This window comes from Streptomyces sp. NPDC006458 (genome assembly GCF_040612135.1).
In the GTDB taxonomy this organism is placed as follows: domain Bacteria; phylum Actinomycetota; class Actinomycetes; order Streptomycetales; family Streptomycetaceae; genus Streptomyces.
The window spans coordinates 1-113139 of sequence record NZ_JBEXPR010000016.1; the positions used below are offsets into that span (position 1 = coordinate 1).

A 113139-nucleotide genomic window follows, 5' to 3' on the forward strand; every position below is an offset into this window, starting at 1 on the left:
GTCTTCGGGGCCGGGCGGACATGCGCCCGGCCCCGAAGACACCCCCGCGGGCGTGCGGCGACGCCATCTCGAGCGTTCGTTGCGTATCACCCTACCGTGATGTACTTTAGCGCCTGCCCCTGCGCGACTGAGGGCGCCGGCGCAGTTAAGGATCCAACGATGCCGGCACCCCCTCGACCTCGACCGCCCCAGGCCCCCACCCGCGGGGCCACGACCATGGCCTGCGGGTTCACTGCCGGTCCGACAAGGAGTAACGGTGATTCCCGCCGACGCCGATGAACTCGTGACCTCACAGGACATCGCGGAGAAGTACAAGGCCAATGAAGGCAACGTGGCCTACTGGACCACGCTCCCGGGTTTCCCGGAGGGTTGGCCGTCCGGTCCTGGACGGACCCTTGTCCGCGACGCCGCGCTGGTGGACGAGTGGATGAAGAAGAACCTCCCGGTCCACTGGGCAAAGGGGCAGGACTCGGACAACCCGTTCGGTCTGCCTGCCGGCCGCCCGAAGGATCTGGTGACCCTGTCGGACATCTGCGCATGGGAGGGCAAGGCCCTGGGCCGGAAGGAACCGGTGCCGGAGGGGACCCTGCGGAGCTACATCTCCACGAAGAAGATGCCGGGCCCCGACCGGACGCCCGGTGATGGGAAGCGGCCGGAGGTGACGGAGCGGAAGTGGTTCCGCGAGACGGCGTACAAGTTCGTGAACCGTCCGCGGCGCATGCGCCGGCAGACGAAGACCGAGGAACCGGTGGCCACCGAGCAAACCCCTGCGGCCGACGGTTCACTTCCGAGCCGTTCGTCCACCGCGCGCACTGGGAACGTCGACGCCAAGGACATCGCGATCACGTACAGCGTCAGCGGACAGACGGCCCGGGGGTGGATCCGCGCTGAGGGGTTCCCTGCGGCCGGCGAGGACGGCTACAGCGCGGCCGAGGTGGACGAGTGGGTGCGCGAGAATCGCCGGCGGACCTGGGCCGCGGCCCAGCGCCGCGCGGAGCTGTCCGGCCACGCGTGGGCCGACGCGGATGCCAGATCCCAGAGGGACCTCGCCGAGCCGACACCGGCGGCGGAGCCGGCCGCCGAGGCGGAGGGCGAACAGGCGCAGCTCACTGCGGAGATGATTGGTCCGCGGTACGGCGTCTCCGAGTACACCGGTCTCCAGTGGGTCGAGGTCAAGGAGAAGCGGGAGGGCGACAAGGTCATTCGCCAGGCCTTCCCTGCACCGCGGCGTACGCAGCCGCGTACCTATGACCAGCACGAGGTCGACGCTTGGGTGGAGCAGCACCGACCGCATGTCTGGGCGGCTTTCAAGGGCACGGGGCCGGCGCTGGTCCACGATCTACCCGAAGGAGATCCGCGGGACCTGCTGGACATCTACGACTTCGCCGAGGTGCTGGGCATGACCACCCGTGGCGAGGCCCTCGCACGCGAGACCGTCCACGCCTATCACGCCCGCGGACAGGTCCCCCGCGCCGACAGGACCGCCGACGACGGCAAGAAGCCTCGGGTCTTCCAGGATCACTGGTATCGCGAGACGGTCTACAGGTTCATCCTCAGCCGCAGGGGGCCGGGCCGCTTCGGTCCCCGGGGCTAGGAGGCCTTCGTGGCTCTTTCTCGTCGACCGGCTGCCGGCTGTTGACCGGCTCGGTGGGCCAGCCCGCGAGGTGCAAGGCCGCTGGAAACGCGTAGGCCCGCCGGTCAGTCGACCGGCGGACTCTCGGCTTTCGGGTGCTGCTGGGGATTTGGTTGTGTCTCGGTGAGTTCTATCGGGTGGTCCCGGGTGCGTTGTTGGCGACGAGGGCGTCGCGTTCCTCATCGGTGACGATGACGAACGCGGTTGCCGGGGCCCGAGCGACCTGCGCCTCGTAGCCGACGCTGCGGAGGCGCCGCCTGAGCGATTGCGCCTCGTACGGTGTGAGGACGTACTTGCTCTCTGGCGGATCGGCGAGCGTCGTGATGCGGTAGATCCATTCGTGGTCTGCCTCACAGTGGGCATCGTCGTTCTGTTCGCTCGTGGTGACGACCTCAGGGTGACCGTCACCCGTCTCTGTCCCTGGTCGGGACGTTGTGCATGGGCATCACTGAGCGCGGCCTCCGGGTGGAGGCCGCGCTTCTGGCTTCAGCGGTGTGGCGCGCCGCCCGGGTCAGCTGCGCTTGCGGAAGAAGCGGCGGCGAGGACGGGGCTGCGGCCGGTGCGGCGGCTGCCCGGCCAGCTCGTAGACGGCGTCGTGGAGCTGCGGGTGCGCCAGGAGGGTCCAGTGCTTGCCCAGGGCCGCCCAGACTTCCGTCAGGGCGGTGCGGGGGTCCGTTCCCAGGAGCATGCTGTACGTCGCTGCCACGGCGGGGGTGCGCGAGCGGCCTGCGACGCAGTGGAGGAAGACCCGCTTGCCTTCCTTGCGGAGCCGGAGAATCTGGCGGGCCGCCTGGTCGAGGGCGTAGTGGAGGTTGGGGTTCTCGCCGTCCTTGTCGACCAGCCAGACGCGGACGTGTTCGACGTCGGTCTGGGAGAAGATCGGCCCCTGTCCGACGCGGCACAGGGAGACGACCGCGTCGACCGGCGGTGTGCCAGCGAACTCGGTCATGGGGAGGTTGCCGAGCAGGACTCCGGGGTCGGCGGGGTGCTGGGCGACGTAGCCCTTTCCGGCGTAGCCGGGGATCTTGACGTGCGGGGCCGAGGGCCAGCCGTCGCCGTCGTCCATGCCCTTGCGGGCGGTCAGGACGGCCAGGCGGACGAGATCGGGGCCAGACATCGTGGGCCAGCCGTTCACCGCCTGCTGCCAGTCGAGCGGGATCGCCGAGACGCCCCAGCGCGCTCCCAGGAGGGCACCCGCGATCGCGGCCACGGTGTCCGTGTCGTTCCCCGCCCGGACGGCCGCTTCGGTGGCGAGCTGGAAGTGCTGGGCGGGGAACGATCCACGCTCCGGCGCCAGCTCGGGAACGGGTGTGCCGGTGATGGCGGACCACGCGGCCTGGAGGGCGGTGACGACGTACCCGTTGCGGTCCCAGTGGTGCGGCGGGTTCGCCTCGGCCTCGTCCAGCCTCGCGTGCCAGATCTCCTGCCGGTCCTCGGGGAGCAGCGCGATGCCGTCACGGACGCCGTCGAAGGTGCCTTCCAGCACGGCGGTTCGGATGCCCGCGCACCACAGGATGCACGCCTCGACGCACTCGGGGTCGGAGTGTGTGAGGGAGCTGATCATGGTGGCGGCCCGGACCATCCCCTTGACGTCGTCCAGGTATGCGAGGGCGACGACGCCGGTCCGCATCAGCGAGCCGTTGCCCGCGCTGAACTGAGTGCGGGCGGTGTAGGCGTCGGCTTCCGCCAGCATGGCCTGCGCGGGTGTCCCTGTCTTGCGGGCCTTCGCAGCGCTGAGCACGCTGCGGGTCTGGTTCCCGATGTCGCTCGCGCCGCCGTCACGCCAACGGTGGAAGTTGCGGGCGATCTGGTCGAGCGCCGTGGTACTGGTCAGGTCGGCTCCGGTGGAGGCGACAGCGGCGATGCACACGTGCATCTGGGTGTCGTCGGAGTACTCGCCGGGCTTGTAGGGGCCAAGGCCCCCGCCGACCATCTTGGGACGCCCGTCGTCGGGAAGAGGACGCATACCGAACTCGTACGGCACGCCCAGGGCGTCACCGCACGCTGCGCCGAGGAGGACGCCGGCTGCGCGGTCGGTCGCGTGGACGTTGAGCGGGTGGACCGCCAGGGTCAGGGTGGCGGTCGTGGGGTCAACAAGCTGCGTGTTCACGGGTGTTCTCCCGAGGTCATGTACCGCGCGGGTGGTCTGAGGGGGGCGAGGGCGGGGAGCGCGGCGTCAACTCGCCTGGCGCTCAAACCCGCTGTCGCTACGTCAGAGTGACACGGCCGAACTACTTTCGTCAACATGACGATTAGCGTTGCATATTTTGCTAGCAGTGTGTAGTTTAGTTGCTGTCGGAGGCGCTCGACCGTCCTGGATGACGCGCCCCGCTTCCCTTCGTCGGCACCGCGCCCTGAATGTCAGCGGCCGTACGTCCGGCATCGAAGTGCACGCCCACTCACAGGAGTTCTTCCATGAACAAGGCCCAGCTCGTCGACGCGATCGCGGACAAGATGGGCGGCCGCCAGCAGGCCGCCGACGCTGTCGACCATGTGCTCGACGCCATCGTCCGCGCCGTCGTCGCCGGAGATCGCGTCTCCGTCACCGGATTCGGCTCGTTCGAGAGGGTCGACCGACCGGCCCGCTACGCCCGCAACCCCCAGACCGGCGAACGGGTGCGGGTCAAGAAGACCTCCGTCCCCCGCTTCCGGGCCGGGCAGGGCTTCAAGGACCTGGTCAGCGGTTCCAAGAAGCTCCCCAGGGGCGGCGAGGTCTCCGTCAAGAAGGCCCCCAAGGGAAGCCTCACCGGCGCCTCCACCGTGGTGAAGAAGGCGGCGGCCAAGAAGACTGGACCGGCGAAGAAGGCCGTCAAGGCCACCCCCAAGAAGTCGCTCGCCTGATCCGCCGTTGCCGGGCCCTTCCCCCCGGCGTTCCTGCTCGACGGCCGGGCGCTGGCGCGCCCGGCCGGACCGGAGAGACTTCTGATGAACTACCTCGTGATCGACGGCACTCGCGTCGTATCTGCCCATCGGACTCTGGCCTCTGCCCGTTCAGCGGAGGCGCAGGAAATCGGGCGCAGCACCGAGCCCGGTCCGCTGCTGGGCGGCGAACCGGCCTGGTGGACACGGCGGAACGGCGGTGTGGCGGAGCTCGGCATCCTTCGGACTGACGCGGCCGAGCTCGGCTTCCGCTTCGAGCTGCGCGCCTGCCAGGCTCCGGCCGGCTCCTGCCGCCACAGGCCATGCGCCACCTACGCCACGTGGGCGGTGAGCCGCTGGTACGGGCTCCTCAGCGAGCTCGCCGCGTTCGTGCCCCTGTCGTGGATCTGGGTCGGCAAGCGCAGCGACGACCCTCGCGGCGACGCCCCGCAGTTCCTCGCCGAGGGGCGGGTCCTCGTCGACCGCCTGACCGCAGAGATGCGGGAACCCCTGCGGGTCGTCGAGCTGCCGCTGGCGGACACGCGAACCCTGGACGAGCGGGCCCGGGCAGCTCACGCCCTTGTCGTGCGGTTCCTTGCGGAGCATTTCGGCCCCGCCTCCGAACCGGAGCCCGTCGCGGTCCGTCCGGTCCTCCACGGCCACGATCTGCATCTGCGGCTGGACCCGTCCGTCCCGGCGAACCTGCCCATCTGCGGTACCGCCTTGCCGGGCCGCGGCACTGACGCCACCGGCGCCGAGCCGGACGTACACGCCTGTGACCAGTGCTTCGGGCGCGCCCCCATCGTCCCGCCACCGATTCTCACCACCTCCGAGCACGAGGCGTGGACCACATACATCGACCAGCCCGGCTCGCGACCGGCGAATTGAGCAGGAGTCACCTCGTGTCCCGGGCATCAGCCGTCGTCCCTGGCGGCTCGTCCAAGCAGACGGCGCTTCGCCTGCTCCGGCGCAGGTCCTTCAGCGCCGGGTACCTGGCGCAGGTGATCGACCTTGCCGTACGTGAGGTGGTCCGCAGCCAGTTCGACGAGCCCGACGAGCGGGAAGCGGCCCTGGTCCATCAGCGGCTGACCCGCTACGCCGCGAACGGGCGGCCCGGCTCCGCCGAGCTTGCCCGCGCCATGCTGGACGTCAAGCACGCCCTGGACTTGGTGCGGAACGGGCACTACCGGGCCTCCGCCGTTCCCGAGAGCGGACTCGACACGGCCGTCTCCGCGGAGCAACTGCTCGAGCTGGTCGCCGAAGTCGGCCGGGATCGTGTGCTCGCGGCGCAGGGGGGAGCCCTGGTCGTCCTCGCGGAGGACGAGGGAGCTAGCACCGTCTACCGTCCGGTGTCCGCCGTACAGGCGAAGGCTCTGCGGCAGGCGGCACGCAGCGCGAAGGAGGAGGCGATCCGCCTTCATGAGGGTGCAGTTGAGGTGCTGAGCCCGCACGTGCGCATGGCTGACTGGAGCAAGGACGACGGGTACGGAGTCGCGGTCGACGTGGTGCGCGACGGAGTGTCGGTGCAGTGGTGGCCGGCCGCAGTGCCCGAGTCCCTGGCGCTGTGGGAGCAAGGAGGAATCCGGCAGCTCTGTGTGGCGCTGCTGTCGGCCCGGTTCACCGTGCCCGAAGGGGATGAGCGGACACCCCACGCCATGATGTTGCGTATTTAGACTCCCGTGTGTACTGTACTTGTATCTGGTTGATCGGCCGCCCTCTCCTCCCCCACAGCCCCTACGCCGCCCCTCGTCGGCGCCGTGAGGGCGGCCGCCAGGCCACTGCACCGCTGCGTGGCGAACCCCGCAGCCCTCCATCTCACCGCCCCGGGCCGCCGAAGCCCGCCTCGAACTGGGAGACCGTCATGGGCCCGAGCACCCCCCAACCGCGCCAGACACCGCCCCTCGACTCGCTCAGGGAACTGGCGCCCGGCGCCGAGCTCGTCAAGATCCGCGCCAACCCGCGCAACTGGAGCCAGGCCGTGCTCCTCGCCGCGTACACGTGGCCGCAGTACGAGGGCGACCGCCTGGTCCCCCTCGACCACGGCAGCTACCCGGACGACTCGCACAACACCGCTCTGACCATCGGCGAGTTCCTCAGCCGGTACCGGCAGCTCCCCGTCGTACGCCAACTCCAGGCCAGCGACGCCGCCTACACCTTCCTGGTCGAGCTCGCCCGCCCCTCCTGGGAGCTCTCCGGCGGTGATTCCCAGTGAGCGCCCCGGCGATCCCCGCGGCGTGCGCGCACCGTCCCACGCACGGCGGCCTGGTCGTCCCGTACGTCTCGTTCGAGCACAACGGTCTGCCGGTCTTCGGCGGGCTCGACCCGGGCAAACGCACCCGGGCCTTCGAGAACGGCCTGTGCCAGATCTGCGAACGGCCGCTGGAGCGGTGGTTCTACGTGCTGGTCCGCCCCCAGGACGTGGGCGTCGGGTACGCGCCGGAACCGGGACTCCACCCGCCCTGCTTGATGTATTCGGAGAAGGCGTGCCCGATGCTCAACGGCACCAGAGCCACCTACCGTTCGGGCGGCGTCATCTCCCGGCATCCGGCGGGCCGCCCGTGCGACGACCCGGCCTGTTCCTGCCCCGCGACGGCACCCACCGCGGAATCCCTGGTGCGCGCCGGGCGCAAGGCCGACGACTGGGACGCCTGGATGCTCTCAGCGGACCAGTACGAGCTGCACCGTGACGGACACGGCGCGGCCGTGGGCATCCGGCTCCCTTCCGACCCGAAGCGCATCCGCCGCGTGCGGGTCTCCCCCGAGCGCAAGCGCGCCCTCGCCCTGGTCGCGGCGCTCCTTGATCTGGGCGCCTAGCCCCTCCCCCTTCCACGCCTGGCGGGCCCACCCGTGCCCGCCAGGCTCTGCCACCGACGAGGATGACCGTGCTCGCTGAACGCTTCCGCCCCTCCGACATCGAGAGCCTGGTGCGCATCGCAGGCGCCCTGGCCCCCTCACCGGCCGCCGCCGAACTGCCCCCGCAGTACCGTGAACTCGCCCAGCGCGCTCACGCCGAGATCGTCGCCGAGGCCGCCGGCGGCCGGTCCCCGGCCGTCTCCGCCATCCTGGGGCCTCGCCCGGGCCAGCAGGTCTGGATGCTGCGCATCTGGACCCGACACGAGGACACCACGGCGCCCTACGCCACGGAAGGCGCTGCCCTCGCGGAGCTCGCCACGCACGTGCGCGCCAGCTGGGCCAACGTGGGCGGCCAGGGCGACGTGCCCGACGAGCCCCCGGCCGATGACGCCGAGGCGGTCGATCTCTACTACGGCCCTGACGGCGACGCAGTGCCCGATCAGGGCTTCGAGCTGTACTGCGAGGAGATCGGGCGGGCGCAGCGCTCGCGGATTGCTCCCCTGAACTTCGTCTTCCCCGACGCCATGACGGCCGAGGGTCTCAACCGCGCCGCGGTCTTCTACGCCGCCGATGACGACGGACCGTCGTGCATCGAGGTGGTCGGTGTGCTCGTCTTCGGTTACCTGGACGCCAATGACGGCGTCGTACGGGTCTCGGTCCACGTCGACAACGCCGACCCCGAGCATGTCGTCCGGCCGGACGGGACCGTGCCGCTGCGCGTCGTCGTCGAGGACACCGTCGTCTTCGACGACAGCAACCACGACGCCCCGCATCCCCCCGTACTGGAGCAACTCCTGGACGCTGCCGACCCGGAGCAGCGGGCCGTGATCTCCTCGGTCGCGGTCTCGGCGGGGCTGATGTGGAGCTGCCCGAGCTGCGAGTGGCCCAATCCCCGGGCGACGGAGCGGTGCGAGCGCCCCGGCTGCGGGCGCGAGGTCAAGGCGGCGACCGGTCCGCGGGCCGCAGCGCTCGACCCGGCACCGGTCCTCGCGCTGGAGGTCCCGCGATGAGCAGCAAGGCCTACCCGCCGGCGCCCAGGCACCTCCGTGCTGCGTGCGCCCACCCCTCGGGGCACCTCACGTCGCACGGCAGCCGTACGACGCTCCAGGTCTACCTGGACGACGGCCTGGTCTACCGCAACGACGCCGACGGCTACCGGCTGCCGCCGGAGTTGGCGCAAGCGCGGGGCGCCGGGCCGTACGTCATCACCGGTGCCGGGCGGCGGTCGATCCTGAACGACTCCCAGCTGGCGGCCATCGACTCCGCCGACGAGGACGGCGCGCTGCGGGACGTCAGCTGGCCCACCGCCGCCGCCCTCGCCCGCCTCGCCCTCGTCAAGTACCGAGATGCCGACGGCGCCCCGCAGCCCACCGACGGCGACGACGGCCGCGCCGGCCCGAAGCACCGGCCCTACCTCACCCCCGCGGGCCTCGACGCCGCACGCGCCGCGAAGCCCCAGCCCTGACTCCTTCCCTCCTCCGGCGGGTACGGCCCTCCCGGCCGCACCCGCCCCTCCCCCGCAGGTGCGTCCATGACTTCCCTCACCCTGTTCGAACCCGACCTCGACGAGGCCGGCCCCGTGACGTCGTCATCAGGCGGGCTGGCTCCGGCCGAGGTCGCCTCGACCGCGGCTCTGGAGTCCTTCCGCGCGACGAAGCACAAGTCGCTCAACTTCGGCCTCGGCGTCGACTCGACGGCGCTGACCCTGGCGATCATCAACGATCCGGCCGCCTTCGGGATCGCCAAGGACTTCTCCGACTTCTCGATCGTGACGGCGATGACCGGATTCGAGTTTCCCGACACGATCGCCGACGTCGAGAACCACGTCCTGCCGCTGCTGCGGGAAAAGGGCATTCGATACACGCAGGTCGCGCGGGCCGGACGGCCGGACTCGGCAGGCGTCGAAGTGCTCTCCGACACCACGAACCCCGGCAAGGTGTTCAGCCGGGGTCCGTGGACGCTCATGGACGAGATGGAGGAGAACGGCACCGTTCCCCAGTACGCCGGTGGGCATGCGTGCAGCCAGAAGCACAAGGCTTTCTCGATTGAACGCCTCCAGCTCCAGCGGTCGGGCGGGCAGACCGTCGGCAAGCTCTTCGGCTACAACGCGGACGAGTACAAGCGCGCGGCCAAGGCCAACAAGTTCCAGGCCCAGCGCAACAAGAAGGCCGGCTACGAGACCTTCGCTCTTGACTACCCCTTGCTCCGCCTTGGCTGGGGCCGCGAGGACGTGCAGGGCTATGTCAAGGACCGTCTTGGAATTGACATGGCCAAATCATATTGCCCGGTATGCCCGTTTTCCGGGGTCTGTTCGCCTCAGCCGGACCACCTGAAGCGTCTGCGGAAGTACCCCGGCCTCGCGGCGCGCGTGCTGCGCCTGGAGTACCTGGCGATGGCCCTGAACGACAACATGTCCCTCTACAAGGAGGACACCCTGTTCAGGCGGGTCACCGACGACCAGAACACCGAGGCGCTCGGCCAGTTCAACGCCCGGCTGGACGAGGAGACATGGGCGGTCTACCGGCTGCGACGCGCCTACACCCCCGGCCGCCGGCCCGAGTGCAAGACCGCTCACGGTGACCGTTGCACCAAGCCCGAGTGCCGCGACAGCAGCATCAAGGGCACCGTTTACCGGTCCGTGGAGACCGTTCGCACCGGCAGCCGCACCGAAGTGGGCGCCTTCCTGCACAACGCCGCCACGGCCCTCAACCGCCCGGTCGAGCACTTCACGAAGGCCCACGGTGTCGGCATCGACCGCGTCCACACCCGCGTCCGCCCGGACTCTAAGACCTACGGCACGGTCGAGGACTTCTACGTGACCGCCCCGGCCGGCGTCCAGGACAAGGCCCGCGACGGCTTCGCCGATGTCTGGGCTGCGATGACCGCCGGCCAGTGGGCCCCCAGCCCCCTGCGAGAAGAGATGACCACCCGCACCCTGTCCCCTGCCGCCTACGACAAGCTCACCGCCACGGTCGCGCGCGACACCGGCGACCGGCGCACGGCCGCCCTCTGGAGCCACGCCACGGCCCTCGCCCGGCACGCCCACGAGCACGGCCTGGCTCCGGCTGACGACCGCCCGCCGGGTCCGGACGGCCTGCTGAAGTCTCTGGAGAGTCTCGCCGCCTGCCACCCCGCCCTCGCCCCGCTCGCCGATCCAGCCGTCCTTCCGCTGTGGGAGCAGCCGCTCGGCTCCGCCGCCTGGACCACCATTGAGGAGTTCTGGGACCGGCACCCCGCCCTCGAAGACGAGCACCGCGTGGACGGCTACGTACTGGGCGACACCTACCAACTGCTGTCCGACGAAGCCCGCAAGGGGCGCGCCCTGTGCCAGACCCCGCCCTGGGTCGCCCGCCTCCTGCTGCGCCTGTCGCTGGAGCCGGCCATCGAAGAGTGGGGGCCAGCCGACGTCCGGATGATCGACCCCGCCTGCGGGACCGGGCACATCGCCGTCGCCGCGTTCCACATGGCCCGCGTACCGCCGATCCGCGGCCGCCGCTCCGCTCCGGTCGGGCACGGGCCGCGGGCCGTCGAGCGGGCTCTGGCAGCGGTGTCGGGCGTGGACCTCGACGCGTACGCCGCCGCGCTGACCGCCTACCGTCTCCTGGCGTGCTCAGCGTCCGTCCTCGGCGTGAGCCTGGACCGCGTCCCGGCGTCGCTGCCCGTCAACGTGGCCGCCGCCGACTCCCTGCTGGACCGCACCGAGCCCCTGCTCGCCGCCGGCGCCTACCACGCGTGCGTGGCCAACCCCCCGTACATCACCCCTAAGGACCCCGCCATCCGCGACCAGGTCCGCGCCGCATACCCGCAGGTGGCGGCCGGCAAGTACTCGCTGGCCCTGCCCTTCACCGCGCTCATGCTCGAGCACCTGGCCGTCCCGGGCGGCTTCGTGGCGCAGCTGACCGCGAACTCGTTCATGAAGCGAGAGTTCGGCAAGCGGTACATCACCGAGTTCCTCCCCCGCTTCGACGCACGCTGGATCATCGACACCTCCGGGGCCTACATCCCCGGCCACGGAACACCCACCTGCATCCTCGTCCACCGAGCCCGCCCGCCGGTCGGCGACACGGTAACGGTGATCCGGGGCAACCGCGGAGAGCCCCACGTTCCGCAGGACCCCGCGAGAGGGCTGGTCTGGAGAGCGATCGAGGACGCGGTCGACAGCCGGCTTGCCTGGGACCGGTTCCAAGCGGGTGCGAACCTCGCATGGCGCGGCGGAGGCCCCACAACGTAGATGTTGCGTATTCGCGATTCAGTGTGTATTGTCATTCTCGGATCGGGCCGACGCCCCGCCACACCAACCCACTTGACGAGCGCCGCTCCAGGCGTCGCGCCGTCTCAGCGCATCCGGGGGACTGATACAGATGAAGCGGAACAAGCCGCTCATAAAGCGCCGTAAGGCCGGGACGCAGTACCGGCGGCGGAGGCTGCATCCATGGGGAAAGCACGCCTCCTCGTACTGGGCGCTGGCCGTGCCCCAGGCGTTCACCGGGACCGGCCAGACCGTCCTCGACATGACCGGAGCGGTGCCCGCGGGCGCAGACGAGTCCAGGCCCGACAGCCCGCGCTACGGCTCCGTGCTGCGCTGGCGGCTCGACCGCGAGGGCCAGACCCAGTTCGTCTACGGCATCCAGGTATGGGGGCGGTACCGGGGCGAGAGCCCGTCGGCTTACGGCAAGCGCATCTCGGACGCCTTCCGCCGATCCCTCCCCACTTCGCCGGACGTCCACCACGTGTTCGTCGCGGAGCGGCCGGGTTGTGCACGCGGGACGCGGTGCCCGCTCACGCAGCACTGGTACACGGCCATCGAGGCCGACCTGTCGACCCACCAGCCGGATCGGTGCCCGATGGGCGTTCTGAATGACGGCCCGCCCTGGCGCTTGATCGGCCGGACAGTTCCCGATGGCCGCCACATCTACTGACGCCCGTCCGCGCAGCTCTCCCGGCCGCCCGACAGCCCTTCGGCTCCGGTCGGCCGGGCCCGTAAGCCCGGATCTCGTCCGTGCCCACCATGCCCGTGGACACCGCTTTCGGACCTTCCGACGGTTCCCTCCTCTCGCCACCCCGACGCATTGCGTCCCGCCTCAGGAGCCCCGCATGACCAAGACCACTACCGTCACCACGATCCTCGGACCCGTCCGCGTCCAGCGTCTGGAGTCCACCCACCCGGGCCTGGCCATGGTGCGGCGCCCGGCGGCCGCGAACGTGTACGCGGTCGAAGGCAACGGGGTTGCTGGCATGGTGGCCATCTCCCCCGCGTACGACGACCAGAACTGGGGCCACATCGACCTAGGGGCGGAGAAGGTCCGCGCCCTCCTTCCGACTCGGTTTGGCGTGACCTTCGGCCGATTCGGAAGCACCCGACCGCTCCCTAACGGAACACCGGTCAAGCACGAGCCGATTCTCACCATCGACGGGGTGGAGGTCCAGTCTCCCGGCCTGACCCTGGCACGTGGCGGTGACACCACCGACTTCCCCGTCAGCATCCGTGCAGGCGACTGGGCTTCGAAACCTGCCTCCGCGCTGGTCACCGTCAGAACACGCGAGGTCATTCGGGCGGCACTGACCGTCCACGAAGCCGACCCCGACTGCGTCTCCGGCGCCGACCGGGAATACGCCCGGTACCGGACCCCCGACCGGCGTACCTCCGCCCAGCGCGACCTACGGGCCGCCCTCCGACTCCGCAGTGAGATCCAAGCACGCATCACCCGCCTGGAGTCCTATCTCACCGCCACGGAGTCCCAACACACCCAGACACATTCGTAGGCAACCTGCCCTTCGCCTGAGAAATCCCGCAGGTCCGCACCCACTCGTCTGACTGCGCCGTTCCCGGCCGGCCTGGCCCGGCCGGGGAGTACACCACGGACGCAGGCACCAGCCGACATCCCGATTCGAATCTCGCTCACGCCCCAGCGTGACCAAGGTCGCCGTCGAGGGTCCCTCCGGCAACCCCTCCATTCCGCCAGGCGACGCACTGCGCCTCGAATCACCCCAGGAGCCCCAATGGGTACCACCCGCACTCGCTTGCCCGGCATCATCCTCCGCGACGCGGCGCCCACCGACGCGGACGCCGTCATGCGGCTCCTCGTCGACGTGAACCCCGACGATCCCGACGCGTTCGAGGACGTGCGGCCGAACCTGTCCCTGCCGCAGGAAGGGCCCCTCTCCCACTTCCGGGCCCTGATGGTCGTGGCCGAAAGCGATGAAGGCGAGACGGTCGGCGTCCTGATCGGAGGCGTTCCGCTGTGGCTCTTCGACCATCCCGGCATCGACGTGCCGCTGGCGCACCTTCTGGCGGAACGGACCGCGATCATCACCGCTGTTGCCGTGGATCCCGAGCAGCGCGGGCGAGGCATCGGGGCCGAACTCGTCCGGCATTCCGTACGCCGCTTCACGCGCGCCGGTTACGGACTGCTGACCCTCAACTGCTTCCCGGAGCTGGAAAGCTACTACCGAGGTCTCGGCTTCTCGATCATGAACGGCCTGAACGTGGCCCTCGGCCCCCTGAACGCGGTTGGACACCGATGGGGCGATACCCGGGTGGCCGCCCGGCTCCTGGACCGATACACGGCCTTCGTCGACGTCCCGGGCCTTACCTCCCCGGTCGTCTCGGGCGTCCTTCCCAACACCCGGATGGCCCGTGGCGCGTACTTCGACGGCGAGCAATTCCGCGTCTGACCTGATCACGCCCGGGTTGCCTGCCCTCCCCGGCCATGGAATTCACGCACGGATGCAGGTTTCAGCCGGCATCCAGAACCAAGGAGGAACTGATGCCGGTTGTCGACGGTAAGAGCCCGAGCCCCTGGGGCCGATGGGCGCTCCGATGGGGCGCGCCGAGCGCAGTCGTCGCCCTGGTCAGCGTGTGGGTACTGGAGCCCGCCAGCCTTGTCGGCGCGGTCATTGCGGCCGGGGTAGCACTGACAGCGCTCCTGCTCTTCGTCGGCACGATGCCCCGCCGGCAGCCGCCGGCCCAGCAGCGGGCGCGCAGGGGCGCCAGCGAGTAGAAGGCTCCAGCGAGGCGGCCGGTGCGCCGCATACCCGAGAACTCGGATGGTGGGTCCGGATACGTGATCGCCCGGGCCGCCTCCCGAAGATGGGCCCGGAGGCGTTCACGGATGATGTTGCGTATTCGCGTTTCGGTGTGTAGATTGATTGCATCGCTGGCGGGCCTCCAAGTCCACGCCGCACACAACCCCTTACTGCTCTGGAGTCCTCCCATGCTTGCTGTCGCCCACGAGGCAGAGGTAGACGCCGCCCTTCTCGCCTACCGGAGGGGCTGGGCCGACGTCTGGCTGACCCTGGTCGACGTCACCACCGACTTGATGCACCTGGCCAGTCACATGCGCGCCGACGTCGAACGCTGCCTCGACGGCGACGCGAAGGCGCGACTCGACGAACGGCCTCTGGCCGCCATGCCGAACCTCGACCCGTCCGTCGCGCCGATCCACAACACGGACGACTCGGCCGCCGCAGACCACCTCTTCGACGTGTACGTGCACGCCAGCGACGCCGCTGCCGCCCTCCGCGTGCACATGGCAGACGACCCCTACCCCACCTTCTCGAAGGCGCTGCACGTGCTGCTCAACGAACTGCGCGCGTACGCCCAGAACCTCGGCTTCGACTTCGACGAGGTCATGCGCGCGGCATCGCAGGCCCACCGGGTCGACCAGCGCAAGGCCAAGTAGCCCCGGAAGCCGCCCTGGCGGCACCGACACCCGCGGTGCCGCCACCGACGAACGAACCCGCCAGGAAGGACCTTCACCATGACCACGCCCCTGAACCCCGCCCCGGCTCGATCCGGCCGCGGCTCAATACGCATGCACCTCGACCGCGGCGAGCACCCCGCGACCCGCGTGGCGCTCCTGGACGCCGATCTCGACAACCCGTCCGCCGTCTGCGGAGGGTGCGCCAACAAGGTGCTCAAGCAGATCCCCGGCGGTCGAGAGCGTCTCAAGTGCGGCCTTCTGCCACGAGGAAGCCGCGGACTGCGCGGCCCCGATCTGCGCGACTCCACGCCCGCGTGCGTCAAGTACGCCGCCGGGTCCGGCGCACTGCCCAACACCTGAGCGCCGTGGCCTCCCCCGCCGTTCCCGCACCGATCCCCATATCCAGGGTCGGTGCAGGGGCCGGCGGGGACTGGGGCTCGATCGGGCTCCGTATCCCCGACACCATCCGTACCCCGCCCCGGAGACGTGATCATGCTGCCCGGCCTCGCCCAGCACATCGACTTCCAGCCCGCCCACAACGACTACACCCGCGGGTTCCTCGTGGTGAGCAAGGCCGACCGCACCACCGCCTATGGGTACGTGTGGGAACACGCCCTCCCGGACGGCACCACCACGTGGGTCGCCCAGCCGGTCACGGCCAACGACGCCTCACGCATCCCCGGGTTCCAGTCCCGGGAGTGGGCCGGGGAGTTCCTGTACGAGCGCGAGTGGCCCAAGTTCGTCCATCGCGGGAACGACAAGGCCGACGCCCTCCCGCAGCCGGGATGCGCCGAGCGCACGCCGTGCGGGACGTGCTCCCTGTGCGAGCCCGAGCTGGCCCGCCGCGGAGTCCTCTGAACGAGCCGGGTGAACGCCCCTACGGCATCCATCACCACAACGTGCAGGTCCGAGGGCCGCGGACGACGCCTTCCCGCTCGCGGCCCCGGCACCGGCTTCCTGTTCCTGACCACAACACCCCACCCACCCATGTCCTGGAACCCTCATGCCCGCTGATTCCACCGCCGCCCTCGTGACCGAGGCCGTTGGCCAGGTGCTCACCCACAGGGCTCGGAACTGCACCGACCCGAGTTGCGCCCGGCACGCCGGTACGACCGACTGTCCTCCGATCACCGTCAGCCGTAGCGCCGGCTCCGTCCTCGGCGAAGCCGTCGCCGAAGCCTGGCACGCGGCCGGCGGCAGCCGTCTCGACATCCCCGCAGGGGTCGTTGCGGCCCTCGCCCTGTGGCCCCAGAAGTCCCCCGGGGCGGCGGCCGCCGACACGATCGCCGCGTACATCGCCGCGCAGCCCCCGCGCGTCCTGGTCCGCGGCCTGGCCGATAGCGCCAACTACTACTACGGCCTCCGCCCCGACCTTTGGGCCACCGCCCGCCCGCTGTTCGACTGGACCAGGGAGGACCTGCACGACACCCACCTCGCGGGCGTGCGTGCTGTGGCCCTTGCCGCGCTGCGCCACGGAGTCCTCCGACACACGGGAGACACCGACCCCGCTGAGCGGTCCCGGATCGACCTGATGTCCTGGGTCATTACAGCCCTACGCCACCATCACTCCCGGCGCAGCCTCGGCGAGTACCACACCCCGCCCGACATCAGCGATCTGATCGCCGCGATGCTGGCCGAGGAAGGCGGCACAGGAAAGCGACCCCACCACCGCGGTGAGTGGGCGCTCGAGCCGGCCGCCGGAACCGGAGGGCTCTTCCGCTCCGCGGCGCAGGACCTGCGCCGCGACGGCGAGGACCCGGCGGAGCGCGGCTGGGTCATGCTCGAACTCGACCCTCTGGCCGCCGCTGGAGCCGCCGTCAACACCCTCGTCTGGGAACTGGGTCCCCGCGCGGTCGTCGGATGCGGAGACGTCCTCGCACAGCCCGACCTGGCCGAGGAAACCCTTGCCCGGCAGCGTGACATGGCGCGCCACCGCGACGACGTCATGAAACTGATCGGCTTCGCCATCGCCACTCGCACCACCGAGCAGCTGCTGGACGCCCTCACGACCAGCAGATAGCTGCTCCGCCCCGGCCCACGCCTCGTGGGCCGGGCCCGAAGGAGGAACCGTGGCACAAGCCCACGACCACAGCGACAGCCAGGCCGTAGCCCGGGCGCTGCGCGCCGTCATGCCGGCACCCAGCCGTACCAGCGTGTATGTGCTGACCTGCGGATGTCCCGACGCCGAGGGCCTGTTGTCCTGGTACATCGACACCGAGACCCGGTCCTACGAACTCGACCTCTGCCGCGCCGCGGCCGGTCCGAGCCAGGTTCGGCTGACCAGCCGGCCGCTCATCGGCGACGGCACCGTCTGGAGCGAGGACCTCCTCGTTCCAGACACCCCGGCCGACTGGGCGCACTCCCTCGCACGTCTCGTCGCCCGGCTCACCCTTTCCGACCGCAGCCCCCTCTCACTCGACTGAGCAAAGGACCATCGTGTCGAACCGCACTCCTCTGACCGGCTGCCTGCCTGCCTTCGGCCGGCACCGTGGCTACCCACCGCGCTACGGGTGGCTCCGCAAGGTCTACGACGCCCTGCGCCAGGACCCGACCGCCCTGCGGCGCCCCGACGCGACCGTCGTGCTCGGCGTCGGCAAGAGCATGGTCCCGTCCATGGCCTTCTGGTCCCAGGCCTTCGGCTTGGCCGCCCGCAACGGCCAGGACCTGGTGCCGACGAACCGCGCCCACTGGCTCCTGGACGAGGAGACCGGGGCCGACCCCTACCTCGAACTCGACGCCAGTCTCTGGCTGTTGCACTGGTGGCTGGTGAGCTCCGAGCCGTGCCACGTGCCCACCTGGCGGTATCTCTTCGGTCACTCCCCGCTCAGCCGGTCCAGCCGCTCCGAGCTGCAGGAGCGCCTGGCGGCCGCCGCCGACGCGGCCGGGCACAGGACCCCGGCCGCGTCGGTACTCGCCTCGGACGTCGCCTGCCTGGTGAGCATGTACGCGCCCGGCGACCCCACCGCCGCGAACATCGAAGACGAGCTCTCCAACCCGTTCCGTACCCTCCACCTGCTCGACCCCGAGCCGCCCGCCGACCGCACAGCCGACCGCAGCCACCTCGTGGCCCTGCGCCGCATGGCCGGCCGCCACTGCCCCGCGCCCGTCCAGGCGTACGCGAGCCTGGACTTCGCGGCCCGGACCGCCAGCCCCTCGGCCGGTTCCATCAGCCTGGCGCGGCTCGCCTCCGATCCCCTGGGGCCCGGCCGGCTGCTTCTCACCGGCACCGCTGACTTCCGCCGAGCCCTGAACCAAGTCGCCAACAGTCATGCGGATCTGGCCGTTGTGCAGTCCGGCGACGGCGAGGAGACGCTCGTCTACTCGTGCCCGCCCGTCCTTCTCGCCGAGGACGTTCTGGCCGGCGCCTACCCCTCCCTGCGGTCGGCCACCAGCCGTGCTGCCGAGGGAGGTTCCCCGTCGTCCCTGTCCTGACGGACTCCGGCTTCCCGCGGGCGCAGATCACCCCGACGAACACAAGGGATGTTGCGTATTCCTGTTTCCATGTGTACAGTGATGCCTGTTGGTGGTGCTCGCCTCCCGGCGGCTTGAGCGCCCCGCGCCTTCCCCTACCGACGAGCAGGAGACACGTATGCGCATCAAGACCGGTGGACAGCACCAGGGTTGGACCGTGGTCCACCAGGCGCGGCGCGCGTGGCGCGGCTCCTTCGAGGGCGTGTGGCTCGGCGTGGAGGAGTCCACGGGGCACTGGATGGTCGGCCGCCAGCACGACGGGCAGTCGATGGACGACGGCTTCGACGCGGACGGCAACTGGGCCACGTCCCGGCACTTCCGCGAGGGCAACGAGTACCTCAACATGCGCCGGGCTCTGGCCGCGTACGACGAGGAGGCTCAGAACGCGAGCGACGTCTGGAACGGAATGTGGGACCAGCGGGCCCACGAGGCCGTCGCCCGGCACCTCGCGCACCGCGTTCCCTTCCCCGCGCCGGTCCGGCTCTCGGCCGGATGGGTCGGGCGCGGCCTGACCGACTACCACCCCCCGCGCGGGTCGACGATCCCGCTCGACGGGCCGGAGGCCAAGTACGAGCTGATCCGCTACCTCCAGGGCCAGACCCGGTTCGACGAGATCGTGACGGAGGCGGGCTCGGTCTCCGAGGAGGAGGCGTACCAGTTGGCCAGCAACGCGACGGGGCCGGTCCGCTTCGTGTGCCGTGGCGTGACCTTCTACCTGAGCGAATGAGCCGGACGGCACGGGCGCGGGCCGCACCGCGCACCGCGTCCGTGCCGCCGGACCAGAAGTCGTCCAGCCAACCACCGACGTACACACCGAAGGCGAGGACACCGCCCCCGGGGGGGCGGTCGAGACCAGATGGACCACAAGAACCTCATCGGCCACGACGGCGCCGTCCACGAGGGCCTGCTCAACAGCCACACCGGCTTCATGATTGACGTGGCCTGCGACGCGGGCCGGTACTCGGTCGTCCACCACTACGAGAAGCTCGACCCGGCGCGCGTCACCGACGCTCCCCTGTCCTGTCCTGCGTGCGTCGTCGCGAACTCCCCCGCAACCGCACAGCTGCACCGCGGACGCATCGCCCACCGGTACGCCGAAGACGTCCTCGCCCTCGCCGACACCCGCGGATGCCCGCCCGCCCGAGACGACGAAGGGCTCCGACTGGCCTTTGTGGCACTGGCGACAGAGAACCCGCCGCCCCCGTCCCTGTACGCGCTGATCAGGGAGCACGTGACGGACATGCTGACTGATCGCGCCCTGGCCGTGCCGGAAGGGGTCCCGCAGGTCCTCGTGCCCTACAAGCGGTACACCGGCGGCACAGTCCAGGCCCCCGTCGGCCCTGGGGACCGCCTCATGCACTACAGCGCCGCGGGCGGCTACTTCCAGTACGTCTGGGTCGATGGGCTCGAAGAGTCTGCGGACGGAATCGTCGTCACGGTCCACGAGAAGGACCGGCATCCGGTCACGTACTCGGCGCGCGAGGTCAGCCAGTGGTACTCGAAGCTCGACCGGGCGGCACCGCTGCCGACGAGCGGTGGGTGAGCGAAGCTGAAGGATGCGGCCTGCCCTCAACCAGTCCTGGGCAGGCCGGGCAGGCACCGCCACCGCTGATCCCGCCCCCCACCCGCAGGTGTGCGCCGGGATAGAGCTTCTCCCTCGCAGCCAGGTCCCCACCGCGATGGCGTCGGCCAGTTCAGGTCTTCTCACCCCCGGCCCGCGCGGGGCTCCCCTCGTCCCCCAGCACCACCGCAGCGGATGCGCCCCATCACCGTCCGGCCGCCCAACTGAGCCTCTCTTGCCGCGATGCTGCGCCGCGCCGTCGTCTCGCCACCGCATCACCCGACTCCGGAAGCGCCCACACCATGACCACCGACCGTCCGCACGTCTCCTACCTGGCCCCTTCTGATTCTGCCCGCCCCCAGCCCGGCCGGGCCAACGACGAGGAAGCCGACCGCTCCGAGAACGCGGTCCTGACCGCCTACCTCTTCCACCTGACGGCCAAGGGACACCGTGTCCTGCGGCACCGCGTCGTCACGGATCCCGTCCTGGCGTCCACCGACCTCTTCGACGCGACTGCCGGAGAGGTGGTGATGGCCTGTCACCGATCGCACTACGGCGCGCTCATCGCCGCGTACGGAGTGATCAGCGACTGCGCGCGGCTCTTCTCCCCCGCCCGCCGCGCACTGCTGTTCACCGCCGAGCCGGGCCCGGTCGCCAAGGAGTTCCTGTCCCACCACAAGATCATCGCGATCTGGCCCGAGGGCGAGTCCTTCGTCCGCGCGGACCCGGCAGCCGAGACAGACGGGGCGTGAACCGCCAGAGCTTCGGGCCGCCGTCGACGAGAGCCGAGGAACGCGCCTGGCGCGCGGCCGGTCTCCTCGTCGACGTCGCGGGACGCGCACTGCCGGCCACGGGCCCGCCCTGCGGCTTCTGCGACGGCGAGGACATCGGCGACACCTGCCCGGCATCCCTGACCTGCCCCACATGCAAAGCCACTCCCAGACAAAGGTGCCGCCGGCCGAGCGGCCACACCGCCGAGCAGTGGCACCGCAGCCGTGTCCAAGCCGCCGACCTGGAAGACCAGCGCCGCGAGAAAGACGGCGACACCACCCTGCCCGCCCGCTGGGCCGACACCCCGCTGGCGCCGACCCCATCACGAGGAACACCATGACCACCGACCACACCCACAACAGCGCCACGGCCACGCCGCCCGGCGCCCCGGACCGGCCGCGTACGGCCGGAGCCTTCACACCCCGCATCACCCCCGCCCAGTGCCGCGCCCTCCTCGCCGGGGCCCGGGACCCGATCGGACTGCTGCCCAAGTCCGTCAACCTGCGGACCCTGGCGTCCCTCGCCGACGTCGGCTACGTCGGCCTGGATCAGAGCCGCGACGTCCTTCGTGGACAGAAGGCGACGCGGGACGCGCTGGACGTCTGGGGCGGTGCTCTGACCGAGGACGGCTGGCAGCGGGCCCGCGCCGAGGGCGCGGGCCGGTTCCGGATCGTCGTCGTCGGCTGCGGCAAGGCCAAGCAGGACCGCCGCGTGACCGCCGGCGCGATGTACGTCGGCACCTTTCACGGCTCCTGCCGGGAGACGGCCAAAGCCCTGCTCCAGAATGGCGGCCGCCAGTACATCCTTTCTGCCGCCCACGGGCTCCTGGACCTGTCCACGGAGATCGACCCGTACGACATCACCGTGGGCGACCCCGGCAGCGTCAGCGCGGACTTCGTGCAGGCGCAGGTCCGGGAACGCGGCATCGAGTCGGCGGAGGTGACGGTACTGGCCGGCAGCAAGTACGTGGCCCTCGCCCGGCAGTCCTGGCCGGGCCTTGAGGCGCCGCTCGCCGGAGCCGGTGGCATCGGGGAGATGAAGCAACGCCTCTCCCAGATCCGTCTCGCCGCGCGGGCCGAAACCGGGCAGGAGCGGTGAGCGCGCCGCTCGGGCCCGCTCCGACGCGGTGGGAAGCCATGGCTGCCGGCAGCGCCGAGGGCTGGGCTCAGCGGTGGAGCGGCGGTGTGCCGACGTGGGTTCATACGTCGCAGGGCGGCTTTGACCGGCGTCGCTACGAGGTGGTCGAGCTGGCGGAGGCACCCGCCCGGGAGTACATCCAGGCGAACCACTACCTGTCGGGGTGGCCGCCGGCGGTCCACCGGTTCGGGCTGGTGGACCTCGAGGCAGCAGGGGGCGACGACGGCCAGGTGGTCGACGGCCAACTGCTGGTGGGTGTCGTGGTCCTGGGTGTTCCGATGAGCCGCCGGGCTCTGACCAGGGTTTTCCCGTCGCTGGAGCCTTCTACGAATCGCCTGAGCATCGACCGACTCGTACCGTTCCCGGAGAGGCGCTCCAGTGAGGCGAGTCATCCACCCCTTATTGATGCACTGGCGCACCAGTGGGCACGCCCATCCCGAGTGCATGTCGAAGCTGCCCCGGTGACCAGTACATAGTGCGTCACGCTGGACGGCGGGCGGCGGGTGAGAGACCTGGCGATCCGCCCGCTCCCGTTCGGTTGTTGGGCATCGAGGAGGGCACCCACGACTCCCTCCTCGCAGCCGACGGCGAGTACGCCACCCTACGGCGAAAGCAGGCGCAGACCTACGCCGGCCAGCCCCAAGGGTGAACCCGCCTGCCGGCCGAGCCGCTTCATTCATCCGGCGAGAGCCCACCAGCCAGGGCTCTACGCTGATCACCGTGGCAGACATCAAGAACACCAAGGCGTTCAAGGCCCTCGCGACCCAGACGGAGGCCGAACTCCTCACCCGAGGACTGGACGTCGTCTCCGTCGCGGTAACCAACGTCCTCGCTCACAACGTGGCGATGGTGGCGGACCGGCTCGGGATCCAGCCCCGCTCAGCCCTGCGCTACATCGAGCCCTCCGCCGTGGCAGACCAGATCGCCAAGGCCAGCGCGGCAGACACCGACGGCGCCCACACCGTCCACGGCGTCCGGCCGGTCCGTGTCGACGACCGGACGGTCTTCATGCCGCGCTGGGGCTGCTCCCGCCCGCTCATGGCCTTGGCACAGGCCATCAAGTACGCCTCGAGCAACGGCGATTCCCGCACCGTGCAGCACGCAACGGACCTGATCTTCGAGATCGGCCTCGCCATCGGAGCCGACTCGGCGAGCGACAGCGCAGGCGTTCCGCTCGGACTGCTCGACGAAGCCGCCGACATCATCGAGCAGGTCGCGGGTCACATCGAGACCGATGGATGGAGCGTGTGTCCGTGCGGCGAGGAACACGGGCAGACCGAAGCCGACACCAGGGTCCCCGGGGTGATGCGCGGCGACGCCGAGCTCATCAGGAAGATCCGCGCCAAGGGCGACGCCTAGCGCGCCCACGTCAGAGCCTGGCGCTGTCGGGAACGGTCAGCGGCCGCCGTCGCGGGTGGCGATCATGTCGTTGAGGTTGCGGATCTGGCGCTGCTCGGCGTCCTCCACGAGCTCGCATCGCCAGTCGTAGTGGACCCGGTAGAGCGACTCGGTGGCCACCGGCACGGCGGAGCCGTCGAGGGGGACGGTGGCCAGGTGGACGCTCCCGCCGTACAGGGCCACGCAGGTCAGGACCGCACGCAGGTACTCGTGCCCGTGCTCCTCCAGGCCCACGGTGCCGTCCTTGTGGGCGTGCGCGACCTCGTGCAGCCCCACTGTGCGGGTCTCGTCGACGCCGGTGTAGGCCGGTGCCGGGTCGAAGACGTGGTGTGGGCACTGGCTCACGGAGGTGTCGCGGACGGCGACCGTGATGTTGATGTCGGTCCGTGAGCCCGCCGCCCCGGCGGTGTTGATGATGTCGAGGAGCCGGTCGCGGGTTGCCGCTGCCTGCGCGTCGATCGTGGTCCACAGCGGGCCGAGACGGTGGCTCTCCAGGTGGAGGTAGAGGCTGATCATCAGCTCCGCCTCGGCCTGGGTCATCGTGATCTCGGGCAGCAGGTCTTCCGGGTCGGCGGCCGGGCGCAGGGGGGAGGGCCGGAATGTCGGACTCGCCGTCTGCGTGCAGCTCAGCGGCAGGCCCTCGATGGAAGGCCGCACCGCGACCACGTCGGCAAGCTCAACCAGGCCGGTCGCCGGGTTCGCCCAGGTGCCGCGGAGCGCCGGCCGAGGCCGGTCGGTGTAGGTCTCCATGATGTGCATGCGGTACCAGGCCGGTGCGGCCTCGTCCCAAGACTTCCAAAGGATCTCGACGGTGGCGGGGTCCTCGGGACTGCAGTCGCCGAAGATCCACTGCACCTCCTCGAACGCGGCCGACGGGTCCTCGGGCGGAACCCACAGACCGAACTCGTTCCAGGCCCAGGGCGCGTCGCACTCCTCGCCACAGGACTGCGCCACCATCTGGAGATAGTTCCGACTCGTTTCTCGCAGGGCGACGGCGTCGTCGCCGGCTTCAGCGAGACGGGGCTGATCACTCACGGCAGCACTTCCCGGAGTCGAGGAGACGTGGCAGGCCAACGGGCCGCAGCCAGCCTACTGGCGTGCGGCAACCGTGCTGGCTGGGTTCTCGGAGTCTCCATCCGCACGCGGGAGGCATCTGTGTGCGCCAGGGCGCCCCCACCATCCGGCGCCTGCAGGGGCGGAGAGCGCTCAGCGGGCATCCCACCGAGGCGATGACAGCGGTACCAGCCTCACTGTCACCACGGTTCTGCGATACGACCACCCGGCTCGATCCCGAACCTGCTCAGTCGTTCACCCTCTTCGAAGCGCCCCCCACGCTTGAGCAGGTCTGCAGCCGCGATCAAAGACCTCCTATCGGCGGCCTCAGCTCCTCGCATATATGTAGTGAGAGCCGCTTCAATACGGCCCACCTCAACGAGCTCAGAGGCCGCTACGCGGAAAGCATCGGCAAACCCAGAATCCGCCAAGCCGCAGGCCCAACCGACGAGCCGATCGGCGCGTTCCGCCCAGTTTTGCCATTCGCGCTGATTAGCTACTAGCTCTTGTGCATGCCGATTGCCCGCCTCAGCTAGGCCATGCAACCAGGTCAAGGCTTCCTCGGCGCGGCGTTCCGCAGCCATGCGCCTTGCTGCTGTCCGAAGGCAGCCGAAGTTCCCGGCTTCTGCCGCGCGTTGGTAGAAACTTGTCGATTCATAGGTGCGGCCTGCGCAGTTCAAAGCTTCTGCGGTCTCTAGGAGGTCTTGACCATCCTCACGAGTATGCCTAACAGTTCGGCCAATCTGGATGATTCTCTCATTTGCTATCTGAAGAGCATCGACGTCGCCCGCTTTAACTGCCTTGTCATGAAGCATGTATGCTTCCTGTACTTGGCCACCCCACTTCATGTCATCCGCTGCTTGGCGCAGGCGCTGACTCTCGCCGGAGGTACTCACTCGCTCGTAGAAAGCGAGGGCCTCCGCGACACCCTCTCCACTTTCCTCGACTTTCCCTCTATAGAACTCGATCAGCTTCTCGTCGACTTGAGGTGCCTCTCTGAGCCTGTCCGCCGCCTCCGCGGCGTCGACGTTGCCGATCTTGGCCAATTCTTCCAGCCAGGTTATTGCTTCCTCCGTATGCCCTTCCCCTACGAGCCGGTGTTCCGCCATCGACATCGCGTAAATAGACAGATCTTTATCGCTGGACCTCTCGACTACTCGCTTATAGAAGGCCACAGCCTCCTCAATCCGGCCAACCCTGTCCAGCAAGTCCGCAGTGATTAGCATTGCTTCCGGATTGCCGACCGCTGTTGCACGGGCTGCCAGTTGGTAGGCATACCGATACAGGCCGCGCCTCTCAGCCTCGTGCGCGATTTGAGGTGTATCGCGGACCGCGGCATGGACTGTGAGTGCATCCCAAAGTTCAACCGGAACGCGAGCCGTGCGGCGGGCGGCCCGACCGTGTTCCTCTAGGTAGTCGGCGAGGCGGTAGTGCGGTTCCGTTGGAGTGGGGTGGCGAGGTCGGGGGCGGATACGGGTGATGGGTCCGCGGATGCCGTGGCAGGGCGAGGATGTATAGGTGAGGGCCTCATCCAGCCACTCCTCACCTAGGTTGTCCCACTCGGTGTCGGTGAGATAGCCGGACGCTGCTTCAGCAAGCAGCACGCGAGAGAGGGCGAGGCTGTGGCCGAGGCGGCGGGCGTCCATGGCGGCCTCGATCAGTGCCTTTGCCGCAGCGGGGGCGTTCTGATAGCGCTCCAGGAGGGCTGGGGCGCCGGCGAGGTACTGGGTGATACGGCCACCCTCTCCCCGGGCGAGGGCTTCAGCCAGTCTCGGGTCACTGAGAGCCTTGACCCGTAGCTCGTCGAGCGCGGTGCCTTCAAACGAATCGGCGACAGGAATGCCGGTACCCCTGAGCAGGGCGCGGGCCTGAGCATGGGGATCGTTTTGGCCCGGCGTGGGAGGCGTGGTGAGAGTGGCCCAATATTCAGGCCACACGGCGCCCAGGACGAGGACAGGTCCACGGTCTGGACTGCGCAACAACTCGCGAAAACCAGCGGCGACGCGGTCTCCGAGCTTGGACCCTGGGGTGAGAAGATAGTGCTGCGTTTCGTTGAGCCATACGACGGTGCAGGGTCCGATGGAGCCAAGCGCATCGACAACGGCGTCGGGGCGGTCCGGTTCGAGGGGGTGCCACAGTCGCCACTCGTCCGGCAAAGCCTGGACAGCTTCCCAGCAAGCGCGGGTCTTGCCTGTTGAGGATCCGCCGACAAGAACCGCGACTCTGCTTTGCCCGGCTGCCGCCTGTTCGACAACCCCGCGCAGCTGGACATCGTGTTCGCGCTCAATGTAAGCGGGGAGCGTCGGGAGATTCATTTCCATAACGGATTGTAATGGCTCGATTGCTGGGTGTACCTCCAGTGCGAACGGATCGGTCACCTCGGAGATCATCGGTCCCAACGGCTCTTGCGTTGGCTCCGAACCGCTCTTCGCAGAAGGCCGCCCACCGCGATCAGGGTGTGTCTCCTTCCAAGCTCGTTTACGCAGGTCCAGCCACCACTGCAGCGGCGGAACACGGTGTCCCTTCTGCTCCGCCTTGGCACGCAGGTACTCCAACAGGAAGCGAACAGGGAGTCCCTCGTTGGGTGTGCTCGTACCAGTGAGCCAATCGCCGATTGACGAGTTAGTCAGCCTCACCGGCGGTTTCTGCTGTTCGCCCTGGCGGATGAGCAACGCGTACGTCGGTTCCCCTGCCTGTTGGTAGAGCGTTTTCAGGTGCACGGCAAATGCGGTGGCGCTCATCTGCACTCCGCCCTGTTATATCCGGACCGGAGCTGAACCGGACTCCTTTCAAACATGGCTGACCAGCACGGATTCCTTCTATCAGCATGCGGGAGACCGCCGGAAACCGCACGGAGCGGTGTCTTCGGGACCACCACGCCCGGCGAGGAGGCGTGACGGTTCCGTAGGAGGCACTGAGATGACACACAAGAACCACTGGCCTGGCAGTGAACGCATGGCTATGGCACGCGCTGCTCTGGGTGGCATCCTGTCTGGCGTCGCTCGCGCTGTCGTGACCTGGTTGCTGGACCAGCTCATCCAGTAAAGGGTGTGACGTAGGGCGAGCGGCGGCGCCGGTCGGTGCCGCCGCTCGGCGGTGGCGGACACGAAATCTATGGGCGCGGCTGACGCCGGCTGGCGAGGTCTGGGACGCCCTCGCGTGCAGCCATCTGCTGTTCCAGGGCCGCGTGGGTCACCCGGCCATCCGGCGAGACGAGGATCGGCTGTCGCTCGCGCAGCCCGAGCGCCCGCTCGCGCTCCTCCAAGTCCTCCCAGTCGGGCACAGGCCGACTCCCTGCCGCATTGCCCCCGTCGCCCACCCAGAACAGACGCCATTCGTACGCCACTTGACTCCCTCAGCCGCAACACGACATGAGGCAACACAGCGCATGTCCACAGAACACCGCTATGCCCTGCCCGTTGGCCGTACTCGGGCCGAGCGGTCGAGGGCGGTCTTCGGCATGCCCGCACTCCCCTACCCGAAGGGGGTAGATGCCCGTCAACCCACCTAGGGTGTGTTGCGTATTCATGAATCAATGTGTAGTGTGGTTGTCGTGATCGAGCGACGTACCGCTCTCACGCACACCACCATCTTGGAACCTCACCCAGAGGAACGACCGTGGACACGTCCATCCCCGACCGCAAGGCTGCTCGCTTCACCGCAGCCGCGGAATCCGGCGTCAACATGAACCCCGCACGCGAGTGCACCCTCGCGGACCGCGCCGCATGGGCCCACGCGGCGCTGGAGGCCTACAACAGGCAGGCCCCCAAGGCCCTGTTGCCCGTTCCCAAGCTGGCCGAGCGCGTACGGCTCGGCGTCCTCGCGGCCGAGGCCATGGCCCAGATCGCCTTCAACATCCCCGACGACCGGGTCGTGGACGACCAGGAAAGCGCCGATCGCGTGATCGGAGATCTGGTCGCTCAGGTCTTCTGCCTGACGGACGGGCGGGTCACCGCCCATGAGCTCCACCAGGCCGCCGAGGGGCTGCGCAGCGAGGCGTACCCCGTGAAGCTCGATGTCCTGTGCGCCGTCGCCGCCGCCGGGGCCGAACGAGAGGCCGCCATGCTCGCGGCGCTCCTGGACGCGGCCGAGTCCTTCGGGTGCGACGTCCCCGGCATGGTCGACAGCGCTCGCAACTACTTCGAAGACCTCAAGGCAGAGGACGAGGAGGCCGAGGCGGCGCACGCCTGAGCCACCCCCGGGAGCGAGGAACTCGGCCCCGGCGGCCGCGCTCGCTCCCGGCTGGGTCGCCACGGAACACACCCGATGAAACTGATCATCCCCGCCTTCGACCAGCACTACCGCGTGTCCGCCACGGACTACAACTGGACCAACCCCGGAGAGATTCTCACCATCGGCACCGACGACGCCTTCGTCGGCCTCGACAGCCGCCGCTACACCACGCACGGCCGCGTCACCGCACTCGATGTCACCCGCGCCGACGTCAATGCCAAGATCATCAGCCTCCTCACCCAAGACGGCTTCTACGTGCCCGGACGTGAGCGGCAGAGCACCGAGACCCGCAGGCGCATGGGCGAAGTCTTCGGCCTGGCCCGCGGCTTCGAGGTCGGCACCGTCATCGGCCTTCACCGCGGCCGGCCCCGCCGCCACGACGCCCCCCGAACTGACCCGCTGGGCGCGGTCCATCCGCCAGCGCCCGCCGCCCCCAGGAAGGGCCCCATGGACACCATGCCCCCGAACACCCGTACTCAGCAGCACTGGTACCTCGCCACCCTCGGTCACGAGGCGCTGTTGCGGGAGCTCGCCCCGCTGGATCTCCCCGCCTCCGCCACCCACGATCCGCTCACCCTCGCCGGACGGTGCCTGATCGCCGACCCGATCGGCTACCCCGAAGCCCATCGAGCCGCAGAACGGGTCCTGGCCCCGCTGCGCACCGCCCAGACGTTCACCACCACCGTCCCGGACGAGGACAACGCCCTGGAGCACACCGGCGTCGTGCCGGTCCTTGAGGAGCGCCAGGCCGGAGCCGTCACCGGCTGGTACGCCGAACTCCTCCTCTTCGAGCACAGCTCGCTGCTCAACAAGGCCGCCTACCGCCTGTCCCGGATGCCCGGAGACCCGACCTGGATCATCGACAGCGACTTCCAGCGCAGCGGCCACCCCGGGATGCTGCGGCCCTTCGGCTCCCGGCGCCCGGGCAGCAAGCGGACACTCCTGCCGCCGTTCGTCGCCGAGCTCGACCGCCTCATCGCGCAGGGGCCGGAGAGCGCGGCGTGACCCTGTACGGCATCCCGCCCGCCGGACTGCGCCGCGCCATGGCGCCCGAAAGCGGGCGGGACCACGCCCACGCCATCGCAGACGCCGCGCACGCCTGGTGGACATCCAACCGCGGGGGCACCGGCGACCGGGCCATCGCGGTCGGCACCCTGGCCGCGCTCGCCCTCTGCGCGCCCTCACGACCGGACGGCCCCGACTACGGCCCGCTCCTGCTCCCCCTCGACGACGAACAGCTCGTCGACACCCTTCGAGCGGGATGGAACTCGTTCTGGACCTACGACCCGGACCTGACCGAGGCCGCCCGCCCGCTCCACGACTGGCTCTCCCAGCCCACCGACAGCGACGTCCGCGGCCTGGCCGACTACGCCCGGATCCTCGTGCGCGCAGGGCTGCTGGAGTACTGCTCCGACACCGCCCGCGCCGAGTCCGACGATGTCCTCGGCCTGCTCATCACCCGGATGCGCAGCTACAGCGAACGGCAGTCGACCGGCGAGTTCTTCACTCCGGCGGCGGCTGCCAACAACGTCGGCGACATCCTTCTCTCCACCGACCGCAGGCCCGGCGATCTGCTCCTCGAACCCGCGGCTGGGACCGGCACGATGACCCGGGCCGCCGCTGCCACGATGCGGTACTTCGGCGCCGACCCCGCCGAGTACCGCTGGTGGCTGAACGACCTCGACCCACTCAACGCCGCGTGCTGCGCCGTGAACGCGCAGCTCTGGAGGCTCGGCCAGCACGTGACCGTCTCCTGCGGCGACGCCCTGAAGCATCCCCGGCTTCTGGAGCAGGCCGTACAAGGGCGCGCCGAGCGGGCGAGCGCCGAGCAGAAGGCCCGGCCGGTGCTGTACCCCACCACGACCCGCCCGCCGTTCTGGCCGTGGCAGTTCGTTCCACCCTCCTGACCCGGCGCGGCCGCGGCCGGCCGCTGCTCACCTCCTCATCCCTGCACGAAACGGAGCCCTCTCATGGCCATCAACACCACACCGCCGCCCGCCATCGCCACCTTGGTCCCCGACTCCGAGGGACACGGGACGGTCCTGCGGATCGTCTACGCCCACCACCTGGACGGCGAGTCCCTGGCCCTCCAGCTCTTCCACCGGTACGTCCACCGCTTGCAGGCCGGCACCCAGCTCCCGGACGAGATCACCCGCGCCGAGGTGATGGCCCTCCTCGGCGAACAGGGCGCGGACTGTGCCGAGGGCTGGCACTCCTCTGCGAACGAGCCCACCGAGGAGGCCTCGGACGAGGCGTGGCAGTGGGTCCGCGCGCAGGTGAACCGCCTGTTCCCCGGCCTGTCCTGGAAGGTCGAGCCCGACCGGCGCGTGAACATCCCTGGTGTCGACGCCGACAAGGTCGCAGACATCGTGATCCGGGCACGCCCCCTGGCATCGGACGTGACCCGCCCCGCGACCATGTTCGATCCCACGCTCACCTACTACGCGGACGGAACGCACGTGGTCATGCGGGCCCGGGGGACGGAACGCTCCGGGCACACCTTCGGCATGGCGGAGGGCGCCGCCCCGTACGCCTTCCAGGCCGTGCGGTGGGATGACGGCGGCGCTGACCTCATCGCCCCGCACGTGCTGCATCGTGTCGAGAACCAGACCCAGGACGGCGCGGCTTAGGCGACCGCAGGGGCCGGCGTGCGGAGGGCCGCGCCGCCGCTCCTGGGCTTCTCCGGCGACCAGGTTCGCCGAAAGGGAAGACGCAACGGGGCAGGGTGGTCAGGTACTTGTGAGACCCGGCCCAGGAAATGAATGTTGCGTATCTCCATTCCAGTATGTATTGTGGTTGTCATGAGGGCGGGAAGCCGCCCGACACCAAGCCAATTCCGAAGGAGCCGCTTCGCGCGGCTCGCCCTGGCCGTGGCGCTCCCCTCGGCGGCCGGGGCCGCGAGGCCCGGACCGACACCCCCCGTCCAGTCCGGGCCTCGCCCCCTCGCCAAGGCCCCAAGGAGACGACGTGACCATACGGACGAACACGGCCTCAGCCCTGAACAGGGCTCCGGCGTATCGCCTCCAGCTTGTCTTCGATGCCGGGCCCACGATGTCAATGTGGAGGCCGCTGCTGCGGGAGCTGCGCCAGTCCCTCGCCCGGAGCGGCCCTTTCCAGAGTGTGACGGTGGCCGTTCTCAAGGCCGATGGCACGCTGCGAGGGCGACAAGGCGAGGACGACCGACTGGTGACCCTCGTGCTCAGCGACTGCTCCGGCCCTCAGTGGCACCCCGGCCCCGCCGGTGAACGCTGGTACAAGACTCTACGCAGCTGGGCGCGTGTGCGCCCGGTGGCGGTGGTTCAGCCGCTGCCGGAGCGCATGTGGCAGCGCACGGCGCTGCCCGGGACGCCCGGTAGCATCTACGCCCCGGCCGCCGGAGCCGCCAACTCCGAACTGCGCTTCACGGCGTACGACAGTGCGCCCGACACGGGGGCGGACAGCATCCCTGTGCCGGTTCTGGAACCCGCCTCTCCCTGGCTGGAGAACTGGTTCGCGCTCCTCGGCAGCGGCGGTACCAAGGTCCCGGCGGCGGTCGCCTTCATTCCGCCCGCACTTCCGGCCGAAGGGACCGCCTCTCTGGCGGGGCTCACTGCTGAGGAACTGGTCCTCCGCTTCCGCGCCACCGCTTCCCCCGAAGCGTTCCGTCTCGCGGGGTACTTGGCGGCAGGCGTCCCCCACTTGCCGGTGATGCAGTTGGTGCACCGCTCGATCGGGACGGCTCCGTGTCCGAGCCACCTGGCCGAGGTGATTCTGAGCGGCCTGCTCCGTGCCGTCCCCGGTCGCCCCGGTACTTACGCATTCCGAGAAGACGTTGCCTCCGTGCTGCTGCGCACAGTGCCGCGTTCCTCGCTCGCTCGCACGGTGGCTCTGCTGCGGCAAGCTGAGCCGTCGATGCGGCGCGCCCTGGTGAGCGCGGAGGCTTCGCGACTCGTCGGCTAGGGGCGCGGTCTCCGCATCCACACGTCGGCGTCACCGTTCGCCGCCCCCTTCTCCCCCCAGCACCGCCTGGGGCCGAACAATCCTCTGTTACCTCCTTCTCTTCACCCGCTGTGTTCGGGGCGCTGCGCGTGAATCGCCCGTCCCGACATCAAGCCAGCCGCTCATCTTCGGTGCCCCGCGTTGCCCTACGTGCCCTTGCATCCGGGCGCGCGGCCACTGTCAGACCCTTAAGAGAGGATCACCCTCATGACGACTCTTCCCGCCGCTCAGGCGCAGTCTGCCGTGTCCAACCGCATCGAGTACGAGGCCGCGCTCCAGCTCCTGCGCGAGGCCTCGCAGGCGTACTACGGTGACGGCGACAGCGTCCTGGACGACGCCTCGTACGATCAGCTCCGACGGTCGGTGCAGGCCTGGGAGGAGGAGAACCCCGCCGAGGTCTCCCCGGACTCCCCCACCGGGCTCGTCGCCGACGGTGCAGCGCCCGTCGGCGACGTTGCGCACACCACTCGCCTCCTGAGCCTGGACAACGTCTTCGACGCCGAGGGCCTGGTGGCATGGGGCGCCTCGGTCCAGCGCCGTCTGGGCCGCGCGCCGCAGGGCGGGTTCACCGTGGAGCCGAAGATCGACGGTGCTGCCGTGGCCGCTCGGTATCGCGACGGCCGTCTCGTGCAGATCATCACCCGCGGTGACGGCAGTCACGGCGAGGACATCAGCCACGTCATCGGACAGATCGACGGCCTCCCCGAGCGTCTGGCCGAGCCTGTCACCGTCGAGGTCCGCGGCGAGGTCGCCTTCACCCAGGAGCAGTTCGAGAAGGCGAACGAGGTCCGTGCCGCTCACAATGCGCAGGTCTTCGCCAACCCCCGCAACGGCACGGCCGGGACGCTGAGGGCGAAGGACCGGACGTACCGGCTCCAGATGACGTTCTGGGCCTACGGCGCGGTCGGCCTGGACGGCGTATCGTTCCTGCCCGCCGGAGCGACGCACGCCGAGACCCTGGCCGTCGTGACCGCAGCTGGTATCCAGACGACCGCGGACTCCCCGGCCGGGCTCCACGTCGTCGCCGACCTGGCCGCGGCACAGGAGCGGGTTGACGCGATCGCCGCCATGCGTGCGGACCTGCCCGTCGGAATCGACGGGGTGGTGATCAAGATGAACGACACGGGAGAGCAGACGGCGGCCGGGTTCGGCTCCCGCTTCCCTCATTGGGCCATCGCGGTCAAGCTCCCCGCGGTCGAACGACAGACCGTCCTGGAGGACGTCGTGTGGGAGGTCGGCCGCACCGGGGTCCTCGCGCCGACCGCGATCCTCGCCTCGGTGGAGATCGACGGCTCCAACGTCACCCGGGCCACCCTCCACAACCCCGCCGACATTCGCCGCCGCGACCTCCACATCGGCGACACCGTGACGGTCTACAAGGCCGGCGACATCATCCCCCGGGTGCAGGGGGCCGTGGTCCAGCTGCGTCCGGAGGGGGCACGGGAGGTGCCGCTTCCCGAGGTCTGCCCGAACTGTGGTGGCGAGATCAACAAGGCGCAGGAGCGGTGGCGGTGCGCGAAGGGCACCGCGTGCGCACTCCCGGCACTGATTGAGTACGCCGCGCAGCGCGAGATGCTCGACATCGACGGCCTCGGCAAGACCTACGTGGCGGCCCTGGTCGCGTCCGGCTACGTCACCGACGTCGCCGATCTGTTCACCTTGACCGCCGAGCAGCTCACCGAGGCTTCCAAGAGCGCCAAGCGGGCCGCCAAGCTCGCCGAGCAGATCGAGGCCGCCAAGGCGCTCCCTCTCAGCCGGGTCTTCTGCGCACTGGGCGTGCTCGGCACAGGGCGCAGCATGTCCCGCCGTATCGCCCGGCACTTCGGGACCATGGACGCCATCCGTCAGGCCGACGCTGCCGCTCTGCAGGGCGTCGAGGGCATCGGCCCCGAGAAGGCCCCGGTCATCGTCGAGCAGGTCGCCGCCCTGGCCCCGGTCATCGACAAACTGATCGCAGCGGGCGTCAACATGACCGAGCTCCAGGAGGCGTCGGCTGCGGAGAGTGCAGGTCCGCTGGCCGGCAAGGTCGTGGTGGTCACCGGGAAGATGAGCGGGCGGCTGGAGGCCTACGGGCGGTCCGAGATGAACGCCCTGATCGAGAAGGCCGGCGGCCGCGCGGGCAGCAGCGTCAGCGCGAAGACGTCCGTCCTCGTCGCCGCGCCGTCCACCGGGGGCAAGCCGAGCTCGAAGGCAGTCAAGGCGGCCGAGCTCGGCGTTACGGTCCTCGCCCCCGAGGACTTCGCTGAGCTGGTCGCCGACTACCTGGCCTGACGCAAGGGGACCGGGGCGGGCGTCGCACGGTAAGCGCGGCCCCGCCTCGCCACCTGCGCGGCCCAGCGCACCGAACGGCCGGGCCAGGACGTGTGCTCGCTGCCCGGGCACCGGCCAGGCTCGGCCCTCCACTCCGTTCTGTGTTGTGTATTTGTGCTTCAATGTGTACTGTCATGTCATCGCCTGGTGCTCGGCACCCGCGACCTCTCCCCAACTCCCCCGCGTCCAAGTAGGGATGACATGCACTCGAACATGCCCGACCTGTCGGACTCCGAGCTTCTGGCGATCGGGGCTCGGGCCACCAAGCGGACCCCGGTCAAGCCCAGCGATCTCCTCATCCTCAGCGAGCTCCAGCTGAGGCTCTACCGGGAGTTGCACGCCGCTGCCGGACGGCTGGTGCGGCCGCCGGTTCCGGCCAACCTCCCACCGGCCTCCGCGACCCGGGTACGGGGCGCCATCGACGAAGTCCTCGCCGAGGAAGAGGAGATGGCCGTCTTCCGGCAGATGTACGACCACTTGGCGAACGCGGCACTCAGTGACCAGCGGGTGGCGGATCAGTTGCTGGCGCTCTCCAGCGGCCAGCACGGCCCGGGCGGGGCGTTCCTCAAGCGCATGCTGCGGTTCGCTGCGGCCGACGCGTACCCGAACACGGTGCAGATGCTCGTCGTCGACTTCTTGAAGAGTGCGGATGCTCAGACGCTTCGCGCGGTTCTGGCCCAGCTCGCGGGCATGGAGTGGGTGCTCGATCCGGACGACAAGCACCAGCGGATGATCATTGACCCGCCGAACGTCGTCGTGGACGACGTCGACGCCGAGGATCGCCGGTTCCGCGAGCTAGGGATGCGCCCCGGTGAAGCCACCCCGGGCCGGAGTCTCGCACGCTCGGACAACGCGGCCTGGGAGACTCCCGACGAGCACCGCATCCGTACCTGGCGGCGCCGGTACGTGGAGGCTCACAGGCAGAGTCTCGACTGGGCTCGTGCGAAGGCGGAGGTGTACCGCCGGGAACGCGAGCGGCTGGCGCCCTACGGGCATCCGGACGGCCTGGAGGCGGCCGTGGTGACGCAGCTGCGGCAGGAAGCCGACCGGGCCTCCTCCGCCCGCCTCTTCCAGATCGACGACTCCCTCGGCCAGATGGCACTGCGCCGCGTGGTGCGGCGGGCGGAGAAGAGAACGACCCCGTTCGATCCCGCCCACCTCCCCGCCTCGCGTGGGATGCTGTTCCTCGACACCCCCCTCGCACTGCCCAACGGCCGACGCATCGTCGGCTACGTGTGGGGCCCGTGGTCGCCTCCGACGGAAGAGGGCTGGTTCCTTCTGCGGCCCGACCGGCACCTGGAGCCGGTGGAGCCTCCGCACGATGACGCCCCCTGGACGTGGGTCACTGCGCTGACGTGCGACGAGTCCCTACTGAAGCTGCCGTTCTCTCCGTACGAGACCCTCCTGGCGCGCCCGGGCGAGATCCTGGATCCCGAGACCCGTCTTCGCGACCCGGACAACCCTGAGCGGTACCGAAGCGGATCGGGCCGCCAGGGCGGGCAGGAGCTGATGCTCCGCCACGTGCGGGCGCTGTGGGAGCTGCTGACCCAGCACAAGAGGTCTACGGTGCGGGTCCTGGCCCATCAGGTCCACCAGCTGAAGCCCAGCAAGCGCGATGCCGACCGGCGGCGCGGCATCTCCGACTCCGGCCAGGTCGAGAACTGGTGGGTGGACCCGGACGCGGGCGAGCGCTTCCGGGAGCAGCAGCCGAGCCAGCCGCGCGAGGGCGGAACCGGCCGCACGCTGGCGGTCCGCTACTGGAGGGACGAGCACGAGCGCCAGCAGTGCCCGAACTCCCACCGGCACGCCGCCCTGGAGACCGAAAAGCCCGGTAGCTGCCCGCACTACGAAATCACCATCCCCGAGCACCCCGTAGGGCCCGCCGACGCTCCGTGGTCCGACCGGCTGCGCCGCGCTCGGCTCCGCCCCTCGGCGACGCCCCGGCGCGCCGCAAACACCTAGCAGTCCTCCTGTGGCCGGGCGGGCCCCGTCCCGCCCGGCCACAGGTTCCACGGCCCATGCACCAAGCCCGACATCCCGATCGTCTTCAGCCGAGGAGAGCCATGTCCGAAGACCTCCGTCCCCGCACCGTCCAGCACCGCCGTTGCCAGCCGCTGCACACCGTCTACGGGCTGGTGGCGCTGCTCGCCGGCTGCGGCCTCCTGCTGGAGCAGGCCGTCATGTGGCTGTACGTCGGCCCGCTCGGGACCCTTGTCGTCGAAACGCGCCGGCTCGCCCGGAGCCGGGCCTGCGCCGCCCTCCGCAGGCGGGACGAGCGCAAGACCGACCCGGCTCAAGCCCGCTGGGTGTGGAGCGCTGCCGCGGCCGGTCTGGACGCCACCCTGGTGGCGGGAGCCTTCGTTGTCTGCACCGTGCTGCTGCTCGGCCACGGTGACGAACTCGTCCCGCGCGGAAGGGCGGTGGACTACCTGGCCCTCGGCGCAGGGGCGGCGTTCGCCGGCGCGCATGCCCTCACTCACCGCATGTCAGCCCGAGACCCAAAGGCGCCGCAGTCCGAGGCGTAGCAAGTCCTCCTGTCGCACCGTGCCGGGCGATCGCCCGGCACGCCCTTCCCCTCAAGTCCTCGGAGAGACCGTCATGCTGCACTTCGACCCCGCCACTACGAGCGGCTCGGCCGTGGCGTCCCTGTTCCGCGTGTGGTGCTCCCTGCGCGATGCCGGTTGCGGGCACCGGCCGAACGCCGCGGAACTGGCCGGCGCCGTGGAGGAGATGTTCGCCGGCCTCGGCCTGGACCCGGCCGGCCCCCCTGCGCAGGTCGAGCCGACCGGCACGGGAGAGGTGTTCACGGTGTTCGGACTGCGTTACGACCGCGCCGACGCGCTACTGGTCGCTGGTGTCATTCCGGGCGAGCACGCCGCGGCCGCTGTCGAACTGGACGGCGACGAGCTCGACTTCTCCCGGTGGATCGACACCTTCCGCGCTGAGTCCGGGGATGCGGCCGCCATGGCCGCGCGAGCGCAGGTCGAAAGCGGGGACTGCTGAGACGCCCCACACTGCGTGTTGCGTATTCATGTTTCAATGTGTAATGTGATTGCACGTCGGGTCCGGTGGCACCGCCCCAGACCTCGACCACTTCCTTCCTTCCTCCAGCTCAGGAGACGACTGTGCCCACCCGTGTCGTGACCCGCACCCCGGACCGCCGCGTGCCCAACCAGCGCGGCCTCCAGACCCGTCAGAAGCTGATGGACGCGACGATCGAACTCCTCGCCACCCGGTCCTACCGCGACATCAAGGTGATGGACATCGCCCAGGCAGTGGGCACGTCGCCCGCGACGTTCTACCAGTACTTCCCCGACATCGAGGGCGTCGTCCTCGAAGCGTCCCGCCTCCTGGTCGAGGAGACGAACGCGGCGCTCGACGGCTTCAAGGACGGCTCCTGGTCCTCGGACGGACTGTCCGGCGCCACCCGGCTCGTCGACGCCGTACTCGACGGCTGGAGCGATCACCTCCCGGTCATGCGCGTGCTGACCGCCGTCGCAGCCGAGCGGGACCCCCGCTTCGTCAAGGCGTACTTCGCGGCCACCAGGCCCGTCGTCCGGGCCCTGACGGCGGCCGCCCAGACGACCACGCCCAACGGCGAGGGCAAGGAACTGGTCCACGCCCTCGTTTCCGGCCTGACCGCCGCCGCCGGACACGAGAACGCCGGAAGCGTCCAGGGGCTGACCAAGCGCCAGCGGCGCCGGGGACTCGCCCGCCTTGTCCACGCCGCTGTGACCACCGCCGCCGCCTAGAACCCACGCTCCACCACCAGCCCGGCCGCAACCCAGGGGGGAACACCTTGATCCAGCCAGCCTCTCTCGCCATCGGCTTCGGCCTCGGCGTCCTCAGCGTCCTGATCCGCGCCCTTGCTCTTCGCATCCGGCCGCGCCGCCCCCCACTCCCCCTCTCGGTCGCCTCGCCGAGCCCCGAACTCGCCACCGCCCTGTCTCTGGCCGTCGCCGAGCGGTACCCGAACCTCGGAGGGTTCGACTACGCCACCGTCAGCGTCTTCGAACGCGACTCACCAGAGAACACGGTGCACCTCTGCCCCGCGCGCGGCCCCCACCGGGGCGCCATACGCCTCGATCCCAGCGATCCAGGCAGCCCTGGCGGCAGGGCCGCCCGGCTGCTGGCCGAGATGAGCCTGCCTCATGTCGGCGTCCTGGTCATCCCGCTCGGCCCGCGCTGACCCGGCTCTCCCCGCCCCGGCTCGCTCCGGGGCGGCGTCCGAGCGGCCTCCATGGCTGCCGGCCACTGCAAGCCGTCCCTTCCCATCACCGATCCGCGACCCGTCAGCGAGGAACCGTGACCACCCCTCCCCGCCAGATGTTCAAGTACGGAGGCTGGCTGTTCGACACCGACCGGGCCATGCGCCTCCTGGAGGAGCACCCCCGGGCCGTCGAACAGACCTCCGTAGCCGACTGGTCGGCCGCCTACCACCTGAGCCTGCTCAGGCCGGACTACGACGGCCCGTCCTGGTGCCCGGTCTTCGGACCGGACCAGTCCCACTTCAGCGTCGAACACGCCATGCGCACCGACCTCGACGAGCCGGTGATCATCGCCACCCTGGAGTTCGACAGCGGCCCGGCTCGCCTGCTGATCGACGGAGTGCACCGCATGTACCGGGCGACGGTCGAAGGCCGCCCGACGCTCCCCGCCCACGTTCTGAGCATCGCCGAGACCGCGACGATCCGCGTGCACTGACGCCACCCTCTTCCACCCTCGGGAGTCCCCTTGACCTCCATCGGCACCGCCCGTCATTTCCAGCCCCACGGCACGCCCGGCCACGTATGCCGCGACCACAACCGGGCGGTCCTGGCCCCGGCCGTCGCCGTCGAGGCCCTCCGCCAGGGCCTGGGGCCCGACCTGACCGACGCCCAGCTCGACCGCTGCGCGGAGGTCGCCGAGCGCAACCCTCTGTCCGACACCTCCCGCGCAGCCGTCCGTACCGCTCTGGAGCCCGCGCTGTCCGTGCGCAACTCCCCGGCGACCGTGCACCACCGGCTGTTCACCCTCCCGCCCGGACACCCGCTGCGCATCCGCGTCGGCGACACCGAGTACTTCCTGGTCCCCATCCCCATCACCCTGTGACCTTCCGTCCGCCCCAGCGAGCGGGCGGCCGGAAACCAACACCCCTCACCAGCGCGTCCGGCCCCGGCCGGACGCGTTTTGGCATGATCCCCCTCGACCGAGATCCGGTACCTGACAAGGGGGAACCATGTCCGTGCGCCTGCGCCACGCCCTTCCGACCGTGCTCCTGGCCGGCGCGGTCCTGATCTCCGGCTGCGCCAACTCCGACAGCGACCCCAAGGCCGATGGCAAGCCGACGAACAGCGCCCCGGGGGCCCGGCCTTCGCCCTCCACGGTGCTGCCGGACGGCATCGTGAGGCCGGGAACCGCGCTGCCGGTCGGCGACGGGGCGTGGACGGTGACGCTGCAGGGCTTCGAGCGGCTGCCGGCCGAGGCCGTGCCCGGCGTGCCGGCCGGCTCAAGCGCGTACACGGCGCGGGTGACCGTGGCCAACCAGCGAGCGCAGGTCGCGACCGCGCCGCGAACAGCCGTCACCGCCCGCTACGGCACCCTCGGGCGCACGGCTGCCGAGGCCACCGACGCCAGCACAGCCTCCGCCGAGGACGAACCGCAGCAGGTGCGCCCCAACGGGTCCGTCGACAGGGACCTGAAGCTGGTGCTTCCCGACCAGGCCGAGGGCCTGCCGGTCACGGTGACCGTGGAAGCGACCGAGGAGGGGCTGGCTGAGCCGGAGCTGCTGTTCTTCGAAGGCGCCCTGCCGGGCGGTGCAGCCGCCTCCCCGGATCCGCAGGCACCGCAGGGCGCGCCGGCCGGGCAGTCGGTCACACCGCTGGGGCAGTGGAACGGCCACGTGCGCGTGGGCAAGGTGACGGTGAGCGGCGAGGGCGCCTCGCGCACCGGGAGCCTGGAGCTCAGCGTGGTCAACCGCTCCGGCGACCCGATGCCCGGCCTGGGCACCACCCTGCGGATCCTGACCGGCCAGGACCTGCACCTGGCCGCCACCGTCCGTCCGGTGTACGGGTACCGCGACGCCGCGATCGCCCCGTACCGCACTGCCACACAGACCGTTTCCTTCCGCGTCCCGGAGACGGCCGTCGGCGGCCCGGTGACGATCGAGGCAGTCGACGCGGGCGGCTCCAAGGTCACCTTCGAGGGCACGATCGGCTGAAGGAGCCGACAAAAGTTCGGGCGGAGTGTCACACCGGCGGCCTGTGCCACACCTGTAGCAGGTGAACGGTGCCTTCTCCGACCCGAACAGGACTCCCTTACATGGCCCCTCGCCTCCTGGCCGCCGGCCTCGTGCTCGCCGGCGCGCTCGCCGCCTCCGCCTGCGGCCCGCTCACCGCTCCCGGCTCCACCGCCCAAGCCGCACCAGCTCACGGCCCAGCCGCGGTCGGCGGCGGAACGGCGCTGGCCCAGCTGAACGACCTGACGGTCCGGGCGCAGATCCCCCTCACCGGCTACAGCCGCGACGCCTTCGGACCGGCATGGAGCGATGCGGGCACGGTCGAGATGTCGGGGAATTCCTGTCCGACGCGTCAGGACGTCCTGGCCCGCGACCTGGACGACGTCGTACGGGCCGGGGACGGCTGCACCGTCCTGTCCGGCGTTCTCCACGACCGGTACACGGGCCGGACGATCGACTTCAAGCGCGGCCCCCGCACGTCCATGGCCGTACAGATCGACCACATCGTCCCCTTGGCCTTGGGGTGGCGCTCGGGGGCCCGGGAGCTGACCGCCGAGCAGAGGCTCAACTACGCGAACGACCCCGAAAATCTGATTGCTACCAGTGGTTCGACGAACGCCGGCAAGGGCGCCAAGGACGCGGCAACGTGGATGCCCCCGCAGGCCGAGGCCCACTGCTGGTACGCGACCGCGCAGGTTCGCGTGAAGACCAAGTACCGCCTGTCGGTCACGCCGGCGGAGAAGGCGGCCCTGCGCACCGCGCTGGAATCCTGCCCGGCCGAGGCGGGCCGGCGATGAGGCCGGCCGCACAGCCGCTGCCCTTCGGCGCCGACCGGGACCGGTGGACCCACGCCGTCCGTGAAGCCGCCCGGCTCCATCACGCCGTGCGCGCCGAGCTGGCCGGCCGGCACTCAGCCCCGGCCGCTGAGCGGGCCGCCATGGAGGCGCTGCTGCTGGTACGGGAGCGGACCCGAAGTGGGTGGCTGCGCTGGGACATCTTCGGGCCCAACCCCGCGGGTGTGCTGCGCGAGGCGGGCGTCTTCGACCCGGAGCAGCACCGGCTGGGGCGCTGGGTGTGCCGGAGCGTGTGGGGACGTCGCCCTCCCCAGTACATCTGGACACTGGGAGGCCTCGAGCTTCCCCGTCCCCTCCCTGTCGGCCGGACCGCGCTGTTCACCGTGGCCGCCTTCGCCGCTCTGGGCCCGGCGACCTCCCTGCTGCCAGCGGCCACAGGTCTCCTCGCGGCCGGCTCGGTCGGCGTGGCCGCGGCCGCCGGACTGCCCGCGGCCGTCCGGCGCCTCACCCGGCGCCGCGTGCGCGTGGTCGGGACGAGCGAGGCGTACGCAGCGGTCTTCTTCCGGCTGCTGGCCGACGAGCAGCGGATGCGCATGCTCGCCGAGCGCAGCGGGCGCTATGAGCTGACGCGCGCGGCGGCGGTGCTGCCACGGATGGTGTGGGACACGGCCGGGCTGGTGCCGCTGGCGGCGGACGACGTGGAAGCCCGCGACCTTCTCCTCGGATACGCGCAGTCGCTCGCGCTCCTGGTCGACCAGGCCGTCGAGGTCTTGCGGCAGGAGGAAGCGGTGGAGTCGGCGATCCGCGATGACCGCGCGGCCGCCGTGCCGGTCAGGCCCGCGCTGCCCGAAGGGCTGCTGCCCCGGCATCTGTTGGACGAAGCACGGCTGGAACTGGAGGAGCTCGGAGAGGGACTGCGCCATGCCCGGGAAATCCTGGGCGGGGCTCACGACGACGGAACTCAGCGTGTACGGAGCGGAGAAAGCGATGACTGAGCACGAGCAGACCGGCCGGCCCGTCCCGTGGCGGGAGGCGAACCCGGAGGCCTACGCCGAACTGAAGCGCACCTGGGGGGTGATCGGGCACAGCAGCGTCCTGATGGTGCTCAGCCTGAGCCTGATAGGCACGTCGCTGACGCTGGGCTACCTGCATTGGCCGGGCTGGCTGGAGACCTCCGCGCGCCTGGGCACCAGCGGCGCGGCGGTCTGCTGCGGCGCGGTCGGCCTGTGGCGGCTGGTCCGTGCCCTGTTCCGGTCGGTGCGGGCGGTCATCCGCACGCGCCGGCGCGGCGCCGAAGGCAAGGCGCAGGGGGAGACCGTCGAGGAGACCGTCGAGGAGTCCGTACCCGAGGCCGCGACGGCGGCGGGGTCGTCCTGAACGGGAAGGGGGCGCCGTGTTCCGGTTCGAGAGCTTCGCGGTCGGGGTCCTCATCGGTGCCGTGGCCTGGTGCGTGCCGTACGTGCGTGGCCTGGGTCGGCGCGGGGTCACCAAGGGGCTCGTTCCCTGGCGTCGCAGACGGCCTCCCACTCGGCGAAGGTGAGGCACTGCTCGGCGGTGCGCGCGCGGCGGGCCCGGTCCGCCTCGGCGAGCGAGGCGAGAATTCGGTCGCGGATGACGAAGCCGGGTGGATCGGGCTCCGGCTCGACGGGCGGCGACGGGCTGGTGAGACGGGCTCGGACTACGTCCATGGCGGCCAGGAAGACCGCGTTGGGCGGGACCGCGCAAGGCAGGTCCTCGCCGCTGGGGTCGGCAGCGGGCTCCTCGTGGCCGTCGGTCTCGCTCCAGCGGGCCATGATCACGCTGGCTGGGGAGGCCGGCCGCCGGGGCACGCGCCAGACCGAAAGGTCGGCGGCGATGTCGGCTGCGGAGAGTCCGGTGGCGATCCAGGGCCGCAGGGCGAAGGCGAGGCGGCGCAGGCCCTCGCCCTGGGTCCAGGGCACCCGAGGGCGTACCCAGGCGGCGACGGAGACGGCGTGGGCGGCCTGGCCTGGGCTGGCCCGGTAGGGCTCGGGAACTTCGTGTCGGCGGCGGGGCCGCGGGCATGTGCCGCGGGCTGCGCTGGTGTTGTTCTTCTTCCCTCTCATCTCAGCTGTAGGACGTTGGTGGTTGCTCTTACAGGAAGGGGCGTCACGGCGGCGGGTCGGGCGGGCGCGACGGCGGGCGTCGGCGATGGCCATCTGGCGTCCGTGTTCGGTGAATCCGACGTGCCTGGCGTGGTAGCCGTGGCCGCTCACGCGGTGGCCGAGGGCGTCGTCCCAGGCGCGGGGGACGACGGCGGCGTAGATGGTGGCGGTGCCGGCCCATTCGCCGCTTCCGGCGGGACGGGTGTTGGTCCGGGTTCCGTGGACGGCCCAGACGAGGAGGCCGAGCTCGCGCAGGACGGCGATGTGCCGCTCCAGGGTGCGCCGGCTGATGCCGAGGCGCCTCCACATGGTGTCGCGGCAGTAGGCGACGTGCCCGTCGGCGTTCAGGCGGGCGGCGAGGTCACGGGCGACGCGCAGCGTCGTGTCGCCGGCCTTGGGGTGCAGACGCTGGGTGATGGCCCAGGTGGCGGCGCGCAGGAAGTCGCCGCGCCGGGTGCGTCGGGACGCGGTCGTGCCGATCTCCTGATCCGCGTGTTCACAGACAGGGATGAATCGGTTGTTCGTGGATATTCGGTTTTGTCCGCGCGAAGGGCGCGGCGGAGCGGCGGTGGCGTGGACCGGCGCGTGGGCATGCTGCATCATGGGCAGGGCACGCCCTCCTTCCGGGCATGCGCGAGCCCCTCTTCGGTGGGGCCGGGTTCTTCGGGAACCAAGTGATCCGCCCTGGCTGGGGCGGTGTTGCCCGGTCTGCGGACCGGGTTCTTCACCTGGCGGGCTGGACACTCGCCGGGTGGTGGCAGAGGTGCGGCGGGCGGGCCGAGGTGCTGGACACACCAAGGTCCTGCTGCCGCAGGGCAGCCCACGGGGGACTGCCCGCTGTCAGATCATGCGTTCATCGAACTCCAGGGTCGCGGGCGGTCGCTGAGGTCAGTGGCCCATGCCGGCGCCGCCGTCGACGGGCACCACGGCACCGGTGATGTAGGAGGCCTGCTCGGAGGCGAGGAAGGCGACGGTCGCGGCGATCTCCTCGGGCCGGGCGAGGCGGCCGAGGGGGATCTGAGTCTTGAGGTTCTCGAGCTGCTCCTCGCTCAGCGCCTCGCTCATGGACGTCTCGGTGAGGCCGGGGGCGACCACGTTGAAGGTGATGCCGCGGGAGCCGAGTTCGCGGGCCATGGAGCGGGCGAAGCCGACGAGGCCGGCCTTGGAGGCGGCGTAGTTGGCCTGACCGCTCTCGCCGCGCAGGGCGACGGCGGAGGAGATGTACACCACGCGGCCCTTCTTCGCGCGGAGCATGCCGCGCGAGGCGCGCTTGGTGACACGGAAGGCGCCGGTGAGGTTGGTATCGACGACGGAGGTGAAGTCGTCCTCGCTCATGCGCATCAGGAGCTGGTCCTTGGTGATGCCGGCGTTCGCGACGAGGACCTCGACGGGGCCGTGCTGCTCCTCGACCTCCTTGAACGCGGCGTCGACCTGGACGGTGTCGGTGATGTCGCAGCGGACGGCGAGCAGGCCCTCGGGGGGTTCGCCCGAGCGGTAGGTAACGGCGACGCGGTCGCCGGCCTCGGCGAGGTGACGGGCGATGGCGAGGCCAATGCCGCGGTTGCCGCCGGTGATCAGGACTGAACGGGACACGAGGTGGCGCCTTTCTCTGGTGCTTCGTGGGGGTTGGTAGTCAATCAGCCGGCCCGGCGCGCGCCGGAACGCGTCAGCTGTCCGCTCATCGCCGCGGCCGCGTCCATCACCGCGGTCACATACCGGGCGCGGGTAGCCGCCCGCCGCATGGGCGCGTCCTTGGCCAACAGGGCGACAGAACCGGCGACGGCCGATCCGTACCAGATGGGCGCGGCGATCATGGTGCGCCCCGGGAGCGGGGACGGCCCGATGGCGTGACCTTCCTCACGGACGTGCAAGATGTCGATCTTGTGGTCACTGACGGAGCCGAGGCAGGCGAGGATCGCCAGACCGGCGGCGTCCGCTTCCAGTGGCGCTGACTCGAGAGATCGCAGAGCGATCTGAGGTGATGCGAGGACTTCATCAGTGTGTGGACCGTATGCACGTTCTGCGCAGATTCTCATCGGAGTGCCGATCAGATGCGGTCGGTAAACAAATGCGAGCTGACCAGTTCGCGACTGTAGTGTGACGATCTCGGCCCTTACAGCAGGGGAGGGCGGGCCGGCCTGGACGGGCTGGGAAGGCATCGAAGAGGGGGGACCGTGCAGCGCGTCAGTCAGCGCGTAGCGAGCACGCGGCCCGCGCTGTTCGACGGCACCCTCCCGCATCAAGGCCTGCAGATACCGGTGAGCGGTCGGCGCGGGAAGCCCCGCGGACTCGGCGACCGAAGCCAGAGGATGTTCACCCGGCCCGAGACGGATCAGCGCGCTGAGCACCGCCATGGTGCGTGCCACGGCGCCGCCCGTGCGGTCAGGCGGGGTGACAACGGGATGCAGCAACGCGAACTCCCCCTCGCGGTTGTCGAGGACCTTCGCGTCTCCCACAACGCGGATTCGATCCAGTGCGCGATTCTTCCCGGCCAAGATCCCGCTCACCAGGCTCTGAATTTTCCGGTCCTCGAATTTCAGGAGCGAGCGCTTCCGGTATATCGCGGGGTCGGCACGAGGACGGCAACACGGGGAAGGGTGCAAAGTTGAATCAGAAGGAGGCGTTGCAGCAGCTGCTGCAATGGAAGCGCGGAGAGATAGACCCGGTCGAGCTCGGCTGGCCCAAGCGCACTGGCCGGGGCCGGCGCTCCCGCGGACTGTCCCAGGCGCAGGTTGCACAGGCGCTGTTCGTCACGGAGAAGACCTACGCCGAGTTCGAGCGGGGGAACACGCCCCAGCCGACCACCGAGTTCCTCGACAACGTGGCCAAGGTGCTCAACATGGAAGAGCGCGAGCGGACCGCGCTCTACGTCTACGCGATCGGCTACGAGCCGCCGTTCCCCATGGACCCGATGGCTGGGACGAACGTGGATCCGGCGTGGCAGGTGGCTGTCAACGGCGTGTCCGGGCAGCCCTGTTACATCAACGACGTCGCCTGGAACGTGCTCGCCGCCAACGACGACTTCAAGCTCATGTTCCCCCAGCCTGAGGGAAAGTCCCCCGAGCTGCCCGAACGCAACCTGATCCGGTGGATGCTGCTGCGCGAGGACGCGCGCGAGCACCACCTGGTCGACTGGGACACGCGCTGGGCGCCGCAGGTCGCAGCCCAGCTGCGCACGGCCGTCGCCGCGCACCCCGACAACGCGGACCTCCGGCAGCTCGACAAGGAGGTCAACGACGACCCGGTGGCGGGACCGATCTACCGCGACCACAGCCTCGCGTACATCCACCCCGACGGCGACGCCCGGCCGATGCGGCACGCCGGCTACGTGACCCCGCGCGGCACCGAGGACCACCGCACCCGGTGCTGCGACCGGCACGCGCCGTCCCAGCTGGGCACCGTCACCATGTGCGCCGCCCAGCCGTTCGGCAGCCCGGGCGCCCGGTTCTTCCTCCTGCCGTTCGTGCCCCACATGTGACGCCGCCGCGCGGCCGCTTCGGCGGAGAGATTTCCTCCGGGCGGCCGCGGCACGCACAATGCATGCCCATGGCAGCCACTGACCTGAAGCAGATCGCGCCCGGCGTCTTCGCCTGGCAGCCCGGCCACGAGGCAACCTGGGGCCTGGCCAACTGCGGTCTCGTCGTCTCCGGGGGCCAGGCCCTCGTCATCGACACGCCCTACACACCCGCCCTGACCGACGCCTTCCTCACCGCGGTCCGCTCAGCCGCGGGCCCGGACGTCCCGCTGGACCGGGTCGCCGTCACCCACGCCAATGGCGACCACACCTGGGGCCTTCAGCAGCTCCCCGGCGCCGACGTCTACGCCACCCACGCCGCCCTTGAGCACCAGTGCCTGGAGCCGAAACCAGAACAGCTGCAGGCCCTCATCCATGACACCGACCCCGGCCAGCCCCTCGGCTGGTACTTCCGGGAGCACTTCGGCAAGTTCGACTTCGCGGGCATTGAGGTTCTCCCACCGACCACGACGTTCACCGGACGCCACGACCTCGAAGTCGGCCAGATATCCGCGGAGCTGCACGAGGTCGGCCCGGCCCACACCGTCGGCGACCTCATCGTCCATCTGCCCGAGCAGCGCGTAGTCTTCGCCGGCGACATTGTCTTCGCGGGAGACCACCCCTCGCACTGGGCCGGCCCCCTGGAGCGCGTCACCGCCGCCTGCGTGCGGATCCTGGACCTCGACCCCGAGTGGATCGTCCCCGGCCACGGACCGCTCATGACCCCCGACGACCTGCGGGGCTACATCGCCTACCTCGACGACCTCGCGGACCAGGCGTATGTGATGCACGGCCAGGGCCGGACCGCCGTCGATGCCGCACGCATCCTGATCAAGGAGAACCGCTACGCCGGCCTCGGCCTCCCCGAGCGGCTCGCCATCACCCTCAGCACGGAATACCGCCACCTCGACCAGGACCCCGCCGCCCCGGACCTCCTGAAGCTGATGGACCACGCGGCACGCATCGCCTGGGACCGCTCCTCGGCCGGCCCGCTCGCACCCTGAACCCTTCACCCGGCAGCCGTGCACGGCGCGAATTCCGGCTGGTGAAACAGCGCGGCCCGCTCCGTTCCGATCATTGAAATATGAACCGCGAGCGCAGCCTGGGGGCTTGCCCCCGGGCTCGCCCAAGCGGTCAACTACCGACGTCGGCGCGCCGTGCACGCACGGGGGAGCGCCGCCCAGGCACCGAGGGCCCTCCCACGCCCGTTGACGTGCGCGGTCGAGCAGCACGCCGTTGCTGGACTCGATTCCGGATGCCGTCGCCGGCCCCCCGGCGGCGGCATCCGCTCGAAGCCGCCTCGCTCCAGGGAGAGTTCATGAGCCCCGCAGCCATTGTCTTGCCGGTCCCCGCCGCCGTCCCCGAGTTCCTCGTCCCTCGCATCGAGGCCCTCCGCCACACCCTCCGCGCCGGCCACCACGAAGAGGCCCTGGCGGCGGCCCAGGCCATCAGCGACGAGCTCGCCGAGAGTCACGGCCCCCTGCACAACTACACCCTCCACGCCCTCGAGCTCGTCGCCTTCTGCGCCCAGATCGCGGGGCACCCCGCCATGGCCACCGAGCTCTCGGTGTACACCGCCGCGGCCTGGCAGCGCCTGCTGGATGCCACACACCACCAGATCCGGCGGCAGGCCCACAACGGTGCGGCCTCCTGGCTCACCGTCACCAACGCGCCCGACGCCGTCCGGACCGGAACGGCCCTCCTGGCGCTGCTGCAGTCGGTCTACGGCAAGGACCACCCCTCCACCCCGTTCGTCGAACGTCGACTTAACGCCATTACCGGCACCGACCAGGAGACTGCCCGGAATGCCTTGCGGGCCTCGGGGCCGGCCCTGCTGATCAAGCCCTGAGGTCCTGGCCACAGCGTTTCAAAACCGCCCGCGCCAGAGGCATATACCGGAAGTGCTGCTACCGGAAAAAACGGAGCCTGGCTGCCTCTGATCTTTCTGGCCAGAATCAGGCTCGGACTGATCACGTTGTGGGAGACGCGGCGTCCGTGACCGCGAGGGGGAAATCGCGTTGCGACATCTACAAACTGGACTCGTGCCATCCGGGTCCGCATCACTGCTACGACCGGCCGACCTCCGGTCGGAAACCGGGTGGATGACCGAGTCGACCATCCAGGCTTCGGTGCGAAGCGGCCCTCTTCACACGCTGGCACCTCGTCAGTCGTGGCTCACCCGCGGCACGACGACCCTGCCGCGGCTGGGAGCCAAGCACTGGCCCCGGGCCGTGGCCGTAGGCTCGCCGGGTCCTGGCCTGGCGTGCACCTCCAGAGCCGACGAAGCGCGGTAGAGGACTCACCTCGCCGCGTTTTGTCCGCCCTGAGCGCGCGCCAGCGCCCGTACCCGACTCCTGAAGAGGATCTGCCGATGGCTTCGACCACCCACCACCGCACCCACGTCCTGCGACTCGCAGGTGCCGTCCTCACGTGCACCGTCGCAGCCGGCACTCTGGCCGGCTGCGGCTCCGACACACCCGAGAAGAAGACGGCTTCCTCGCCCTCCGCCACTGCCTCCTCGACGCCGTCCAACGATCCGGACCAGGCCGCGAAGGACAAGGTCCTCGCCTCGTACACGAACATGCGTGAGATCCAGATCAAGATGGCCTCGGACGGAGATCTGCACACCGAGGAACTGGCCAAGTACGCCAGGGGCGATGCCGCTACCGATCTCAAGAAGTCGGTCCTGCGCAACGAGTCGATGGGCATCAAGTTCACCGGCCGCCCTGAGATGAAGCCTCAGGTCACCGCCGTCGACACCAAGGGCAAGACCGCAACGGTCACCGACTGCTTCGACGCGACCAGCTGGAAGCCCGTCTACAAGGACTCCGGCAAGGAGCTCAAGCTCGCGGACCAGCGTTTGAAGTACCCCGTCACGTCCCAAGCCACGCTGGAGGGCGACACATGGTTCGTCACGAAGATCACAGCCGATCGCACGAAGGGCTGCTGATCCGTTCTGCCCGCGTGCTGGGCGTAATTGCGGTACTGACCGTACTGACCGCCCTGGTGCCGGCTGGCCTCGCCTACGCGGGCAAGGGCGCCGGCCCCTGCTCCGATGTCGACGTGTGCGTCGACGTCGGAACGCCCGGCAAGCCCGGTGGGGGCGGAGGTGGCGGCACCGGCGGAGGAGGCGGCGGGGGCGAAGGCGGCGGGGGCGGCAACGGGATGTGCAAGCTCACCGACGACACCGAGATCCCCTGCCTGCCCGGGTACAACCCGGCCGACCGCTGCTTCTACGAGCTCATGGATCCCCAGCCGCCGTCCGGCCCGGGTCACACGGACATGAACGGGGCAGACACTACGGGTCCCGGCGCCTTTTACCTGAGGGACTGCATCGTTAACGACGTCGGCGGCATCGTCTGGCTGACGGAGCCGCCTGCCGGTCTTCTCCCCGACCCCGAAGTGCTGGCGCGTCAGGCCCGGGACAAGATGACCCTGCTCGGTGCGAACATCGGCAGCTCGCCGGGTCCGGACGCCCCTGGTCTCGTCGGCATGCCCGTCTGGCTGTGGAACAACAAGAGCGACACCACCTGGGGTCCCAACAGCGCGACGGCCGCCGTCCCGGGACTGTCGGTGACGGCCACGGCCCGTGTCACCAAGATCACCTACTCCATGGGAGACGGCGGCTCGGTCACGTGCACGACCGCGGGCACGAAGTACTCCAAGGCCTACGGGGACAAGTCCTCGCCGGACTGCGGGTACCGCTACACCAAGGTCTCCGCCGGTCAGCCGGGCGGAAAGTTCACCGTCACCGCGACCAGCTCCTGGGAAGTCACCTGGCAGGCGTCGAACGGTGCAAGCGGGACGCTGCCCGACGAGATCCGTACGTCCAACACCACAGCGCGCGTCGGCGAGCTGCAGGTTGTCAACTAGCGCAAGGAAGACCATCACAATGCCGCGAACCAAGCAGCCGACGGCACCATCCGAGCCGGGCTCCGCACCTGTGCTGCTGCCGATCACCAACGACGCCCCGCGCCGCCGCCGGCGCCCGGTGGTCGTCGGCGCCGGCCTGGCGCTAGCCGCTGTGGGCGCCCTGGTGTCGGTGTGGCTGGTCGACGAAGCCGGTGACAAGGTCTCGGTCGTTGCCACCCGGCACCCCATTGCGGCGGGCGAGAGCATCAAGGCGTCGGATCTGGTGGCCACCGAGATATCCCACGGCAGCGAGCTGCGCTCCCTATCCGCTTCCCACGCCTCCGACATCATCGGCAAGCAGGCCGTATCCGACCTGCCGGCTGGCGTGCTGGTCACCGAGGACTCGGTGAGCGACGGATCCAGCGTGACCAAGGGCAAGTCGGTGGTGGGCATTCTCGCCAAGCCCGGCCAGTTGCCCATCCAGAAGCTGCGCACCGGTGATGCGGTCACCATCGTCCACACCCCGCAGGACGGCAGCGCCTCAGCCTCCTCCAGCAAGGCTGGTTCCACCCCGGACAGTCTTCCTGCCGTCGTGTCCCGCGTCGGCGCGCCCGACGCCAACGGCGCCGTGGTCGTCGACGTTGCCGCGCCCGAGGTGAACAGCACGTCGCTCGCCGCTTGGGCAGCGAGCGGCGACGTGGCCATCGTCCTGAAGGCGACGAGCTGATGGCGGTCATCGCACTGGTATCGGGAAAGTCCAGCGGCGTCACCTGCTCGGCGCTCGCGCTCGCCCTCTCGTCGCCGAAGCCCTCCCTGCTGGTCGAGGCCGACCCCGCCGGCGGCACGATCCGGGCCGGCTACCTGGGTGGAGAAGGCAGCGCAGCCACCGGACTGCACCGCCTGGCGGCCGCGGACCGTCAGGGCACCCTCGCACGGGAGTTCTCCCATCATTTCGTCAGCCTGGACCGCGACAACACCGGCCAGCGGATGCTCCTGCCCGGACTGACCGACCCCACGCAGGCCGCATCACTCAACCGCACCTGGGACCCCATCTCCCGGCTGCTCGGCGTGATGGACCAGACCGGCCACGACGTGATCATCGATGCGGGCCGCATCCTCACCGAGTCCGAGACCCGGCTGTCCACCACCCGCTACCCGACGCCGCTGCTGCACCGGGCCGACGCCGTCCTCATGGTGGTCCGCACCACGCAGGCCTCGATCGCGGCTGCCGCGCCCGCCATCCGGGTCCTGAGGGAGGAACTGGCGCACCACGGCACGGGCTCGGACGCGCTCGGGCTGCTGCTGATCGAAGAGGGGTCCTTCAACTCCAGCCAGGTGCAGCAGCACCTGAAGGCGCCGGTCGTCGGCATGCTCGCGTGGGATCCCGACAGCGCCGACGTCTTCACGCACGGGGCCTACAAGAAGATGCCGCGCACCCTTCTGCGGTCCGCGCGCACGGCCCACCAAACGATCAATGAGCTGGTGACCAGGCGGCGCGTGCAGCTGCGGCCGGCAGGAATGCAGGTGGTCACCGGGAGGGCATCATGACCGACACCAGGCCGGAGACCCCGGCCCCCGACTACACCGCCCTCTTCGCCCAGGCGCTCCAGGAGAGCCCCACGCAGGACGCGCCGCTTCTTCGACCCGTGCCCGCACAGGTTTCTCCGGCCGGCCTCCCTCAGGGAATCGTCCGGGTCCCCGACACCGCGGCGCCGACCGCGCTCCCGGTCGGTCACGAGGTTCTCGCCGAGCTGCGTTCACAGGCCAGCATGAAGATCGGCGAGGCCGCCGGTGCCGACGCCTCCATGACCGAGCAGGACCGCCGACAGCGCGGACAGTCGATCATCAGGCAGGTCGTCTCGGAATGGGCGACGAAGTACGCGGCCAGCGGCTCGGACCTGACGCCCCAGCAGGAGCGTGCCGTACGCGAGGCGGTCTTCGACGAGTTGTTCCGCGCCGGCCGTCTCCAGCCTCTCCTGGACGACCCGAACGTCGAGAACATCATCATCTACGGCGACAAGGTGCGCGTCGACTACGCCGACCGTCCGACACGCACCTGGGACCCGATCGCGAAGACCGACCGCGACCTGATCAACCTCATCAACCACCTGGCGCGCATGCAGGGGCAGGGCGAGCGGGCGTTGACGCCGGCCACGCCGAACCTGAACCTCCGGCTGGCCGACGGATCGCGTCTGGCGGCCTCGGCGTATGTCACGCCTCGGCCGAGCATCGTCATCCGGCGCCACCGCACCCGCGGTCAGGGCCTGAACGACCTGGTGCGCTGGGGCACGATCGACGCCTCGCTCGCGCACTTCCTGACCGCCGCGGTCAAGGGCCGCAAGAACATCATCGTGGTCGGCTCCCAGGGCGTGGGCAAAACGTCCCTGCTGCGCGCCATGGCCCGGGAGATCCCGAGCACCGAGCGCGTGGGCACGCTGGAGTCGGAGTACGAGCTCCATCTCCACGAGGACCCCGAGGGCCCTGAAGTCGTCGCCTACGAAGGACGCGAGTCCAACGGTGAGCGCGGCGCGGACGGCAAACTCCAGGGCGAGCTGACCCTGTCCGACCTCTTCCCGCAGCTCCTGCGCATGTCGCTGCGACGCGTGATCGTCGGCGAGGTCCGCTCCAAAGAGGTCGTGCCGATGCTGCACGCGATGAACGAAGGCGAGGGCGGGTCGATGGCCACCCTGCACGCCCGCAGCCCCCAGCTGTCGATCGAGCGCTTGGCCACCCTGTGCCTGGAAGCCGGAATCGGCATGACCGAGGCCCTGGCCTACCGGCTCATCGCCCAGGCCGTCGACTTCGTCGTCTACGTACGCCTGGTCGACGAAACCGAACTCGTCGACCGGGGCGGCAAGCCGGGGCGCAAGCACCGATTCGTCAGCCACGTCATGGAGATCACCGGCATCGGCGAGGGCGGTCGCCCCTCTCACCAGATGGTCTTCGCTCCCCGCGAGCAGGACGGGCGCCGCGAGCCGAGGGCCGTGCCCCACGGGAACATCTCCCAGAGCTGCCTGGAGGACCTCGTCCGGGCCGGACTGGACCGCACCGTCCTGCAGCGGCCGTGGGGCAGCTGGAGCGCGCCGCTGGAAACGGTGATGCCGCTGTGACGCTTACCCTCGGCTCCCTGCTCGCCGCGCTCGGCGGTCTCGCCGCCGTCGGCGGACTTGCCCTGGCGGTCGCCGGCGGCGTCGGCTGGGCACCCTCGACGACGGTGCGCCGCCGCAGCCGCCTGGAGCGCAAGATCCGGGCCGTCTTCGTCAAGGACGCGCGTACCCCCACCTCATGGTGGGCCCGGGGCCAGACCCGCCTGGTCGGATCTGCGGTGGCGGGCCTTGGCGTGTGGCTGTTCACCGGCTGGCTGATGGGCGGCCTGGTCACGGTCGCCGTCGTCATCGGCCTGCCCTGGCTGCTGAACACCTCCGGTTCCGGCAAGGCACAGATCGACAAGCTGGAGGCGATCGAGGAGTGGGTGCGGCGCATGTCGGATATCCACACCGTCGGCGTCAGCCTGGAGGCCACGATCCAGCGCAGCCTGGAGACCGTCCCGGGCGCCATCCGCGAGGAGGTCCGCCTCCTCGTCTCGCGGCAGCAGGCCGGATGGGTGCCCCAGGACGCCTACCGTGCGTTCGCCGACGAGCTGAACGACGCGATGGTCGACGAGGTCGCCGCTCTGCTGATCCTGCACGTCGAAGACCGAGGCAGCGGGCTGAGCAAGGCGCTGCGTGAACTTGCCGAGGCCCTTCAGCATGAAGTGCTCTCACGGCGCGAGGTCGAGGCCGACCGGCAAAAGCCCCGCACCAACGACCGCTGGGTGACCATCTTCTGCCTGGCGATCTTCGGAATCACCGCGTTCTCCGGCGCCTACGTCGAGCCCTACGACACCGTTGCCGGGCACCTCGTCCTGGCCTTCGTCGCCGTCGCCTTCGTCCTGGTCAAGATCTGGATGCGACGCATGGCGATCCTCGAACCCGCGCCCCGGTTCCTGTCGCCGGCCGACCGCTCCGGCGGCCAGATCGCCAAGGAGGCGCCGTGATCTTCTCCCCCTACGCCATCGTCGGCGGCGCCGTCACCGGCCTCGGCCTGGTCATCGCCGCCCGCGGCATCCTGCCCGGACGGCCAGACCTCGGCGACGTCCTGTCCCGCATGGACGCCACCCGGCTCGAGAACCTCGACCGCAACCGCGACAGCCAGCCCAACTCCCTCATGGAGAAGGCCGGCGCCCTCCTCCTCCGGACAGCTGGGGAAGGCACTCTTCGCCTGCCCCGCCAGCAGTTGGAGCTCGTGGGCCGGTCTCCCGCCGCGCACCTGGGGCGCAAGATCGCCCTCGCGCTGTACGGGCTGCTGCTGCCCGTCCTGGCGGTGGGGCTGGCCAACCTGGCCGGCTACCCCTTCCCCGTGGCGATTCCGGCGATGGCGGGCCTCGGCCTCGCGATCGTCTTCTGGCTCCTGCCGGACCTGCAGCTCAAGCAGCAGGCCGTGGAAGCCAAGGACGACTTCCGGTACGCCGTCAAGGCATACCTGCGCCTCGTCCAGCTCGAACGCGCCGCGGACGCCGCCCCCACCCAGGCCCTGAAACGGGCCGCGGAAGTGGGCGAGGGCTGGGTTTTCGCGAAGATCCGGGACACCATCACCCGCGCCGAGCTCGAAGGCATCAGCCCGTGGGAGGGCCTCAAGCGGCTCTCACTCGAACTCGACGTCCCCGAACTCGGCGCGCCGGCCGACATCATCGCGATCGCCGGTGAGGAGGGCGCGGCCGTCGGCGACACCCTCGGCGCGCAGGCCAAGTCGCTCTCCGGCGCCCTGGTCACCGCCGCGAAGGCACAGGCCAACATGGCCTCCGAAAAAATGGTGATGCCCGTCGCGATGCTCGTCCTGATCATGACCGTATACATCGGCTATCCCGCGATCGCGCGGATCATGGCCAGCTAACTCCCGTAAGAGACAAGGAAATCCACGATGGGCAACGACCCCAACTTCACCTTTCTGAAGGCCTTCTTCAGCGCCCGGATCGAGCGGCTGCGCAACGTCCGCGACGACCGAGGCGCGATCTCGATCGAGACGATGATGATCGTCGCGGGCCTCGTAGTCGTCGCCGCGATCGCCGCCGCTGTCATCCTCACCAAGGTCAACGAGAAGGCCAACGAGATCAAGTGATCCGACTTCGCCGGACTCTGCGCCGTTGGTCCCGCGCGCTCGTCGAGCGCGACGCGCGGGACCGCGGAGCCGTGTCCCTGGAGATGCTCATCGTCTTCCCTGTCGTGTTGTTGATCATCCTGATGGTCGTACACGTCGGCCTGTGGTGGCACGCGCGCAATGTGGCGATGTCCGCCGCACAGCTGGGAGTTGAGTCCGCCCGAGTACGAGGAGCGTCAGCAGGGACCGGCACCGCCGAGGCCCGGGAATTCCTCTCCAGGGCCGGGGGCAGCATCTCCGGCACGTCCGTAAGCGGGAGCAAGGGAGCGACGGTGACCATCCGTGTCACCGGCTACGTCGACACGATGATCCCCGGCCTGAAACTGAGGATCGACCAGCACGCCGACGCGGCCGCCGAGCGCATCACGGAGGCCCGGTGACCATCGCCGAAAGACTCCGCGACGACCGCGGCGCCCTGTCGCTGGAAGCGGTCATCCTCTTTCCCGTCCTCATCCTGGTTCTGCTGCTGGTCATCGCGTTCGGCCGGATCGGGTCCGCCGACAACGCCGTCGACACCGCGGCCCGCAACGCAGCGCGCGCAGCCTCGCTGGAACGTAACGGCGGTGCCGCGAGCTCCGCCGGATCGGAAATGGCGCGCAACGTGCTGAGCCAGCAGGGACTGCAGTGCACGTCCACCTCGATATCCGTCTCCACCGGCGGGTTCTCCGCGCCGATCGGTGAGCCCGCCTCGACCACCGCCACGGTGACCTGCGTGGTGCGACTCTCGGATATCGGATTGCCTGGACTGCCCGGATCCAAGACTCTGACCAGCAGCTTTACCTCGTCAATCGACTCCTACCGCCAGCGCGGCTGACAGGACCACCGCATGCCACCCGCCCGCTTCGCCCTCACCCACCGGATCCGTCGCGCCCTGCGCAACGACCGGGGAGCGATGAGCGTGTTCGCCCTCGTGACCATCGTGGCGCTCTTCGCCGTGGCCGCGCTCGTCTACGACGGCGCCGGCAGGCTGCGAGCGCTCACCCACGCCGAGGGCGTCGCGCACGAGGCCGCCCGAGCCGGCGGCCAGGCCGTCGATGCGGGCAAGGCGATCTCCGGCGAAGGCATCACCGTCGACCGCAACGCGGCCGTCGCCGCGGCACGGACCTACCTCAGCCACGCGGGGGTCAGCGGCACGGTGAGCGTGAGCGAGGACGGCGGGTCCCTGGAGGTGACCGTGACCGAGTCGTATCACGCCGTGTTCCTCGGCGGGGCCAGCGGGTCCGTCACCGGCCACGGCAGCGCCAACCTCGTCTACAAGGGGTGACGTTCATGAGAAACCGCAGTACCGCCGCCACCCTGGTCCGTGCGCTCTTCGCCCTGGTGGCTCTGGTCGCGCTCCTGGCGGGCGTGCCCGCCGTCCTGCTCGGCATCGGGGTCCTGCCCGACCACGTCCCCGCCTTCGACGAGATCACCGCCGCGCTCACCAGTCCCGACTCCGGCCAGCTGTTCCTGGGCGCCGTCACCCTCATCGGCTGGTACGGCTGGCTGAGCTTCGTGGTCTCGGTCGTCCTGGAGACGGGCGCCGCGCTGCGCAACGTCCGGGCGCCCCGGATCCGCATGCTGGGCGGATCCCAGCAGCTCGCCGGCGCGCTCGTCGGCGGCATCCTCGTCCTGCTGCCGGCCGGCACCGCGATGGCAACCCCCGCCAGCGCAGCCCCCGCCACCGTGGCCACGGCCAGCGTGGCCGCCGACGCCCACTCCGCGACGGCTACCGCGACCAAGGCCGCATCCTCTTCTTCCGCGTCCTGGGACGGCCCCGTTCACCACGTCCAGGAAGGCGACACCCTCTGGGACATCGCGGAGAAGCGCCTGGGCGCCGGAATCGAGTGGCACCGGATCGTCGACGCCAACGAAGGCGTACGCCAGTCGGACGGCTCCCTCGTCACCGCCGACACCACCGTCCTGCAGCCCGGCTGGACCCTGCGCCTGCCCGCCGACGCCTCCCCCGAGCCGACCGCCGACCAGGGCGGAGCCCGGGCACAGACCGCCGGCTCCAAGGCCGCCACGACCGAGACCCACACCGTGCGCGCGGGCGAGACGCTGACCGGCATCGCCCAGGACGAGCTCGGCGACGCCGACGACTATCCCCGGATCGTCGAAGCGAACAAGGGCGTGAAGCAGGACGACGGGCGCGCCCTCGGCGACCCCGACGAGATCTATCCCGGCTGGAAGCTGCAGATCCCCACCGCCGCCGGCAGCGACCGGAGCGACTCTAAGCCGGACGAGGCGCAGTCGCCGAGCGAGCAGCCCGCCGACCAGGACAAGGCCGAAGAGCGGCCCGGCGCCGAGCAGACGCAGCCGCCCGCCCAGGACAATCCGGGACAGGGCGCCGACAACAACGGGGAGAAGGGCGAGACGGCCCAGACCCCCGGCGGCCAGGGCGCGGACAAGGACAGGCAGGACGGCGGGCAGCCGACCGCCCGGCCGGACACCCCGACCGAGCAGCCGGCCGAGCAGAGCCCTGCGCCCGACCGCGAGGGGGAGCAGCACGGCACGCCCACCCAGGCGCCCGAGGCGCACGAGACCGCGGAGGCTGGCGACAGCGGCGACACGAGCATGCGGACGATCGCCGCGGCGGGGAGCATCCTGGCCGCGGCCGTCCTCGCGGTCGTCGCGACCCGACGCGCGCACCAGCAGCGCCGACGGCGCCCCAAGCGGCGCATCCCGATGCCCTCCGGTGCGACCGCCGACTTCGAGAAGCAGCTGCGCGTGGCGTCCGACATCACCGGCACCGCGCTTGCCGACCGCGCCCTGCGCACCCTGGCCGCCAACTGCCGCCAGGCCGGCCGGCCTCTGCCCGAGGTCGAGGCGATGCGCATCACCGCGCGCGGCATCGAGCTCCACCTGGCCGCCGTCACCCCGCCCGTCGCGCCGTTCACCGAGCATGAGGACAACCCGACGGTGTGGGTGTGCCCCGCTCGCGGCGCGGCGCTCCTCAACGAGGACGAGGCCGCCGACATCACGGTGCCCTACCCGGCCCTGGTGAGCCTCGGCGAGACCGAGGACGGCGATGCGGTCCTGGTCAACCTGGAGGCCATCGGTCTGCTGCGTCTGGCCGGCAGCCCGGCCGACGTCCGCGCGGTCATGCTCGCCCTCGCCGTCGAACTCGCCTCCTCCCAGCTGGCGCCCGACACGCAGGTCCTCCTCGCCGGCGCCGGCAGCGACCTGCACCACCTCTACCCCGACCAGATCGAGCACCACGCTGATCTCGGCCCGGCCACCAGCGACCTCCAGACGCACGACGCCTTCCAGCGCCAGGCCCTCGCCAACGGCGGCCACGACCACCTGCGGGCTGCCCGGCTGGTCGAGGACGGCGGCGACACCTGGATCCCCCGCATCCTCATCGCGACCGCCCCGCCCACAGGCTCGGCGGCCGCCGAGCTCGAGGACCTCCTCGCCTCCCGGCCCCGCACCTCGGTCGCGGTCGTGACCGCCGCAGGGGGCGAACTCGACCTGCCCGGCGCCTGGACCCTGCCCGCGCAGCCCGGCACCATCGTCGAACTGCCCGACCTGGACCTCGCGGTCAAGCTCCAGCACCTGGACGCCGACTCCTACGACCGGCTCGTCCAACTGATCGCCACCTCCAGCCGCACCGACGACGTCCCCCCGCCGGCGTGGACCGGGCACACCGGCCCGGCCGACACCAACGGCCCCCGCCCCACCTTCACCGTCGGCGAGGACTCCGCGCTCGCTCCGGAGACAACCGCCTTTCCTGCAGTGACCACCGCGGTCGCCACCCAGGGCAGCGGCCTGGCGACCGCTCTGCCGAGCTTCACTGACTTCTCCGCCGCCCGTACGCCCGACGACGACGCCCTGACCGGCAGCGGCGACGACTGGCAGGAGGAGGACGGCAGCGCCCTGTCCCCCGCAGTCGCGGGCTCCCCCGCCCTCGACGAGCCGGTCGACGACACCGACAGCAACTCCACGGGCGAGCCCACCGACTGGGAGACACCTGAACCTGCTGAGGAAGACGACCCCGAGGAGGCGTCCGCGCTGGGTGCCGAGGTACGGGACACCGCCGAGCCGGAGCAGGACTTCGAAAGGGTCCTCGACGAAGTGCTCGGCGAGCGGGATGACGACTCACCGCTTCAGCCCGACGACGAAGAGGCCGGCTCCGGTCTGTCCGCCGCCGCGCTCGGCGACGGCCCGGACGAGGAGGCGACGCAGGAAGCGGACTCGGCCCTGGCCGACAACACGGACGAGGACGAGTCCGGCCTGACGGCGGCCACGCTCGGCGAGACCACGGCAGCCGCGACAGCGACCGAAGCGCGGATCATCCCCCGTCCCAGCGCCGCGACCTCCACCGTGCTGGCCGCGCTGGCTACCCCGCCGGCCGAACCCGAAGACCCCCAGGTCCAGGTCCTCGGCCCGGTGACACTGGCCGGCGCGCAGGGCCGGGTGGGCAGCAACCGGCGCAACCACCTTCTGGAGATCGCCGCCTGGCTCGTGCTGCACCCGGGCCTGGGCCGCCAGGACCTCGACAACGCGATCTGGCCCGGGCTGCGCAAGACCTCCAGCACCCGCAACACCGCGATGTCGCGGCTACGTTCCTGGCTCGGCCCCAACCCGCACGTGCCCGCCGACGACCCCCGGGGCGCCTATCTTCCCGCGGTCACCGACGGCGTCTACCGGCTCGGACCCGCCGTCACCTCGGACTGGGACCGGTTCAAGGAGCTGTACCAGCAGGGCATGCACCACGACGGGCAAGACGCCGACGTCGCCCTCGCCCACGCCCTGGCCCTCGTGCGCGGACGCCCCTTCGCGGACATCGACCCCTCCAAGTACTCCTGGGCGGAGGCCGACATCCAGGAGATGATCAGCGCGATCGTCGACGTCGCCCACGAGCTCGCCGAACGCCGCCGCCAGGTCCGCGACTACCGGGCGGCAGCCCAGGCTGTCACCAAGGGCATGCTCGTGGACTCCCAGAGCGAGTTGCTCTACAGGGACCTCTTCACGATCTGCCACGAGATGGGCGACCGCGAGGGCCTGGAGCGCGCCGCCGCCCAGCTAGCCCGGATCAACGCCGAGGAGGGTGTCGACTCCTCGCCCGAGACCCGTGGCCTGCTGCGCACGCTCCTCAAGGGCGAGAGGAACAAGCCCACTTTGGGGTCCGCGGCCTCATGACCACGACCCACCCGAAATTCACCGACCTCCGGTGTCACACCGCAGCGCTCGATCACACCTGTAGAGAGCGAGGGGCCTCTTCGGCCGACCATCCGACGAAGGAGACCACGCACATGAGCCGCCGCCGGCAGCACGCCGCCGTCCCGCCCGCCGGGCCCGCAACCCAGGCGGCCCGCTCCAGGGAAGGGAGCTGCCGATGACCACCTTCCAGTGGTCGCTGTCCGCCGGCCTCGCCGTGGCAGGGATCGGTGCCGCGACGGCCGTTGCCCTGCTGCTGGGCAGCCGCCGCAGAGCCGCCGAGCAGAACGCCACAGCCGAGGAGCGTGCCGAGCTCGCCCTCCAGCGCCGCAACGCCTGGCAGCGCCGCCTCGCCGTGATCGCGCTCGGCATCGGCTGCCTGATGATGTTCGTCCTCGCGGGCATCGCCGCCTGGCTCAGCTTCGGGGCGCAGCGCGAATACGCCCACGCGCACAACGGCGGCGACTGGGACGCGGCGACCGGCTTCGCGCTGCTCCTGGACGCCGGCGCCCTCAGCCTCTCCCTCATCCGCTTCTTCGAAGCCCTGACGCTGCGGTCCAGCGCGATCACACGGATCCTGCTGCTCGCGTTCGTGTCCGCCTCGGCGGCGATGAACCTGCTCCACGCCCCCGGGGCGGGAGCCGGCAGTGCGTTCCTCGCGGTGGTCCCGCCGCTGGTGTACGCGATCCTGCTCGAGATGCTGCTCTACAAGATCGAGCAGGTCATCATGGGCCGGCAGAAGCGCCGCAAGGCCGATCAGGACCGCGGCTACAGCCTGCTGCTGTGGCTGCCCTGGCCGATCGGCGCGCCGGTCAAGATGTGGAAGGCGTGGCGGTCCGAGCTCCTGGCGACCGTCGACAACGTCCGCGTGATCGGCTCCCAGCGCCCCCATCCGACCGCCGCCGCAGCCGAGGTGACCCTGGAGCGGGCGGACTCGACCGCTCTCGTGGACACCGCCGCGGTCGGCGCGGCGCCGGTCAACGCGCTGCCGGCCAGCACCCCGCAGACCGCCGCCGGGAAGGCCGAAGAGGCCCCGGTGGCCGCGGTGACCCCACCCGGTGCCTCGGCATCCGCGCCGGCCATTCCACCGCTGGACGAAGAGGATGCGGCAGCCACGAAGGAGGCCCCGGTGCCGACTGCAGTGGTCGAGCCGCGCCCTGCGGCCGTTCCCGAGCCGGAGGCAGAGCCCGAGCCGAAAGCAGAGCAGGTCCCGGAACCTGAGGGAGAGCCTGCCGAGCCCGCCGCGACGGGCTCGCCCGCCGGTCAGCCCGCCGAGGAGGAGTTGCTGCCGAGTGGCGGCGAGGACGCCCCCGGCGACGAGGAGGAACCCGAGGGCGAGGAGCCCGATCCCGAGCACGACACCCCGCCGCACGACGAGGAAGACGAAGAGGCACGGGAGCGGCTGAGCATCGACATCGACCTTTCGGTGCTGCCGAAGAACCTCACCCAGCGGCAGCGGGCCGAGCGGATCTACGTCGCCCACCAGGCCGCCGGCGTTGCCCTGTCGCAGGCCGACCTGGGCAAGTGGGCCGGGTACAAGAACCCCAACTCCGGCGGCAACGAGTACCGCCGGCTGGAGAAGGAGCACGGCCCCATCGTCGTCCGCGAGGGTGCCACCCACGTCGACCTGAACTGGTCCCACCAGCCGGTAGCGGCCTGACCGCCCGGCTCCCCACCTCCCCGGCCGGTAGGACCGCGCCGGGGAGAATGCCGTGTCGGACCGTGCGGGTAGCCTCATGGGCGACACCACACCGGGTACAGAAGGGGGGCGGCCGGTGAGCAGCCGCTGGCACCGGGCGATCGCCGAGCTGAGCGCCCAGGGCGACGCGGCACGGGCCGCCGCCCAGCGTGTGCAGGATGTTCCCAGCGGGCAGCGCACGACCGCCGCCGCGATCTCCTACGTGGCCGAGACTGACTATCTGCGCAGCGCGAGCACGCTGCTGCGCGCGCACCTCAGCGACCGGCGTCCGCCCAGGCGGCTGCCGGTCGCCCGCGTCTGGCCGTGCCTGCGGGATGTGTGGAAGGACCAGGTGTTGGACCGGCTCGGCGGGGTGTGGCGGGCCGTCCCCCGGGACGCCGCCCTCGCACGGATGCGCAGCGCCCCGTCCGACCCTCTTCTCACCGCCGTCATCGACCAGGCCGAGGCACTGCAGGCCAGCCTTCGCGGCAAACGGCAGGTGAACCGGCTGTACGAGTCGTACATCCCTGACCGGACGGGCAGCCCGGCCGCCAGTCTGCTCGGCGCTGGGCGGACGGCGCCCACGCTGCCCGGGTTCCCCGGCCCCGGGCATCCCCTCAACCGTGCCTTTCCCTTCGGCGGGGCCACCGCTACGCGGATCCAGCCCGGCCGGGAGGCCGAGTTCAACCGGCTGAGCACCGACCGGTCAGCCGTGCACGCCAGGGCTCTCGCCTTCGGCGACGCGGTTCTCGCTCTCCTCGTCGAGCACCGGGCGGAAGGCGTATCGCCGGAGTCGGGACGACTGCGCGGTGCCGGCCGCTGGGTGGGACGCGAGCAGCAGCTGGTGCCGGACCGGGCGAAGTGGCCGGCCAAGCTCAACGGCTACCAGGGCGCGACACTGGCCGGGCTCGGCTGGCTGGTGCTCGCGTGCACCGGGCTCCCGCTCACCTTCGGGCAGCGAGCCGACCTGCTGTCCCACTACACGCTGCTGTTCCTGGCGGCCGGCCTCATCGCCTGCACCGGGACAGCCCTGATCTACCGGCACGGACCGAAGCTGATCGCCGCGCCCGGTCCCCGGGCCGCGGTCCCCGGGATCGCCGCGGCTGTGCTCGCCTTCACGGTGTGGCAGGGCCAAGGGCCCGTCGCCGACTACTACTTCGCCGGCCCGTACGACCGCTACGACCGCGAGTATGCGGACGGATGCCTCGCCGCCAGCCCCTACCGGCACGACGCCGTCCAGGCCATGGTCGACGACGGCGTGCTGACCGTCACCCCCGTCGAGGGAGGCACGACGCTGCGCCTGGGACCGGCCGAGGACGGCAGCACGCACCCGCTGCGCCCGCTCGACAGGGCGACCCGGACGGTGCTCGAAAAGTACGGGTGCTGACCCGGGCGATCGGGCACGGGATGTCCGAGCGTGGTGACAGACTGACGACGCGGCCGCGACCGGCCGCGTCGGGAGGGCATATCTGTGGAGACAGCAGACAGCATGGCGCGCGACCTGGTCTTGGCCGACTCGTTGGACCTCTTGCGCGAGATGGCGCTGGGCAGCAGGTCCGGCACGCCGGGAGAGGTCCCGCCCGTACGGGTGGAAGGCCTTGTTGCGGGAGGGTCGACGAAGACGTCGGCGGTCGTGTACATCGGCGAGGGGTCTCGTGAGGGGAGCTCCGCCGCCGAGGGCGGAAGCGCCCCGCACGCGGGGGTGCCGGGGGTGCGCGAGGTTCAGCCGTAGCCCTGGCCCAGTTCCAGGGCGGGGATGAGTATTTCGGCAGCCGGGCAGTTATGACACGCCTCCGCTCCCGGCCGCATCAGAGCATCCAGTGCTTCGAGTGTGCCAATCTCGCGTCCGCCTCCGGCCGCGGCCGGGCAGGCGGCGTCATGGACGACCGTGCCGCGGCGGCCGGCGGGCCGGACGATCCAGCCGGTCGGCTTGGGCGGAGGCAGGGTCCTCGGGTCTCGGTGGTTCGGGATGTTCGACAGGTCGACTCCGTCGATCGGCCGCAACTGCTGGTCGGTGACCCAGACCGAGTACTCGGCAGCTTCGACGCCGTCTCGCGTGGCCACCCATGAGGGCATGCCGATGCGGTAGCGCCACGGGTGTCCGTGGGCGCTTCTGAACCTCTCGTACAGGCGTACCTCCACGGTCTGCTCGTCGGGCAGGACGAGCAGAATCCGGGCAGGCGGCGGCTCCGGGCGCTCGTTCACCGGCTACGCCGCCCGAGTCTGCTCCAGCGCTCGGGCGTACCAGCGCAGGCCCTCCAGCTGGGCTCTGCCGCCGGCCCCCGCCCAGTAGGGGTGGAACAGGATTCGGGCGGACAGGTGCAGCAACTGGCGACGCTGGGTGGTAGAGGAGCCGCGGGGTGCGGACGCGAGCGCCCCGTAGGCGCGGTGGCAGGCGATCTGTGCCTGTACGAGATCGTCAGGGTAGGGGTACTGCTGCATAAAGCAATTGCATCACGTGTTCGAATTACTCGTCACGTGCGGCGCTCCGGACCTGGGCGCGGGTGATCGCGAGCGTCACAGGAGCACGCGTGGTGCCACCGAGCCCATGGGCGGACTGCCTGCGTTCGTCTCCCGGATTCGGGGAGGGGCGAGCCGCTAGGCTCGGACAATGAGCGATGACCGTCCTGTTCTCCTCCCGTCCAGCGTCGAGTGGAGCGAGGAGGCACGGTTGGTGGGTGAGGCCCTGCGGACTGTTCAGGCAGCCGCTTCGGCAGCTGGTGACGAGGAGCGATACCTTCTGCCGCCTCTGCTCTGGCAGATCGCTGCCGATCGGGTCGAGGACTGCCCCACGGTGGATCACGGTTATGAGAATTTCAGGATCATGGTGGTGCCGGAGTACGCCTTGCGCGCGGTGCGGGACTGCCACGGGGCCCTTGTACGTGCGCGCGACGGGGACGTCGAAGCTGCGCGGCTGGCCGACTTGCTCTCCCGCTACCTCCACGCCTGGGACACCGATCTGCACGGCCTCGTCGCATGTCTGGAGCGCGTGCTCGCCGTCCTGTGCCTCGGCATCGCCGCCGTCCGTACGCTCGCCACACACCTCGCCCTCAATCAAGGCGACGCCCCGGAGGCGGTCCACGCGGTGACCGAAGTCCTCACCGCGTGGCGCAAGGCCGGCGTCGCTCCCTGACGACGGCGTTGCTGTGCGGCGGCGAGCATTGCCGGGTGAGTCTTCGAATGGGGGATCGAGCTCGGTGCCATTGCTCATCGCCGTAGCCGCGTCGGCCGCGCGGATCAGGCGGGCGGCGCTCGCCGTCCAGGTCCTCGCCGAGTGCACCGCGCTGCTGGTATTCCTCAGCCACGCCTGCGGTCCGGCCAGGGCGGTGGCAGTTCGGCCAGCCGTTCGCCCGGCGCGCGGGCGGTGGGCGAGGGGCGTAGGAGTGGAGGGTGCACCTGTCTCCGCCCGTCGAGCCGATGCTGGCCCGCTCCGTCTCGGCGTTGCCCTCTGCGGGGGCCAGGTCCGCGCTGTTCGAGCAGAAGGCCGACGGGTTCCGTGCGCTGGTGTTCGCCGGTCCGGAGCCGTTCCTGCAGTCCAGGCGGGGCGCGGACCTGGGCACGGCGTTCCCGGAGCTCGTCGAGGCCGCAGCCGCGCTCGGCATCGAAGCGGTCCTCGACGCCGAGCTGGTCGTGTGGGGAGCTGACGGGCTCGACTTTCCCGCGCTGCAGGAACGGGCCCGGCGCCGTGGTGCCACGGCCAGGCGGGCGGCGCTGGAGCGGCCGGCCCACCTGATCGTCTTCGACCTGCTCGAGATGTCCGGCGCGGTCCTCCTGGATGAGCCGCTGCGGCGGCGCAGAGCCGCCCTGGAGGACCTCTTCGCCGGAGGCCGGCTGACGGCACCGTGGGCGCTGTGCCCGCAGACCTCCGACCGGGAGCTCGCCCTCGGCTGGCTGGACCCGGTCTGGGGGGCGGCCGGGATCGAGGGTGTGGTGATCAAGGATCCCGACTCCAGGTACCGGCCCGGAGAGCGCGGGTGGCTGAAGCTGCGGACCCGTATCACGGTGGAAGGGATCATCGGCGCGGTCACCGGCGCCGTGACCGCGCCCCGGAGCCTCCTGCTCGGCCGGCTCGACGCGGCGGGCCGGCTGCGCCTGGCCGCCCGTTCCACGCCGCTGTCCCGCACGGCGGCGATCGAGTTGGGTGCGGTCCTGCGCCCGGCGGGAGCCGAGCACCCCTGGTGGGGCCGGGAGTTCTCGATGGGATGGGGAACGAAGGAGCTGCTGGTCTTCCAGCCCGTGGTGCCCGAGCACGTAGCCGAAGTCGACGCCGATACAGCGCTTGACCTGGGTCGGCACCGGCACCCAGTGCGCTACCTGCGGCTGCGGGACGACATGGCTCCCGGCGACATCCGGGAGTGACTGCCGCTCGCCGAATCGCTCTCGTGCTGCGCCGTCGGGCCGGAGAGTGAGAGCCGGGTCACAGCCGTAGCGCCCAATCGTGGACGACGGCGCGCCTCTCCCCTAGTCATGATCAGAACTTCACCCGCGACCAGGAGGAGTTCCGCTGTGCCGGTCCTGCGCCAGATCACCACATGCACCGCTCCGTCGACCGTCGTCGTCGAGCGCCGCACCCGGGCACGGGACCGGCCGGTGGACTACCGGCTTGAGGTCTGCCATCGCCACCGGTGGCTGGCGAGCAACTGGACGGGGCGGCGCGGCACTGAGGGCGCGGGAGGCCGGTGTGGCACCGTCACTGACTACCGGCCGTTCGCCGCGATCGTGCAGTCCCATGCCGACCTGTGGCTCCGGGCGTTAACCACGAACGGCCCCGAGGACCACGACGGCGACCTCGCGGCCGCGCTCCGCGCGGGATTCGAATGGCTGACCACATACCGGGAACCAACCGGCGTGGCGATGGCACTGGAACACGCGGCCCGGGTCGCCGAGGCGACCGCGGCCGGCACCCTCAAGCCGGCAGAGGGCCAAGTGCAGGTCCTGGCCGCGCTCAGCCTGGCGGAGACGCTCGACGCCGGCTCACGGGGAGCATGAGCCGGCGGCGTACGACGGCACGTTCCATCAGCTCCCGCCGGGCCCCCGCCCGGGCCCGGTGCTCAGGGCGGCAGAAGCCCCGTGGAGGCGGGCCGGTGGGAGTCGTAACGGCGGGCCGTAGGGTCGAAGCCGACCGGCCCGTCACGGGGAGGCCGGGCTGTGCACGTAGGAGTCTCATTTGTCCGTCCTCAGTGCTGCCCTGATCGCCGCCGTCGGAGCGCTGGCCGGTGCTGCGGCACGCCCGGTGGTCTTCGCCCGCTCGGTCCCGGCACCCGCGTCCGCACGCAGTGACTGCCCGCACTGCGGCAGCGGCGTCCTCGGAAGCCGACTGCCGGTGCTGCCCGTCTCCGGGCGCTGCCCGGCGTGCGCACAGGCGATCGGGCCACACGCCTTCACGTCGGAGGCGGCAGCCGCCGTGGCGTTCGCCGTGATCGCGGCGGGCGGGGCGAGCGGCTGGTTCGCCGCCGCCCAGTACTGGGTCGCCGCGTGCGGTGTCGCACTCGCCCTGATCGATGTCGCCGTGCAACGTCTCCCCGACGTACTCACCCTCCCCGCCTGCGGCGGGACGCTCCTCTTGCTCACCGCGGCCCAACTGGCCGGCGAGCCCGGAAGCCTGGGCCGCGCGGCCGCCGCCGCTGCCGTGCTCACCGCCGGCTTCCTCCTCATCGCGTTCACCGGCGCCATGTGGCTGGGAGACGTCAAGCTCGCACCGGCCCTTGGAGCGCTCCTGGGCTGGAGCAGCTGGACGGCCCTGTTCTGGGGAGCAGCCGCGGGCTTCGTCGTCGGCGCGGTCTCGGAGGCGGCGCGGATGGCAGTCGGCCGTGCCCGTCGCACGCACGTCGCTTTCGGCCCCTACATGGTCATTGGGGCCCTCGCCGTTTCGGTCACCGCGGCCTGACCGCGCTGCGGATTCCCGGAAATACCACTTCCTGTAATTCCTCTTCCTGCACACCGCATTCCGGAACGGCTCATACCTGACCCCGCCCTTCCGGAATGCGGATTCACGGAACAAACCGAGCCTGGTCAACTCCACCGCGCAGAAAGAAGATCGAGTCCGGAACGAAGACGAACCTGTCACGTTCCTGATCTTCTTCGCCCGTCTTCACCGCCCGTAAGTACCGCGGTGAAGAAGCCTTGCGCACACAGGCGAGGGAATTCTGGCCGACGACACCAGGAAGAGCCGCACATGAACACCCTCACCCGTCGCGTCGCGACCGTGGCCACCACCGGCGCACTGCTCCTCGGCGGCGCCGTCGCCACCGCGTCCACCGCCAGCGCCGCGACCGTCGGCAGCGGAGCCTGCACCCACCAGATCAAGCTCAACACCGACGTGTACACGACGGTGAAGTTCCGCACCGGCCCGGGCACCGGCTACACCGCCACCGGCCAGCTCTCCAAGGGCACCGACGTGTACTGGCAGTGCAACAAGGGCGACAACGGCAAGCCCGGCGCCTGGGGCTACGTCACCGTGAAGTCCGGCGCCCACAAGGGCAAAAAGGGCTGGGTCGCCGCCCAGTACATCAACGTGCCCATGCAGCTGGACTGACCCCAACCCGGCCGGCAGAGACGACCTGACCCGAGCTCTCCCGGCCCCCTCTCACGCCTGAGCCGTCACCTCGTACAGGCTCAGGACGACGCAACGGCGGCCCGGCCCACTGTGACCCCGGGCCGCCGTCGGCGTACCCGCACCCGGAACCCGTCCGGTGTCACCGGCAGTGAAGGCTCCCTCCACCCGGGCCTGCCCGCCTTCGTCGACCGCCTGCGCACCCTCACCCGCCGCACGGTCGGCATCGGCGTCTCCACCCCCCAGCAAGCAGCACGCGTCTGCACCTACGCCGACGCCGTCATCGTCGGCTCCGCCTTCATCCGCGCCCTCGACTCCGCCCCCGGCCCCGCCGGTGCCCTCCAGGCCGCCCTCCTCGCCCAGCGCCTCACCCACGGGCTACTGAGTTCACGGCCCGCCCCGGCCTGACATCCGCGAGCTGACGGACCACCAGAGAGCGCCGACCGGGCATCCCTCCACGTACCGGCATGTTTCATCGAGCGTTTCGAAGCGCGATGGCGGGAAAGTTGTAGCTACCAGGCAGTAGGCCTCTAAGGTTCCGCCCAGCGCCAACTTGTTGACCCGCTCGTGGACGAGCACACACAGGAGCGGACCGCATGCTCACGATGCGCCCGGCCACACCGGACGACCAACCCGGCCTCGCCGCGATGATCCAGGCCCGCTCCGACTGGATGAAAGCCAACCAGCTCCCGACTTGGCACAGCTGGGGAAGACACGTCCACGAGCTGGCCGGCAACTGCACACGGCACCCCTGCGAGATGTGGGTCCTCACCGAACACGGCGACCGGATCCTGGGCTGCACCACGATCCTTCGGACACCCGCGCCCTGGACCTGGACCGCGGCCGAAGCCGCCGACACCGCCTACTACCTCAGCGGCACCGTCACCGACCCCGCCGAACGCCACCGCAAGCTCGGCACCCTCATCGCCGACTGGGCCGTCGACCTCGCGGCACGTGAGGGCATCAGCCGCGTACGGCGAGACTGCAGCTCCCCCGCTCTCGCCGAGTACTACCAGCAGCAGAACTTCCAGCTCATCCGAAAGGTGTCGTCCCCCGGAGGGCACACCTCATACGCCTTAGAACGCAAGGCAGAAGAAATCCCCGAGCTCGCCAGCTGGCTCGTCCCCCGGCATTACTCCTACGGGAATCTCTGGAAGGTGGAGGACGCCTCTCACAGGGAGTGCGAGATCGAATATGGCGGGAGCAGTGCAATACCTCTCACGATCGTTCCGCAGTGCGGCCGAAGTATCCCTTTCGATGTAGGGCGCTCCACTGCAACGAGGTAATTGGAATGAGAGCGGCCCGTCGCCCCCCGATTTTGACAGGGGAAGAAGGGCCGCTGTATCCGCTCACCGGAGTTGAAGGTCCGCTTCAGTGGTGCGCAGCAGCCGAACACCTGGGTGAGGCGGCGGTCTACTCGCCCTTCGGCCGCCCTGCGGCCAGCCCAGGGGCAAGCCGCGCACAGCGGGCTGCGTAGGCAGCGAGATGCTGGGCTTCAAATTCCGCGGCATCCCAGTCATCCACCCGTACATCGCCTCCACGCCATATGTACGCCCAACCCCACCCACCGTTGGAAAGCGGCAACTCTCGCAGCTCGTACCGAGCGTCCTCGAACGCGTCGAGGATGCGCCATTCCTCGTTGCTCAGGTCGGTCAGGACCAACCCGGAGGCAACGCCGGCGGACGTTTCAGCAACGAGGCCTGGGTAGACGCGACCTTCGAGCGCCGCAGCGCGGTAGCCCGGCGCGGACGCCGGAGACTGCTGCGGAACTCGGCCCAGCAGGGCCCGGAGGACGGCGTCGAACTGGAGCGTGCCGTAGCAGAACAGCACGTCGGGGCGTTGCGAGAGTCGGTCCCGGCGCCCAGTGGCTTCCGGGGCCGAGGTGGTTATGGCCTGCGTCATGTGCTTTCCGGTCTCAGTGGGAGGTCAGGTACATCGCGTCGTAGACGGGTGACTCTGGGGCGTGCTTGATCTGGCCCAGGATCGTGTACCCCCACCGAAGATAGGCACTGCGGGCGGGCTCATTGTCCTCGATGCACGTCAGGGCTGTGACGTTCTCCTCCCGGCCGGAGATGACCGTGTCGTGGATCTGGCGTCCGAGACCGCGATTCTGCTGAGCGGGCAGCACCATCAGCTCCCGCAGCCAGAAGATGCCGCCAGAGTCGGCGAGTTCCTGCAGCCGGGCCGGCCGCCGAGGGCCGAGGGACGTCCACCAGGGCTTGTCGTGGGGCAGGGTGGCACCGTGGACGTATCCGACGATCCGACCGTCCACCCGGGCTGTCACCGTCTCGAAGCCTTCGGTGTCGAAGGCAGCCTCGAGTCGACTCCGGAAGGAGTCGACGGAGAAGAAGGGGTCACCGACGTAGGGCGGCGTGTCGTACACCGTGGCGTAGACGTCGACCAGCTCGGTGAGTATCGCCTTCGCTGACTGCGCATCGTGCCGCTGGAACTCCGGGTCCACCGTCTGCACTCTCCTTTGCTTGCTCACGCGACGTGAGTACGGATCTGTTCGAGTAGGTCCCCCACGCCGCGGGCGCGTCGATGGGGAATCAAGCCGTCATGAACGATCGTCAACTGCGCGGTCGTCCGTGTGGAAGACATCCCGCTCTCCACGAGTCGGAGAGCCTGTGTCGCGGCGGCCAGACCGTGGTCGACGTCGCCGTTCTGCACGGCCGCGACCGAGAGCCGGCCGAGGCACATTCCGCGGTTCCTGGAGTGGGCGACATCCTGAAGCGCCTCAGACCGTGCGAGAAGCTCTTGGGCTCGGGCCACCTGGCCGAGGTCGAGCCGGCACATGCCCTCCAGACACGTCAGCTCGGCAAGGTTGAGGAAGTGCGCCCAGTCCGGGTCCAGCTCGTGGTCTCCGCACTCCCATTCCTGCCAGGCGCGCTTGATGGCGGCCTCGCAGTTGAAGACGTCCCCGACGCGTGCATGCCCCTGAGCCTCTCGGATAGCCAGCAGTGCGGTGACGCGGCTGGGTGCGTTCCAGAGTTCGGCGTGCCGCTGTCCGAGCTTGGCGAAGCGCACGGCTTCGCGTCCCTTGTTCAGGTCGACGGCTTGCCTGGCCATGTTGCTCAGGGTGCGGCTGGCCAACACGTCGTCGCTGGTGTAATTGGCCGCGTTGAGCGCCTCGGAGAAGTACTGGCGGGCCTGGGTCTGCAGCCCTGCGTCGTAGCAGAACCATCCGAGCGACGTAGTGAGCTTCCCCGCGAGTGCGTGCAGCCGCTGTCCCAGAGCGTCGTCGTAGATACCCCGATCGATCATGTGGTGTGTCCAGAGCAGATGAGCCCGGGTCGGTCGCCACAGTCGGTTCGCGCCGAACTGCTGGTCGATCGCATAGTTGTCGTCGGCGGCGCCGGACAGCAGTTCGACTTCCTCCGGCGAGATTCGCCACTCGCCGGTGCGGTTGGTGCCGGTGGTCGTCTCGGCCAGCCATGGGGGCGGCGCCTCATCGGTGAGAGGACTGGAGCCGGCCGCGACCAGGAAGGGACCGGGTGACGACTGGCTGATCAAGGGCACCGGCGTGAGAACCAGAGGACCGCCGTCCCCATCCGTTGGGGGCCGGAACCCCAGTTCCTCAACAGGGCACTTCCAATAGGCGGCCAGCACCGCCCGACTGTCAGGATGCGGCCAGGGAGGAGGGTCGGCGTTCTCCCACTTGGAGTACTGGCGGATCGTGAACGTAGGCGTCCTGCTCAGGCGCCCTTCTGCACGAAGGCGTCGGGCAAGGGCGGAGAGTTCCTGTACGACCTCCTCCTGCGTGCGGTTCGCACGGGTGCGTAACCGCTTGAGTTCACGCATGGCCACCTCCTCACCGTCTGGATGGCCTCACGGTAGCGACTTCAGCAGCCTCGTGTGAGGGTTCGTCAACTGAATGCCCTGGTCAGAGGGAAAGGGCTGGCGAAAGGGCGGCCAAAGGGCATGTAGGAGGCGGCCAGAGTTCCGGGTAAAAGACCTGTTCACCGTTCCGGCCCTTCGCTGCACTAGGTCACGTTGCAGACACCCTGTGTTTGATCGTGATGCTGGAGGGCTCATGGAGACCGGCGAGATGGTTGACGCCGAGAGCGCGGCTCTGTCCGTGTGGTTCTCCGCGGCTACGCCGTGCCCGGCTACGTCGGCCGGCCTGTGGCGGACGAACCCCCACCTCCCGCGACGACTTGAGTGCGGCGTCACCTTCGACATCGTGCTCGCGGACCGGCATCTGATCGAGGCGGCCTATCGGCTCCTTGCCCAGTACGAGCAGCCCCTCGGGCCCGCTGTGGAGTTCACCAGCCTTCGCTCCGGCGCCGTGCTGGTGCCGTGCGGCACCGGGGAGAGCTGGAGCAGCTTGATGGCGGCCTCACAGTGGCCGGGCAGGCTCCCCCGGCCCGCCTGCCTCGGCAAAGGCCACGCCATTCTCGTACCCGCGCCTGCCCCGCGATCGGAAACCGGGGTCGCACAGTGGCTCGTCCCACCCGATGACGAGCAGGTGATCGGCGGGGCACCGCTGTTGACGAGCCCTGCTCCTCTCGCCCGGTGCCTTGCCGAGGCTCTGGCCCTTCGCGCGCCCCTGGAGCGAACTCCTCTGCGCCGAGCCGTAACCGCGGTGAAGTCCGTTTTGCCATCCTCCAGGAGGCTGTGATGGCGACGGAATCCACGGACGGCCTCCGCGCGGCTCGATCCGGGCGAGTGGCTGGGGAGCAGGACGGCTCAGGGGCGCTCGTCTGCTCGCTTCCAGTAGTTCCGAAGCATGTCAGTGGGCCATTTCGGCTGGTGTACGGGTCCGCGGGGCAGCATCTCCTGGAAGACCGGCGCCAGGTCGATGACGGGAGTGCCGGCGTCTGCGTCCAGGTCCGTGACGTGCAGATCCCGTCCCTCGACTCGCAGCAGCTGCGGGTAGGAGATGCCGATTCGGGCCGGCCGCCTGTGGTTGCGGTGGACGAGGCCGCCGGTGGCCGGCCAGTCCGGATTTCCGCGGGGGCTGCGCGGTTCGAGCTCGATGTCGTTGTCCGACCCCAGGCTGAAGTGCCAGACCACTTCAAGGTGGCTGAACTCCTCGATGCCCTGAAGGGCACTCTCCGGGATGTTCGGCTTGAGACGGATGATCGACTCGACTCCGCCCTTGTAGTCGTCAAGACGGCCGGTCTGGCCGCCTACGACCGTGGCGATCACCGGCAGCTGGATGTGCTGGTCGAACACGCTTCACCTCTCCTGGGGCTTCTCCCCCGGCGCCGACAGATGGGCTCTCCGCGCCGGGTTTCCTTACCGTACGGGTCACTTGTCCGCGAGAACCGCTCGGGCTCGCGCGTCGAGGTCTGCGGCTGGCCCACCGCCTCGGCGGAGGACGGGGCTCAGCGCTCGGCGCATCTGCACCACAGTCTCTCGTGCCCGCCCGGACTGGACGCCGGTCATCGTGTCGAGCGCTTGGTGCCAGGTAGCGCAGGCCGCATCGAGTTGCCCCTGCCGGACCTGAACCTCACCGAGGTATCCCAAGGTCACGGAGTGGGTTCTCTTGAACTGCTTCCGACGGGTGCGGACACTGCGCTTGAACTCGCGCTCGGCGCCCTTCAGGTCGCCCAGATCCCGCAGCGCGGCCGCGGTTTCATGGGCGAGGCTTGCCTCTCCGAAGAACCACACCCGGGCGGGCTCATCGCCGCTTTCGGTGGCGCGGCCCAGGTCGGACTCCGCGCGGTTGAGTGCGACCGCGGCCCGCTTCTTGTCGCCCGCGGCGGCAAGCCCGCGAGCGTGGACGACACCCAGCAGGGCCTTCTCCCGCCAGCAGGCTTCGGTGTAGCGGCGGCTGGAGAGGGATCCTTCGGCCAGGCGTACGGCTTCCGCCGGCTGGTGCAGGTCCACAGCCTGGTGTGCCATGGCTCGCAGTACGTGCCCGGCGAGCGGCGCGTCGCCGGCCTCCTCGGCCAGCTGCGTTGCGAGGGTCAGCCACCGCAGCGCGATGGGGTGCTCCCCGGCGTCGAAACTCGTCCAGCCAGCGAGGTAGGCCAGTTCGGCGGCAGCCGACGTCATGTCCAGGCGCAGACTGTCGGACGGGAATCGTGCGGCCAGGAGCTCGGCGACGTCGGTGCGCAGGTAAGCGACCAGGGCGGCGCGTCCCACACCACGGCCGCCGCGCTGCTGGTCCCGCTGGGACAGGAAGGCGGTCATCTCGCGCACGCTTGCGACGTCCTCGGCCGTGACCGTGTGCTGCGACAGCGGCTTGCGGGTGCGGGCGCGATCGGCGGCCTCCTGCCACCATGTCTCGGAGGGCAGGGCCAGGCTGGCGACCGAGTAGGCCGACTGTGCCAGCACCTGGCGCCGAGCTATGTCCATGTCCGTGCTCCCGAGGGTCGCCAGCGTCGCGAGGGTGTCGACGCTCCACGTCGGCGCCTGCGGGTCGGCGGCGTCGTCCGGTGCCAGCCCGATGTCGGTCAGCGTGATGGTGCGACCGAGGCCGCGGCAGAGCGTCTCGGCCAAGATATGCGCTGCGCGGCCCTCCGGGATGGCGCCGCCGATCCAGCGGGCGATGCGGGACTGGTCGTAGCGCAGGAGTTCAGTTGCACCGTTCTCCGCGGCAACAGCCCGGAAGCGAGCGGCCAGTTGCCGCTGCGACACGCCCCATTCCTGGATGACGGCTTCCAGCCGGGTGTTGCGTGTGCGCCTCATGGGTGTGCGCCCCCGTCCCCGAAACGATCTTGCATCACGTGCATCGCTTTGCCGAGCCTGCCTGCATTCCCACCGGCCCTGGCACGCGGTTGTCTCGTGAAGACGATATTCCTCCAACACCCAGGCGGCGTACCGGAATCGGCCACGTCATGCCCACGAGCTCGGACGGTGACCGGAATTGGCCCCTGCGGGGCCGGGAAGGGCAGCTGATGAACGTGCAGTACCCGATGGGCGGCCTTCGTGGGGTGCGCACCATTTCGGTGGTGCGCGGCGGCCGGGAAGCGATCGCCCCTCCGTCCGAAAGTGACAGCACGCCGACCTGTAGGACCCGTGACTTCCAGATGGTGACCGAGATCCCTGCGCAGGCGGAGGCCGTCGCCGGAGCGCGTCATCAGCTCGGCACGCTGCTCCAGCGCTCCGGGCTGTCCGAATGCGCTGACACGGTCATGCTCGTCACCCAGGAGCTGATGGTGAACGCCATGGTCCACGGGTGCGGAAGCAAGCCGGCGCTCCGATTCTCCGTACGGGCTACGCATGGGCACGGATGTTTGCGGGTGGAGGTGGAGGACCCCTCGATCGAGCAGCCTCATCCGCGGCCGCCGTCCGCGGGTGAGGAGGGCGGCCGCGGGTTGCACCTGGTCGATTCCCTGGTCACGCGATGGGGAACGGACAGCTCCGCGCCGGGGCCGGGCAAGACGGTCTGGTTCGAGCTGGACCTGGCTGCCGAGGAGGCCGCGTCGTGAGTCCCCTCCGCCTCGGCCGTCGCCCGGCCTCCTCCCCCTCCGTCACTCCCCGGTCGGTGGTCGCCGCTGCGGAGGAGACGTTGTCGATGGTGCTGTCGGACGGCGCACCGACTCCCGAGACCGACCAGGACATCCACGACTTGATGCTGCGGCTACGGGGTCACCTCATGCAGCTGGGGGCGATGACGCCCGATCGGTCCTCTGCTGTGGCCGAGGTGATGAAAATGGCCCGGCAGCGTGAGGCCGAGGTGCCGGAGAACTGCGCCCGGGCCCTCATACCCCTGGCGAGGTTCGCGGTGGCCGTACGCACGGTGCTATGGACCCTTCGAGCCGAAGGGGCGTTGTGCGAGCACCCGGCCCCGTGCCCGCCAGCCAGCGCAGCCGATCACTTGGCAGCGAGCGTCTTGGTCGGGCACCCCGAAGCCGGGTGGAGTGTGCTGTGCAACGGGGTGATCCTTTTCGAGGACACGGGATACCTCCTGCCGGCGGGTGACATTGTCGGCCCGCGACGGCCTCTGCCGGGTGGGGCGGTGACGACATGACCGCCTGGCCCTCGCCTCCTGTCCGGCAACTGGGAGTACGGATTCTCCCCGCGACGGCCGCCTGCGACTACGAGTTCTGGGAAGCCAGACTCCTCAGCCCTCATCTCCTGCGTGACGCGGTGGCCGTGGCGCTGCACCGCCTTCCGCTACTGGCGGTCCCGGTCGGCGCGGACCGCCGCGGTGGCCACATGGACATGCTCGACCCGGGCTTCGCCCAAGCGCTCGCGCACGCTCTACAAGAACGTCCCGGATTCGAGCGGCCCGTCGCCTCTGGCCGACTCGTGCGATGGGGCGATCCGATGCCGGACAACCTCACCCCGGACGCCCACTACCGGTTCCAAGGCCTGCGTGAGCAGCCCCGGCGCCCGGCTTCCCTACGGCCCCCCGCCGGACACGGGGGGCACGACTTGGGTCTTCTTGCGCCCAAGCCGCCGCCCGGAAGACAGCCCACTCCTCCCCGGGCCGTCGTCCAGGCCGGCGCCGCGCCCGCCCCCTAACTCTCGCGGCGCCCCGTCCTGTTCTGGTGCCGCCCCGGCCCCCCGCTACGGCGCGGCACCAGAACACCCCTCACTCACTGGAGCCCCCTCATGACCTTAGGTAGTGCCTTTCCGTGGAACATCGCTCTCAGCGAGCGTCCGCCTGCTGTGGTTCCGTCGGATGCCGGCGTGGTGCGCGTGGGCTTGGCGCTCGGCCTGCGCGCGATCGACGCCCTGGTCGCTGACGGCTCGGATGTCGGGCCGGTGAAGTACTGCCTGCTCCACCACAGGCTCCTGGTGCCGGTGGAGCCCGACTCGGTCCACCGGTGGAGGGCCGCGCACTCCGACTGCGTCCCCGCACCCAGGTCCTGGGGCTGTGACGCCAGCGGCTACCGCGGCTGTTCGGGCCTCTGGGTGACCCGCCCCGGCACACCCCTGGTCGAGGCCACCGCAGCCGAGGCGCTGCACGTCGCACTCAGTCGGACCCGCGCCAGCTTGCGTGCACCCCTCAGCGCGCCCTACTCGCGTCACCGGCAGGTGTGCCGTGCCTAGACCTGTGTCGAGGAGTATGCGCTGGTGGGCCTGGCGTCCCAGCCGTGGTCAGCTGCGCATCCTCACCTTCACCCTTGCAATGATCACCGTCATCTGTGCCGCATCCCTGCCGAGGCAGTGATGACTCCCACGGGCCCCCGGACCGGGCGGCAGATCCGCGAGCTGCTCTGCTCCTGGACACCGGTGGAGGCCGACGGGCCCGTGGCCCCCGCCTCTTGGCGCCAATCCGCCCCCGCTACATGAGCGCTTCGACCACTCCCACGCCTACGCCATCCTCGCCTCGCCTGGAGACCGCACCCCATGACCACCCTGCCGCCACCCACCCTCAACCCGTCCGTTCGCCGTCCGCGCATCGAGGACTACGCCCTCATCGGAGACATGCAGACCGCTGCTCTGGTGTGCCGGGACGGCAGCGTCGACTGGCTGTGCCTGCCGCGCTTCGACTCGGCCGCCGTCTTCGCCGGCCTGCTCGGCACGGATGAGCACGGGTTCTGGCGGATAGGACCCACCGTCCCCGCGGGCGTGCCCGCCCCGCACGCGAACCGTCGCCGCTACCGTGGGCAGACGCTGATCGTCGAGTCCGAATGGGACACCGCGACCGGCACGGCCCGCGTGCTCGACCTGATGCCTCCGCGTCACAGGCACGGTCCGCAGCTGATCCGGATCGTCGAGGGCGTCTCCGGCACGGTGGAGATGACGTCGACGCTGACCCCGCGTGTCGGCTACGGCCGGCGCGTGCCGTGGATCTACGACACGGACGGGCGGACAGCCGCGGTGTCCGGACCCGACGCGCTCTGGCTCGACACCTCCGTGCCGGGGACGGAGAAGGACGGCGCGATCCACCACCGCTTCACCGTCACGGCCCGCGCGTGGGTGGCCTTCACTCTGAGCTGGCAGCCGTCCCACGCTCCCGCGCCCGAGGTCCCCGACGCCGAGGCGGCGCTCACACAGACCAACGCCTTCTGGGAGACGTGGGCGGAGCAGCTGGTCTACGACGGCCCGCACCATGAGCCGGTGATCCGTTCTCTGATCACGCTGAAGGCCCTCACCCACGCCCCCACCGGCGGAATCGTCGCCGCACCGACGACCTCCCTGCCAGAGGAGCTCGGCGGGGTGCGCAACTTTGACTACCGCTACGTGTGGCTGCGGGACGCGGCGGTCACCCTGTCCGCACTGCTGCGAACCGGATGCCGCGACGAGGCGGTCGCATGGCGGCAGTGGCTGCTGCGCACGCTCGGCGGCGATCCGGAGAACCTGCAGATCATGTACCGCCTCGACGGCCGCCGCGACATGCCCGAGCGGGAGCTGGACTGGCTGCCCGGATACGAGGACTCCAGCCCGGTCCGCATCGGCAACGAGGCTGTTGACCAGCTCCAGTTGGACGTGCCCGGTGAGGTCATCGAGACGCTGGCCCTGGCACACGAGCACGGCGTCGCACGGTGCCAGAACACCGAGGGCCTGATCATGAAGCTCGTCGACTACGTCCGCCGGCACTGGCGCAAGCCGGACGACGGAATCTGGGAGGTCCGCGGCGGCCGACGGCACTTCACCCACTCCAAGATCATGTGCTGGGTGGCCATCGACCGTGCGATCCGCCTCGCAGACCAGGGCGTGCTCGAAGCCGACCTCGAAGCCCTGGTGAGCCTGCGTGCGGAGATCCACGCCGAGGTGTGCGCGCGGGCCTACGACCCGCGGCGCAACACGTTCACCCAGTCGTACGGCTCACAGGAACTGGACGCCTCGCTCCTGCTCCTCCCGCACACCGGGTTCCTGCCGCCCGACGACCCGCGGGTGATCGGCACGGTCGACGCCGTGCGCAGGGAGCTGGCTCCCGACGGCGTCCTGGTCCACCGTTACCCCACGGACGGCCGGCACGTGGGCATGGACGGATTTCCGGGCGACGAGGGCGCGTTCCTCCTGTGCTCGTTCTGGCTGGTCGACGCGCTCGCCCTCACCGGCCGACTGGATGAGGCCGAAGCACTCTTCGAGCAGCTGCTGACGCTGCGCAGCGACCTGGGCCTGCTCGCCGAGGAGTACGACCCAGCCGCCCAGCGTCAGTTGGGGAACTTCCCGCAGGCGTACTCGATGCTCGGGCTCACCAACAGCGCTGTCCTGCTACACGAGTTACGCAAGGCGGCGGCCGCGCCGGTGATGGCCGCGTGAGCACACCGCAGACTGCCGCCGGTCCGGGCTCCCGGCGGTTTCGGTCCCGCCCGATCACCGGCCACGCGACGGGGCCGGAGCACCCCCTCTGCCTCACCGCGCGCCGCCCACAGCCGACCCCCACGTGTGAGGAGTCCCCATGCTCGATCCGCAGGTGACCACAGCCATACTCGGCGCCGGATTCGCCGCCACGTCGGCAGGTTTCTTCGCGCAGACCCGCGCCAAGCGTCGTCTGGCTGCGCGATGCGCTGGGCTGGAGAAGCAGCACGCTGCCAATGGCACGCACATTGCCACGCTGGAGACGGAGGTGCGGCACTTCGCCGAGGTGACGATGCCCGCTCTGGTCGACGTCCTGGCGCGCGGGCACCGGGGTGTGCCAGTCCCCGGACTCAGCCAGGAGCAGCTCGCCGGCACAGTCGTCGACCAGGCGCACCAGACCGTGAGACGACTGCTGAAGGAGGCTTTGGCCGTCACCCGCGAGCAGATCGGGCGCGCGGCCAGGTCCTCGGTGCGCGACATCATCGACGAGGCGCAGACCGGTCTGCACCGCTGCCAGATGCGTGTCGTCGAGGAGATGGAGCGCCACCCCGACGGCACGGCGTACCACCAGAGCCTGATGAACTTCGACCACCTGGTCACCCAGTCCCTGCACACGCTGCAGCGCATGCGGATCCTGACCGGATCGTGGCCGGGTCTGCAGCGCGCGGACTGCACGGTTCGCGAGATCGTGGAATCGGCCCGCGGGCGGATCAACGACTACCTGCGGGTCAGCTACACCTACGAGCCGCGCACTGGGGAGACCTGGCTGGAGGGGCGGATCGTCGAGCCGGTCACCGTCGCGCTCACGGAGCTGCTGTCCAATGCCACGGCGTTCTCCGACGGCAAGGTGTTCGTCGAGGTGCAGGCCTTCCAGACCGGGTACTGCATCGTCGTCGACGACGGCGGCCTGAACATGAACTCCTTCCAGCGCGAGGAGGCGGCCCGGCAGCTGGGGCAGCGCGAGGTTCTGGACGTCACCACCGTGCAGGACACCGGTCAGCTCGGATTCGCGGTCATCGGCCGTCTCGCCGGCGAGTACGGCTTCGCCGCGGACGTCACCAGCACCTCCCCGTACGGCGGCGTGCGGGCCGTGCTGCGTATTCCTCTTGAGTTGTTCGGGCACGGCCCGACCGACGAGGAGATCGAGGTCGAACGCCACGCGGCAACGTCCCTTGCCAGGCAGACGCCCCTCCCCGAGGGAGCTCCCGTGCCCGCCGGAGCGGCAGACGCAACTCCCGGCGAGCCGACGGCCCCTGGAGGTCTGCCGCAGCGGCGGCGGCGCGCGCCGATTTCTGCGGCGACGGCCCGTGACAGCGCGCCCGCGCCGGCGGACGACCCCGATGCGTTCTCCGCCGGCCTCGCCCACCTGGGGCGGACCATCCACGACACCGAGAACGACACCCCTGAAGGAGACCAGCCCCATGACTGAGCAGCAGCCGACCGCCGAAACCCACGACATGACCTGGGTGCTCAACCGCCTCGCCCAGGAGAAGGGCGTCGAACACGCAGTCCTGTTCAGCAGCGACGGCCTGGTGCTGGCGCACTCCGAGGGGCTGCACCGCGACGTTGCAGACCGGACAGCCGCCAGCTCCTCCAGCCTGTTCTCGCTGGGCCGCGGTGTCGGCGAGTTCGCACCGACGCCTGAGGACACGACCCCCCGCAAGATCATCATCGATCTTCCCGGGGCGTGCGTCCTGGTCTTCGCCGCCGGACACAACACGGTGCTCGCCGTCTCGGTCGGCGCGGAGATGACCGACGTCGAGGTGGCGGTCGCGTCCGCTGAGACCATCAAGGCCATCAAGGGCCTGGCCCCCGCGCTGTCCGCGCGCGCGAGGGCCCGGACCTCGTGACGCCCCGCGGCCGCCGGCGTGCCGGGATGGTGCGGCCCTACACCCCCACCGGGGGAAGGGCCGTGCCCACCCGCCGCACCCTGGACGTGGCCACGCTGTTGATCGCCGATCCGGCCAAGCCCCTGGCCGGGCTGGACGCTCACTCACACCGCCTGATGCAGCACTGTCTGCCCGGCGTGCTGTCGCTGGCCGAGGTGAGCGCCGACCTGCAGCTTCCGGCCGCCGTGACCAAGGTCCTGGTCGCCTCCCTCGTCGACAGCGGCCACCTCCTCAGCCGCAGCCCTGTCCCCGCCGCTCAGCAGGCCGACCGTCATCTGCTGGAGAGGATTCTCGATGGTCTTGAAAAGCTCTGAGGGCCACTACCTGGCGCCCGGGGTCGACCAGTCCGTGAAGGTCGTCGTGCTTGGACCGTTCGCCGTCGGCAAGACCACCCTCGTCGGCGCTGTGTCCGAGATACGGCCCGCCTCGACCGAGGAACGCATGACGAAGGCCGGGGAGGCGGTCGACACCCTGCGCGGCCTGTCGGACAAGACCACCACCACCGTCGCGCTCGACTTCGGCCGCCTCACCCTGACCGACGACATCGTGCTCTACCTGTTCGGCGGCCCCGGCCAGCCCCGGTTCAGCTTCATGGTCGACGAGCTGTTGCAGGGCGCGCTGGGCGGCGTGGTCCTGGTCGACACCGCGCGGATCACCGAGTCCTGGGACGCCATGGGGCGCATGGAAGAAGCCGGCCTGCCCTACGTGGTCGCCGTCAACACCTTCCACGACTCCCCCCGTTACGGCGAAGCCGAACTGCGCCGCTCCCTGGACCTCGCCCCCTCCACACCGCTGGTGGAGTGCGACGTCCGGCACAGGGAGTCGGCGAAGAAGCCGCTGATCGCGCTCATCTCCCACCTGTTGTCCCGCACCAGCCTGGAGCCCGCCTCATGACCACGCCGCCCCCGCTCTCTACCAGCGGCTGCCCCATGCTGCACGGCGCCGCGTTCGCCGCCCACCCGAACGCCGTCTACGAGCAGTTGCGCGCCCAGGGCCCGGCCGGATGGGCTGAGATCGCCCCGGGCGTGCACGCCCTGGTCGTCACCGGGCACCGGGCCGCCGTCACCCTCCTCAACGACACGAACACGTACTCCAAGGACTCGCGGCTGTGGGCCGCTCTGGCGGAGGGCCAGGTCCCCCAGGACAGTCCGGTGCTCGGCATGATGGCCTGGCGGCCCTCCGTCCTCTACACCGACGGTGACGAGCACGCCCGTTTGCGCTGGGCCATGGACGACTGCATCGCCCGGATCAGCCCCCATCGCCTCAGGGAGATCACCCGGCGTAGCGCACTGACGCTGATCGCCCGGATTATCGCCCGCGGCCGGGCCGACCTGATGGCCGATTTCGCCGACATGGTGCCCATGCTCGTCTTCGCCGACCTCCTGGGCTGCCCGCCCGAGAAGACCGACCAGATGGTGCGTGCCTGCCAGGACCTCATCAGCGCCGGCCCCGAGGCCGCCCAGGGCGCCGCGGACTTCGCTGGCCTACTGTTCGAACTCATCCAGCTGCGCCGGGCCCGGCCCGGCCAGGACCTCACCTCCTGGATGATCAACCACGCCCCGGCGCTCAGCGACGACGAGGCGCTCAACCAGCTGTTCTGCGTCACCGGCGCCGGCCTCATCCCCACGGCCGCCGCGACCGCCTGGACTTTGCACCTGCTGCTGCGGGACGACGAGTACGCCGGCAACCTCGCCGCCGGCACGCTCACCGTGCGCCGGGCCCTGAGCAAAGCGCTATGGGAGCGCGCCCCCATGGCGAACTTCTCCGTCCACTTCGCCCGCTACGACACCTACCTCCACGGCGCTCCCGTACCGGGCCGTGTCCCGGTCCTGATCTCCCACGCCGCCGCGAACACCGACCCCTCACTGCCGAGCGGCCGCAGCTACGACAGCCGGGCCCACCTCGCCTGGTCGGCCGGGCCGCACCGCTGCCCCGCGATCTCCCAAGCCACCACGATCGTGCAGACCGCCGTCGAAACGATCCTCGACCAGCTGTGGGACATGACGCTGACCGACGAGAGCGCCGAACCCCTCCTGCGGCACGGCCCCTTCCACCAGTGCCCGCAGACGATGCCCGTCACCTTCCGACCGAAGTCCCGCGACCGCATTCCCGCCACCGTTCTCGCAGGAGGAATCTCGTGACCAGCATCCCCGCCCCCGTCACCCTCGACAGCAGCGGCCGACGCCTGTTCGCCCAGACCGACGAGCTCCGGGCCGCGGGCCCGGCCGTCCAGGTACGCATGCCGGACGACGTCATCGCATGGGCGGTTACCCGCGGAGACGTCGCCAAGCAACTCCTCACCCACCCTCACGTCTCCAAAGACGCCCGGACGTCCTGGCCGTCCCACACCCCCGGCTCCATACCGTGGCTGTACGCCTGGGTCGACGTGGTCAGCATGTTCACCTCCGACGGCGACGACCACCAGCGCCTGCGCCGGCTGGTCAGCCGCGCGTTCACCCCCGGCCGCGTCGAAACAATGCGACCGATTCTCCAGAGCATCGTCACCGACCTCCTGGACGCCCTGCAGCGCCAAGACCACACCGCCCCTCTCGACCTGCGCGCCCACTTCTCCTACCGGGTACCTACCCGCCTCATCTGCGATCTGTTCGGCGTGCCCGCCGACCAGCGACCCGAGATGCTCCGCGTGATCGACTCCGTGCTCGCCACGGACGTCACCCCGGAAGAGGCCGAAGCCACCAAGCGCGACCTCGGCCAGGCCATGCAGGCCCTGATCGACACCAAGCGCAGCCACCCGGGGGAGGACATGACCAGCTTGCTGCTGGCCACCCACGAGGAGGACGGCGACCGGCTGAGCCACACCGAGCTCATCTCGACCCTCATCCTGATGATCGGCGCCGGCAGCGAAACCGCCGTCGCCCTCATCAACGCCTCCGTCCGCGAACTCCTCGCCCACCCCGACCAGCTCGCGACCGTGCTGGCCGACCCGGCGCGCTGGAGCGACGTCATCGACGAAGCCCTCCGCCTGCACCCCCCGATCATGTTCCTGCCCCTGCGCTACGCCACGGCGGACATCGACCTGGGCGACGGCGTCGTCATCCGGGCAGGCGAGGCGATCATCATCGGGTTCGGTGCCCACGGGCGCGACCCGGAGCTCCACCAGGACCCCGACGTCTTCCGCATCGACCGGGCGGACAAGCAGCACCTTGCCTTCGGCCACGGCATCCACTACTGCCTGGGCGCCCCGTTGGCCAAGCTCGAAGCCGAAGTCGCACTCCCGGCCCTGTTCGAGCGGTTCCCGCAGATCGCCCTGGCCTCCAAGAACGAGGACCTCGAGCCGCAGCGCTCTTTCATCGGCACCGACGTGACGGCGCTGCCCGTCGTGCTGCAGCCCACGCCGTAGAGACAGACGCTCTCGCGCCGAGGGAACGCCGCCTCCGCCCTCGGCGCGACCCGATCCGCGTCCCCGCACCCGCATCCCACCACCGTCGACCCAGGACTTCAGATGACCACCGCCCCAACCAGACCGCCGATCCTCACTCCGGAGCAGCGTCGCGTTGCCGCGCGACTCGTCTACGGCCTGCCGAACGTGGCGATCGCCCGCAAGGTCTCCCTGTCCGTGGACGGGGTGGCCAGCCACCTCAGCTCGGCGCGCAAGAGGCTGGGCTGCCCGGGATCCTCTCGCGCCGTCCTCGTCCACACCCTGCTCACCGCCCGGGAGGTCCCCCCACCGGCCGGCACCGGGGCGGTTCCGGCCTTCTCCAACCACGAAGTGACCGTCATACGAGCCGTCGCCGAGCACACCCTCAACGCGGACATCGGGAACGCCATCGGTGTGCCGGCCTACGACGTACGCGCCGAGATCGACGCGGTCTTGGCCAAGGGGAACGCCCGCAGCGCAGCCCACTTGGTGGGCCTGGCACACACGTGGGGCATTCTCGGTGGCGCCTCTGACTCTCAGCCCGCGACCGCTGCAACGGCAGAGCCCACCCGATGAGCAACAAGAGCAGCTTCATCGACGGCGACCGGCGACAGCCACCGGCGGACGGCAGGCCCACCGCGCCCGTATACGAGATGCTGCCGATCGACACCGACGCCGCTCGCGCCGAAGCGGCGGCCTTGGCGGAAGACCGCGCCCGCCTGCTCGCTGGTCAGGGCATCACTGTCTCCGCCGACCGCACCAGGGCCCTTCTCCGGGAGCCCGGTGTTTTGGGGCTGTACGAGGACGGCATCCTCGTCGGCACTCTCGTCCTGCACAAAGATCCGGATATGAGGCACTGGGGCGCCGACGGCCGCGATCCGGGACTTCTGGTCTCCCTCGACCCCTCGACAGTCGGGTCGAACCAGGTCGGACGGATGCTCACCCTGTGGCTCGCCGACCACGCGGCCAGCAACCGGCTGATGTGGGTCTGGTGCGAGGTGCCGTCCAATCCCGGGCCCGTCGACCAAGCGAGCCAGTGGCTGCTGGAGCACCTGCGCGACCTCGGGTGGGAGACCCGTTCACCGGCCGGCCTGAACTCGACCGGCGATCGCGTCATCCGTCTGCGGCTGCGTGCCGAGGCCAGGCCCGCGCTGTCCGCGGCGATCTCCGCTCCGCGGGCGCGCCCGCGGCGGTGAGGGCGCTATGAGGACGCTCCACCTCGTCTCACCCTCAGCCATGCACGCGGGTTCCGGGCGCCGACAGCCTGTCCGGCTCGTCGGCGCCGGTCACAAGAAGCACCGTCGGCCTCCTCGACCACGGGGATCCGAGATCTCCCTTGCGCTGTTGCGCTCCTGCTGTTCCGATCCGACAAGGACACATCCATGCGCCTCACGTCCTCCCCGTACGAGCCCTCGTCCCTCACCCTGCCGCCCTGGGTACCGCCGCCCGGTGGCCTGCGTACCTGGGGGTGCGGCGAGCACTTCGACGCCGTACGGCTCCCGGCAACCCTCGCACCCCCGCTGATCGCCGCACTGCGGGCCGCCGGCGGACACGGGCCGGTCCTCGCCGACCCCTACAGCGGCAGCTGGCACATCCTGCTCGACCCGAACACCGTCCGGTCCGGGCCGTGGGCCCGCCACGGGATACGCCTTCTGCGGCCCGGTACGCGCCTCACGATTCCCGCCGCCCATGTCACCGTCGGCACCGACCTGCACTGGCACACCCCGCCCGGCGCTGGCTACACCGACGCCGCGATGCTCGCCGAGGCCCTCACCGCTCCGCCCGGCGGCACCAGCAGCCCGCGCCGCAGCGTCCGGTGCCCCCAGGAGTAGCCGGTGACCAACAACGCCTCAAGTACGCCCGGTGCCCTTCCCGGGCCCGCGCCCGGCCCTCATCCCGCAGGACATTCCGTGCACCCCACCACACCTCCGTACCTGATCCGTCACCTGGACGGACGTGCCGAGTACGAAATGCTCGGCGCCCAGGTCATGGCCTGGCGCCGCGCGCGCAATCTGCCCGCCGAAAGCGCTCGGCCGATACTCGAGGCCCTGCGCGACGAGCGCGAGATGGCAGTCCTCGTCGACACCGACGACAACGCCCTTGTTGCGTGCCTCCAACTCGACCGGACCGCGCTGCCTACGCCGCCGTGGACGGACTCCGAGAACGCTCAGCCGACGCTGGTGTTGTCCTGTGCCGCTTCCGCCCCGGGTGTCGGCTACAGGCTCGGCTGGCTCCTGACCATCTGGGCCCGCCATTACGCCGCCCTCTGTGACTACTCCCGGGTGGCGTGCGCCGTCCCCCTTCGCCACGACCACGATTCCGCTGGCGAGCGCCTCGCCGGTCATCTGGTGGACGAGTGCGGGTGGAACCGTCTGCGATCGGCAAGTTCGCCCGGCGGAACGGCCGTCCTGCTGACGGCAGATGCGTGCCGCGCGGACGGTCTCGACGCCTTTATTGCGACGGGGATGCCCGTACTGCCCGCGGTGTCGGCGGAGAGGGAGGCCGTTTCGTGAGCACGATGACCCGACCGGGCGAGCCGGGAACCGCTCGGGCACTGCGACCCGCCGAGGCCGCGCGCCCCGGCGGGGGTGATGTCGTAAAGACCCGGTTCTCGCTGAGCGGCGACCTCTGGTTACGCATATCGCTGGAGCTGACGCGCCTTCTACTCACTGCCCGCGTCCCGCTCCCGGGCTTCCACGACACGGGACCATTCGCCACCTTCAGACCCCCCTCACGCCCGCAGGGTCCGTTCGCGCAGGCTCGGTGCGACCACTGGCATGGCGGCCTCCGACCGGCCGGAGGCACAACATGAGCGCCATGACGCTGCCGTCGTCCGCCGTCAACCAACGCCTGAGCAGGTTTCGACGGACCCAGCTCGAAGCGGCTCTTCGCGACGTCCAGGGGGAAAAGCGGTTCGGTCTCTACGTTCTCGTCAACCCCCAACAGGATCCGGCGCCCCGCTTTGCTGTCGTGCAGGCCCTGGCGACACGGCACGAGTGGACCGCAGCGATCCGCGCCGTCGATTTCACGGGGCCCACCGACCCGGCCACGCGCCCGCAACTGGCCCGACTGCTCGCCGCCCTTCGGCAGCGAGAGATCCACGGCATCGTCGCCGCCTCCCGAGTCGACATCAGCGACGACGACCAGGAGTACGAGGCAGTGCTCCACCAGATGCGGGCCCTCCATGCCGGGCTCGCCCTCGCCTGCCGGGAGACCGTCCTGTGACATCACCGAGAGAACCGCACGGAGCCGCCATGAGCGCGCAGAGTCCAGACCCTGGCCTGCACTCCAGCGACCTTGAACTTCCCTACATCAAGTCACGCCGGAAACTGACCGGTGAAGCGCGCGAGGACTTCGCGAAGAAGGTCGTGGCCGCCTACCGGACCCCGGGCCGCAAGGTCACGATCCGCGAGATCTGCGCGAAGACGAACCGGTCCTACGGCGCCATCCACTCCATCCTGAGCGAGGCCGAAGCCACGAAGCGCGGCCGTCGGTCGGCAGATGCCTCCAGGCCGGTGACACCGTGAGCGAGCCGCACCAGTCGAGCCCGAGTCACGCCGCGTTCGCTGCCGAGCTGCTGAGCCGCGCGGAAATCACCAGAGAGCAGTGGCGCACGCCCGGGCCGGAACGGGTCCGCCTGGCGCCGGATTCCCTCGCGGCCATCCATCGGATCCAGCAGGACAACGCCGTCGCGCTGCACCGGATCGTGGAGCGTCTTGGGCAGTGGCCGGGCCGCAGCACGGTGGGCCAGGACGCCTGCCAGGCGGCCGTGAGCATCGCGGTGCACTGCGACCACGATCCGGCTTTCCAGCAGAAGCTTCTGCGCCTGCTTCAGACGGCCGTAACAGCGGGTGAAGCAACCCGTGCTCAGCTTGCTCACCTGCACGACCGCTGCCTCGTCAACGCCAGGCAGCCCCAGCTGTACGGCACCCAGCACTGGTACCGCGCTGATGGGCAGCTTCAGCCGCACCCGATCGCCGACCTCGCACAGCTCGACACCCGCAGGGCCGGCGCCGGCCTGCCCCCCTACGCCGAGCAGGCCCGGCACCTTCGCGAGCGCCACGGGCCTCTCGGCTCCTTATCGATCGCCGCTACCGCGGAGCCCATCCCCTTGTCCGAGAGGCACGCGGCATGAACTCAACCACTATCACCGCAGTGAACTGGAACGTGGAGAAGGGCATCAACTGGGCGGAGGCTGCCGCCTGGGTGCAGCAGCAGGCCCCGGACATTCTCTTCCAGCAGGAGGTCCAGCCCGGGCAGCTCGAGGCTCAGGCCGAGCACCTGGGTATGGACGGGTACCTCGCCGTGCGCCGCCCGGGCAGCCGCAACGACAACGCGATCTTCCTCCGACGCGGGGGCCCGCTCGCCTTCGTGGAGGAGTACGAACAGAGCTGGGCGCCGTGGCACGCCCCCGCCAACATCGCGGTGAAGCTCCGCGACGACGACGGCACGCTCAGCCCCCGACAGATCAGCTGCGTCAGCGGGCACGCCTGCTACTGGTCCCCCGAGCACCGACTGACCGAGGCGAAGTGGTGCTCCACCCTCGCCAAGCCTGGCTGGCTCGCCGTCCACTTCTGGGACTGGAACAGCTACCGCGTCGGCGAGGGTGGCCCCTGGGAGGGCTACACGGATCACGCCTTCGTGGCGAACCGCACCTACTACGAGGGCGGACGCCGACACACCGACGACCGCCCGGACCGCGAGCTGCTCGCAGCCGGATACGTCGAAATGGCCCGCCACGCCGCGCGCCACCTCGACCAGCCCGATGCGCTGAACCCCTCCTCGGGCTACCGCAACCACCCCGGCCGGCCGTCGGGCCCCAGGTACTGCATCGACCGCGGATACCTCAGCGCGGAACTCGCCCCCGCCCTGACCCGCTTCACCGTCTGCGACACCCCAGACCTGCGCCGGCTGTCCGACCATCTGCCCCTACGAGCCGAGTTCGACGTCGCCGAACTGCGGGAGATCCTGCACCGGCCCGCCGCGACGTACCAGCCCCACGACAACCGGCGCCGTGTCCCTGAGCCCACTCCCGACGCACCGGCCTGACCGGCACCGCCGGCCTCCCTGTTCTACGACGGACCACAAGGAGAACCCTTGCCTACCCCTGCGGCACTCGGCGAGTACGGCGAGCCGGTCGTGCGAATCATCACCTTCAACCTGGAGAGGGACGGCGGAGAAGACCAGGAGAACGGGGAGCACCCGCGCAGGTGGCGGATGGCTCACGAGGAGCTCCTCGCGCCGAGGCGGCCCGACGTGATCCTCCGCCAGGAGGCGACCTACAGCCACCTCGACAAGCAGCGCCGTCTCCGCGCGGCAGAGAGCGTCCTGGGCATGAAGGGCTTCCTCAGCCCGAACGGATCGGGCCGCAACCCCACCGCTCTCTTCCTGCGCCCCGACACGTTCCCGTCGGCCCGGCGACTGGAGCAGCTGCGGTACTGGCGGACACCGCCCACCATCGTCGTCACCCAGTTTGCTGACGTACCCGACGTGGACCTGGTCATCGCCTCGTGGCACGCCGCGTTCAACTCGCCCCGCGGCCGAGAGCGTGAAGCCGAGGAACTCACCGCGCTCGCCGACAAGATGAAGAAGGGGACAGCTGTGGTCGGCGGAGGGGACTGCAACGAGTATCCCCTTCCCCACGGCGAGCAGGTCGCGCACATCGACTGGTCGAGCCGTGCCCTCACGGACCGGGTTCACGTACGGCACCGCACCAACGCCGGCCCCGGCGGGACCCGCGTGAGCTGTACGTACCTCGACGACACCCTGCTCGGATGCGGGCTCCACGATCCGGCCCGGTACGCCGCCCACGAGCTGGGCATGACCGGCGCGCTGGGCCCGACCGCCGGACATGCAGCCGAAGGGCAGGGCGGCGGACAACGCATCGACCGGATCTACCTCGACCCCTGGCTGGTGAAGGCGACCCTCGCCGTGAACGTCCTGGACACCACCGGGCTCTCGGATCACCACGCAGTCGAGGTCGTTCTGTCCCGCCGCAAGGTGGCCGAAGCCCTTCGGCGTGCGATCGCTCCTCTCCCTCCCAGCTCAGCCCTCGCCCACTCCGCAGCGGCGGGTGGCCCGTCCACTAGCAGCCCCGAAGGGACGACTCACGCATGAGCGCGGCAGCACTGACCCTGGTCAGCTGGAACTTCGAGAGCAACGGCAAGAACGACCCGGCCCGGCGGCAGGCCGGGGACGAGATGCTGAAGTCGCTCAACCCCGACCTCGTCTTCCGCCAGGAACTCTGGGACGCCGGCGACAACGGCCGGACAGTCTTCAACGCGCAGGCCCGTGCGCTCGGTATGCACGGCGAACTCGGCGCCGACTCCTGCACCGCCATGTTCATCAACCCGAAGCGGTTCTCCGTTGTCCGGGACTGGACGCAGAGCCGAGGGCCTCAATGGGTACTGCCGCCCACCGCTCTCACCCTTCGCTACGAGGAAGCCGGCCCCGACGCACTTCCCTTCGTGGCGGTCTCCTACCACCTCAACTACGCCAGCCCCACCCAGCGTCTGCTGGAAGCCGAGTGGCTGACCACCTGGGCCGACAAAGGGTGGACCACACCCGACGGCACCCGCGTCACCCTTCCCGCGATCTTCGCCGGGGACAACAACTCATACCCGGCCCCTGGAGCGCCCGGAGACCCGGCGCTGCCGGAACTGCAGGCGATCAAAAACGCTCCGCACCGCCTCCACCGCTCCTACCCCGGCCCGGACGGCGCCCGAGTGCCGGACATCCGCCCCGATGACGCACTGCGCACGGCGGGTCTCAAAGACGCGGCCCGTTACTGGGCGGCCGCCCCGAACGGTGACCCGATGGCGGTCTCCCGCACCGTGAACGCCTGCGACACGCACGGGCCCGACAGCCGGATCGACCGCGCGTACCTCACCCCCGAGCTACTCCCAGCTGTGACTGGATTCGAGGTGATCGAGGTCGACGAAGACCTGTCCGATCACCACATCCTGCGCCTCTTCCTCGACGGAGACCGACTCGCCGCCATCCTCGAACAGGCCGCCACCGGTGAGCCAGGGTGACCGCTCGCACACGGCGCGGCCGACAGCTACGACGCTGTCGGCCGACGCTGGCCCTGCCTTCCGAAGGAGGTGACTCGAGAGACCGGTCTTCCAAACGGTCCGGACGCCCCGCTTCCGCTCGCCGGACGCCTTCTCTATGCACGGGCAGTGGCAACGGCGACCGCGCACCCAGAGGCCGCCCGCATGCATGGGCTACCGCCGCCTGCCCGCGACTCCTGGAACGAATGAGAGGTGATGCGTGATGACGGGCTCGACGGCAAAGCACCACCGTCCCAACGAGGTGTTACGCAAGCACCTGGAGTACTTGGGCTGGTCTATCAGTGGCTTCGCCCGCCGGATCGGCGAGCGGTGCCAGGCGGTGGGTTTGCCCCACACCGTCAGCCCCAGCACCGTCTCCCGTTGGTGCAAGGGTGCCGTCCCGAGCGCGGAACTCGCGGCAGCGGCGTGCCACGTCCTGTCTGCGGCGCTCCACCGGCACGTGACGCCCGAGAGCTTGGGCTGGTTGTCGGACACCGCGGAGGTGGCCGCTCAGTCACTGGAGTACCGGGATGTCGCCCATGCCGTTCGCATGCTGGCGAGGCTGTGGGCGCTGGACGCCATGCGCCGACGCGACGTCGTCAAGAGTGCGTTCTCGGCGAGCGTGTTCGGACCTGCCTCGCGCGAGGCGCTCGTCATGCCTGCCGACGCCGACATCGGTGGGAGAGGAGGGCCTTACAAGGTCACTGCGGCCGACATCGACCTGATCGACGAGCACACGCGCATCTACGGGAGGTTGGACGCCCAGCACGGCGGGGGGAAATACCGTGGCGTCTTCGCTTCGCTGATGGACACCCACGCCACCCCGATGCTGAGCGGCACGTTCTCCGCGCGTACAGGCCGGCGGTTGTACGGCAGTGTGGTGGATGCGGTCCTCGCTATGGCCTCGATGGCTTACGACGACCAGCTCCCAGGCCTGGCACAGCGCTACGACCTTCAGGCGATGCGGCTGGCCCAGGCGATCGGAGACCGCGCCCGCATCACCCGGGTCCACATCCACCAAGTCCGACTGGCGGCGACGCAGGGCGGCCGGGCGGATGTGCTCGCTCACGCACGCAGTGCTGTGCTGGCGGCCGAGGGAACACCTCCCCTCGTCAGGGCCTACGCGTGCGTGACCGAAGCTCGAGCATGGGCGCTGAACGGAAAGCCGGACCAGGTCATGACAGCGGTGAAGCGGGCCCGCGCCTTCTTCACCCGCGCTCAGAGCAGCGCCGGCCCGGCCTGGCTTGAGTGGTTCGACCTCCGTGAGTTGGAGGGACAGGCGGCGTGGGCGTTCGCCGTGGCCGGGCTGGCCGAGCAGGGAGCACAGGCCCTGAAGGAGGCATCAGCCCTTCCTTCGGACCGAACGCGTGACACGGTAGAACTCCTGATCACCGAGGCCGAACTGGCGAGGCTGCGCGGCGACTCGGCCGAGCACGCGGCTGTGGCGAAGCGTGCCTCCCAGGCATCCCAGCACCTGATGAGCCGACGGCTCTCCGAACGCCTCGACCACCTCAACGCAGGCGAGCCGCTGCGCGGCTTCTGACCCTCGCGGCACGCGCCGGCCGGGGACACACCCGCGGGCCGGGGCCAGAGGCCGCCGTGTCGTGGCCCGAAGCCGTCCCGGAACACCGCCTACAACGGATGCTCATCAGCGTGTGGGGAAGAGGGCCTGGTAGATCGTGTGGGCCCTGAAGGAGCCACCGTGGTGCGGGGATGCCAGGGTGGCGTGGTGCTGTTGCCCGTCGGCGGTGTGCAGGTCAGCGCTGAGGTGATAGTCCGGATGAAGACCGTCATCGCAGAGGGTGGCCGCGAAGGTGAGCTCCAGGACGTCTCCGGGCGCGACCGGCACGGAGTCTTCGAAGAGCGGCAGGTAGATGGTGGCCCAGTTCGTCTTCATGTGCAGGGCGTCAAGGGGCTCTTCGTCCGGCAGACACCAGAGATTGAGCCAGGTGAGCACACCGTCCATGTGACCCGGCCGCATGATGGCGATGCGCGTTGTCGTGCGCTGCTCCGTCCGCAGATCGCCGTTGAAGTCGAGCACCTCGACGGGCACGCCCTGGGAGAGCAGCGCGCCGACGGATGGGTTCTCGACCCGGAGTCGCACATCGAAGGGCGTGCCGTGCCAGTCGAAGATGCTCCGCAGGTACGGGAGAGAGGCCTCGGCGAACGCCACGGGCTGCTCGGGGAGCAGGTCGGCCAGGCGGACCGCGGCGGCCAGGGTCACCGCCCGGTGGGGCACCACCAGTCCCCCAGGCTCCAGGTGGCGGTTGCGCGCGTCGGTCAGGACGGCTGCCGCGCCTTCGGCGCCGGCCAGGGAGCCGATGATCTCCGCAACGCAGACATCGGCTCTGGGCGCGAACTGAAGGTCGGTCGACTGGCCGAGCAAAAGCGTGATCCGGTCCTGCGGGTCGAAGGACGGCAGGTTTGCGGCCGCCTTGTGGAACGCGTCCTCGATGACCTCGATGGCCAGGGCGTGCCGGGCTCCCGCCCGCAGACCTTCACGCGCCCAGAGAAGGTCTTGTCCGGTCCCGATGTCCAGGATGCGCTTGTCCGGCGCCAGTTGGGACAGGGCCGCTCGGAAGCGCTCGTTGCGTTCGTCATCGGTGGTCATGGTCGTGTAGAGGAACGGGTCGTAGATGGGGTACTCCCCGACGCTCGGCCACAGGGCGGGGCGACCCTCTTGCTCGGGCTCCCTGTCCACGCACACGCGAAGGGAGTGCCCGCGTGTCTCGATCTCCTGGATGCCGCGCATATCTCGCCTTTCGCGATGGTCCTCGGGGTGGGTCGGCTGTTCAGCCTGTTCTGCGTGACCGCGGACGGGTGGACGCTTCAGACGCCAGCGCCGCCGAGCGGCCAGGTGATCTTGGTGGTGGTGTCGAACAACGGCCGTTCAAGGGAGGTTCCGGACGTGCAACGAGTGCCTACGTACAGCCAGCCCAGCAGCTGCTCCCCGTCGGCGACACCGAGGTACTTGCGGACCTGGGGTGCCTGGACGGCTTGACCGGTGCGCCAGATCGATGCCCAGCCGTGGCCGTGCAGGAGCAGGGAGAGTGTGGTGACCATGCCTGTTGTGGCGGCCAGCTGCTCCCACTCGGGGATCTTCGGGTGGTCGGGCACGGGGCTGTGCACGATCGACAGGAGCAGCGGGGCGCGCAGGGGCTTCTTGGCGGCGCGCCGGGCCTGCTCCGGCGAGGTGGCGGCTTCGCCGAGCACGTCGCCGAGTCGGGCGCGTTCGTCCCCGGTCACTGCGACCAGCCGCCAGGGCCGCAGTCGTCCGTGGTCGGGTGCGGTGGCTGCGGCCTGGACGAGGCGCTCCAGTTCCTCGCGGTCGGGTGCGGGCTCGGTCAGGCGGGGGGCGCTGCGCCGGCTGAGGACCGCCTCCAGAACCGGGTTTGGGGCCGGGGTCATCGGGTGACCTCCCGGGCGGGATCGCGCTCCGGATCGTCGTGTGGTGTCGGCGGGGTCATCCTCGGGTCGTTGCCGGCCACGCGCCTGAGTATCGGGGCGGTGGCCGCGGTGGTGATGACGGTCATGACCACCAGGAGAGTGAACAGCCGCTCGCTGATGACGCCGGTCTGGAGGCCGATGCCGAGAACGACGAGTTCGGTCAGCCCGCGGCAGTTCATGAGCGTGCCGACCGCGGCCGACCAGCGCCAGTCGGAGCCGGTGAGCCTGGCTGCGCCGGCCGCGCCGCCCCACTTTCCGATGACGGCGACCGCCAGGATCGCTGCTCCCCAGCCCCACTGTCCGGCCGGCAGCGTGGAGAAGTCGGTGTGCAGGCCGGTGTCGACGAAGAACAGCGGCAGTAGGAGCGGCAGGACGACGGCGCGGATGCGGGCGGCGCTGCGCTCGACGGCCGAGAGCCCGCGGGGGGCGGCGGTGCCGAACAGGAAGGCGCCGAAGGCAGGGTGCACGCCGATCTGGTCGGTGGTGTAGGCACTGAGGCACAGTCCGGCGAACAGCAGGACCAGGACGAGATCGTCGGAGGTACGGCCGGCTCGCTTCAGAAGAGCGCGCAACAGGGGCCGCAGGAAGATGAGGCCGGCTGCGAAGGCGGCGGTCAGGGCGAGGGTGGTCAGGGCCGACAGGGCGGTGCCGGAGGTGGACAGGGCGACGGCAGCGGTGAGCAGGCACCAGGCGAGGGCATCGTCGGTGGCGGCGCAGGCCAGGGCGAAGGTGCCCAGGGGCGTGTTCTCCAAGCCACGGTCGGCGAGGATCCGTGCGAGGACCGGGAAGGCGGTGATGCTCAGGGCTACGGCGACGAACAGGGTGAACGGCAGCCGGTCGACCCCGTTGGGCGCGAAGTGAGGGTAGAGGGCGGAGCCCAGCGCTGCGCCGAGGGCCATGGGGAGCAGGACACCGCTGAGGCTGACGGCCGCGACCGCCCCGCGGGTGGTGCCCAGGGAGCGGAGGTCGAGTTCCAGTCCGATCAGGAAGAGGAACGCCAGGAGGCCGAGGTTGCCCAGCGCGGAGGTGATGGGCAAGACCGAGGGCGGCAGGATGTGGTGCTGGATGCCGGGGGCGAGCCAGCCGAGCAGCGAGGGGCCGAGCATGATCCCAGCCAGGATTTCGCCGATGACCGGCGGCTGGCCGAGCAGCCGTACGGCCCGCCCGCCGGCCTGGCAGGCGAGGACCACGACTGGGACGGCGAGGAGCACGGGTAGCAGCGGGTCGGACACGTCAGCTCCAGGAGTCGGGCGAAGGACCGCACGGCGGCACGGCGACCGGGCGAGGAGGAGGTGGATCAGGCGCGGGTCAAGGGCAGGGTGGTGCAGCGCAGGGAGCCGGGGATCCGGGTGACCTCGGAGTAGTCGACCGTGAGGACCTCGAGTCCGCGCGCGGCGAGCTGTGCGGCGATGCGGTCGCTGCCAGCGGCGACGATCACGGTGCCCGGCGCGATCGCCAGGACGTTGGCCTGGACGGCCCGTGCCTCGTGGTCGGTGACGTCGATCAGGTCGAAGTGCTGCTCGAACCAGCGCAGTTCGGCGGGCGCGAAGACGTTGCGGTGGATGAGCGCGGTGCCGGGAGCGACGATCGTGAAGTGGTCGTCCAGGTGGACGATGCCGTCGACGGCGAAGTGGACCGGGCGGACCTCGCGGGAGACGCCGTGGCGGGCCAGCTCCCGCTGCAGCGCCCTCACGCCCGTGAGGGATGTCTCCTCGCCGAGGCCGACCAGGACAGTGCCGGTGTGCAGGATGACGTCACCGCCCTCGATGGTGCCCTCGTCCGGGTGGGCGATGTGCGGGGCGTCGGTCAGGAGCGGGGCGAGCGCGTCGGCCTCGGGGAGGCGGTGCGCGGAGTTCAGGCGCGCCAGGACGAGGACGTGGTCGATGACGAAGGCGATGTCGCGGGGGTAGTGCTGGACCGGACAGCCCGGCGTGGCGTCGAGGAGGGTCACCGTGATGCCGCGGCTGCGCAGCAGGTCGATCAGGGTGTCCTGCTGGGTGCGGACGGTGGCCGGGTTGTACGGCTTCCAGGAGCCGGTGGTCTTCTGGCGGGTCAGGACGGGATGGAGGTCGGGGCCGTCGAGGTCGGGGGTGACGTCGCCGGCGTAGCGCATGGCGACGTGGCGCAGGGTGCCGTACTCGCTGGTGGCGTGCGGGGTGAGCACGATGGGTTCTCCTGGGCGTGATGCGGGACGGGTCGGACGGCGAGCCGGACGCGGCGCAGACGGTCCCAGGAGGGCGCGGGGTCCGGGGGCCGGCAGGTCAGGGCTGCCGGCCCCCGGAGGTCTCGCGGGTGTCAGCCGACGGGGCTGTTCTGGGTGTCCGGGACTTGGGGCAGCCAGTGCACGGCGTCGTCGCGGAAGGACTGGTTGACGGGGACGAGGTCGGCTCCGCTGGTGTCGTCCAGGGCGGTGACGACGATGCCGAGTTCGGGGACGTCGCTGTCGATCGCCGCGAGGCGGCTGCCGCAGTTCGGGCAGAAGCCGCGCTGGGCCTCGCCCTCGAACGTCTCGAACCAGGTCGGCTCGACGCCGTTGATCCAGGTGACGTCCTCCGGAGCAAAGCCGGCCCACCACATCATCGGGCCGCCGCCGAGCTTCTTGCAGTGCCGGCAACTGCACGTGTGCGGGTAGACGGCCTTGCCCTTGGCGGTGAAGCGGATCCGTCCGCACAGGCATCCGCCGGAGCGCTCCTGGGCTTCGGCGACGATGTCGGGGGTGGCGTTCATCAGTTCATCTCCGAGGCGCGGTGGGCGAGTTGAGCCCACCAGTGTGTCATTCCCTCGGTGATCGTCAGCCAGCCGTCGAGGGCCTGGGGCAGGTCGATGTGGAAGAGTTCACTCTCCTTGATGAACCTGGCCAGGCCCTCGATGTGGGCGGCCTCGACGCTCATGCCGTCGACCTGGGCGGCCTCGTGCTCGTCGTCGAGGTGGAGTTCGTAGTAGTAGTGCAGGGCCTTGAGCTCGCTGCCGGTGCGCTGGATGGTCAGCTCGCCGTAGCGGTTGGTGATGTCGCGCAGGATCTCGGTCTCGGCGATCGCCACGGCTTCGGTCGCGTAGTAGGCGCCGGCGATGAAGCTGGGCATGTGCGAGCCGACCATCCACTGGTGGAGGTTGACCAGTGTCTCGGTCTCGGGGGCGGGTACGTGGCCGTTGACGAGGAGACCGAGGTCGGACAGGAGCGCGTTGGTGTAGAGGACGTAGTGCGCGGGCACCTTGCCGCGTTCGCCGCCCTCCTCCAGGTGGTTGCGGCGCAGTTCGTGCGCGAGTTCGGGGCAGAAGCCCTCCACGCTGGTGGCGGCCGCCTTGAGGAACTGGGCGTTGTAACGGGCGAACACCGAGAGCTCCTTGATGTACATCCGGGCCTGATCCTCGGTGAGGTCGGCGGCGCCGACCTTCTCGGCGATCCTGGCGTACGCCCAGTCGACCATCGGGGCCAGGTGCGCGGTGACCAGTGCGTTGCCGGAGGTGAACTTGCCCAGCAGGGTGCCGTTGACGGCGCTCTGCGTCTCGGGGTGCGCCTTGATGTAGGCCTGGATGAGGCTGTTGTCGGGGGTCATGCGTCGGAGTCCTTGGTGTCGGCGGGGCGGGGGGTCAGGCGCAGGCCACCGGTGGCTCCCAGGGCGCGGACGGCCGTGAGGAGTTCGGGGTTGTCGGGCAGGACGATGGTGTCGCCGGTGTTGAGGGCGGTGACGGTGTCCCGGTCCAGGGCCGCGGCGTCGAGGGCGACACCCGGCTGGTGGCCGCGCAGCAGGACCTGGTGCGTGTCGTCGTCGCCGTTGAGGGTGGTCACCTGGTAGGGGGAGATCAGCGTGATCTCGGCGCCCGGCGTCACCTGCTGGGAGTCGAAGGCGTCCGCGGCCTCCTGGCGGGCGAGGTCGCCCTCGACCAGTTCCCAGCCGCCGTTGCTGAGCAGCGTGGCCCACCGCTGGTCGGCGTGCTGGCGGGCCGCGCCGCGGACGCGGTCGGCGGCGAAGTGCAGGAGTTCGCGGCCGACGCTGGCCAGGCGGTCGGCGACGGCGCCGGGACCGGCGGCCGCGTCCGCCATCGCGGAGGGCTCGTTGAGCGGGTCGTCGGGCCCGTCACCGGCCAGCTCAGCGAGGACGTCCGGGATGATGCGGCTCTGCAGGAGCTGCGCGTACGGGTAGGTGTACAGCGGCATGGCCACCGAGACGGAGAAGGTGTCCTGGGTGCCGACGTGGAAGACCCGGCGGGGCAGGAACAGGGCGTCGCCCGGCTCCAGCAGGAAGTGCTCGGCCTCCTCCAGCAGCGCGCGGTAGTCACCGTAGGTGGGCTGTTTGCCGCCGGTGAGCTTCTCGTACTGCTCGGCGGGCCAGCAGTAGAAGTTCTTGGCGTTGGGGCCGAGGTGGACGAGGAAGGCGTCCTCGTAGCCCTCGTGGATCCCGAAGGCAGTGCCGGCGTAGTTCCCGGCGAACGCGACCTGTTCGGCGCCGCCCAGCGGCAGGCCCCACCCGTCGATGAGGGTCTTCAGGAAGGTGCCGAGGCCGGCGGCGAGGGCGGGACTGACGGTCTCCAGGTTGTTGATGACCAGGGAGAACCGCTCGGCACCGGCGCGGTCCTGCATCCACGGCACGAAGGCGTCCACGCCCCCGCTCCAGGACGGGGCGGTCAGCGCCTGGGGCAGGAGGTCATCGCGGCGGTCCTCGCCGACGTAGACGCGCGCGTGCGCCTTGATGTCGGTGCCGGCGGCGTGGGCCCGGCGGATGGCCTCGAACCCGGCCAGGACGTCGTCCGGGCCGGCTGCGGTGGCGGGGATGATGCCCTTGAACAGGAAGGGCGTGGTCCGTCCGGTGGTGTGGTCGGGGAAGGTGTCGGTCCAGAAGGCCTGGTCGGGCGGCCAGGGGTAGGCGGTGTCCATCAAGGATCTCCTGACGTCGGGACGGGCTGCCGTGATCGGGGCGGGAGAGCGAGGCGCAGTGGCGGGCGCCGAGGTCAGCCGAGGTAGTCGTCGGGGCCGCCGCGGCGGACGGTGTCGAGCGTGAAGCAGTGGAAGCCGCCGCCGAACAGGCGCCGGTGGCGGTGGCGGACCGGGACGACGGTGAATCCGCGGCCCTCCAGGACCTCGATCAGCTCCGGGTAAAGGGAGTTGACGACGACAGTGTTCTCGTCGATGGACAGGAGGTTGATGTCCATGTACCGGCTGCCAATGGGGATGACGAAGCCGAGGTCGCTGTAGTCCGGGAAGTTGCCGTCGTCGGTCTCGGGGGCATAGATCACGTCCCAGGACTGCATGGCCTTGGGCAGGTACTTCAGGTAGGCCGGGGAGCGCAGCAGCATCAGGCCGGGGCGCAGCGGGACCAGGACGCTGTCGATGTGGTTGTCGGCCATCGCGTCCAGGCGGTGGAAGCGCAGGTCGCGGACGTTGTCACGGAGCCAGCGCAGGGCGAGTTCGTGGTTGTGGTTGGCGACATTGACCAGGACGTCGCGGCCCAGGCGCATGCACTGCGCGCCGTCGAAGACCATCTCCAGTCCCAGGCCCTCGATCACGCCGGCCGTCTCGCTATCGGTGGCACGGCTGACGTCCAGGTTCTGGCGGGTGAAGTATCCGGTGTCCAGGGAGTCGCGGGCCAGGGCCGGCCGCGGCATGCTCAGCCAGTTCGCTCCGGCCTCGTAGTAGCGGTAGAAGGCCGGCTTGAGCAGGTCGTTCTCGAAGATGCGGGCGCGGACGTGGGGCGCGGTCTCCACGATGGTGTTGCCGAGGATGATGGTCTGGTCGCGGACGTTGAGCGGCGGGGTGGCCCTCGCGTCCCAGTGCGGGGAGCGGATGTCGACGTCCTTGCCGGGTGCCGCGGGCCGCAGGACCTTCACCCCGCATCCGGTCAGGGCGTCGGCCAGGCCGGTGATGTCCTCGTTGAGCTCGTCGACCAGCTGCGCAGGGATCGGCAGGAGCTCCTCCCCCGACGGGCTGGTGTGCCGGCCGAGGACGGGGGCGACGTTGTCGTAGAAGAACAGTCGCCATGAGGTGTCGGTGTGGTGGGCGTCGTAGTGATCGGCGCGGCCGAGGACGACTTCGTCGAGCCGGGTGAACTCGTCGAAGCTGTTCAGGGCCGGCGGTGGGGCAGCAGCGGGCTGGGGCATGGTGGGCCGCCTCCTCGGCGGCGGGCGACGGCACGCCCCTGCCTCCGGCGCGCGGGTGCGCGGGGAGGGGCGGTGCGTACGGGGTTCGGTGGGCGGGTTCGGGGCGAGGTCAGGCGGCCGAGGCGTGCTGGTGTGGGGTGCAGGCGGCACCGGGGGCGGCGAGCCGGGCGATGATGTCCTCGATCACACACGGCTGGTCGGGAGTGGAGCGCCGGCGGAAGAAGTAGCCGGAGCACCAGGGCACTTCGCCGAAGCGCGGTAGGTGCTGCGCGGTGAGGGCGCGGGCCTCGGGCAGGCGCCGCCAGGGGATCTGCGGGCACCAGTGGTGGATGGGGTGGAACATGTCGTCGAGGTGGCCGCCGAGCAGGTGCCGGGTGAGCCAGTGGGAAGTCCAGCCGCGGGTCTGCAGGAGGACGTCGTCGTTCTCGATCACTCCGGCGTGGTTGCCGAGATCGGTGATCCAAGTGACGACGGGCCGCACCAGGATGAGGGGGAGCAGCCAGTAGAGCAGGAGGTACGGCACGCCGCCCACGGGCCACAGCGCGGCGACGACGCCGGCCCACAGCACGGCCCGGGTGGCGAGGGCCCGCCAGGTCTCCCCCGGTGCGCGGGTGACCAGGGTCAGCACCGCGGTCCTCGGCAGTCGCCATAGGGCGTTGCGCACGATGACCCGCAGGACGAAGGAGCGGCGGCTGGGCGCCTGGCCCGCGGCGCGGATGTTGCCGGCGCGGTAGGACTGGAACATCGGGTCATCGTCCGAGCCGAGCTTGGCGTGGTGGACGTAGTGGCTGCTGCGGTAGGGCTCGAAGCCCTCGCCGAGCAGGCCCGTCAGGAGGTAGCCGATGATCCGGTTCGCGCGGCGGGTGGCCATGAGCTTGGAGTGCACGCACTCGTGCCCGAGGTTGGACAGGTGGCGCTGGCGCACCCCGATGTAGCAGACGGCGAGCAGGGGACCGACCACGTGACCGAGAAGGTGGCCGGCGATCGCGACGACGGCGATCGCCATGACGTCCCAGGCGACGTCCCATAGGCCGATGGTCGGGCGCCCGCAGAGCTTCTCCAGGTCGGCGATGAGCTGCTGCCCGAGAGCCTTGCGCACAGGGCCGGAGGCTCCGGTGCCGTTGCGGGTCCTGCCGGCGGCGGGGCTGCCCATCAGGTTCTCCAGTCGATGCGGTGCGGGTGGATGGGCCGGGCTCCGGCACGCCCCGCGGGCGGGTAGCAACACTGGCGACCCGCCGTTGGGGACGCCGGAGCACGACGGAGGGTGGTTCAGCCGCAGGTCAGGCGGCGACGAGGGCGCGGTCCGGGCGCATGCCGGCCTTCAGGCTGGCGGCGTCCGGGCGCATCCCGAGCTTCAGCACGGAGGCGTCGGGGCGCATCCCGAGCTTCAGCTCGGTGGCGTCCGGGCGCATGCCGGCCTTGAGGCTGGGGGCGTCGGGACGCATACCGGCCTTCAGCACGGGGGCATCGGGGCGCATCCCGAACTTCAGCTCGGTGGCGTCCGGGCGCATGCCGGCCTTCAGGCCGGTGTCCGGGGTCATTCCGGCGGTAGCGGTCATCGAGTTCTCCCTCTTCGGTCGCGGGGTGATCCGCGAGTCCGGGTGTTCGGGCTGTGGAACTGCCGGGCCGCGGGTCCGGTGAGGTGCTGAACCATCGGCCCGGCACGCCGTGGCGCGGGCGCACGCCGGTGGAGAAGGCCGCGCCGGAGCACGTCCTGTCCATCCGTGGAGGAGCGTTGCGTGGCGCGGTCACGCCGGGCGCTTGGCCAGTCACGCTAGGGCTGGGCCGAAGAGGGCCGCAACGGCTCTGGCCGTTGCGCCGGTTGCACGGGACCGTTGCGTGCCCGTTGCGCGCACATGCTGCTTGAGCTGCGAAAACACCGAAGTCTGGTCCTGAATCGGCGGCATATCAGGCCCGTTGGACCCGGCGGGGCCGGTGGGAGGGCTTCTGCTGCCCGCGTGGGCGCGGCTACTTTGTGGCCCCCGCCGAGGAGCCACGCACGAGATCACCGTGGGCCCGGCTTCCCTCCAACTTCCGGCGGAAACACCGGCCTTGAGGAGCATCCGTGCTCAACCCCGTCGTCATGAAGTCCGACCTGCTGTTCAGCCTGCGGGACACGCTCCGCGCGGAGACCTTCGTCGAGGTGAACACCCCGACGATGCGGAGAGCCGACCTCGGCCCGGGACGCCGCCTGCCGGTGAACCATGACGGCGGGCGGTTCCTGCGGGCGATGATCGGCCCGGCCCTGCGGGTGAACCTGGAGCACCACCGGCGGGTCTTCGAGATCGGTGCGTGTTTCCGGCCCGAGAAGCCGGACGAACTGCACGCGCCCGAGTTCCAGATGCTCGACCTCTACGCCGCCGACGAGGACTTCCACTTCCTCATGGCGCTCGCCGAGAAGCTGATCGGCCCGCACCTCCCGTACACCCCCCAGCAGGTCTCCGTCGCCGACCACATCCACGACCAGTTCGGCATCGACCTGCACCGCGAACCCCTCGGTGACCTGCCCGCGCAGATGGCCGCCCACCTGGACATGAGCGCGGACGTGCCGTTCAAGACGGTGCTCGGACACTACGTGGAGCGCGAACTGGAGGCCCAGAGCACCGGCGCAGCGCTGTTCCTGACCGAGTACCCGGTCGGCGGGGACGAGCCGTGCGCCCGCCTCACGCCCGGCACAGCCGCCGTCCTCAACCGCTTCGAGCTCCTGGTCGACGGCATCGAGGTCGTCCACGGCTACGAGGACGAGCCCGACCGGACCGCGTTCGTCGAACGGGCCCGCGCGGTGGACCTGTACGACGACGAGCAGGCCCTGGCCTGGGAGGCGATCGACGCCGGGCGCGTGCCGGCCAGCAGCGTCGGACTCGGCATCGGCATCGAGCGGCTGTGCATGGCGGCCTTCGGCGTCAGGGACATCACCGTCTTCCAGCAGTCGCCCCAGTTCTGATCGTCGAGATCACCGTCCGGAAAGGAGCCGCGATGTCCCTGTCGCTGCGCCCGCTCGACGAGAGCGGCTTCGGCGCCGTCGTCGACTGCAACCTCGCGACTGGCGTCGAACACCTCGCGCCCCAGCTGGCGGCGGCCCTTCATCAGCACCGGCTGCTGATCGTGCCCCGCCAGCACCTGACCCACGCCGATCTCCTGTCCGTCGCCTCCTGCTTCGGGACGGTGGACACCAGCGTCGACCGCCGATACGCCGTCGGCGGCTTCCCGGGCCTGACCGTCATCAGCAACATCGTCGAGGACGGCAAGCACATCGGCATCTACGACGGGGACAACGAGGAGGAGTGGCACGCCGACAACAGCTTCAAGCCCGAGCTCACCTCGGCGACGATCCTGTACTCGGTCATCACCCCTACGCAGGGCGGCGAGACCCGCTTCGCCGACGCGACCCGCGCCTACGCCGACCTTCACCCGGCGGTGCGGCAGCGGATCGAGGGGATGCGCGCGGTGCACTCCATCGAGCAGCTCGGTGTCCTGCAGAGCCAGGCCAGCGGCGGCCAGTCGTCGATCGCGGCCGGGAGTCTGACCGACCACCCGGAGGTCGAGCACCCGCTCGTCCTGACCCACCCGGTCACCGGCGCCCGCTCGCTGCTGCTCGGCTCCATGGTGATCAGCGGCATCACCACACTCGCCGAGAAGGAGAGCCGCGCTCTGCTCAACGAGCTGCTGGAGCACACGACCAGCGCGCCGTACGTCTACAGCCACCGCTGGAAGCAGGGCGACCTGGTCGTGTGGGACAACCTCGCCACCCTCCACACCGCCTCCCCCTGCGACAGCTCCCGCCACCGCCGGCTGCTGTATCGCGCCGCCGTCCGATAGCCGATGACCTCGTGTTCACTCCGCCGGTTGACCCGCGGCGAGAACACGAGGGCTGCCCCCACAGCCAGCCCTAGGGTTTGCCCATGACCGCGAAGGTTCCCCTCAAAGAGACCGCCCTCAACGCCGACCGAATCGCCCGCATCGGCCGTGAAGTCCAAGCGGTCTGCCCCGACTTCGATGCCGACAACTTCACCCAGTCGGTGACGGCCGACCTCCCCCGGCTGGAGCTGGGCGCCCGGATCGCCCGCACCAGCGAAGGCCTGCGCACCTACCTTCCGGTCACCGGCCCTGACGCCCTCGACGTGCTGCTGCGCTCACTGCCGCCGACCCCCGAAGCGGCCGGCGTGACCAACGACTTCGGCCTGCACACCTACTCGCCCCACTCCGACTTCGTAACTCGCTACCTTCGCACCGGCGAGCACCTGGACCAGGCCCTGACCGCTCTCGCGCGCCTCACCCGGTACTTCTCGGCCGAAGTCGCCGTGCGGGACTTCCTCAACGACTTCCCCGACGAGACGATGAAGGCCGTCGACACCTGGGCCCGAGACGAGGACCACCGGACCCGCCGGCTCGCAAGCGAAGCCACCCGTCCTCTGCTGCCCTGTGCCCCACGCATCTCCCTGCCGGCTGACGTGGCGCTGCCCGTGCTCGAACAGCTCTACGGCGACTCCAGCACCTACGTCCGCACGTCGGTCGCCAACCACCTCCACGACCTGTCCGTTACGCAGCCGGACCTAGTACTCACCACCCTTCAGCGCTGGAAAGACTCCGGTCTCACTGCCGACAAGCACTTCACGTTCATCGCGCGGCAGGCCCTGCGGACCAGGCTGAAGCAGGGCTGGCCGGCGGCCTACACCTTCCTCGGCTACGCCCACGACGCACCGGTCGAGCTGACGCCCCTCACTCTGCTGCGCACCGAGCTCGCCGACGGCGACACGCTGAGCTTCTCCGCCGCACTCACCACCACGGCCGCCGTTCCGGTGCACGCGATGTTTGTGATCTCGTCGACGACACCGACCGGCAAGCCGCGCGAGAAGGTCTACTTCCTGCTGCGCGGCACCGCCAAGCCCGACCGCAAGCTACTGCTCGCCAAGGACCACGTGCTGCGCTCGACGGCCACCGTGAAGTTGACGCCCGGCGCGTACTCAATCGCCCTCCAGGTCAACGGCCGCCGCTTCCCCTCCGTCGCCTTTACCGTCCTCTCCCCCTGACCGACCCACGCCCCGACCGCCCAGACCTACCCCGTGTTCAGGCAGCGCGCTCCACGCCGCTGCAGCCCCAGCCATGCCCTCACAACGACCGCAAAACAGAGATGAGGACGTACGGACAGGCAGGCTGACTGGCTGTCCTGCTCAGCCTTTCCCCGCCCGTGTGATCGCCCGGGGGCTCAGATTTCCCAGGCATCCACGTGATCCAACTACGTGAATCGAAAGGTGAGATACGAACCGCATGACTGACACATCGCGCCCCTTACCGACGGACCGGCAGCTGCGTGTGGGCAGCTACAACCTCCTCAACGGCGGCCAGGAGCGCTGGGAGGAGCAAGTTCGCCTTCTGGGTGGCCTGAACCTGGACGTGCTGAACGTTCAGGAGGCCAAACACTGGGACCAGAAGGATTCCGAGCGCGTGTACGAGACCGCAGAGCGGTTGGGGATGCAGCCGCTGCTCGCCCGGTCGCGCAGTCACGGGTGCCACCTCGTCACGTTCTACCGGTGGCCGCGGGTGCGGTGCCTGGGGTTCTCCCCCGACGCTGCGTGCGGCAACTTTCACCACACCGTCATGCGGGCCCGGTTGCGCATCACCGGCGTCCGGGAGCCGGTCATGCTCGTCCACACCCATCTCGACCCGTTCAGCCCACAGGACCGGCTGGCGGAAGTCCAGTGGCTGACCGAATACGCGAGCGGGCGCACCCTGCTGGCCGGAGATCTCAACACCCCCGGTGCCGACGACGAAGAGCCGGAGGACTGGGGCCTGATCCCGGCGCGCCAGCACTCCGGGCACCGCATGATGCTGCCCGACGGCTCTTACGGCGGCGCGGACCGCCGGGCGATCCGCGCGCTTGTGCACGCCGGCTTCGTCGACCCGCCCGTTCAGCTCGAGCAGCCCATCCCCCGCACTGCGGGGCACATGAACCCGGAACAGAAGTGGGACCACCGAGCCGACCATGTCCTGCTCTCCCCCGCGCTCGCCCCGGCTCTGCACTCCTACGAGGTGCTCGACGACGACGTCATACAGCGGCTGAGCGATCATCTCCCGGTCATCGTCACCCTAGACCTCACCCGCATGTGACCCCGCCGGGATGGCCTGGCCGAACAACCGCTGCCCTGCCGAGCCGCCCGCGGCGCGGGCCTGGACACCAGCCTCGGCGTTTCGGCCATCTCCACTCAGCGGCTCCACCCGTAGACCCCAAGGGTCGGTGCATCCCGCATGCTCCGCCGTGCGCTCGATTCCGGGGTTCTCAGCTCGACTGAAACACATGTGTTCGAAATTCAAGCCGGGTCGTTGAGCTTCACGACTCAGCCGCAGCGACCGTCAAGGGGGGCCACGTTGACCTCGGCCAACACACAGGACCAGCCGGATTCCGACACATCGAAGGCGGGTGCTTCGGACGAGACGAGCAGAGGGCAGGACGAGGAGTTCCTGTACCGGGACCAGTCCAGGCATCAGGCTGGTGCGCAGCTGACTACCGGCACCATGGCGCGACGGCTGCCCGCGCTGGTTCTGCGCTCGTTGAAGATGGCCTGGCAGGTGGACCGGGGCGCGACGGCCGGGCTGCTGGCGTGCCAGATCGGCACCGGCGTGCTCGCCGCGCTGGGGCTGCTCGCCGTCACGGGGACGATCACCGCCCTGATCTCGTCGGGTGACATCACCGAACGCCTGTGGGAAGCGGCGCCACAGCTTGCGGTCGTCGCCGCGGCGACCGGGTTGCGGGCCCTGCTGGGGATCACGGTGACGTGGCTGACCGGGCGGCTGCGGCCGGTGCTCGCCCGGGCGGCGGAGCTGACGATGATCGAGGCCGCGCTTGGCGCGGAGCTGGCGGCGAACAACAAGCCCGGCTACAACGACTTCTACGACATCGCCGACCGCGGTGCCCAGGTCACTCCGGACCTGGTGGACGAGGCGCAGGACGTGCTGGCCGCCACGGCTACGCTTGCCGCCGGCGCGACCGTTCTCGCCGTGCTGCACCCCGCTCTTCTTCCTCTGCTTCTCCTGGCGTGTCTGCCACAGGCCGCCGCGTACGTGCGTGCCGCCCGGGTGGTGTACCTGGCGGGTCTGGAGACCTCCGGGCGTCGCAGGATGCTGCACTAGCTGCGCTGGCACATGGCCTACATGGAGTCCAGCGAGGAGATGCGGGCCTGCCTGGCCGGACCCTTCCTCACCGCTCGGTATCGGCGCCTCGCGGCCTCGGTCAACACCGCCGAGCGCAAGGCCGCGGATACCGGCGCGTGGATGGGGCTGGCCGGCGCGGTTGCCGGCGGAGTAGCGGCGGCCGCAGTGTGGGCCGCGCTGCTGTGGCTCTTGGCCTCCGGCCGCATGGGCCTTGCGGCCGGAGGCGGTGCGGTGTTCGCCCTGCAGACGGCGACCAGCTCCGTGCGCGGCATCATCAACGGCGGGGCCCGATTGGTGCGCACCGGCTGGTACGTGCAGGACTGGCAGAACTTCCTCGACAACGCCCACGGGCAGGCTATGACAGCCTCCCGGGGCACGACGATGCTGTCCGCCCCGCCGGAGCGATTCGAGGTCCGCGACGTCACCTACCGGTACGACGGCGCCCCGAAGGACAGTCTCAGCGGGGTCTCCCTCCAGGTACGGCGCGGGGAGATCGTTGCGCTGGTCGGAGAGAACGGGTCGGGCAAGTCCACCCTGTCGCGGTTGATCTGCGGTCTGCTGCTGCCCACGGCTGGCGAGGTGGCCTGGGACCACACGACTACGGCCGATACGGATCCCTGGGAGGCGTGGAAGCATGTCGCCCTGGTCCCGCAGAAGTACACCTACCTGCCCCTGAGTCTGCGGGACAACATCACGTTCGGGCAGGGGGATACAGCCGACGCCGCTGTGCTCGCCGCGTGCGAGGCGTCCGGGGCGACGGACATGCTGCCCAGCCTCCGGTCCGGTCTGGACACCCTGCTGACGTCGGAGTGGTTCGGCGGCCAGCAACTGTCCGGGGGCCAGTGGCAGAGGGTGGTGCTCACCAGGGCGTTCCACCGGCAGGCCGCTCTGTTGGTGATGGACGAGCCCACCGCGGCTCTCGATGCGCGGGCCGAACATCGCATCTTCACCGGGCTGCGTGACCTGGCCAAGGACCGGGCGATCCTGCTGATCACTCACCGGCTCGCCAACGTCGCCGTCGCGGACAAGATCATCGTTCTCGACCAGGGGCGCATCGTCCAGGAAGGCTCGTACGAGGAGCTCACCCGCGAGCCGGGGCTGTTCCGCTCCCTGTGGGAACTCCAGCAGCGCACCACCGGTGAGGCAGCATGACTTCCGACTGTTCTCAGCCCCATCCCGTGCCCTTGCCGGCCGGCGGCGCCTGGCCGGCGGACTTCACCACGCACCGGGCCGGTACTGGCTGTCCGATGTGCAAGAACGACTTCGCCGCCGAGGACATCGGCTGGGGCCTGCTCGTGCGGCGCGGAGAGGTCAGCAACGCCTACCTGTGGCGCAGTGGCCAAGTTCGCGGGTACAGCGTCGTGATCTACACCGGAGGTCATGTCGCTGAGCCCACCGAGCTGGACGAGCGGGACGCGGCCGCGTTCTGGGGCGACGTCCTCGCCCTGGGCCGCGCTCTGGAGGCGCTCTACCAGCCGCTGAAAATGAACTACCTGCTTTTGGGGAACCAGATCCCGCACGCCCACTGGCACTGCGTTCCGCGACGCGAAGCCGGTATCGACCCCGCCCCGGGCGGACCGCTGCCCTTCGACATGCTCGATCTCGGGCGCCAGAACGAGGAGCAGCTGCAGGCGGATACTCGAGCGCTACGCCAGCTGCTGAACGACCCCGGCAGCCGGTCGGGGGTGCGGCAATGAGCGCCCAGTCGGATGTGATGGTCGTGGCGGGGATCCTGCCGCTGTTCTACCGGATCGTCCCCACCGCGGTCGGTGAAGGCCCGGCGGGGACCGCGACCCGCAACTACGTGGCCCGGGACAGCGACGGCAGCCGGTGGTTCGTGAAGGCCTACCCATCGGGCACTGACCTGGACGCGGAGCGACAGGCGCTGGAGCTCGGCCAGTTCGCGCGCCTCGGCGGAGTGCCGGTGCCGGCTGTGCGGCGGACCCTGGACGGCGGTCTCGTCGCGGTCGCCGGCGGGATGGCGGTGTCGGTCGCGGCGTACGTCGAGAACGCGGAGACAGCGGAGGGCGGCCTGTCCGGCGACCGGTGGGCCGCGGTGGGCGAGACGGTCGGCCGCCTGCACCGAACCCTGGCCCGCCACCCTTCCGGACCGCCTCGTCGCGCAGCCGCCCGGGAGGTCTGCGATGTGAAACGGGCCCGGCAGCGCCTCGAACGACTGCTCGCCCGCTTCACCAAGGAGCCGCCCACCTCGGAGTTTGCCGCCTGGGCGCAGGAGACCGCCGCGCAGCGGCTCGACGCGCTGCCCACCGTGGCCGCCATGTTCAAAGCGCTGTCGGCGTCCTTGACGGTGCAGACCGTCCACGGCGACCTCGCCTCGCCCAACCTGCTCCTGCGAGGTCAGCGCGTGGCGGCATTGATCGACTTCCGGCCGCCGATCCACCGCAGTCCCGTGTGGGAGCTCGGGCGGATCGTCCTCGACCCGCGCACGGTCCTGGCACAACCAGACTGGCCTACCGGCCTGGCGAGCGCGATCACCGCCTACCGGGCAGCCAACCCGGCACTGCCGGCGGAAGAGCTTCTTGTCGTGCCCCGGGTCGCGGCCGGCTACCTGGCCTGCTCGGTGTATCCCCTGTCCGAGCCCGTCGACGACCCCGGGGCCGTCACCCCTGAACTCGAGGCGTACGGCCGGAACCGGCAAGCGGCCATGGTCGAGCTGTGCGAGCGCCTGCCGGAAGCCGAGGAGGTGCTCCATGACCTCCTGCGCTGACCCCTCCTCGACCGGCGCCGCCGCCCGGCCGTCGCTGTGGCGGCACCGCAACTTCCGCCGCTACCTGACTGGGCAGGCAGCCAGCGTGACCGGCAGTTCGGTCAGCGCCATGGTGATCCCCGTGCTGGCGGTGCTCGAACTGGACGCGACCACCGCCGAGGTCGCCTGGCTGACGTTCCTGGGCCAACTGCCGCCCGCACTGCTGGCCTTGCACGC

The 113139-nt window shown here is 70.3% G+C and carries 118 protein-coding genes and 3 pseudogenes (1 of these 121 only partly in view); 97 read left to right on the forward strand and 24 right to left on the reverse strand.

From position 1 onward, the window contains the following. Nucleotides 1-256 precede the first annotated feature (256 nt). Nucleotides 257-1594 carry a hypothetical protein gene (locus ABZZ79_RS21875; protein ID WP_356691188.1) on the forward strand — a complete coding sequence of 446 codons (1338 nt, stop codon included), beginning with the start codon at nt 257-259 and terminating at the stop codon, nt 1592-1594. 550 nt (nt 1595-2144) lie between these two features. Here the strand turns inward: ABZZ79_RS21875 and ABZZ79_RS21880 are convergent. Next, on the reverse strand, nt 2145-3743 hold the full coding sequence (locus ABZZ79_RS21880) for an ADP-ribosylglycohydrolase family protein (RefSeq protein ID WP_234310101.1): 1599 nt from the start codon (nt 3741-3743) through the stop codon (nt 2145-2147). Nucleotides 3744-4048: 305 nt separating this feature from the next. Between ABZZ79_RS21880 and ABZZ79_RS21885 the strand changes: the two are divergent. From ABZZ79_RS21885 to ABZZ79_RS22000, 24 genes and pseudogenes are all read left to right on the forward strand, one after another. After that, nucleotides 4049-4441 (forward strand): annotated as a pseudogene (locus ABZZ79_RS21885) (HU family DNA-binding protein); the annotation flags it as partial. 117 nt (nt 4442-4558) lie between these two features. Next, complete coding sequence (locus ABZZ79_RS21890) at nt 4559-5380, forward strand: hypothetical protein (RefSeq protein WP_319656695.1); 822 nt, start codon at nt 4559-4561, stop codon at nt 5378-5380. 14 nt (nt 5381-5394) lie between these two features. Then, nucleotides 5395-6165: a hypothetical protein gene (locus ABZZ79_RS21895; protein ID WP_356691190.1), complete on the forward strand. Its 771-nt coding sequence runs from the start codon at nt 5395-5397 to the stop codon at nt 6163-6165. A gap of 188 nt (nt 6166-6353) precedes the next feature. Beyond that, complete coding sequence (locus tag ABZZ79_RS21900) at nt 6354-6704, forward strand: hypothetical protein (RefSeq protein ID WP_030841781.1); 351 nt, start codon at nt 6354-6356, stop codon at nt 6702-6704. After that, complete coding sequence (locus ABZZ79_RS21905) at nt 6701-7306, forward strand: hypothetical protein (protein ID WP_030841779.1); 606 nt, start codon at nt 6701-6703, stop codon at nt 7304-7306. Before ABZZ79_RS21900 ends, ABZZ79_RS21905 begins: the two co-directional genes overlap by 4 nt. A gap of 62 nt (nt 7307-7368) precedes the next feature. Then, entirely contained in the window at nt 7369-8355 is a 987-nt protein-coding gene (locus ABZZ79_RS21910; protein WP_356691193.1) for a hypothetical protein, read from the forward strand. After that, a complete protein-coding gene (locus ABZZ79_RS21915; protein ID WP_356691195.1) occupies nt 8352-8810 on the forward strand; it encodes a hypothetical protein in 459 nt (152 codons plus the stop codon). The genes ABZZ79_RS21910 and ABZZ79_RS21915 overlap by 4 nt, the downstream gene beginning before the upstream one ends. Before the next feature lie 66 nt (nt 8811-8876). Continuing rightward, a complete protein-coding gene (locus tag ABZZ79_RS21920; RefSeq protein ID WP_356691197.1) occupies nt 8877-11576 on the forward strand; it encodes a hypothetical protein in 2700 nt (899 codons plus the stop codon). Between the two features lie 130 nt (nt 11577-11706). Next, nucleotides 11707-12264, forward strand: coding sequence for a hypothetical protein (locus tag ABZZ79_RS21925; RefSeq protein ID WP_356691199.1), 558 nt, complete (start codon nt 11707-11709; stop codon nt 12262-12264). Nucleotides 12265-12439: 175 nt separating this feature from the next. Further along, entirely contained in the window at nt 12440-13108 is a 669-nt protein-coding gene (locus ABZZ79_RS21930; RefSeq protein ID WP_030841768.1) for a hypothetical protein, read from the forward strand. Nucleotides 13109-13345: 237 nt separating this feature from the next. After that, nucleotides 13346-14020, forward strand: coding sequence for a GNAT family N-acetyltransferase (locus tag ABZZ79_RS21935; RefSeq protein ID WP_030841765.1), 675 nt, complete (start codon nt 13346-13348; stop codon nt 14018-14020). A 539-nt stretch (nt 14021-14559) separates the two neighbouring features. Further along, nucleotides 14560-15027, forward strand: a complete 468-nt coding sequence (locus ABZZ79_RS21940; RefSeq protein ID WP_030841759.1) for a hypothetical protein — start codon at nt 14560-14562, stop codon at nt 15025-15027. Between the two features lie 78 nt (nt 15028-15105). Continuing rightward, nucleotides 15106-15408 carry a hypothetical protein gene (locus tag ABZZ79_RS21945; RefSeq protein WP_051715394.1) on the forward strand — a complete coding sequence of 101 codons (303 nt, stop codon included), beginning with the start codon at nt 15106-15108 and terminating at the stop codon, nt 15406-15408. 132 nt (nt 15409-15540) lie between these two features. Beyond that, nucleotides 15541-15906 (forward strand): hypothetical protein, encoded by a 366-nt coding sequence (locus tag ABZZ79_RS21950; protein WP_031062136.1) that lies wholly within the window; start codon nt 15541-15543, stop codon nt 15904-15906. A 145-nt stretch (nt 15907-16051) separates the two neighbouring features. Next, nucleotides 16052-17068, forward strand: coding sequence for an N-6 DNA methylase (locus ABZZ79_RS21955; RefSeq protein WP_051715392.1), 1017 nt, complete (start codon nt 16052-16054; stop codon nt 17066-17068). 49 nt (nt 17069-17117) lie between these two features. Then, complete coding sequence (locus ABZZ79_RS21960) at nt 17118-17471, forward strand: hypothetical protein (RefSeq protein ID WP_319656690.1); 354 nt, start codon at nt 17118-17120, stop codon at nt 17469-17471. A 13-nt stretch (nt 17472-17484) separates the two neighbouring features. Continuing rightward, nucleotides 17485-18480 (forward strand): DUF4007 family protein, encoded by a 996-nt coding sequence (locus ABZZ79_RS21965; protein ID WP_319656689.1) that lies wholly within the window; start codon nt 17485-17487, stop codon nt 18478-18480. A gap of 157 nt (nt 18481-18637) precedes the next feature. Continuing rightward, a complete protein-coding gene (locus ABZZ79_RS21970; protein WP_030841740.1) occupies nt 18638-19246 on the forward strand; it encodes a hypothetical protein in 609 nt (202 codons plus the stop codon). Nucleotides 19247-19375: 129 nt separating this feature from the next. Then, nucleotides 19376-20062 (forward strand): hypothetical protein, encoded by a 687-nt coding sequence (locus ABZZ79_RS21975; protein ID WP_356691203.1) that lies wholly within the window; start codon nt 19376-19378, stop codon nt 20060-20062. 320 nt (nt 20063-20382) lie between these two features. After that, complete coding sequence (locus tag ABZZ79_RS21980; protein ID WP_031062127.1) at nt 20383-20832, forward strand: hypothetical protein; 450 nt, start codon at nt 20383-20385, stop codon at nt 20830-20832. Next, a complete protein-coding gene (locus ABZZ79_RS21985) occupies nt 20829-21191 on the forward strand; it encodes a hypothetical protein (protein ID WP_356691205.1) in 363 nt (120 codons plus the stop codon). Before ABZZ79_RS21980 ends, ABZZ79_RS21985 begins: the two co-directional genes overlap by 4 nt. Beyond that, on the forward strand, nt 21188-21949 hold the full coding sequence (locus tag ABZZ79_RS21990; RefSeq protein ID WP_356691207.1) for a DUF6884 domain-containing protein: 762 nt from the start codon (nt 21188-21190) through the stop codon (nt 21947-21949). Before ABZZ79_RS21985 ends, ABZZ79_RS21990 begins: the two co-directional genes overlap by 4 nt. 38 nt (nt 21950-21987) lie before the next feature. Continuing rightward, nucleotides 21988-22464 carry a hypothetical protein gene (locus ABZZ79_RS21995; RefSeq protein WP_356691209.1) on the forward strand — a complete coding sequence of 159 codons (477 nt, stop codon included), beginning with the start codon at nt 21988-21990 and terminating at the stop codon, nt 22462-22464. Nucleotides 22465-22708: 244 nt separating this feature from the next. After that, nucleotides 22709-23347 (forward strand): hypothetical protein, encoded by a 639-nt coding sequence (locus ABZZ79_RS22000; RefSeq protein ID WP_356691211.1) that lies wholly within the window; start codon nt 22709-22711, stop codon nt 23345-23347. Between the two features lie 36 nt (nt 23348-23383). Here the strand turns inward: ABZZ79_RS22000 and ABZZ79_RS22005 are convergent, their stop codons facing one another. From ABZZ79_RS22005 to ABZZ79_RS22015, 3 genes are all read right to left on the reverse strand, one after another. Next, complete coding sequence (locus ABZZ79_RS22005; protein WP_158824627.1) at nt 23384-24421, reverse strand: hypothetical protein; 1038 nt, start codon at nt 24419-24421, stop codon at nt 23384-23386. Between the two features lie 218 nt (nt 24422-24639). Further along, a complete protein-coding gene (locus ABZZ79_RS22010; protein ID WP_356691213.1) occupies nt 24640-27180 on the reverse strand; it encodes a hypothetical protein in 2541 nt (846 codons plus the stop codon). 371 nt (nt 27181-27551) lie between these two features. Further along, entirely contained in the window at nt 27552-27722 is a 171-nt protein-coding gene (locus tag ABZZ79_RS22015) for a hypothetical protein (protein ID WP_356691215.1), read from the reverse strand. Nucleotides 27723-28057: 335 nt separating this feature from the next. Here ABZZ79_RS22015 and ABZZ79_RS22020 point away from each other — a divergent pair, with 335 nt between their 5' ends. The 17 genes from ABZZ79_RS22020 (at nt 28058) to ABZZ79_RS22100 (ending at nt 43348) form a co-directional block, all read left to right on the forward strand. Beyond that, nucleotides 28058-28630: a hypothetical protein gene (locus ABZZ79_RS22020; protein WP_030841726.1), complete on the forward strand. Its 573-nt coding sequence runs from the start codon at nt 28058-28060 to the stop codon at nt 28628-28630. Between the two features lie 75 nt (nt 28631-28705). After that, nucleotides 28706-29677, forward strand: coding sequence for a hypothetical protein (locus tag ABZZ79_RS22025; protein WP_319656418.1), 972 nt, complete (start codon nt 28706-28708; stop codon nt 29675-29677). Next, on the forward strand, nt 29674-30579 hold the full coding sequence (locus ABZZ79_RS22030; RefSeq protein WP_356691218.1) for an N-6 DNA methylase: 906 nt from the start codon (nt 29674-29676) through the stop codon (nt 30577-30579). Before ABZZ79_RS22025 ends, ABZZ79_RS22030 begins: the two co-directional genes overlap by 4 nt. A 63-nt stretch (nt 30580-30642) precedes the next feature. After that, nucleotides 30643-31302, forward strand: coding sequence for a hypothetical protein (locus tag ABZZ79_RS22035; protein ID WP_030841712.1), 660 nt, complete (start codon nt 30643-30645; stop codon nt 31300-31302). 337 nt (nt 31303-31639) lie between these two features. Continuing rightward, a complete protein-coding gene (locus ABZZ79_RS22040; RefSeq protein ID WP_319656420.1) occupies nt 31640-32611 on the forward strand; it encodes an SAV_2336 N-terminal domain-related protein in 972 nt (323 codons plus the stop codon). 246 nt (nt 32612-32857) lie between these two features. Further along, nucleotides 32858-34921, forward strand: coding sequence for an NAD-dependent DNA ligase LigA (gene ligA / locus ABZZ79_RS22045; protein WP_319656421.1), 2064 nt, complete (start codon nt 32858-32860; stop codon nt 34919-34921). 240 nt (nt 34922-35161) lie between these two features. Next, nucleotides 35162-36922 (forward strand): hypothetical protein, encoded by a 1761-nt coding sequence (locus tag ABZZ79_RS22050; protein ID WP_030841704.1) that lies wholly within the window; start codon nt 35162-35164, stop codon nt 36920-36922. A 101-nt stretch (nt 36923-37023) separates the two neighbouring features. Next, on the forward strand, nt 37024-37485 hold the full coding sequence (locus ABZZ79_RS22055) for a hypothetical protein (protein WP_356691221.1): 462 nt from the start codon (nt 37024-37026) through the stop codon (nt 37483-37485). Between the two features lie 73 nt (nt 37486-37558). Next, nucleotides 37559-37963: a hypothetical protein gene (locus ABZZ79_RS22060; RefSeq protein ID WP_030841697.1), complete on the forward strand. Its 405-nt coding sequence runs from the start codon at nt 37559-37561 to the stop codon at nt 37961-37963. Nucleotides 37964-38085: 122 nt separating this feature from the next. Further along, a complete protein-coding gene (locus ABZZ79_RS22065) occupies nt 38086-38712 on the forward strand; it encodes a TetR/AcrR family transcriptional regulator (RefSeq protein ID WP_030841693.1) in 627 nt (208 codons plus the stop codon). Between the two features lie 47 nt (nt 38713-38759). Next, nucleotides 38760-39149 (forward strand): hypothetical protein, encoded by a 390-nt coding sequence (locus ABZZ79_RS22070; RefSeq protein ID WP_030841690.1) that lies wholly within the window; start codon nt 38760-38762, stop codon nt 39147-39149. Nucleotides 39150-39265: 116 nt separating this feature from the next. Continuing rightward, nucleotides 39266-39664: a hypothetical protein gene (locus ABZZ79_RS22075; RefSeq protein WP_158756504.1), complete on the forward strand. Its 399-nt coding sequence runs from the start codon at nt 39266-39268 to the stop codon at nt 39662-39664. A gap of 30 nt (nt 39665-39694) precedes the next feature. Beyond that, nucleotides 39695-40051 carry a hypothetical protein gene (locus tag ABZZ79_RS22080; RefSeq protein WP_030841684.1) on the forward strand — a complete coding sequence of 119 codons (357 nt, stop codon included), beginning with the start codon at nt 39695-39697 and terminating at the stop codon, nt 40049-40051. Nucleotides 40052-40178: 127 nt separating this feature from the next. Next, on the forward strand, nt 40179-41159 hold the full coding sequence (locus ABZZ79_RS22085) for a hypothetical protein (protein WP_319656424.1): 981 nt from the start codon (nt 40179-40181) through the stop codon (nt 41157-41159). A gap of 101 nt (nt 41160-41260) precedes the next feature. Next, a complete protein-coding gene (locus ABZZ79_RS22090) occupies nt 41261-41974 on the forward strand; it encodes an HNH endonuclease family protein (RefSeq protein ID WP_319656425.1) in 714 nt (237 codons plus the stop codon). Further along, nucleotides 41971-42966 carry a hypothetical protein gene (locus ABZZ79_RS22095; protein ID WP_319656426.1) on the forward strand — a complete coding sequence of 332 codons (996 nt, stop codon included), beginning with the start codon at nt 41971-41973 and terminating at the stop codon, nt 42964-42966. The genes ABZZ79_RS22090 and ABZZ79_RS22095 overlap by 4 nt, the downstream gene beginning before the upstream one ends. Beyond that, nucleotides 42959-43348, forward strand: coding sequence for a hypothetical protein (locus ABZZ79_RS22100; protein WP_319656427.1), 390 nt, complete (start codon nt 42959-42961; stop codon nt 43346-43348). The genes ABZZ79_RS22095 and ABZZ79_RS22100 overlap by 8 nt, the downstream gene beginning before the upstream one ends. A gap of 107 nt (nt 43349-43455) precedes the next feature. Here the strand turns inward: ABZZ79_RS22100 and ABZZ79_RS22105 are convergent, their stop codons facing one another. The 3 genes from ABZZ79_RS22105 to ABZZ79_RS22115 all read right to left on the reverse strand — a co-directional run bounded on the left by ABZZ79_RS22105 (nt 43456) and on the right by ABZZ79_RS22115 (nt 46601). Beyond that, the gene (locus ABZZ79_RS22105) at nt 43456-44697 is read right to left on the reverse strand and encodes a hypothetical protein (protein WP_356691226.1); all 1242 of its coding nucleotides are present in this window, start codon (nt 44695-44697) and stop codon (nt 43456-43458) included. Between the two features lie 285 nt (nt 44698-44982). After that, nucleotides 44983-45687 (reverse strand): beta-ketoacyl-ACP reductase, encoded by a 705-nt coding sequence (locus ABZZ79_RS22110; protein WP_030841671.1) that lies wholly within the window; start codon nt 45685-45687, stop codon nt 44983-44985. A 44-nt stretch (nt 45688-45731) separates the two neighbouring features. Continuing rightward, nucleotides 45732-46601: a helix-turn-helix domain-containing protein gene (locus ABZZ79_RS22115; RefSeq protein WP_356691228.1), complete on the reverse strand. Its 870-nt coding sequence runs from the start codon at nt 46599-46601 to the stop codon at nt 45732-45734. Nucleotides 46602-46699: 98 nt separating this feature from the next. Between ABZZ79_RS22115 and ABZZ79_RS22120 the strand changes: the two genes are divergently transcribed. The 17 genes from ABZZ79_RS22120 (at nt 46700) to ABZZ79_RS22200 (ending at nt 64863) form a co-directional block, all read left to right on the forward strand. Then, the gene (locus ABZZ79_RS22120) at nt 46700-47572 is read left to right on the forward strand and encodes a helix-turn-helix transcriptional regulator (protein ID WP_030841667.1); all 873 of its coding nucleotides are present in this window, start codon (nt 46700-46702) and stop codon (nt 47570-47572) included. Between the two features lie 68 nt (nt 47573-47640). Beyond that, nucleotides 47641-48612, forward strand: a complete 972-nt coding sequence (locus ABZZ79_RS22125) for an MBL fold metallo-hydrolase (RefSeq protein WP_356691230.1) — start codon at nt 47641-47643, stop codon at nt 48610-48612. A gap of 314 nt (nt 48613-48926) precedes the next feature. Next, complete coding sequence (locus tag ABZZ79_RS22130; RefSeq protein WP_356691232.1) at nt 48927-49457, forward strand: hypothetical protein; 531 nt, start codon at nt 48927-48929, stop codon at nt 49455-49457. A gap of 522 nt (nt 49458-49979) precedes the next feature. Continuing rightward, nucleotides 49980-50558: a hypothetical protein gene (locus tag ABZZ79_RS22135; RefSeq protein ID WP_030841656.1), complete on the forward strand. Its 579-nt coding sequence runs from the start codon at nt 49980-49982 to the stop codon at nt 50556-50558. Nucleotides 50559-50572: 14 nt separating this feature from the next. After that, nucleotides 50573-51481 carry an ATP/GTP-binding protein gene (locus ABZZ79_RS22140; protein WP_356691234.1) on the forward strand — a complete coding sequence of 303 codons (909 nt, stop codon included), beginning with the start codon at nt 50573-50575 and terminating at the stop codon, nt 51479-51481. A gap of 19 nt (nt 51482-51500) precedes the next feature. Continuing rightward, nucleotides 51501-52187 carry a flagella basal body P-ring formation protein FlgA gene (locus ABZZ79_RS22145; RefSeq protein ID WP_356691236.1) on the forward strand — a complete coding sequence of 229 codons (687 nt, stop codon included), beginning with the start codon at nt 51501-51503 and terminating at the stop codon, nt 52185-52187. After that, nucleotides 52187-53008, forward strand: coding sequence for a hypothetical protein (locus ABZZ79_RS22150; RefSeq protein WP_030841650.1), 822 nt, complete (start codon nt 52187-52189; stop codon nt 53006-53008). The genes ABZZ79_RS22145 and ABZZ79_RS22150 overlap by 1 nt, the downstream gene beginning before the upstream one ends. After that, nucleotides 53005-54570, forward strand: a complete 1566-nt coding sequence (locus ABZZ79_RS22155; protein WP_319656434.1) for a CpaF/VirB11 family protein — start codon at nt 53005-53007, stop codon at nt 54568-54570. The genes ABZZ79_RS22150 and ABZZ79_RS22155 overlap by 4 nt, the downstream gene beginning before the upstream one ends. Then, nucleotides 54567-55496, forward strand: coding sequence for a type II secretion system F family protein (locus ABZZ79_RS22160; RefSeq protein WP_356691239.1), 930 nt, complete (start codon nt 54567-54569; stop codon nt 55494-55496). Before ABZZ79_RS22155 ends, ABZZ79_RS22160 begins: the two co-directional genes overlap by 4 nt. Beyond that, nucleotides 55493-56392 carry a type II secretion system F family protein gene (locus ABZZ79_RS22165; protein WP_319656436.1) on the forward strand — a complete coding sequence of 300 codons (900 nt, stop codon included), beginning with the start codon at nt 55493-55495 and terminating at the stop codon, nt 56390-56392. The genes ABZZ79_RS22160 and ABZZ79_RS22165 overlap by 4 nt, the downstream gene beginning before the upstream one ends. A gap of 27 nt (nt 56393-56419) precedes the next feature. Further along, nucleotides 56420-56617, forward strand: a complete 198-nt coding sequence (locus tag ABZZ79_RS22170) for a hypothetical protein (protein WP_030841639.1) — start codon at nt 56420-56422, stop codon at nt 56615-56617. After that, complete coding sequence (locus tag ABZZ79_RS22175) at nt 56614-57036, forward strand: TadE/TadG family type IV pilus assembly protein (protein ID WP_030841636.1); 423 nt, start codon at nt 56614-56616, stop codon at nt 57034-57036. The genes ABZZ79_RS22170 and ABZZ79_RS22175 overlap by 4 nt, the downstream gene beginning before the upstream one ends. Then, complete coding sequence (locus tag ABZZ79_RS22180) at nt 57033-57470, forward strand: TadE/TadG family type IV pilus assembly protein (RefSeq protein ID WP_030841633.1); 438 nt, start codon at nt 57033-57035, stop codon at nt 57468-57470. The genes ABZZ79_RS22175 and ABZZ79_RS22180 overlap by 4 nt, the downstream gene beginning before the upstream one ends. 12 nt (nt 57471-57482) lie before the next feature. Next, a complete protein-coding gene (locus tag ABZZ79_RS22185) occupies nt 57483-57920 on the forward strand; it encodes a hypothetical protein (RefSeq protein WP_356691243.1) in 438 nt (145 codons plus the stop codon). A 5-nt stretch (nt 57921-57925) separates the two neighbouring features. Beyond that, nucleotides 57926-61780, forward strand: a complete 3855-nt coding sequence (locus ABZZ79_RS22190) for a LysM peptidoglycan-binding domain-containing protein (RefSeq protein WP_356691245.1) — start codon at nt 57926-57928, stop codon at nt 61778-61780. A 196-nt stretch (nt 61781-61976) separates the two neighbouring features. Continuing rightward, complete coding sequence (locus tag ABZZ79_RS22195) at nt 61977-63458, forward strand: DUF2637 domain-containing protein (protein WP_356691247.1); 1482 nt, start codon at nt 61977-61979, stop codon at nt 63456-63458. 115 nt (nt 63459-63573) lie between these two features. Beyond that, the gene (locus ABZZ79_RS22200; RefSeq protein WP_356691249.1) at nt 63574-64863 is read left to right on the forward strand and encodes a hypothetical protein; all 1290 of its coding nucleotides are present in this window, start codon (nt 63574-63576) and stop codon (nt 64861-64863) included. A 335-nt stretch (nt 64864-65198) separates the two neighbouring features. On the opposite strand, the gene ABZZ79_RS22205 is transcribed toward ABZZ79_RS22200, so the two are convergent. Continuing rightward, nucleotides 65199-65681, reverse strand: a complete 483-nt coding sequence (locus ABZZ79_RS22205) for a DUF6233 domain-containing protein (protein WP_030841614.1) — start codon at nt 65679-65681, stop codon at nt 65199-65201. A 3-nt stretch (nt 65682-65684) separates the two neighbouring features. Continuing rightward, the gene (locus ABZZ79_RS22210) at nt 65685-65918 is read right to left on the reverse strand and encodes a hypothetical protein (protein ID WP_356691251.1); all 234 of its coding nucleotides are present in this window, start codon (nt 65916-65918) and stop codon (nt 65685-65687) included. A 169-nt stretch (nt 65919-66087) separates the two neighbouring features. Here ABZZ79_RS22210 and ABZZ79_RS22215 point away from each other — a divergent pair, with 169 nt between their 5' ends. From ABZZ79_RS22215 to ABZZ79_RS22245, 7 genes are all read left to right on the forward strand, one after another. Next, nucleotides 66088-66609 carry a hypothetical protein gene (locus tag ABZZ79_RS22215; RefSeq protein WP_356691253.1) on the forward strand — a complete coding sequence of 174 codons (522 nt, stop codon included), beginning with the start codon at nt 66088-66090 and terminating at the stop codon, nt 66607-66609. Nucleotides 66610-66866: 257 nt separating this feature from the next. Beyond that, nucleotides 66867-67835, forward strand: a complete 969-nt coding sequence (locus tag ABZZ79_RS22220; protein ID WP_356691255.1) for an ATP-dependent DNA ligase — start codon at nt 66867-66869, stop codon at nt 67833-67835. Between the two features lie 147 nt (nt 67836-67982). Continuing rightward, nucleotides 67983-68465, forward strand: coding sequence for a hypothetical protein (locus tag ABZZ79_RS22225; RefSeq protein ID WP_356691257.1), 483 nt, complete (start codon nt 67983-67985; stop codon nt 68463-68465). A 178-nt stretch (nt 68466-68643) separates the two neighbouring features. Then, nucleotides 68644-69363, forward strand: coding sequence for an A24 family peptidase (locus tag ABZZ79_RS22230; protein WP_356691259.1), 720 nt, complete (start codon nt 68644-68646; stop codon nt 69361-69363). 288 nt (nt 69364-69651) lie between these two features. Next, nucleotides 69652-70011: an SH3 domain-containing protein gene (locus ABZZ79_RS22235; RefSeq protein ID WP_234310093.1), complete on the forward strand. Its 360-nt coding sequence runs from the start codon at nt 69652-69654 to the stop codon at nt 70009-70011. Between the two features lie 111 nt (nt 70012-70122). Then, nucleotides 70123-70437 (forward strand): tryptophan synthase subunit alpha, encoded by a 315-nt coding sequence (locus ABZZ79_RS22240; protein ID WP_319656446.1) that lies wholly within the window; start codon nt 70123-70125, stop codon nt 70435-70437. 188 nt (nt 70438-70625) lie between these two features. After that, complete coding sequence (locus ABZZ79_RS22245; protein WP_356691262.1) at nt 70626-71315, forward strand: GNAT family N-acetyltransferase; 690 nt, start codon at nt 70626-70628, stop codon at nt 71313-71315. A gap of 127 nt (nt 71316-71442) precedes the next feature. Here the strand turns inward: ABZZ79_RS22245 and ABZZ79_RS22250 are convergent, their stop codons facing one another. The 5 genes from ABZZ79_RS22250 to ABZZ79_RS22270 form a co-directional block, all read right to left on the reverse strand. Next, nucleotides 71443-71931, reverse strand: a complete 489-nt coding sequence (locus tag ABZZ79_RS22250) for a gamma-glutamylcyclotransferase family protein (protein WP_356691264.1) — start codon at nt 71929-71931, stop codon at nt 71443-71445. A 13-nt stretch (nt 71932-71944) separates the two neighbouring features. Next, the gene (locus ABZZ79_RS22255; protein ID WP_078615122.1) at nt 71945-72517 is read right to left on the reverse strand and encodes a GNAT family N-acetyltransferase; all 573 of its coding nucleotides are present in this window, start codon (nt 72515-72517) and stop codon (nt 71945-71947) included. Further along, entirely contained in the window at nt 72514-73830 is a 1317-nt protein-coding gene (locus tag ABZZ79_RS22260; RefSeq protein ID WP_356691266.1) for a hypothetical protein, read from the reverse strand. The genes ABZZ79_RS22255 and ABZZ79_RS22260 overlap by 4 nt, the downstream gene beginning before the upstream one ends. A gap of 888 nt (nt 73831-74718) precedes the next feature. Continuing rightward, entirely contained in the window at nt 74719-75207 is a 489-nt protein-coding gene (locus tag ABZZ79_RS22265; protein WP_030841580.1) for a TrmO family methyltransferase, read from the reverse strand. Nucleotides 75208-75282: 75 nt separating this feature from the next. Continuing rightward, nucleotides 75283-76668 (reverse strand): Tat pathway signal protein, encoded by a 1386-nt coding sequence (locus tag ABZZ79_RS22270; protein ID WP_319656450.1) that lies wholly within the window; start codon nt 76666-76668, stop codon nt 75283-75285. Between the two features lie 209 nt (nt 76669-76877). Here ABZZ79_RS22270 and ABZZ79_RS22275 point away from each other — a divergent pair, with 209 nt between their 5' ends. The 23 genes and pseudogenes from ABZZ79_RS22275 to ABZZ79_RS22385 all read left to right on the forward strand — a co-directional run bounded on the left by ABZZ79_RS22275 (nt 76878) and on the right by ABZZ79_RS22385 (nt 95046). After that, on the forward strand, nt 76878-77411 hold the full coding sequence (locus ABZZ79_RS22275) for an ATP-binding protein (protein ID WP_319656451.1): 534 nt from the start codon (nt 76878-76880) through the stop codon (nt 77409-77411). Beyond that, a pseudogene (locus tag ABZZ79_RS22280) lies at nt 77327-77719 on the forward strand (DUF6415 family natural product biosynthesis protein); the annotation flags it as partial. The gene ABZZ79_RS22275 and the pseudogene ABZZ79_RS22280, both read left to right, overlap by 85 nt. Nucleotides 77720-77752: 33 nt before the next feature. Continuing rightward, nucleotides 77753-77953: a DUF5999 family protein gene (locus ABZZ79_RS22285; RefSeq protein WP_319656490.1), complete on the forward strand. Its 201-nt coding sequence runs from the start codon at nt 77753-77755 to the stop codon at nt 77951-77953. Next, a complete protein-coding gene (locus tag ABZZ79_RS22290; RefSeq protein WP_356691269.1) occupies nt 77950-78450 on the forward strand; it encodes a DUF6302 family protein in 501 nt (166 codons plus the stop codon). The genes ABZZ79_RS22285 and ABZZ79_RS22290 overlap by 4 nt, the downstream gene beginning before the upstream one ends. A 168-nt stretch (nt 78451-78618) precedes the next feature. Next, a complete protein-coding gene (locus tag ABZZ79_RS22295) occupies nt 78619-78981 on the forward strand; it encodes a hypothetical protein (RefSeq protein WP_319656452.1) in 363 nt (120 codons plus the stop codon). 300 nt (nt 78982-79281) lie between these two features. Then, nucleotides 79282-81144, forward strand: coding sequence for a glycoside hydrolase family 15 protein (locus ABZZ79_RS22300; protein WP_319656453.1), 1863 nt, complete (start codon nt 79282-79284; stop codon nt 81142-81144). Between the two features lie 139 nt (nt 81145-81283). Then, nucleotides 81284-82612: an ATP-binding protein gene (locus ABZZ79_RS22305; protein ID WP_356691272.1), complete on the forward strand. Its 1329-nt coding sequence runs from the start codon at nt 81284-81286 to the stop codon at nt 82610-82612. Further along, nucleotides 82605-83033 carry a roadblock/LC7 domain-containing protein gene (locus ABZZ79_RS22310; RefSeq protein WP_030841561.1) on the forward strand — a complete coding sequence of 143 codons (429 nt, stop codon included), beginning with the start codon at nt 82605-82607 and terminating at the stop codon, nt 83031-83033. Before ABZZ79_RS22305 ends, ABZZ79_RS22310 begins: the two co-directional genes overlap by 8 nt. 26 nt (nt 83034-83059) lie before the next feature. Next, nucleotides 83060-83386 (forward strand): DUF742 domain-containing protein, encoded by a 327-nt coding sequence (locus ABZZ79_RS22315; RefSeq protein ID WP_199820125.1) that lies wholly within the window; start codon nt 83060-83062, stop codon nt 83384-83386. Beyond that, entirely contained in the window at nt 83367-83966 is a 600-nt protein-coding gene (locus tag ABZZ79_RS22320) for an ATP/GTP-binding protein (RefSeq protein ID WP_030841555.1), read from the forward strand. Before ABZZ79_RS22315 ends, ABZZ79_RS22320 begins: the two co-directional genes overlap by 20 nt. After that, nucleotides 83963-85213, forward strand: coding sequence for a cytochrome P450 (locus ABZZ79_RS22325; protein ID WP_356691275.1), 1251 nt, complete (start codon nt 83963-83965; stop codon nt 85211-85213). The genes ABZZ79_RS22320 and ABZZ79_RS22325 overlap by 4 nt, the downstream gene beginning before the upstream one ends. After that, nucleotides 85210-86433 (forward strand): cytochrome P450, encoded by a 1224-nt coding sequence (locus ABZZ79_RS22330; protein WP_319656456.1) that lies wholly within the window; start codon nt 85210-85212, stop codon nt 86431-86433. The genes ABZZ79_RS22325 and ABZZ79_RS22330 overlap by 4 nt, the downstream gene beginning before the upstream one ends. A gap of 102 nt (nt 86434-86535) precedes the next feature. After that, on the forward strand, nt 86536-87027 hold the full coding sequence (locus tag ABZZ79_RS22335) for a LuxR C-terminal-related transcriptional regulator (protein ID WP_356691277.1): 492 nt from the start codon (nt 86536-86538) through the stop codon (nt 87025-87027). Continuing rightward, nucleotides 87024-87647 carry a hypothetical protein gene (locus tag ABZZ79_RS22340; protein WP_030841544.1) on the forward strand — a complete coding sequence of 208 codons (624 nt, stop codon included), beginning with the start codon at nt 87024-87026 and terminating at the stop codon, nt 87645-87647. Before ABZZ79_RS22335 ends, ABZZ79_RS22340 begins: the two co-directional genes overlap by 4 nt. A gap of 186 nt (nt 87648-87833) precedes the next feature. Continuing rightward, the gene (locus tag ABZZ79_RS22345; protein ID WP_030841541.1) at nt 87834-88283 is read left to right on the forward strand and encodes a hypothetical protein; all 450 of its coding nucleotides are present in this window, start codon (nt 87834-87836) and stop codon (nt 88281-88283) included. A 78-nt stretch (nt 88284-88361) separates the two neighbouring features. Beyond that, the gene (locus tag ABZZ79_RS22350) at nt 88362-88964 is read left to right on the forward strand and encodes a hypothetical protein (protein WP_030841538.1); all 603 of its coding nucleotides are present in this window, start codon (nt 88362-88364) and stop codon (nt 88962-88964) included. Between the two features lie 295 nt (nt 88965-89259). Continuing rightward, on the forward strand, nt 89260-89676 hold the full coding sequence (locus ABZZ79_RS22355; RefSeq protein WP_051715339.1) for a hypothetical protein: 417 nt from the start codon (nt 89260-89262) through the stop codon (nt 89674-89676). Nucleotides 89677-89705: 29 nt separating this feature from the next. Further along, nucleotides 89706-89978: a helix-turn-helix domain-containing protein gene (locus ABZZ79_RS22360; protein WP_051715336.1), complete on the forward strand. Its 273-nt coding sequence runs from the start codon at nt 89706-89708 to the stop codon at nt 89976-89978. Then, a complete protein-coding gene (locus ABZZ79_RS22365; RefSeq protein ID WP_356691281.1) occupies nt 89975-90586 on the forward strand; it encodes a DUF6624 domain-containing protein in 612 nt (203 codons plus the stop codon). Before ABZZ79_RS22360 ends, ABZZ79_RS22365 begins: the two co-directional genes overlap by 4 nt. Then, a complete protein-coding gene (locus tag ABZZ79_RS22370; RefSeq protein WP_158756501.1) occupies nt 90583-91500 on the forward strand; it encodes a hypothetical protein in 918 nt (305 codons plus the stop codon). The genes ABZZ79_RS22365 and ABZZ79_RS22370 overlap by 4 nt, the downstream gene beginning before the upstream one ends. Before the next feature lie 48 nt (nt 91501-91548). Beyond that, nucleotides 91549-92568 carry an endonuclease/exonuclease/phosphatase family protein gene (locus tag ABZZ79_RS22375; protein ID WP_319656460.1) on the forward strand — a complete coding sequence of 340 codons (1020 nt, stop codon included), beginning with the start codon at nt 91549-91551 and terminating at the stop codon, nt 92566-92568. Next, a complete protein-coding gene (locus ABZZ79_RS22380) occupies nt 92565-93485 on the forward strand; it encodes an endonuclease/exonuclease/phosphatase family protein (RefSeq protein ID WP_319656461.1) in 921 nt (306 codons plus the stop codon). Before ABZZ79_RS22375 ends, ABZZ79_RS22380 begins: the two co-directional genes overlap by 4 nt. Before the next feature lie 241 nt (nt 93486-93726). Next, nucleotides 93727-95046, forward strand: coding sequence for a helix-turn-helix transcriptional regulator (locus ABZZ79_RS22385; RefSeq protein ID WP_319656462.1), 1320 nt, complete (start codon nt 93727-93729; stop codon nt 95044-95046). A gap of 105 nt (nt 95047-95151) precedes the next feature. On the opposite strand, the gene ABZZ79_RS22390 is transcribed toward ABZZ79_RS22385, so the two are convergent. From ABZZ79_RS22390 to ABZZ79_RS22435, 10 genes are all read right to left on the reverse strand, one after another. Beyond that, complete coding sequence (locus ABZZ79_RS22390; RefSeq protein WP_356691284.1) at nt 95152-96255, reverse strand: class I SAM-dependent methyltransferase; 1104 nt, start codon at nt 96253-96255, stop codon at nt 95152-95154. Between the two features lie 77 nt (nt 96256-96332). After that, complete coding sequence (locus ABZZ79_RS22395) at nt 96333-96911, reverse strand: nitroreductase (protein WP_356691286.1); 579 nt, start codon at nt 96909-96911, stop codon at nt 96333-96335. Further along, on the reverse strand, nt 96908-98182 hold the full coding sequence (locus ABZZ79_RS22400; RefSeq protein WP_356691288.1) for a cation:proton antiporter: 1275 nt from the start codon (nt 98180-98182) through the stop codon (nt 96908-96910). The genes ABZZ79_RS22395 and ABZZ79_RS22400 overlap by 4 nt, the downstream gene beginning before the upstream one ends. 65 nt (nt 98183-98247) lie before the next feature. Beyond that, entirely contained in the window at nt 98248-99114 is an 867-nt protein-coding gene (locus tag ABZZ79_RS22405) for an arginine deiminase family protein (RefSeq protein WP_356691290.1), read from the reverse strand. 131 nt (nt 99115-99245) lie between these two features. After that, a complete protein-coding gene (locus ABZZ79_RS22410; protein ID WP_030841507.1) occupies nt 99246-99677 on the reverse strand; it encodes a GFA family protein in 432 nt (143 codons plus the stop codon). Continuing rightward, a complete protein-coding gene (locus ABZZ79_RS22415; protein WP_319656468.1) occupies nt 99677-100507 on the reverse strand; it encodes a DUF3865 domain-containing protein in 831 nt (276 codons plus the stop codon). Before ABZZ79_RS22415 ends, ABZZ79_RS22410 begins: the two co-directional genes overlap by 1 nt. Then, complete coding sequence (locus tag ABZZ79_RS22420) at nt 100504-101826, reverse strand: cupin domain-containing protein (RefSeq protein ID WP_319656469.1); 1323 nt, start codon at nt 101824-101826, stop codon at nt 100504-100506. Before ABZZ79_RS22420 ends, ABZZ79_RS22415 begins: the two co-directional genes overlap by 4 nt. Before the next feature lie 74 nt (nt 101827-101900). Then, on the reverse strand, nt 101901-103046 hold the full coding sequence (locus ABZZ79_RS22425; protein WP_356691293.1) for an inosamine-phosphate amidinotransferase 1: 1146 nt from the start codon (nt 103044-103046) through the stop codon (nt 101901-101903). Nucleotides 103047-103155: 109 nt separating this feature from the next. Further along, entirely contained in the window at nt 103156-104199 is a 1044-nt protein-coding gene (locus tag ABZZ79_RS22430) for a fatty acid desaturase (RefSeq protein WP_356691295.1), read from the reverse strand. 127 nt (nt 104200-104326) lie between these two features. Next, on the reverse strand, nt 104327-104605 hold the full coding sequence (locus tag ABZZ79_RS22435; protein ID WP_356691297.1) for a hypothetical protein: 279 nt from the start codon (nt 104603-104605) through the stop codon (nt 104327-104329). Between the two features lie 506 nt (nt 104606-105111). Here ABZZ79_RS22435 and ABZZ79_RS22440 point away from each other — a divergent pair. The 8 genes and pseudogenes from ABZZ79_RS22440 to ABZZ79_RS22475 all read left to right on the forward strand — a co-directional run. Then, nucleotides 105112-105990: an amino acid--tRNA ligase-related protein gene (locus tag ABZZ79_RS22440; protein ID WP_356691299.1), complete on the forward strand. Its 879-nt coding sequence runs from the start codon at nt 105112-105114 to the stop codon at nt 105988-105990. A gap of 32 nt (nt 105991-106022) precedes the next feature. After that, entirely contained in the window at nt 106023-106865 is an 843-nt protein-coding gene (locus tag ABZZ79_RS22445) for a TauD/TfdA family dioxygenase (RefSeq protein ID WP_356691301.1), read from the forward strand. Nucleotides 106866-106948: 83 nt separating this feature from the next. Then, nucleotides 106949-108076: a hypothetical protein gene (locus ABZZ79_RS22450; RefSeq protein WP_356691303.1), complete on the forward strand. Its 1128-nt coding sequence runs from the start codon at nt 106949-106951 to the stop codon at nt 108074-108076. Between the two features lie 238 nt (nt 108077-108314). Next, nucleotides 108315-109154 carry an endonuclease/exonuclease/phosphatase family protein gene (locus ABZZ79_RS22455; protein ID WP_356691305.1) on the forward strand — a complete coding sequence of 280 codons (840 nt, stop codon included), beginning with the start codon at nt 108315-108317 and terminating at the stop codon, nt 109152-109154. Between the two features lie 258 nt (nt 109155-109412). Beyond that, nucleotides 109413-111347 (forward strand): annotated as a pseudogene (locus tag ABZZ79_RS22460) (ABC transporter ATP-binding protein). 95 nt (nt 111348-111442) lie between these two features. Further along, the gene (locus tag ABZZ79_RS22465) at nt 111443-111892 is read left to right on the forward strand and encodes an HIT domain-containing protein (RefSeq protein WP_356691307.1); all 450 of its coding nucleotides are present in this window, start codon (nt 111443-111445) and stop codon (nt 111890-111892) included. Beyond that, nucleotides 111889-112923: a phosphotransferase gene (locus ABZZ79_RS22470; RefSeq protein WP_356691309.1), complete on the forward strand. Its 1035-nt coding sequence runs from the start codon at nt 111889-111891 to the stop codon at nt 112921-112923. The genes ABZZ79_RS22465 and ABZZ79_RS22470 overlap by 4 nt, the downstream gene beginning before the upstream one ends. Beyond that, nucleotides 112907-113139: the beginning of an MFS transporter gene (locus ABZZ79_RS22475; RefSeq protein WP_356691311.1), read on the forward strand. Its footprint extends 1156 nt past the window's final position; the window shows 233 of its 1389 coding nt (coding positions 1-233); its start codon is at nt 112907-112909; the stop codon falls past the right edge of the window. The genes ABZZ79_RS22470 and ABZZ79_RS22475 overlap by 17 nt, the downstream gene beginning before the upstream one ends.

Excerpts from the sequence above, each read along its gene's own strand:
- ABZZ79_RS21890 (WP_319656695.1), top strand. The coding sequence starts at position 4,559 with ATGAACTACCTCGTGATCGACGGCACTCGCGTCGTATCTGCCCATCGG.
- ABZZ79_RS21900 (WP_030841781.1), top strand. The coding sequence starts at position 6,354 with ATGGGCCCGAGCACCCCCCAACCGCGCCAGACACCGCCCCTCGACTCG.
- ABZZ79_RS21910 (WP_356691193.1), top strand. The coding sequence starts at position 7,369 with ATGACCGTGCTCGCTGAACGCTTCCGCCCCTCCGACATCGAGAGCCTG.
- ABZZ79_RS21915 (WP_356691195.1), top strand. The coding sequence starts at position 8,352 with ATGAGCAGCAAGGCCTACCCGCCGGCGCCCAGGCACCTCCGTGCTGCG.
- ABZZ79_RS21920 (WP_356691197.1), top strand. The coding sequence starts at position 8,877 with ATGACTTCCCTCACCCTGTTCGAACCCGACCTCGACGAGGCCGGCCCC.
- ABZZ79_RS21925 (WP_356691199.1), top strand. The coding sequence starts at position 11,707 with ATGAAGCGGAACAAGCCGCTCATAAAGCGCCGTAAGGCCGGGACGCAG.
- ABZZ79_RS21930 (WP_030841768.1), top strand. The coding sequence starts at position 12,440 with ATGACCAAGACCACTACCGTCACCACGATCCTCGGACCCGTCCGCGTC.
- ABZZ79_RS21935 (WP_030841765.1), top strand. The coding sequence starts at position 13,346 with ATGGGTACCACCCGCACTCGCTTGCCCGGCATCATCCTCCGCGACGCG.
- ABZZ79_RS21940 (WP_030841759.1), top strand. The coding sequence starts at position 14,560 with ATGCTTGCTGTCGCCCACGAGGCAGAGGTAGACGCCGCCCTTCTCGCC.
- ABZZ79_RS21945 (WP_051715394.1), top strand. The coding sequence starts at position 15,106 with ATGACCACGCCCCTGAACCCCGCCCCGGCTCGATCCGGCCGCGGCTCA.
- ABZZ79_RS21950 (WP_031062136.1), top strand. The coding sequence starts at position 15,541 with ATGCTGCCCGGCCTCGCCCAGCACATCGACTTCCAGCCCGCCCACAAC.
- ABZZ79_RS21955 (WP_051715392.1), top strand. The coding sequence starts at position 16,052 with ATGCCCGCTGATTCCACCGCCGCCCTCGTGACCGAGGCCGTTGGCCAG.
- ABZZ79_RS21970 (WP_030841740.1), top strand. The coding sequence starts at position 18,638 with ATGCGCATCAAGACCGGTGGACAGCACCAGGGTTGGACCGTGGTCCAC.
- ABZZ79_RS21975 (WP_356691203.1), top strand. The coding sequence starts at position 19,376 with ATGGACCACAAGAACCTCATCGGCCACGACGGCGCCGTCCACGAGGGC.
- ABZZ79_RS21980 (WP_031062127.1), top strand. The coding sequence starts at position 20,383 with ATGACCACCGACCGTCCGCACGTCTCCTACCTGGCCCCTTCTGATTCT.
- ABZZ79_RS21990 (WP_356691207.1), top strand. The coding sequence starts at position 21,188 with ATGACCACCGACCACACCCACAACAGCGCCACGGCCACGCCGCCCGGC.
- ABZZ79_RS21995 (WP_356691209.1), top strand. The coding sequence starts at position 21,988 with ATGGCTGCCGGCAGCGCCGAGGGCTGGGCTCAGCGGTGGAGCGGCGGT.
- ABZZ79_RS22010 (WP_356691213.1), bottom strand. The coding sequence starts at position 27,180 with ATGAGCGCCACCGCATTTGCCGTGCACCTGAAAACGCTCTACCAACAG.
- ABZZ79_RS22025 (WP_319656418.1), top strand. The coding sequence starts at position 28,706 with ATGAAACTGATCATCCCCGCCTTCGACCAGCACTACCGCGTGTCCGCC.
- ABZZ79_RS22035 (WP_030841712.1), top strand. The coding sequence starts at position 30,643 with ATGGCCATCAACACCACACCGCCGCCCGCCATCGCCACCTTGGTCCCC.
- ligA (WP_319656421.1), top strand. The coding sequence starts at position 32,858 with ATGACGACTCTTCCCGCCGCTCAGGCGCAGTCTGCCGTGTCCAACCGC.
- ABZZ79_RS22050 (WP_030841704.1), top strand. The coding sequence starts at position 35,162 with ATGCACTCGAACATGCCCGACCTGTCGGACTCCGAGCTTCTGGCGATC.
- ABZZ79_RS22055 (WP_356691221.1), top strand. The coding sequence starts at position 37,024 with ATGTCCGAAGACCTCCGTCCCCGCACCGTCCAGCACCGCCGTTGCCAG.
- ABZZ79_RS22060 (WP_030841697.1), top strand. The coding sequence starts at position 37,559 with ATGCTGCACTTCGACCCCGCCACTACGAGCGGCTCGGCCGTGGCGTCC.
- ABZZ79_RS22085 (WP_319656424.1), top strand. The coding sequence starts at position 40,179 with ATGTCCGTGCGCCTGCGCCACGCCCTTCCGACCGTGCTCCTGGCCGGC.
- ABZZ79_RS22090 (WP_319656425.1), top strand. The coding sequence starts at position 41,261 with ATGGCCCCTCGCCTCCTGGCCGCCGGCCTCGTGCTCGCCGGCGCGCTC.
- ABZZ79_RS22095 (WP_319656426.1), top strand. The coding sequence starts at position 41,971 with ATGAGGCCGGCCGCACAGCCGCTGCCCTTCGGCGCCGACCGGGACCGG.
- ABZZ79_RS22100 (WP_319656427.1), top strand. The coding sequence starts at position 42,959 with ATGACTGAGCACGAGCAGACCGGCCGGCCCGTCCCGTGGCGGGAGGCG.
- ABZZ79_RS22105 (WP_356691226.1), bottom strand. The coding sequence starts at position 44,697 with ATGATGCAGCATGCCCACGCGCCGGTCCACGCCACCGCCGCTCCGCCG.
- ABZZ79_RS22125 (WP_356691230.1), top strand. The coding sequence starts at position 47,641 with ATGGCAGCCACTGACCTGAAGCAGATCGCGCCCGGCGTCTTCGCCTGG.
- ABZZ79_RS22130 (WP_356691232.1), top strand. The coding sequence starts at position 48,927 with ATGAGCCCCGCAGCCATTGTCTTGCCGGTCCCCGCCGCCGTCCCCGAG.
- ABZZ79_RS22135 (WP_030841656.1), top strand. The coding sequence starts at position 49,980 with ATGGCTTCGACCACCCACCACCGCACCCACGTCCTGCGACTCGCAGGT.
- ABZZ79_RS22145 (WP_356691236.1), top strand. The coding sequence starts at position 51,501 with ATGCCGCGAACCAAGCAGCCGACGGCACCATCCGAGCCGGGCTCCGCA.
- ABZZ79_RS22150 (WP_030841650.1), top strand. The coding sequence starts at position 52,187 with ATGGCGGTCATCGCACTGGTATCGGGAAAGTCCAGCGGCGTCACCTGC.
- ABZZ79_RS22155 (WP_319656434.1), top strand. The coding sequence starts at position 53,005 with ATGACCGACACCAGGCCGGAGACCCCGGCCCCCGACTACACCGCCCTC.
- ABZZ79_RS22170 (WP_030841639.1), top strand. The coding sequence starts at position 56,420 with ATGGGCAACGACCCCAACTTCACCTTTCTGAAGGCCTTCTTCAGCGCC.
- ABZZ79_RS22185 (WP_356691243.1), top strand. The coding sequence starts at position 57,483 with ATGCCACCCGCCCGCTTCGCCCTCACCCACCGGATCCGTCGCGCCCTG.
- ABZZ79_RS22190 (WP_356691245.1), top strand. The coding sequence starts at position 57,926 with ATGAGAAACCGCAGTACCGCCGCCACCCTGGTCCGTGCGCTCTTCGCC.
- ABZZ79_RS22195 (WP_356691247.1), top strand. The coding sequence starts at position 61,977 with ATGACCACCTTCCAGTGGTCGCTGTCCGCCGGCCTCGCCGTGGCAGGG.
- ABZZ79_RS22210 (WP_356691251.1), bottom strand. The coding sequence starts at position 65,918 with ATGCAGCAGTACCCCTACCCTGACGATCTCGTACAGGCACAGATCGCC.
- ABZZ79_RS22215 (WP_356691253.1), top strand. The coding sequence starts at position 66,088 with ATGAGCGATGACCGTCCTGTTCTCCTCCCGTCCAGCGTCGAGTGGAGC.
- ABZZ79_RS22235 (WP_234310093.1), top strand. The coding sequence starts at position 69,652 with ATGAACACCCTCACCCGTCGCGTCGCGACCGTGGCCACCACCGGCGCA.
- ABZZ79_RS22245 (WP_356691262.1), top strand. The coding sequence starts at position 70,626 with ATGCTCACGATGCGCCCGGCCACACCGGACGACCAACCCGGCCTCGCC.
- ABZZ79_RS22250 (WP_356691264.1), bottom strand. The coding sequence starts at position 71,931 with ATGACGCAGGCCATAACCACCTCGGCCCCGGAAGCCACTGGGCGCCGG.
- ABZZ79_RS22260 (WP_356691266.1), bottom strand. The coding sequence starts at position 73,830 with ATGCGTGAACTCAAGCGGTTACGCACCCGTGCGAACCGCACGCAGGAG.
- ABZZ79_RS22270 (WP_319656450.1), bottom strand. The coding sequence starts at position 76,668 with ATGAGGCGCACACGCAACACCCGGCTGGAAGCCGTCATCCAGGAATGG.
- ABZZ79_RS22275 (WP_319656451.1), top strand. The coding sequence starts at position 76,878 with ATGAACGTGCAGTACCCGATGGGCGGCCTTCGTGGGGTGCGCACCATT.
- ABZZ79_RS22290 (WP_356691269.1), top strand. The coding sequence starts at position 77,950 with ATGACCGCCTGGCCCTCGCCTCCTGTCCGGCAACTGGGAGTACGGATT.
- ABZZ79_RS22300 (WP_319656453.1), top strand. The coding sequence starts at position 79,282 with ATGACCACCCTGCCGCCACCCACCCTCAACCCGTCCGTTCGCCGTCCG.
- ABZZ79_RS22305 (WP_356691272.1), top strand. The coding sequence starts at position 81,284 with ATGCTCGATCCGCAGGTGACCACAGCCATACTCGGCGCCGGATTCGCC.
- ABZZ79_RS22310 (WP_030841561.1), top strand. The coding sequence starts at position 82,605 with ATGACTGAGCAGCAGCCGACCGCCGAAACCCACGACATGACCTGGGTG.
- ABZZ79_RS22315 (WP_199820125.1), top strand. The coding sequence starts at position 83,060 with ATGGTGCGGCCCTACACCCCCACCGGGGGAAGGGCCGTGCCCACCCGC.
- ABZZ79_RS22320 (WP_030841555.1), top strand. The coding sequence starts at position 83,367 with ATGGTCTTGAAAAGCTCTGAGGGCCACTACCTGGCGCCCGGGGTCGAC.
- ABZZ79_RS22325 (WP_356691275.1), top strand. The coding sequence starts at position 83,963 with ATGACCACGCCGCCCCCGCTCTCTACCAGCGGCTGCCCCATGCTGCAC.
- ABZZ79_RS22335 (WP_356691277.1), top strand. The coding sequence starts at position 86,536 with ATGACCACCGCCCCAACCAGACCGCCGATCCTCACTCCGGAGCAGCGT.
- ABZZ79_RS22340 (WP_030841544.1), top strand. The coding sequence starts at position 87,024 with ATGAGCAACAAGAGCAGCTTCATCGACGGCGACCGGCGACAGCCACCG.
- ABZZ79_RS22345 (WP_030841541.1), top strand. The coding sequence starts at position 87,834 with ATGCGCCTCACGTCCTCCCCGTACGAGCCCTCGTCCCTCACCCTGCCG.
- ABZZ79_RS22355 (WP_051715339.1), top strand. The coding sequence starts at position 89,260 with ATGAGCGCCATGACGCTGCCGTCGTCCGCCGTCAACCAACGCCTGAGC.
- ABZZ79_RS22360 (WP_051715336.1), top strand. The coding sequence starts at position 89,706 with ATGAGCGCGCAGAGTCCAGACCCTGGCCTGCACTCCAGCGACCTTGAA.
- ABZZ79_RS22370 (WP_158756501.1), top strand. The coding sequence starts at position 90,583 with ATGAACTCAACCACTATCACCGCAGTGAACTGGAACGTGGAGAAGGGC.
- ABZZ79_RS22380 (WP_319656461.1), top strand. The coding sequence starts at position 92,565 with ATGAGCGCGGCAGCACTGACCCTGGTCAGCTGGAACTTCGAGAGCAAC.
- ABZZ79_RS22385 (WP_319656462.1), top strand. The coding sequence starts at position 93,727 with ATGACGGGCTCGACGGCAAAGCACCACCGTCCCAACGAGGTGTTACGC.
- ABZZ79_RS22390 (WP_356691284.1), bottom strand. The coding sequence starts at position 96,255 with ATGCGCGGCATCCAGGAGATCGAGACACGCGGGCACTCCCTTCGCGTG.
- ABZZ79_RS22395 (WP_356691286.1), bottom strand. The coding sequence starts at position 96,911 with ATGACCCCGGCCCCAAACCCGGTTCTGGAGGCGGTCCTCAGCCGGCGC.
- ABZZ79_RS22410 (WP_030841507.1), bottom strand. The coding sequence starts at position 99,677 with ATGAACGCCACCCCCGACATCGTCGCCGAAGCCCAGGAGCGCTCCGGC.
- ABZZ79_RS22415 (WP_319656468.1), bottom strand. The coding sequence starts at position 100,507 with ATGACCCCCGACAACAGCCTCATCCAGGCCTACATCAAGGCGCACCCC.
- ABZZ79_RS22420 (WP_319656469.1), bottom strand. The coding sequence starts at position 101,826 with ATGGACACCGCCTACCCCTGGCCGCCCGACCAGGCCTTCTGGACCGAC.
- ABZZ79_RS22425 (WP_356691293.1), bottom strand. The coding sequence starts at position 103,046 with ATGCCCCAGCCCGCTGCTGCCCCACCGCCGGCCCTGAACAGCTTCGAC.
- ABZZ79_RS22430 (WP_356691295.1), bottom strand. The coding sequence starts at position 104,199 with ATGGGCAGCCCCGCCGCCGGCAGGACCCGCAACGGCACCGGAGCCTCC.
- ABZZ79_RS22435 (WP_356691297.1), bottom strand. The coding sequence starts at position 104,605 with ATGACCGCTACCGCCGGAATGACCCCGGACACCGGCCTGAAGGCCGGC.
- ABZZ79_RS22445 (WP_356691301.1), top strand. The coding sequence starts at position 106,023 with ATGTCCCTGTCGCTGCGCCCGCTCGACGAGAGCGGCTTCGGCGCCGTC.
- ABZZ79_RS22450 (WP_356691303.1), top strand. The coding sequence starts at position 106,949 with ATGACCGCGAAGGTTCCCCTCAAAGAGACCGCCCTCAACGCCGACCGA.
- ABZZ79_RS22455 (WP_356691305.1), top strand. The coding sequence starts at position 108,315 with ATGACTGACACATCGCGCCCCTTACCGACGGACCGGCAGCTGCGTGTG.
- ABZZ79_RS22465 (WP_356691307.1), top strand. The coding sequence starts at position 111,443 with ATGTGCAAGAACGACTTCGCCGCCGAGGACATCGGCTGGGGCCTGCTC.
- ABZZ79_RS22470 (WP_356691309.1), top strand. The coding sequence starts at position 111,889 with ATGAGCGCCCAGTCGGATGTGATGGTCGTGGCGGGGATCCTGCCGCTG.